Origin of the sequence: Streptomyces sp. CB02366 (assembly GCF_001905905.1) — a bacterium.
In the GTDB taxonomy this organism is placed as follows: Bacteria; Actinomycetota; Actinomycetes; order Streptomycetales; family Streptomycetaceae; genus Streptomyces.
On sequence record NZ_LIVT01000002.1, the window covers coordinates 458,845 to 572,367 of the forward strand.

General features: G+C 73.5%; 97 protein-coding genes, 4 tRNA genes and 1 riboswitch (1 of these 102 only partly in view). Of the genes, 44 read left to right on the plus strand and 57 right to left on the minus strand.

The window, feature by feature from the left end; all coding sequences use genetic code 11:
* From AMK24_RS07505 to AMK24_RS07515, 3 genes are all read right to left on the minus strand, one after another.
* Positions 1-6, minus strand: the beginning of a protein-coding gene (locus AMK24_RS07505) for a phosphatase (protein ID WP_073766312.1). Its footprint begins 831 nt before the window's first position; 6 of the gene's 837 nt are visible here — the first part of the coding sequence; the start codon lies at positions 4-6; the stop codon falls past the left edge of the window.
* Positions 7-281: 275 nt separating this feature from the next.
* The gene (locus AMK24_RS07510; protein WP_073766314.1) at positions 282-947 is read right to left on the minus strand and encodes a GOLPH3/VPS74 family protein; all 666 of its coding nucleotides are present in this window, start codon (positions 945-947) and stop codon (positions 282-284) included.
* 110 nt (positions 948-1,057) lie between these two features.
* Positions 1,058-1,672, minus strand: a complete 615-nt coding sequence (locus AMK24_RS07515) for an SACE_7040 family transcriptional regulator (RefSeq protein WP_073766316.1) — start codon at positions 1,670-1,672, stop codon at positions 1,058-1,060.
* A gap of 112 nt (positions 1,673-1,784) precedes the next feature.
* On the opposite strand from AMK24_RS07515, the gene AMK24_RS07520 reads away from it, so the two are divergent.
* The 4 genes from AMK24_RS07520 to AMK24_RS07535 are packed head-to-tail and all read left to right on the plus strand — an operon-like array spanning position 1,785 to position 7,512.
* Positions 1,785-3,407: a carboxyl transferase domain-containing protein gene (locus tag AMK24_RS07520; RefSeq protein ID WP_073766318.1), complete on the plus strand. Its 1,623-nt coding sequence runs from the start codon at positions 1,785-1,787 to the stop codon at positions 3,405-3,407.
* 7 nt (positions 3,408-3,414) lie between these two features.
* A complete protein-coding gene (locus AMK24_RS07525; protein ID WP_073766320.1) occupies positions 3,415-5,373 on the plus strand; it encodes an acetyl/propionyl/methylcrotonyl-CoA carboxylase subunit alpha in 1,959 nt (652 codons plus the stop codon).
* Positions 5,374-5,390: 17 nt separating this feature from the next.
* Complete coding sequence (locus tag AMK24_RS07530; protein ID WP_073766322.1) at positions 5,391-6,338, plus strand: hydroxymethylglutaryl-CoA lyase; 948 nt, start codon at positions 5,391-5,393, stop codon at positions 6,336-6,338.
* A 7-nt stretch (positions 6,339-6,345) separates the two neighbouring features.
* On the plus strand, positions 6,346-7,512 hold the full coding sequence (locus tag AMK24_RS07535) for an acyl-CoA dehydrogenase family protein (protein WP_073766324.1): 1,167 nt from the start codon (positions 6,346-6,348) through the stop codon (positions 7,510-7,512).
* Between the two features lie 147 nt (positions 7,513-7,659).
* Here the strand turns inward: AMK24_RS07535 and AMK24_RS07540 are convergent, their stop codons facing one another.
* Positions 7,660-8,040, minus strand: coding sequence for an ArsR/SmtB family transcription factor (locus AMK24_RS07540; protein WP_073766326.1), 381 nt, complete (start codon positions 8,038-8,040; stop codon positions 7,660-7,662).
* 94 nt (positions 8,041-8,134) lie between these two features.
* Here AMK24_RS07540 and AMK24_RS07545 point away from each other — a divergent pair, with 94 nt between their 5' ends.
* The 5 genes from AMK24_RS07545 (at position 8,135) to glmS (ending at position 14,742) form a co-directional block, all read left to right on the plus strand.
* Entirely contained in the window at positions 8,135-10,123 is a 1,989-nt protein-coding gene (locus AMK24_RS07545) for a heavy metal translocating P-type ATPase (protein WP_073766328.1), read from the plus strand.
* A 177-nt stretch (positions 10,124-10,300) separates the two neighbouring features.
* A complete protein-coding gene (locus AMK24_RS07550) occupies positions 10,301-10,942 on the plus strand; it encodes a GNAT family N-acetyltransferase (protein WP_073766330.1) in 642 nt (213 codons plus the stop codon).
* Positions 10,943-11,614: 672 nt separating this feature from the next.
* Positions 11,615-12,478: a DUF4429 domain-containing protein gene (locus AMK24_RS07555; protein ID WP_073766332.1), complete on the plus strand. Its 864-nt coding sequence runs from the start codon at positions 11,615-11,617 to the stop codon at positions 12,476-12,478.
* An 87-nt stretch (positions 12,479-12,565) separates the two neighbouring features.
* On the plus strand, positions 12,566-12,841 hold the full coding sequence (locus AMK24_RS07560) for a hypothetical protein (RefSeq protein ID WP_019765915.1): 276 nt from the start codon (positions 12,566-12,568) through the stop codon (positions 12,839-12,841).
* A gap of 71 nt (positions 12,842-12,912) precedes the next feature.
* Entirely contained in the window at positions 12,913-14,742 is a 1,830-nt protein-coding gene (gene glmS / locus AMK24_RS07565; RefSeq protein WP_073766334.1) for a glutamine--fructose-6-phosphate transaminase (isomerizing), read from the plus strand.
* Positions 14,743-14,883: 141 nt separating this feature from the next.
* On the opposite strand, the gene AMK24_RS07570 is transcribed toward glmS, so the two are convergent.
* Positions 14,884-15,405, minus strand: coding sequence for a universal stress protein (locus tag AMK24_RS07570; protein ID WP_073766336.1), 522 nt, complete (start codon positions 15,403-15,405; stop codon positions 14,884-14,886).
* A 1,044-nt stretch (positions 15,406-16,449) separates the two neighbouring features.
* Here AMK24_RS07570 and AMK24_RS07575 point away from each other — a divergent pair.
* From AMK24_RS07575 to AMK24_RS07585, 3 genes are all read left to right on the plus strand, one after another.
* The gene (locus AMK24_RS07575) at positions 16,450-17,664 is read left to right on the plus strand and encodes a helix-turn-helix domain-containing protein (protein ID WP_073766338.1); all 1,215 of its coding nucleotides are present in this window, start codon (positions 16,450-16,452) and stop codon (positions 17,662-17,664) included.
* Between the two features lie 10 nt (positions 17,665-17,674).
* Positions 17,675-18,280 (plus strand): oligoribonuclease, encoded by a 606-nt coding sequence (gene orn / locus AMK24_RS07580; protein WP_073766721.1) that lies wholly within the window; start codon positions 17,675-17,677, stop codon positions 18,278-18,280.
* Between the two features lie 121 nt (positions 18,281-18,401).
* Positions 18,402-18,474: transfer RNA gene (locus AMK24_RS07585), tRNA-His, on the plus strand.
* Positions 18,475-18,544: 70 nt separating this feature from the next.
* Here the strand turns inward: AMK24_RS07585 and AMK24_RS07590 are convergent.
* The 7 genes from AMK24_RS07590 to AMK24_RS07620 form a co-directional block, all read right to left on the minus strand.
* The gene (locus AMK24_RS07590) at positions 18,545-19,135 is read right to left on the minus strand and encodes a lytic polysaccharide monooxygenase auxiliary activity family 9 protein (RefSeq protein ID WP_073766340.1); all 591 of its coding nucleotides are present in this window, start codon (positions 19,133-19,135) and stop codon (positions 18,545-18,547) included.
* Between the two features lie 203 nt (positions 19,136-19,338).
* A complete protein-coding gene (locus AMK24_RS07595; protein ID WP_073766723.1) occupies positions 19,339-21,429 on the minus strand; it encodes a TerD family protein in 2,091 nt (696 codons plus the stop codon).
* 200 nt (positions 21,430-21,629) lie between these two features.
* Positions 21,630-22,667, minus strand: a complete 1,038-nt coding sequence (locus tag AMK24_RS07600) for a LacI family DNA-binding transcriptional regulator (RefSeq protein ID WP_073766341.1) — start codon at positions 22,665-22,667, stop codon at positions 21,630-21,632.
* Positions 22,668-22,836: 169 nt separating this feature from the next.
* The gene (locus AMK24_RS07605; protein ID WP_073766342.1) at positions 22,837-24,303 is read right to left on the minus strand and encodes a GH1 family beta-glucosidase; all 1,467 of its coding nucleotides are present in this window, start codon (positions 24,301-24,303) and stop codon (positions 22,837-22,839) included.
* A gap of 80 nt (positions 24,304-24,383) precedes the next feature.
* Positions 24,384-25,304, minus strand: a complete 921-nt coding sequence (locus AMK24_RS07610) for a carbohydrate ABC transporter permease (protein ID WP_073766343.1) — start codon at positions 25,302-25,304, stop codon at positions 24,384-24,386.
* Positions 25,305-25,317: 13 nt separating this feature from the next.
* Entirely contained in the window at positions 25,318-26,316 is a 999-nt protein-coding gene (locus AMK24_RS07615) for a carbohydrate ABC transporter permease (protein WP_073766344.1), read from the minus strand.
* 177 nt (positions 26,317-26,493) lie between these two features.
* A complete protein-coding gene (locus AMK24_RS07620) occupies positions 26,494-27,816 on the minus strand; it encodes an ABC transporter substrate-binding protein (protein ID WP_073766345.1) in 1,323 nt (440 codons plus the stop codon).
* 469 nt (positions 27,817-28,285) lie between these two features.
* Here AMK24_RS07620 and aspT (AMK24_RS07625) point away from each other — a divergent pair, with 469 nt between their 5' ends.
* The 3 genes from aspT (AMK24_RS07625) to AMK24_RS07635 are packed head-to-tail and all read left to right on the plus strand — an operon-like array spanning position 28,286 to position 33,344.
* Positions 28,286-29,962 (plus strand): aspartate-alanine antiporter, encoded by a 1,677-nt coding sequence (gene aspT / locus AMK24_RS07625; protein WP_073766346.1) that lies wholly within the window; start codon positions 28,286-28,288, stop codon positions 29,960-29,962.
* Position 29,963: 1 nt separating this feature from the next.
* Positions 29,964-31,667 (plus strand): aspartate-alanine antiporter, encoded by a 1,704-nt coding sequence (aspT, locus tag AMK24_RS07630; RefSeq protein ID WP_073766347.1) that lies wholly within the window; start codon positions 29,964-29,966, stop codon positions 31,665-31,667.
* A gap of 24 nt (positions 31,668-31,691) precedes the next feature.
* Positions 31,692-33,344, plus strand: a complete 1,653-nt coding sequence (locus AMK24_RS07635; protein WP_073766348.1) for a bifunctional aspartate transaminase/aspartate 4-decarboxylase — start codon at positions 31,692-31,694, stop codon at positions 33,342-33,344.
* A 526-nt stretch (positions 33,345-33,870) separates the two neighbouring features.
* Here the strand turns inward: AMK24_RS07635 and AMK24_RS07640 are convergent.
* Complete coding sequence (locus AMK24_RS07640; protein ID WP_073766349.1) at positions 33,871-35,310, minus strand: sensor histidine kinase; 1,440 nt, start codon at positions 35,308-35,310, stop codon at positions 33,871-33,873.
* Complete coding sequence (locus AMK24_RS07645; RefSeq protein ID WP_073766350.1) at positions 35,307-36,023, minus strand: response regulator transcription factor; 717 nt, start codon at positions 36,021-36,023, stop codon at positions 35,307-35,309. Before AMK24_RS07645 ends, AMK24_RS07640 begins: the two co-directional genes overlap by 4 nt.
* A 153-nt stretch (positions 36,024-36,176) precedes the next feature.
* Here AMK24_RS07645 and AMK24_RS07650 point away from each other — a divergent pair, with 153 nt between their 5' ends.
* Positions 36,177-36,785: a hypothetical protein gene (locus tag AMK24_RS07650; protein WP_073766351.1), complete on the plus strand. Its 609-nt coding sequence runs from the start codon at positions 36,177-36,179 to the stop codon at positions 36,783-36,785.
* Between the two features lie 33 nt (positions 36,786-36,818).
* Here the strand turns inward: AMK24_RS07650 and AMK24_RS07655 are convergent, their stop codons facing one another.
* Positions 36,819-37,766 carry a spermidine synthase gene (locus AMK24_RS07655; RefSeq protein ID WP_073766352.1) on the minus strand — a complete coding sequence of 316 codons (948 nt, stop codon included), beginning with the start codon at positions 37,764-37,766 and terminating at the stop codon, positions 36,819-36,821.
* A gap of 76 nt (positions 37,767-37,842) precedes the next feature.
* The gene (locus tag AMK24_RS07660; protein WP_073766725.1) at positions 37,843-38,178 is read right to left on the minus strand and encodes a hypothetical protein; all 336 of its coding nucleotides are present in this window, start codon (positions 38,176-38,178) and stop codon (positions 37,843-37,845) included.
* Positions 38,179-38,707: 529 nt separating this feature from the next.
* Here AMK24_RS07660 and AMK24_RS07665 point away from each other — a divergent pair.
* Positions 38,708-40,159: a transcriptional regulator gene (locus AMK24_RS07665; RefSeq protein ID WP_073766353.1), complete on the plus strand. Its 1,452-nt coding sequence runs from the start codon at positions 38,708-38,710 to the stop codon at positions 40,157-40,159.
* Positions 40,160-40,165: 6 nt separating this feature from the next.
* Here the strand turns inward: AMK24_RS07665 and AMK24_RS07670 are convergent, their stop codons facing one another.
* Positions 40,166-40,762, minus strand: a complete 597-nt coding sequence (locus AMK24_RS07670) for a histidine phosphatase family protein (RefSeq protein WP_073766727.1) — start codon at positions 40,760-40,762, stop codon at positions 40,166-40,168.
* On the opposite strand from AMK24_RS07670, the gene AMK24_RS33650 reads away from it, so the two are divergent.
* The 8 genes from AMK24_RS33650 (at position 40,761) to AMK24_RS07705 (ending at position 48,121) form a co-directional block, all read left to right on the plus strand.
* Positions 40,761-41,072: a hypothetical protein gene (locus AMK24_RS33650; RefSeq protein WP_143203695.1), complete on the plus strand. Its 312-nt coding sequence runs from the start codon at positions 40,761-40,763 to the stop codon at positions 41,070-41,072. The two genes, AMK24_RS07670 and AMK24_RS33650, sit on opposite strands and share 2 nt — an antisense overlap.
* 19 nt (positions 41,073-41,091) lie before the next feature.
* Complete coding sequence (locus AMK24_RS07675) at positions 41,092-42,204, plus strand: phosphatase PAP2 family protein (RefSeq protein WP_073766354.1); 1,113 nt, start codon at positions 41,092-41,094, stop codon at positions 42,202-42,204.
* 106 nt (positions 42,205-42,310) lie between these two features.
* Positions 42,311-43,402: a hypothetical protein gene (locus AMK24_RS07680; protein ID WP_338012687.1), complete on the plus strand. Its 1,092-nt coding sequence runs from the start codon at positions 42,311-42,313 to the stop codon at positions 43,400-43,402.
* Positions 43,393-45,051, plus strand: a complete 1,659-nt coding sequence (locus AMK24_RS07685; RefSeq protein ID WP_073766729.1) for a hypothetical protein — start codon at positions 43,393-43,395, stop codon at positions 45,049-45,051. The genes AMK24_RS07680 and AMK24_RS07685 overlap by 10 nt, the downstream gene beginning before the upstream one ends.
* A gap of 31 nt (positions 45,052-45,082) precedes the next feature.
* Positions 45,083-46,417: an AAA domain-containing protein gene (locus AMK24_RS07690; protein WP_073766355.1), complete on the plus strand. Its 1,335-nt coding sequence runs from the start codon at positions 45,083-45,085 to the stop codon at positions 46,415-46,417.
* A gap of 258 nt (positions 46,418-46,675) precedes the next feature.
* On the plus strand, positions 46,676-47,017 hold the full coding sequence (locus AMK24_RS07695; RefSeq protein ID WP_073766356.1) for a hypothetical protein: 342 nt from the start codon (positions 46,676-46,678) through the stop codon (positions 47,015-47,017).
* A gap of 344 nt (positions 47,018-47,361) precedes the next feature.
* Entirely contained in the window at positions 47,362-48,057 is a 696-nt protein-coding gene (locus AMK24_RS07700; RefSeq protein ID WP_073766357.1) for a bifunctional DNA primase/polymerase, read from the plus strand.
* Positions 48,048-48,121 (plus strand) — tRNA-Lys (locus AMK24_RS07705). The genes AMK24_RS07700 and AMK24_RS07705 overlap by 10 nt, the downstream gene beginning before the upstream one ends.
* Before the next feature lie 89 nt (positions 48,122-48,210).
* Here AMK24_RS07705 and AMK24_RS07710 read toward each other — a convergent pair.
* Complete coding sequence (locus AMK24_RS07710; protein WP_107427358.1) at positions 48,211-49,482, minus strand: M6 family metalloprotease domain-containing protein; 1,272 nt, start codon at positions 49,480-49,482, stop codon at positions 48,211-48,213.
* 354 nt (positions 49,483-49,836) lie between these two features.
* On the opposite strand from AMK24_RS07710, the gene AMK24_RS07715 reads away from it, so the two are divergent.
* Positions 49,837-51,795, plus strand: coding sequence for a putative bifunctional diguanylate cyclase/phosphodiesterase (locus tag AMK24_RS07715; protein WP_073766358.1), 1,959 nt, complete (start codon positions 49,837-49,839; stop codon positions 51,793-51,795).
* A 64-nt stretch (positions 51,796-51,859) separates the two neighbouring features.
* On the opposite strand, the gene AMK24_RS07720 is transcribed toward AMK24_RS07715, so the two are convergent.
* Positions 51,860-53,002, minus strand: a complete 1,143-nt coding sequence (locus tag AMK24_RS07720; protein ID WP_073766359.1) for an LLM class flavin-dependent oxidoreductase — start codon at positions 53,000-53,002, stop codon at positions 51,860-51,862.
* Positions 53,003-53,165: 163 nt separating this feature from the next.
* Positions 53,166-53,930: a maleate cis-trans isomerase family protein gene (locus tag AMK24_RS07725; RefSeq protein WP_073766360.1), complete on the minus strand. Its 765-nt coding sequence runs from the start codon at positions 53,928-53,930 to the stop codon at positions 53,166-53,168.
* A 351-nt stretch (positions 53,931-54,281) separates the two neighbouring features.
* On the opposite strand from AMK24_RS07725, the gene AMK24_RS07730 reads away from it, so the two are divergent.
* Entirely contained in the window at positions 54,282-55,331 is a 1,050-nt protein-coding gene (locus AMK24_RS07730) for a D-2-hydroxyacid dehydrogenase (RefSeq protein ID WP_073766361.1), read from the plus strand.
* Here the strand turns inward: AMK24_RS07730 and AMK24_RS07735 are convergent.
* Positions 55,321-55,785, minus strand: a complete 465-nt coding sequence (locus AMK24_RS07735; protein WP_338012684.1) for a hypothetical protein — start codon at positions 55,783-55,785, stop codon at positions 55,321-55,323. The two genes, AMK24_RS07730 and AMK24_RS07735, sit on opposite strands and share 11 nt — an antisense overlap.
* Before the next feature lie 226 nt (positions 55,786-56,011).
* On the opposite strand from AMK24_RS07735, the gene ehuB reads away from it, so the two are divergent.
* The 7 genes from ehuB to AMK24_RS07770 all read left to right on the plus strand — a co-directional run bounded on the left by ehuB (position 56,012) and on the right by AMK24_RS07770 (position 60,850).
* A complete protein-coding gene (gene ehuB / locus AMK24_RS07740) occupies positions 56,012-56,914 on the plus strand; it encodes an ectoine/hydroxyectoine ABC transporter substrate-binding protein EhuB (RefSeq protein WP_073766362.1) in 903 nt (300 codons plus the stop codon).
* 16 nt (positions 56,915-56,930) lie between these two features.
* Positions 56,931-57,662: an ectoine/hydroxyectoine ABC transporter permease subunit EhuC gene (gene ehuC / locus AMK24_RS07745; protein WP_073766363.1), complete on the plus strand. Its 732-nt coding sequence runs from the start codon at positions 56,931-56,933 to the stop codon at positions 57,660-57,662.
* Positions 57,659-58,300, plus strand: coding sequence for an ectoine/hydroxyectoine ABC transporter permease subunit EhuD (gene ehuD / locus AMK24_RS07750; RefSeq protein ID WP_073766364.1), 642 nt, complete (start codon positions 57,659-57,661; stop codon positions 58,298-58,300). Before ehuC ends, ehuD begins: the two co-directional genes overlap by 4 nt.
* Positions 58,290-59,147, plus strand: a complete 858-nt coding sequence (ehuA, locus tag AMK24_RS07755; protein WP_073766365.1) for an ectoine/hydroxyectoine ABC transporter ATP-binding protein EhuA — start codon at positions 58,290-58,292, stop codon at positions 59,145-59,147. The genes ehuD and ehuA overlap by 11 nt, the downstream gene beginning before the upstream one ends.
* 167 nt (positions 59,148-59,314) lie before the next feature.
* Positions 59,315-60,073: an IclR family transcriptional regulator gene (locus tag AMK24_RS07760; RefSeq protein ID WP_073766366.1), complete on the plus strand. Its 759-nt coding sequence runs from the start codon at positions 59,315-59,317 to the stop codon at positions 60,071-60,073.
* A 40-nt stretch (positions 60,074-60,113) separates the two neighbouring features.
* Positions 60,114-60,677, plus strand: a complete 564-nt coding sequence (locus AMK24_RS07765) for a hypothetical protein (RefSeq protein ID WP_073766367.1) — start codon at positions 60,114-60,116, stop codon at positions 60,675-60,677.
* 99 nt (positions 60,678-60,776) lie between these two features.
* Positions 60,777-60,850, plus strand: a tRNA-Lys gene (locus AMK24_RS07770).
* Positions 60,851-61,008: 158 nt separating this feature from the next.
* Here AMK24_RS07770 and AMK24_RS07775 read toward each other — a convergent pair.
* From AMK24_RS07775 to AMK24_RS07785, 3 genes are all read right to left on the minus strand, one after another.
* Positions 61,009-61,599: a lytic polysaccharide monooxygenase auxiliary activity family 9 protein gene (locus AMK24_RS07775; protein ID WP_073766369.1), complete on the minus strand. Its 591-nt coding sequence runs from the start codon at positions 61,597-61,599 to the stop codon at positions 61,009-61,011.
* Between the two features lie 236 nt (positions 61,600-61,835).
* Positions 61,836-64,025 (minus strand): SPFH domain-containing protein, encoded by a 2,190-nt coding sequence (locus tag AMK24_RS07780; protein ID WP_242435029.1) that lies wholly within the window; start codon positions 64,023-64,025, stop codon positions 61,836-61,838.
* A 29-nt stretch (positions 64,026-64,054) separates the two neighbouring features.
* A complete protein-coding gene (locus tag AMK24_RS07785; protein ID WP_073766373.1) occupies positions 64,055-65,344 on the minus strand; it encodes a peptidoglycan-binding protein in 1,290 nt (429 codons plus the stop codon).
* Between the two features lie 200 nt (positions 65,345-65,544).
* On the opposite strand from AMK24_RS07785, the gene AMK24_RS07790 reads away from it, so the two are divergent.
* From AMK24_RS07790 to AMK24_RS07800, 3 genes are all read left to right on the plus strand, one after another.
* Positions 65,545-65,618: transfer RNA gene (locus tag AMK24_RS07790), tRNA-Lys, on the plus strand.
* Between the two features lie 518 nt (positions 65,619-66,136).
* Positions 66,137-68,056: a glycosyltransferase family 2 protein gene (locus tag AMK24_RS07795; RefSeq protein WP_073766375.1), complete on the plus strand. Its 1,920-nt coding sequence runs from the start codon at positions 66,137-66,139 to the stop codon at positions 68,054-68,056.
* Positions 68,053-69,990, plus strand: a complete 1,938-nt coding sequence (locus tag AMK24_RS07800; protein WP_073766377.1) for a kelch motif-containing protein — start codon at positions 68,053-68,055, stop codon at positions 69,988-69,990. Before AMK24_RS07795 ends, AMK24_RS07800 begins: the two co-directional genes overlap by 4 nt.
* Positions 69,991-70,096: 106 nt before the next feature.
* On the opposite strand, the gene AMK24_RS07805 is transcribed toward AMK24_RS07800, so the two are convergent.
* The 14 genes from AMK24_RS07805 to AMK24_RS07870 all read right to left on the minus strand — a co-directional run bounded on the left by AMK24_RS07805 (position 70,097) and on the right by AMK24_RS07870 (position 85,082).
* Entirely contained in the window at positions 70,097-71,143 is a 1,047-nt protein-coding gene (locus AMK24_RS07805) for a glycoside hydrolase family 6 protein (RefSeq protein ID WP_073766379.1), read from the minus strand.
* 189 nt (positions 71,144-71,332) lie between these two features.
* Entirely contained in the window at positions 71,333-72,070 is a 738-nt protein-coding gene (locus tag AMK24_RS07810; protein WP_073766381.1) for a class F sortase, read from the minus strand.
* Between the two features lies 1 nt (position 72,071).
* Entirely contained in the window at positions 72,072-72,638 is a 567-nt protein-coding gene (locus AMK24_RS07815; RefSeq protein ID WP_073766383.1) for a hypothetical protein, read from the minus strand.
* 144 nt (positions 72,639-72,782) lie between these two features.
* Positions 72,783-73,634 carry an HAD-IIA family hydrolase gene (locus tag AMK24_RS07820; protein ID WP_073766385.1) on the minus strand — a complete coding sequence of 284 codons (852 nt, stop codon included), beginning with the start codon at positions 73,632-73,634 and terminating at the stop codon, positions 72,783-72,785.
* Between the two features lie 75 nt (positions 73,635-73,709).
* Entirely contained in the window at positions 73,710-75,251 is a 1,542-nt protein-coding gene (locus tag AMK24_RS07825; protein ID WP_073766387.1) for an alkaline phosphatase family protein, read from the minus strand.
* Positions 75,252-75,386: 135 nt separating this feature from the next.
* The gene (locus AMK24_RS07830) at positions 75,387-76,442 is read right to left on the minus strand and encodes a 2-aminoethylphosphonate ABC transporter substrate-binding protein (protein WP_073766389.1); all 1,056 of its coding nucleotides are present in this window, start codon (positions 76,440-76,442) and stop codon (positions 75,387-75,389) included.
* A gap of 33 nt (positions 76,443-76,475) precedes the next feature.
* Positions 76,476-77,273, minus strand: coding sequence for an ABC transporter permease (locus AMK24_RS07835; RefSeq protein ID WP_073766391.1), 798 nt, complete (start codon positions 77,271-77,273; stop codon positions 76,476-76,478).
* Positions 77,260-78,141, minus strand: coding sequence for a 2-aminoethylphosphonate ABC transporter permease subunit (locus AMK24_RS07840; protein ID WP_073766393.1), 882 nt, complete (start codon positions 78,139-78,141; stop codon positions 77,260-77,262). Before AMK24_RS07840 ends, AMK24_RS07835 begins: the two co-directional genes overlap by 14 nt.
* Positions 78,138-79,349 carry an ABC transporter ATP-binding protein gene (locus AMK24_RS07845; RefSeq protein ID WP_242435030.1) on the minus strand — a complete coding sequence of 404 codons (1,212 nt, stop codon included), beginning with the start codon at positions 79,347-79,349 and terminating at the stop codon, positions 78,138-78,140. The genes AMK24_RS07840 and AMK24_RS07845 overlap by 4 nt, the downstream gene beginning before the upstream one ends.
* Positions 79,346-80,059 (minus strand): phosphonatase-like hydrolase, encoded by a 714-nt coding sequence (locus AMK24_RS07850; RefSeq protein ID WP_073766395.1) that lies wholly within the window; start codon positions 80,057-80,059, stop codon positions 79,346-79,348. Before AMK24_RS07850 ends, AMK24_RS07845 begins: the two co-directional genes overlap by 4 nt.
* A 5-nt stretch (positions 80,060-80,064) precedes the next feature.
* The gene (locus AMK24_RS07855) at positions 80,065-81,189 is read right to left on the minus strand and encodes a TIGR03364 family FAD-dependent oxidoreductase (protein ID WP_073766735.1); all 1,125 of its coding nucleotides are present in this window, start codon (positions 81,187-81,189) and stop codon (positions 80,065-80,067) included.
* A gap of 143 nt (positions 81,190-81,332) precedes the next feature.
* Positions 81,333-82,103, minus strand: coding sequence for a GntR family transcriptional regulator (locus AMK24_RS07860; RefSeq protein ID WP_073766397.1), 771 nt, complete (start codon positions 82,101-82,103; stop codon positions 81,333-81,335).
* Positions 82,104-82,183: 80 nt separating this feature from the next.
* Positions 82,184-83,554: a peptidase gene (locus tag AMK24_RS07865; protein WP_073766399.1), complete on the minus strand. Its 1,371-nt coding sequence runs from the start codon at positions 83,552-83,554 to the stop codon at positions 82,184-82,186.
* Between the two features lie 385 nt (positions 83,555-83,939).
* Entirely contained in the window at positions 83,940-85,082 is a 1,143-nt protein-coding gene (locus tag AMK24_RS07870) for an ROK family protein (RefSeq protein ID WP_242435063.1), read from the minus strand.
* A gap of 158 nt (positions 85,083-85,240) precedes the next feature.
* On the opposite strand from AMK24_RS07870, the gene AMK24_RS07875 reads away from it, so the two are divergent.
* Together AMK24_RS07875 and AMK24_RS07880 are read left to right on the plus strand one after the other, a co-directional pair.
* A complete protein-coding gene (locus tag AMK24_RS07875) occupies positions 85,241-86,389 on the plus strand; it encodes a Gfo/Idh/MocA family oxidoreductase (protein ID WP_073766426.1) in 1,149 nt (382 codons plus the stop codon).
* Positions 86,386-86,871: a heme-degrading domain-containing protein gene (locus AMK24_RS07880; RefSeq protein WP_073766428.1), complete on the plus strand. Its 486-nt coding sequence runs from the start codon at positions 86,386-86,388 to the stop codon at positions 86,869-86,871. The genes AMK24_RS07875 and AMK24_RS07880 overlap by 4 nt, the downstream gene beginning before the upstream one ends.
* Before the next feature lie 67 nt (positions 86,872-86,938).
* Here the strand turns inward: AMK24_RS07880 and AMK24_RS07885 are convergent, their stop codons facing one another.
* The 5 genes from AMK24_RS07885 to AMK24_RS07905 all read right to left on the minus strand — a co-directional run bounded on the left by AMK24_RS07885 (position 86,939) and on the right by AMK24_RS07905 (position 91,288).
* Positions 86,939-87,799: a fumarylacetoacetate hydrolase family protein gene (locus AMK24_RS07885; protein WP_073766430.1), complete on the minus strand. Its 861-nt coding sequence runs from the start codon at positions 87,797-87,799 to the stop codon at positions 86,939-86,941.
* A 218-nt stretch (positions 87,800-88,017) separates the two neighbouring features.
* Entirely contained in the window at positions 88,018-88,785 is a 768-nt protein-coding gene (locus AMK24_RS07890; RefSeq protein WP_073766432.1) for a YidC/Oxa1 family membrane protein insertase, read from the minus strand.
* 212 nt (positions 88,786-88,997) lie between these two features.
* Positions 88,998-89,330 (minus strand): DUF6412 domain-containing protein, encoded by a 333-nt coding sequence (locus AMK24_RS07895; RefSeq protein WP_073766739.1) that lies wholly within the window; start codon positions 89,328-89,330, stop codon positions 88,998-89,000.
* A 147-nt stretch (positions 89,331-89,477) separates the two neighbouring features.
* Positions 89,478-91,025, minus strand: a complete 1,548-nt coding sequence (locus tag AMK24_RS07900; protein ID WP_073766434.1) for a sodium:solute symporter family protein — start codon at positions 91,023-91,025, stop codon at positions 89,478-89,480.
* Positions 91,022-91,288, minus strand: a complete 267-nt coding sequence (locus AMK24_RS07905) for a DUF3311 domain-containing protein (protein WP_199876388.1) — start codon at positions 91,286-91,288, stop codon at positions 91,022-91,024. The genes AMK24_RS07900 and AMK24_RS07905 overlap by 4 nt, the downstream gene beginning before the upstream one ends.
* A gap of 278 nt (positions 91,289-91,566) precedes the next feature.
* On the opposite strand from AMK24_RS07905, the gene AMK24_RS07910 reads away from it, so the two are divergent.
* Entirely contained in the window at positions 91,567-92,574 is a 1,008-nt protein-coding gene (locus tag AMK24_RS07910) for an SEC-C domain-containing protein (protein WP_073766436.1), read from the plus strand.
* Positions 92,575-92,705: 131 nt separating this feature from the next.
* On the opposite strand, the gene AMK24_RS07915 is transcribed toward AMK24_RS07910, so the two are convergent.
* Both AMK24_RS07915 and AMK24_RS07920 read right to left on the minus strand, forming a co-directional pair.
* Complete coding sequence (locus AMK24_RS07915) at positions 92,706-93,482, minus strand: alpha-ketoglutarate-dependent dioxygenase AlkB (RefSeq protein ID WP_073766438.1); 777 nt, start codon at positions 93,480-93,482, stop codon at positions 92,706-92,708.
* The gene (locus AMK24_RS07920; protein WP_073766440.1) at positions 93,466-94,707 is read right to left on the minus strand and encodes a hypothetical protein; all 1,242 of its coding nucleotides are present in this window, start codon (positions 94,705-94,707) and stop codon (positions 93,466-93,468) included. Before AMK24_RS07920 ends, AMK24_RS07915 begins: the two co-directional genes overlap by 17 nt.
* Before the next feature lie 311 nt (positions 94,708-95,018).
* On the opposite strand from AMK24_RS07920, the gene AMK24_RS07925 reads away from it, so the two are divergent.
* On the plus strand, positions 95,019-95,999 hold the full coding sequence (locus AMK24_RS07925) for an endonuclease/exonuclease/phosphatase family protein (protein ID WP_073766442.1): 981 nt from the start codon (positions 95,019-95,021) through the stop codon (positions 95,997-95,999).
* A gap of 199 nt (positions 96,000-96,198) precedes the next feature.
* On the opposite strand, the gene AMK24_RS07930 is transcribed toward AMK24_RS07925, so the two are convergent.
* From AMK24_RS07930 to AMK24_RS07950, 5 genes are all read right to left on the minus strand, one after another.
* Entirely contained in the window at positions 96,199-97,404 is a 1,206-nt protein-coding gene (locus AMK24_RS07930) for a benzoate/H(+) symporter BenE family transporter (protein WP_073766741.1), read from the minus strand.
* Positions 97,405-97,725: 321 nt separating this feature from the next.
* Positions 97,726-98,868, minus strand: coding sequence for an aminotransferase-like domain-containing protein (locus AMK24_RS07935; protein WP_079190454.1), 1,143 nt, complete (start codon positions 98,866-98,868; stop codon positions 97,726-97,728).
* Positions 98,869-99,025: 157 nt separating this feature from the next.
* Positions 99,026-100,123, minus strand: a complete 1,098-nt coding sequence (locus AMK24_RS07940) for an alpha-hydroxy acid oxidase (protein ID WP_073766446.1) — start codon at positions 100,121-100,123, stop codon at positions 99,026-99,028.
* 46 nt (positions 100,124-100,169) lie between these two features.
* Positions 100,170-100,937, minus strand: a complete 768-nt coding sequence (locus AMK24_RS07945; protein ID WP_073766448.1) for a sulfite exporter TauE/SafE family protein — start codon at positions 100,935-100,937, stop codon at positions 100,170-100,172.
* A 60-nt stretch (positions 100,938-100,997) separates the two neighbouring features.
* Positions 100,998-101,981 (minus strand): TauD/TfdA family dioxygenase, encoded by a 984-nt coding sequence (locus AMK24_RS07950; RefSeq protein ID WP_242435039.1) that lies wholly within the window; start codon positions 101,979-101,981, stop codon positions 100,998-101,000.
* A gap of 858 nt (positions 101,982-102,839) precedes the next feature.
* Here AMK24_RS07950 and AMK24_RS07955 point away from each other — a divergent pair.
* Positions 102,840-103,142: a hypothetical protein gene (locus AMK24_RS07955; protein ID WP_073766743.1), complete on the plus strand. Its 303-nt coding sequence runs from the start codon at positions 102,840-102,842 to the stop codon at positions 103,140-103,142.
* Between the two features lie 286 nt (positions 103,143-103,428).
* Here AMK24_RS07955 and AMK24_RS07960 read toward each other — a convergent pair whose 3' ends face one another.
* Complete coding sequence (locus tag AMK24_RS07960; RefSeq protein WP_073766452.1) at positions 103,429-104,940, minus strand: DUF445 domain-containing protein; 1,512 nt, start codon at positions 104,938-104,940, stop codon at positions 103,429-103,431.
* Positions 104,941-105,082: 142 nt separating this feature from the next.
* Here AMK24_RS07960 and AMK24_RS07965 point away from each other — a divergent pair, with 142 nt between their 5' ends.
* The gene (locus AMK24_RS07965; RefSeq protein ID WP_073766454.1) at positions 105,083-106,330 is read left to right on the plus strand and encodes an SGNH/GDSL hydrolase family protein; all 1,248 of its coding nucleotides are present in this window, start codon (positions 105,083-105,085) and stop codon (positions 106,328-106,330) included.
* Positions 106,331-106,445: 115 nt separating this feature from the next.
* On the opposite strand, the gene AMK24_RS07970 is transcribed toward AMK24_RS07965, so the two are convergent.
* The 4 genes from AMK24_RS07970 to AMK24_RS07985 all read right to left on the minus strand — a co-directional run bounded on the left by AMK24_RS07970 (position 106,446) and on the right by AMK24_RS07985 (position 110,072).
* The gene (locus tag AMK24_RS07970; RefSeq protein ID WP_073766456.1) at positions 106,446-107,135 is read right to left on the minus strand and encodes a DUF1707 SHOCT-like domain-containing protein; all 690 of its coding nucleotides are present in this window, start codon (positions 107,133-107,135) and stop codon (positions 106,446-106,448) included.
* Positions 107,136-107,252: 117 nt separating this feature from the next.
* Positions 107,253-108,221, minus strand: a complete 969-nt coding sequence (locus AMK24_RS07975; RefSeq protein WP_073766745.1) for an ABC transporter ATP-binding protein — start codon at positions 108,219-108,221, stop codon at positions 107,253-107,255.
* A gap of 131 nt (positions 108,222-108,352) precedes the next feature.
* Positions 108,353-109,195 (minus strand): ABC transporter permease, encoded by an 843-nt coding sequence (locus AMK24_RS07980; RefSeq protein ID WP_073766747.1) that lies wholly within the window; start codon positions 109,193-109,195, stop codon positions 108,353-108,355.
* A 76-nt stretch (positions 109,196-109,271) separates the two neighbouring features.
* On the minus strand, positions 109,272-110,072 hold the full coding sequence (locus tag AMK24_RS07985; RefSeq protein ID WP_073766458.1) for an ABC transporter permease: 801 nt from the start codon (positions 110,070-110,072) through the stop codon (positions 109,272-109,274).
* Between the two features lie 209 nt (positions 110,073-110,281).
* Here AMK24_RS07985 and AMK24_RS07990 point away from each other — a divergent pair, with 209 nt between their 5' ends.
* The gene (locus AMK24_RS07990) at positions 110,282-112,612 is read left to right on the plus strand and encodes a transglycosylase domain-containing protein (RefSeq protein WP_073766460.1); all 2,331 of its coding nucleotides are present in this window, start codon (positions 110,282-110,284) and stop codon (positions 112,610-112,612) included.
* 39 nt (positions 112,613-112,651) lie between these two features.
* Here the strand turns inward: AMK24_RS07990 and AMK24_RS07995 are convergent, their stop codons facing one another.
* Complete coding sequence (locus AMK24_RS07995; protein WP_073766462.1) at positions 112,652-112,972, minus strand: DMT family transporter; 321 nt, start codon at positions 112,970-112,972, stop codon at positions 112,652-112,654.
* Between the two features lie 37 nt (positions 112,973-113,009).
* A riboswitch (guanidine-III (ykkC-III) riboswitch) is annotated at positions 113,010-113,072 on the minus strand.
* 110 nt (positions 113,073-113,182) lie between these two features.
* Positions 113,183-113,485 (minus strand): GroES family chaperonin, encoded by a 303-nt coding sequence (locus AMK24_RS08000; RefSeq protein ID WP_043974418.1) that lies wholly within the window; start codon positions 113,483-113,485, stop codon positions 113,183-113,185.
* Positions 113,486-113,523 lie beyond the last annotated feature (38 nt).

Consider the following 113,523-nt stretch of genomic DNA (forward strand, 5'->3'; position numbering starts at 1 on the left):
CGGCATGGACCCATTGTGCCGTCCCGTGTGCGCGGTGTGCCCGGTGTCCGGGCCGGCGGGCGGGACCCGCCCCTGCGGGAGGCGCGGCGGGCGGCCCGGCCCCTGGTCCGGCGACCGGGCCGCCTCCGGGCCGCCGCAGGGCCGGGCAAGTCTTCCGGAACTGTTCACCCCCGCGCGACCTGCCTCTTCCTCCGCCGGCCGGGGGCCGGGGCCGGTACCGGAGAGGACGGCCACGAGGTCTCCACCACCCGGACCGCCCCGCGGGGGCCGCGGCGGGGCGGCTACGACACCACGGAGAGCACCGTCACCAGGGTCACCGCGGAGATCGCGGCCTGGAGGGTGCGGATCGCCTCGCGCACGCTGACGCCCGCCCAGTGGCCTTCCGCGATCTCGGCCATGCGCGGGGCCACCCGCTTCTTCGGCGTCCCGGGGAACGCCTGGGGGTGCATGCCCGTGGCGTGCAGCAGTGCGACGAGGGAGCTGGTGCGGGCGTCCGGCTCGGCCCCTTCCAGGACCACGGCGTCCAGCCGGGCGCGCAGTTCGCGCTCGACGGTTCCGTCCGCCTCCGGGTAGCGGCGGACCGGGAAGACGCCGAGCGCCCGGTGCTTCTCCTCGGTCACCAGGCCGCGCGCGACGAGGCTCGCCACGACGTCCTGCGACCCCTTGGAGTGCTCCCGGGTCAGCCAGTCCGCCACCTTGCGGCTGCTGGACGCACCGTGGACCCATCGGGTGAGCCGGTCGAGCCGGCCGTCCAGGAGCGGGTCGCCCGTGGGGGTCGGGTCGAAGACCTCGACACGGCCGGCCTTCACCGTGGCGCGGCCCGCCATGACCAGCTCCAGGAGCATGCCCGCCGCCACGCCCCAGCGGGCCGCGGTCTCCCCCTGCGCGGCGCCGGTCGCGTCGTCCAGCGACAGCAGCATGATCTCTTCACCCAGTGAGACGGCCATGGTTGCGGCTCCCCGATTCCTCGCGTAGTGACCGGAGAGACGTACGTACCCGGTCCGGGGTTGCCCGGAACCCTCGGGCGGCCGTACGGCGGGAGCCGCGGGTCGGGCGGTCAGGACGGTTCCGCGGCGGCGAAGGCGCCCCGGGCCAGCCGGTGCAGCAGGGCGGCGGTGGCCGCGCGGCCGGGCAGGGCGTCGGGGCGGGCCAGGTGCGGGGTGGAGTTCAGCAGGCCGAAGACGGCGTGCACGGTGACGCGGGCCCGGTTCTCGGCCAGCGACGGGTAGAGGGCGCGGACGACGCCGACCCAGACCTCGACGTACTCCCGCTGGAGCCGTCGCACCCGCTTGCGGTCCGTGTCGCGCAGCCGGTCCAGCTCCCGGTCGTGGAGGGTGATCAGGGGGCGGTCGTCGAGGGCGAAGTCGATGTGGCCCTCGATGAGCGCGTCCAGGAGGGCCTCCGGGGAGCCGCCGCCCCGGGCCTCGTCCTCCGCCACCCGCCGCCGCCCGCCCTCCAGGAGGCGTTCGCTGATCCCCACCAGCAGTTCGGCGAGCATCGCGTCCTTGCCGGGGAAGTGCCGGTAGAGGCCGGGGCCGCTGATCCCGACGGCGGCGCCTATCTCGTCGACGCCGACCCCGTGGAAGCCGCGCTCGGCGAAGAGGCGGGCGGCCTCCCGGAGGATCTGCTCGCGGCGGGTGGGGGCCGCGACGCGGGCGGCATGGGTGCTCATGGGGATTCATTCTAGACAGGGCCGTTAGCGCTCGTTAACCTGAGGCGGACGCGTTAACGCTCATTAACAGCAGCGGTCGACTATCGCGGTACGGGCAAGGGGGCTCGACACGATGCAGCAGGCACCGGTCCTGACGAGTGCGGCCGATCCCGCCTCGGAGGCCTGGCAGGCCAACGAGGCGGCGCATCGCGCGCTCTCCGACGAGTTGGCGGGCCGCCTCGCCAGGGCGCGGCTGGGCGGGGGTGAGAAGGCGCGCGCCCGCCACGAGGCGCGCGGCAAGCTGCTCCCCCGGGACCGGGTGGACACCCTCCTCGACCCTGGCTCGCCGTTCCTGGAGCTGGCCCCGCTGGCGGCGAACGGGATGTACGGCGACCAGGCCCCCGCGGCCGGTGTCATCGCGGGCATCGGGCGGGTCTCCGGCCGGGAGTGCGTGATCGTCGCCAACGACGCGACCGTCAAGGGCGGCACGTACTACCCGATGACCGTGAAGAAGCACCTGCGCGCCCAGGAGGTGGCGCTGGAGAATCGTCTCCCCTGCCTGTACCTGGTGGACTCGGGCGGCGCGTTCCTGCCGATGCAGGACGAGGTCTTCCCCGACCGGGACCACTTCGGGCGGATCTTCTACAACCAGGCCCGGATGTCGGGGGCGGGGATTCCGCAGATCGCGGCGGTCATGGGCTCCTGCACGGCGGGCGGGGCGTATGTCCCGGCGATGAGCGACGAAGCCGTCATCGTCCGGAACCAGGGCACGATCTTCCTCGGCGGCCCGCCGCTGGTGAAGGCCGCGACCGGCGAGGTCGTCACGGCGGAGGAGCTGGGTGGCGGCGAGGTCCACTCCCGTACGTCGGGGGTCACCGACCACCTCGCGGAGGACGACGCGCACGCCCTGCGGATCGTCCGGACCATCGTCGCGACCCTCCCGGACCGCGCCCCGCTGCCCTGGTCGGTCGAGCCGGCCGAGGAGCCGAAGGCGGACCCGGCCGGGCTGTACGGGGCGGTCCCGGTGGACTCCCGCACCCCGTACGACGTACGCGAGGTGATCGCCCGGGTGGTGGACGGCTCGCGGTTCCAGGAGTTCAAGGCGGAGTACGGGCAGACGCTGGTCACCGGCTTCGCCCGCATCCACGGCCATCCGGTCGGGATCGTCGCGAACAACGGCATCCTGTTCTCCGAGTCGGCCCAGAAGGGCGCGCACTTCATCGAGCTGTGCGACCAGCGCGGCATCCCGCTCGTCTTCCTCCAGAACATCTCCGGCTTCATGGTCGGACGCGACTACGAGGCGGGCGGCATCGCCAAGCACGGCGCGAAGATGGTCACCGCGGTGGCCTGCACCCGGGTCCCGAAGCTGACGGTCGTCGTCGGCGGTTCGTACGGGGCGGGCAACTACTCGATGTGCGGGCGGGCCTACAGCCCCCGCTTCCTGTGGATGTGGCCGAACGCCAAGATCTCGGTGATGGGCGGCGAGCAGGCCGCCTCCGTGCTGGCCACCGTCAAGCGCGACCAGCTCGGCGACGACTGGAGCGCCGAGGACGAGGAGGAGTTCAAGGCTCCGATCCGCGCCCAGTACGAGACCCAGGGCAACGCGTACTACGCCAGCGCCCGCCTCTGGGACGACGGAGTGATCGACCCCGTGGACACCCGGCAGGTGCTGGGCCTCGCCCTGACCGCCTGCGCCAACGCCCCGCTGCCCCAGAAGGACCCGGCCGGTCCGGGCTTCGGCGTCTTCCGGATGTGAGGAACAGATGACGACGATGTTCGACACCGTGCTGGTCGCCAACCGCGGCGAGATCGCGGTCCGGGTGATCCGCACCCTGCGCGAGCAGGGCGTGCGCTCGGTCGCGGTCTTCAGCGACGCGGACGCGGACGCCCGGCACGTACGGGAGGCGGACACGGCGGTCCGCATCGGCCCGCCGCCCGCGGCCGAGAGCTATCTGAACGTGGCGGCGCTCCTGGAGGCGGCCCGGCGCACGGGCGCGCAGGCCGTCCACCCGGGGTACGGGTTCCTCGCGGAGAACGCCGGGTTCGCGCAGGCGTGCACGGACGCGGGGCTGGTCTTCATCGGACCGCCCGCCGCCGCGATCGCGCTGATGGGCGACAAGATCCGGGCGAAGGAGACGGTGGCGGCGGCCGGGGTGCCGGTCGTGCCCGGCTCCTCCGGCAGCGGCCTGACCGACGCCCGGCTGGAGGAGGCGGCGCGGGAGATCGGCATGCCGGTCCTCCTCAAGCCCTCGGCGGGCGGCGGCGGCAAGGGCATGCGCCTGGTCCGGGACGCGGAGGCGCTGGCGGACGAGATCGCGGCGGCCCGCCGCGAGGCGCGGGCCTCCTTCGGCGACGACACGCTGCTCGTGGAGCGGTGGATCGACCGCCCCCGCCACATCGAGATCCAGGTGCTGGCCGACGCCCACGGCAACGTGATCCACCTGGGCGAGCGCGAGTGCTCCCTCCAGCGCCGCCACCAGAAGATCATCGAGGAGGCGCCCAGCGTCCTGCTGGACGAGGGGACCCGGGCCGCGATGGGCGAGGCGGCCGTGCAGGCGGCCCGCTCCTGCGGGTACACGGGCGCGGGCACGGTGGAGTTCATCGTGCCGGGCGACGACCCGTCCTCGTACTACTTCATGGAGATGAACACCCGCCTCCAGGTCGAGCACCCGGTGACCGAGCTGGTCACCGGCCTGGACCTGGTGGAGTGGCAGCTGCGGGTCGCGGCGGGCGAACGGCTCCCGTACGCCCAGGAGGACATCCGGCTCGACGGCTGGGCGATCGAGGCCCGCGTCTGCGCCGAGGACCCCTCCCGGGGCTTCCTGCCCTCGGGCGGCACGGTGCTGGCGCTGCGCGAGCCGCAGGGCGGCGGGGTGCGGACGGACTCGGGGCTCAGCGAGGGCGTGCCGGTGGGCAGCCTGTACGACCCGATGCTGTCGAAGGTCATCGCCTACGGTCCCGACCGCCCGACCGCCCTGCGCAAGCTGCGGGCGGCCCTGGCGGACACGGTGATCCTGGGCGTCCCGACCAACGCGGGCTTCCTGCGCCGCCTGCTGGCCCACCCGGACGTCGTCGCGGGAGACCTGGACACGGGGCTGGTCGAGCGCGAGGCGGAGGGCCTGGTGCCGGACGGCGTTCCGGACGAGGTCTACGCGGCGGCCGCCGCGGTCCGCCGGGAGGCGTTGGAGCCCCGGCCGGACGCGGGCGGCTGGACGGACCCGTTCTCGGTGCCGAACGGATGGCGGACGGGGGGCGTACGGGTGCCGCCGGCGTTCCCGCTGCGGGTGCCGGGCACGGACCCGGTGACGTACGGGGCTCCGGGCGGCGCGAGGGTGACGGCGGCCCGGGTCACGGTCGAACAGGACGGCGCGCTCGTCCACTTCCACCGCTCCGGCGACTGGCTCGGCCGGGACGGGGACACCTGGCACGTCCAGGACCACGACCCGGTGGAGGCGTCCCTGAGCGGGGCGGGCCGCGGCGGGGCGGACACCCTGGCGGCCCCGATGCCGGGCACGGTCACGGTGGTGAAGGTGGCCGTGGGCGACGAGGTCGAGGCGGGTCAGAGCCTGCTCGTGGTGGAGGCGATGAAGATGGAGCACGTGATCTCGGCCCCGCACTCGGGGACCGTGGCCGAGCTGAACGTCACGGCGGGCGCGACGGTGGCGATGGACCAGGTCCTGGCGGTCGTGGTCCCGGCCGCCGCCGGCGGGGAGGACGCGTGAGCGCCCGGTCGCTGCCCATGACGGTCCCGGCCGCCGGGCTGCCGGCCCGGGTGCGCATCCACGAGGTGGGCGCCCGGGACGGGTTGCAGAACGAGAAGGAGACGGTCCCGACGCCGGTGAAGGCGGAGTTCATCCGCCGCCTGGCAAAGGCCGGCCTCACCACCATCGAGGCGACCAGCTTCGTCCACCCGAAGTGGGTTCCCCAACTCGCGGACGCGGAGCAGCTGTTCCCGCTGCTCGGTGACGTCGCGGACGTGGGTGACGTCTCTCTCCCCGTCCTCGTCCCGAACGAACGCGGACTGGACCGGGCGCTGGCGCTCGGCGCCCGGTCGATCGCGGTGTTCGGCTCGGCGACGGAGACGTTCGCCGCCCGCAACCTGAACCGGACCGTGGCCGAGTCGCTGGCCATGTTCGAGCCGGTGGTGGCCCGCGCGAAGGCGGACGGGGTCCGGGTGCGCGGGTATCTGTCGATGTGCTTCGGCGACCCCTGGGAAGGCGCGGTGCCGGTGGCGCAGGTGGTCGGGGTCGCGAAGGCCCTGATGGACCTGGGCTGCGACGAACTGTCGCTGGGCGACACCATCGGGGTGGCGACGCCGGGCCACGTGACGGCCCTGCTGACCGCGCTGAACGAGGCGGGCGTGGCGACGCCCGCGGTCGGCGTCCACTTCCACGACACGTACGGCCAGGCGCTGTCGAACACCCTGGCGGCGCTCCAGCACGGGGTGACGACGGTGGACGCGTCGGCGGGCGGGCTGGGCGGCTGCCCGTACGCGAAGAGCGCGACGGGCAACCTGGCCACCGAGGACCTCGTGTGGATGCTCGACGGCCTGGGCGTCGAGACGGGCGTCGATCTCCCCGCGCTCGCCGCCACCAGCGCCTGGCTGGCCGAACACCTGGGCCGACCGAGCCCGTCCCGCACGGTCCGCGCCCTGTCCCCCTCTTCCTCCGCCTCCCACAAGGAGTGAGCAATCCATGTCCCTGGACCACCGGCTGACCGCCGAGCACGAGGAACTGCGCCGCACGGTCGAGGAGTTCGCGCACGACGTGGTCGCGCCGAAGATCGGCGACCTCTACGAGCGCCACGAGTTCCCCTACGAGATCGTGCGCGAGATGGGGCGGATGGGCCTGTTCGGGCTGCCGTTCCCGGAGGAGTACGGCGGCATGGGCGGCGACTACCTCGCGCTCGGCATCGCCCTGGAGGAGCTGGCCCGGGTCGACTCGTCGGTGGCGATCACCCTGGAGGCGGGGGTGTCGCTGGGCGCGATGCCCCTGCACCTGTTCGGCACGGAGGAGCAGAAGCGGCGGTGGCTGCCGAAGCTGTGCGCGGGTGAGGCGCTGGGCGCGTTCGGCCTGACCGAGCCGGACGGCGGTTCGGACGCGGGCGGCACGCGGACGACGGCGGTGCTGGACGAGGCGACGGATGAGTGGGTGATCAACGGTTCGAAGTGCTTCATCACCAACTCCGGTACGGACATCACGGAGTTGGTGACGGTCACCGCCGTGACGGGCCGCAAGGAGGACGGCCGCCCCCTGATCTCCGCGATCATCGTCCCCTCGGGCACCCCCGGCTTCACGGTGGCCGCCCCGTACTCCAAGGTCGGCTGGAACTCCTCGGACACCCGCGAGCTGTCCTTCACGGACGTGCGCGTCCCGGCGGCGAACCTCCTGGGTGAACAGGGCCGGGGCTACGCCCAGTTCCTGCGCATCCTGGACGAGGGCCGGATCGCGATCTCCGCCCTGGCGACCGGCCTGGCCCAGGGCTGTGTGGACGAGTCGGTGAAGTACGCGCACGAGCGGCACGCCTTCGGCAGGCCGATCGGCGCGAACCAGGCGATCCAGTTCAAGATCGCCGACATGGAGACGCGCGCCCACATGGCCCGCATCGGCTGGCGGGACGCGGCGTCCCGCCTGGTGGCGGGCGAGCCGTTCAAGAAGCAGGCGGCGATCGCGAAGCTGTACTCCTCGACGGTGGCGGTGGACAACGCCCGCGACGCCACGCAGATCCACGGCGGTTACGGCTTCATGAACGAGTACCCGGTGGCGCGGATGTGGCGCGACTCGAAGATCCTGGAGATCGGCGAGGGCACGAGCGAGGTCCAGCGGATGCTGATCGCCCGGGAGCTGGGTCTGCCGGGCTGAGCCCCGCCCCTCCCCGCACCGGCCCCCGTGGACACTCCGCGGGGGCCGGCCCTGTGAGCCGTGGTGGAACCTCACCGGACAGCGTTCGCCGCGGACGGAACGCCTGACGCATGCGCCGTCGGCGTGCACGCGCGTGCGGGACCTGGTTCAGCGGTCGGCGGAGGCGGGTTCGCGGGCGGGCGCGTCGTGCAGCCCGAGGCGCAGGTGCTCCACGTGGTAGAGGGCCTGGTCGAGGAGTTGGGCGACGTGGTCGTCGTAGAGGGAGTAGACGATGCTGCGGCCCCGGCGTTCGCCGGTGACCAGGCCGAGGTTGCGCAGCAGGCGCAGTTGGTGGGAGCAGGCCGAGCTCTCCATGCCGACCGCTTCGGCGAGGTCGCCGACGGAGCAGGGGCCCTCCTGGAGGCGGGCGAGGATGTAGAGCCGGGAGGGCGTGGCCAGGGCCTGGAGGGTGGCGGCGACGTCGGCGGTGCCGACCGCGTCGAGGCGCTCGCGGGTACCGGCGCTGGTGGTGGTGCGTCCATGGCCCATGCCCTCATCATACCGGCGACACCTGAAAACCTGTTCATGTATTCCTGTACGGTGGGGTTGTCGCCCCGTCCCGCCCGTGAAGGGTTGTTCCGCCATGCCTTCTGTCCTGGACCAGCGGTCCGCGCCGCCCGCCGGAGGCCCGCGCCCGGCTCCGCCCCGGCGCCGCACCCGGGTGCTCGCACTGCCGGAGGCCCGCTGGGCGCTCGCCTCCCTGGTGCTGTTCCTGCTCGCCCTGCCCGTCCACCTGCTCCACGGGCCCGGATGGCTGTGGGGGGCGCTGTTCGCCGCCACGTACGTCACCGGCGGGTGGGAGCCCGGCTGGGAAGGGCTGAAGGCCCTGAAGGACAGGACGCTGGACGTGGACCTGCTGATGGTGGTGGCCGCGCTCGGGGCCGCCGCGATCGGCCAGGTCCTCGACGGCGCGCTGCTGATCGTCATCTTCGCCACCTCAGGCGCCCTGGAGGCCGTCGCCACCGCGCGGACGGCGGACTCCGTGCGCGGCCTGCTCGACCTCGCCCCGACCACCGCCGTCCGGCTCCTGCCCGACGGCGCCGAGGAGACGGTGGACACCGGGGAGCTGGCGGTCGGCGACACGGTGCTGGTCCGCCCCGGCGAGCGCGTCGGCGCGGACGGGCGGGTGGTGGACGGCGCCGGCGAGGTGGACCAGGCCACCATCACCGGCGAGCCGCTGCCGGTGGCCAAGCAGACGGGCGACGAGGTGTTCGCCGGCACCGTCAACGGCACCGGCGCGCTGCGGGTGCGGGTGGAGCGGGATCCGGCGGACTCGGTGATCGCCCGGATCGTGAAGATGGTCGAGGAGGCATCCGAGACCAAGGCCCCCACCCAGCTCTTCATCGAGAAGATCGAGCAGCGCTACTCGATCGGCATGGTCATCGCGACCCTCGCCGTCTTCGGCGTTCCGCTCGCCTTCGGCGACACGCTCGACGCGGCGCTGTTGCGGGCGATGACGTTCATGATCGTGGCCTCGCCGTGCGCGGTGGTGCTGTCCACCATGCCGCCGCTGCTGTCCGCCATCGCCAACGCCGGACGCCGGGGCGTGCTGGCGAAGTCCGCCGTCGTGATGGAACGTCTCGGCCAGATCGACACCGTCGCCCTGGACAAGACCGGCACCCTGACCGAAGGCGCCCCCTACGTCACGGACATCCGGCCGCTGCCCGGCGGCGGGCTCGACGAGCCCGCGCTCCTGGCCCTGGCCGCCTCCGCCGAGCACCCCAGCGAACACCCGCTCGCCCGCGCGATCGTCGCCGCAGCCCGCGACCGCGGCCTGCCCCTCGCCGGCGCCGACGACTTCGCCTCCACGCCGGGCCGGGGCGTCACCGCCACCGTCGACGGCCGCACCGTCACCGTCGGCGCCCCCGGCCGCCTCCTCGCCGACGCCCCCCGCACCCCGCACCGCACGGCCGTGGCCGAACTGGAGGAGGGCGGACGCACCGCCGTGACCGTCCTGTCCGACGGCGTCCCGGTCGGGGTGCTCGGCATCGCCGACCGGTTGCGGCCCGACGCGGCGGCCACCGTCGCCGCCCTCACCCGTCTGACCGGCCGCGCCCCCGTCCTGCTCACCGGCGACAACGAGCGCGCCGCGGCCCGTCTCGCCGCGGAGGTCGGCATCACCGACGTGCGGGCCGGACTGCTGCCCCAGGACAAGGTCGCCGCCGTCAAGGAGTGGGAGGCCGAGGGCCGCAAGGTGCTGGTCGTCGGCGACGGGGTCAACGACGCCCCCGCCCTGGCCGCCGCGCACGCCGGTATCGCCATGGGCCGCGTCGGCTCCGACCTCGCCCTGGAGACCGCCGACGCCGTCGTGGTCCGGGACGAACTGGCCGCCATCCCCTCCGTCGTCCAGCTCTCGCGCACCGCGCGCCGGCTGGTCGTCCAGAACCTGGCCATCGCCGGGACGTTCATCGCCGCCCTCGTCGCCTGGGACCTGATCGGCGCCCTCCCCCTGCCGCTCGGGGTCGCCGGCCACGAAGGCTCCACCGTCATCGTCGGGCTCAACGGCCTGCGCCTGCTACGCGAGGCCGCCTGGCCCCGCCCCGCCCAGGACGCCGCCGTCTCGCCCCCCTGAGACCGTCGCAGGCGGAGCGCGTCCACGCGGGCCCGCCCCTCCGGGGGCTCCCGGCCGGTCGGCCGGGAGCCGGCCCTGGTGCGGGCGCCGTGTCGGCTCCCGCGGTGGCCCGCCCCGCCGGTGGGCCGCCCCCGAATTCGATCGACACCCCTTCATTCCGTCCGGCAGAGTCCCTTCATGAACCTCCACCCCTGGCCCCTCTACGGGCTGCGCCTTCGTACGCCGCGCCTCGAACTGCGCCTGCCGGACCTCGAACTCCTCGGCGAGCTGTCCGCGGTGGCGGCCGGCGGGGTGCACGACCCGGACCGCATGCCGTTCTCCGTGGCATGGACCGACGGGAAGCCCGAGGAGGTGGCGCGGTCCGTGTTCCAGCACGTGCTGGGGACCATCGCCTCGTGGTCGCCCCAGAACTGGACCCTCAGCCTGGCCGTCCTCCACGAGGGCGAGGTCGTCGGGCGGCAGGACCTGATCGGTCAGAACTTCGGGGCGCTGCGGGAGGTGGAGACCGGATCGTGGCTCGGGCTCCCGCACCAGGGGCGCGGCCTGGGTACGGAGATGCGCGCCGCCGTCCTGCACCTCGCGTTCGCCGGGCTCGGCGCACGGTACGCCGTGTCCGCGGCCATGCTCGACAACCCCCGTTCGCTCGGGGTCTCGCGGCGGCTCGGGTACACGGACGACGGCCTGCGGGCGGAGGTCGTACGCGAAGCTCCCGTGACCCTCCAGCGGCTGCGCCTGGACCGGGAGCGGTGGGAGGCGCACCGGAGGGTCGAGGTGACGGTGGAGGGGCTCGACGCCTGCCGGACGGAGTTCGGTGCCTGACGGCCCGACAGACACACTCTCATGTAAGGCAGTTGGCCCCGGCTTCGGGTCCTCGCGGTGTCGTCGGCCGTGCGGACCGGGCCGGGGGCGGATGCGCGGGCCCCGGGGCGGGCCGCGCGGGCGGGGGCCGGGGCGGGTCCCGGCCGGTTCCGGCGCCGCCGCGCAGGGGCGGTTCGAATCAGCAACCGGAGGGGGCCGCCCCGAGGACCGCCCGCACCGGCAGGGCCGTCCTCCTCCGCCGGGAGCGCCGGGCCACCGCAAACCGACCGCCGGTACGGAAAAAGCCGGTGGAATTCGGCCAGGCACGATGGCCGGCCATCACGCCGCTCGGCGACGGCCGTCGCACCGTCCGTAGCGACGACGCCTCCATCGGGCGCCGCCCCGCCGCGCCCCTCTTCGCCCGGGGGTGCCGGCGGATCGGGGACGAAACCATCGCCCGGCCCCGGCACAACAATGAACTCCCGCCTTGCATCAAGGAGTTCGCGATCGAGCCGCGTCGTATCCCGCGGCCTGGGGGGAGGCCCGGCCGGCCCCCCGGGAGGAGTTCTCCTCCCCTGCGGCCGGAACCGCTCGCGCGCCCGCCGAGAACCGGCCGCAACCGCCCGGGCGGCCGTCCCCGGCCGCCCGCCTCCTCCCCCGTCACGCTCCGGGCGGGCTGGCAGAATCGGGGCCATGGCAGAAATCACCCAGCGGGACGGAACGTGGACGTTCGACGGCGACACCGTGCGCATCGTGCCGGGAGGGAAGGCACACCCGGTCCGGCTGGCGCTGGGGGAGATCGCCGTACCCGTGCGGGCGGTGGCGGGCGTCTCGTTCGAACCGGACCGCAAGGGCGGGCGGCTGCGGCTGCGGCTGCGCGGCGGCGCCTGCCCGGTGCTGCGGGCCGCCGACGGCCGACTGAACGACGCCGCCGACCCCTACGCGCTGTCCGTGGAGAAGGACCGCACGGGGGTCGCGGAGTACTTCGTCGACGAGGTCCGCAACGCCCTGCTGATCGAGCAGGTGCCGGACGGCCCGGTGGACCGCTTCCTGCTGCCCGGCCCCGCCCTGCCGGTCTCCGGCGGGGGCGGCGACGGCACGGCCTCCTTCGACGGCGAGAGCGTCCGGCTGGTCTGGAACTGGAAGGCCGAGGAGTCCAAGACCGCCGGGGGCCCGACCACCTTCCCGCTGTCGCGGATCGCGGCCGTGCGGTGGATGCCCTCGATCGGGCTGGAGAACGGCTACCTGCGCTTCGAGCCGGTCGAGGGGCCCCTCTCCGCGCCGCCGAAGTACGACCCGTACGCCCTGGACCTGTGGGGGGTCTCCAAGAAGGAGCACACCGCGGTCCTGGTGGCGGCGGCGGTGCTGATGCGGCTGCCCGGAGCCAGGGCGGCGCTCGACGCCCCGGCGCCCGCCCCCGCCGTCCCCGCCCCGGCGGCGGGCGACCACGACGCGCTGCGGCGGCGGCTGCGGGAACTGGGCGAGCTGCACCGGTCCGGGGTCCTCACCGACGACGAGTTCAGCACCGCGAAGCAGGCCGTCCTGCGGAGCATGTGAGGCGATCGGCGAGGCTTTCCCGGCCCCTGCTGCCCGATATCGGGCAGATTTCTTGCGTAAGCGCGCTCCGGCACGCAATATCAACGGGTGCTGGAACGCCGCTCGTCGCATGACGACCTCATCGACCACCTCGTACGCTCCACCGCGCTCCAGCGCGGCGAAGCGGCCCGGGTGGTCCTCGACGTGCTGGCGTACTTCGACGAGAGCACCGACGACTTCGTCCGGCGCCGCCACCGCGAGCTCCAGGCGGGCGGGCTGGTCAACACGGAGATCTTCGAGCGGATCGCGGCCGAGCTGCCGCACCGCGCCGTGGCGCCGCCGGAGCTCTCGCTCCGCCAGCTGCGCCGCATCGTCTACGGCTGAGCGAGCCGGGCGCCCGTGCGGGGCGCCCACCACGCGTGTGTACGTGTACGTCGAGGAGGGGCAGAGAATCCATGTGCGGAATCGTCGGATACATCGGGAAGCGTGACGTCGCTCCGCTGCTGCTGGAAGGGCTGCAGCGGCTGGAGTACCGGGGGTACGACTCCGCCGGCATCGTCGTCACCGGCAAGGCCGCCGCGGGCAAACCGGGCGCGCTGAAGATGGTCAAGGCCAAGGGCCGCGTCCGCGAGCTGGAGGCCAAGGTCCCCAAGCGGTTCGCCGGCACCACCGGCATCGCCCACACCCGCTGGGCCACGCACGGCGCCCCCAGCGACGAGAACGCCCACCCCCACATGGACGCGGAGAACAAGGTCGCCGTCGTCCACAACGGGATCATCGACAACGCCTCCGAGCTGCGCGTCCGGCTCACCGCCGACGGCGTCGTCTTCCTCTCCGAGACCGACACCGAGGTGCTCACCCACCTGATCGCCCGCGCCCGGGCCGACACCCTGGAGGAGAAGGTCCGCGAGGCGCTGCGGCACGTCGAGGGCACCTACGGCATCGCCGTGCTGCACGCCGACTTCAACGACCGCATCGTGGTCGCCCGCAACGGCTCCCCGGTCGTCCTCGGCATCGGCGAGAAGGAGATGTTCGTCGCCTCCGACGTCGCCGCCCTGGTCGCCCACACCCGCCAGGTCGTCACCCTGGACGACGGCGAGATGGCCACGCTGAAGGCCGACGACTTCCGTACGTACACCACGGAGGGCTCGACCACGACGGCCACGCCGACCACCGTGGAGTGGGAGGCCGAGTCGTACGACATGGGCGGCCACGACACGTACATGCACAAGGAGATCTCCGAGCAGGCCGAGGCCGTGGACCGGGTCCTGCGCGGCCGGATCGACGACCGGTTCTCCACCGTGCACCTGGGCGGTCTCAATCTGGACGCCCGCGAGGCGCGCGGGGTGCGCCGGATCAAGATCCTCGGCTGCGGCACCTCGTACCACGCGGGCCAGATCGGCGCCCAGCTCATCGAGGAGCTGGCCCGCATCCCCGCCGACGCCGAACCGGCCTCCGAGTTCCGCTACCGCAACCCGGTCGTGGACCCCGACACCCTGTACGTCGCGGTCTCCCAGTCGGGCGAGACGTACGACGTCCTGGCCGCCGTCCAGGAGCTGAAGCGCAAGGGCGCGCGGGTCCTCGGCGTGGTCAACGTGGTCGGCTCCGCGATCGCCCGCGAGGCCGACGGCGGCACGTACGTCCACGCGGGCCCGGAGGTCTGCGTGGTCTCCACCAAGTGCTTCACCAACACGGTGGTCGCCTTCGCCCTGCTCGCCCTGCACCTGGGCCGCATCCGCGACCTGTCGGTCGCGGACGGCAAGCGGATCATCGACGGACTGCGCCGGCTGCCGGAGCAGATCAGCGAGATCCTGGCGAACGAGGACGAGATCAAGCGGCTGGCGGCGGAGTACGCGGACGCCAAGTCGATGATGTTCATCGGCCGGGTGCGCGGCTATCCGGTGGCCCGCGAGGCGTCGCTGAAGCTCAAGGAGGTCTCGTACATCCACGCCGAGGCCTACCCGGCCTCCGAGCTGAAGCACGGCCCGCTCGCGCTGATCGAACCGGCGATGCCGACCGTGGCGATCGTGCCGGACGACGACCTGCTGGAGAAGAACCGCGCCGCGATGGAGGAGATCAAGGCCCGCAGCGGCCGTATCCTCGCCGTCGCCCACCAGGTGCAGGAGAAGGCCGACCACACCATCGTCGTGCCGAAGAACGAGAACGAGCTGGACCCGATCCTCATGGGCATCCCGCTCCAGCTGTTCGCGTACCACACGGCCCTGGCGATGGGCCGCGACATCGACAAGCCGCGCAACCTGGCGAAGTCCGTGACCGTCGAGTAGACGGCCGCGCACAGGCGTTGGGCCCCGCACCGTCACGAAGACGGTACGGGGCCCAACGCGTGGTGCGGGCAAGGCTTCTGGCGGTCTCCCGGCTTCCGGAGGCCGCCCGCCGGACCCCGGGGGCTCTCCGGTCGGGCCCGCTCAGGGGATGACGATGACGGGGCGCTGCGCGCGGCGGGCGAGGCGGCCCGCCACGGAGCCGAAGATCCGGCCGACGATGCCGTGCGTGGAGCCCACGACGATGGCGTCGGCGGCGTACTCCCGGCCGACCTCCTCCAGTTCGTGGCAGATGTCGCCGCCGCGCTCGACCAGCACCCAGGGCACGTCGGAGAGGTAGTCCGCGCAGGCCAGCTCCAGGCCGAGGACCTCGGTGCGGTGGTCGGGGACGTCCACGAAGACGGGGGGTTCGCAGCCCGCCCAGACCGTGGTCGGCAGCCGGTTGGCGACATGCACGATGATCAGACCGGAGCCCGACCGGCCCGCCACGCCGATGGCGTACGCCAGGGCCCGCTCGCTGGACGTGGAGCCGTCGAAACCGACCACCACTCCGTGCCGGAAGGCGGGATCGCACGCATGGCGTGCTTCTTCGACCGTCCGCGGCTCCGACTCGGGGTCGGCTACCGGCTTGCGGTCCTTGGGTTCAGGGATTTCGTGACCGGCCATCGGTGTCTCGGCGAAGAGAATCCTCGTGAGGAGGGAACGGTTTCGACGTGCTTCGGGTACGCCAACTGAGGGTGAAGCTGTGTCCGGGAATCATCTTCCCAACCCCATACCCCCAAGGGTACGGCGTCACTCCTCCATCGCCCAGACCCCCGCAAAAGCGTGCGCGATGCTGGAGGGAGCATGCACGAGGCCGCCCGGGATGGCAATGCCGGTTGTGTCGTACACGCGCCTTGGAGCGGCCGAACACGGGTGACCGTCCTGTTTTCCGGGGCGACCGGAGACCGCCCGTCGCGCCCGGCGGCGAGGTGCGCACCGGTCTCTGTTGGCCACGCCGCGGCGGGTCCGCCGCCGGGGCCGGCGACCGCCCGGCGGACCCGCCGCGGCGCCCCTCCGGTCCGGACTCGGCGACGGCTTCCCCGAGGGTCGGCCGCAGGGGCGCCCGGGCCGCCGCCGGCAGGCCGCCCGCCCCAGGGCGGGCACGGCGGATCTCGTGTCCCACGGCGCATCGGGCGGCGAGTACGGCCCCGCGCCGCCCCGGTGCGTCACACCCCGCGAGGGGCCGCCGCGCCGGTGCGGGACGCTTCTGACGCACCGGGCGCCCGGTGCCGAGGGAGCGCACCGGCGCAGTGTTCTCCCAGCGGTTGTGCGCCCGGCGTGACCGGATTCAGCACACACAACCGATTGTTTCAAGCCAACTTCACCTGGCCCCCGCGCCCTTCGCCGGATGGCCGGACACCCCGCCGCCCACCAGGCAGGAACGGACCGCGCGGTACGCTTTCACCCGACGCGGACGGGCCACCTTCGCGAAGGGCACTTCCCTGTGCGCTTCGCGAGTGGAACGCTTCGTGATCGAACGCTTCACGCCACGTTTCCTTATCGACATTGAGCTGGTGGGGGAAGGTGTCACGGCGGAACCACGCGACGCAGTAGATTTTGATCTTGAAATCGGGGACTGGGGACACGTGCGACACCGAGGGGAAACGTGCAGGAGCGACAGGCCCGTAAGGACCAGGGAGACGCGAACACCGAGGGGGGCTTAGCGTCATGAGCCAGGACTCCGCCACCGCGACGGAGGCCGCACGCAAGCTGACCGGGCGGCGACGCCGGGAAGTCGTTGCCGTGCTGCTGTTCAGCGGTGGCCCTATCTTCGAGAGCTCCATCCCGCTCTCCGTTTTCGGAATCGACCGGCAGGACGCGGGAGTTCCCCGCTACCGCCTGCTGGTCTGCGGGGGCGAGGAAGGACCGCTGCGCACCACCGGCGGCCTCGAACTCACCGCGCCGTACGGGCTGGAGGCGATCAGCAGGGCCGGCACCGTGGTGGTGCCCGCCTGGCGGTCGATCACCTCGCCGCCGCCCGCCGAGGCCCTGGACGCGCTGCGGCGCGCCCACGAGGAGGGCGCCCGCATCGTCGGTCTGTGCACGGGGGCCTTCGTGCTCGCGGCCGCCGGCCTGCTGGACGGCCGCCCGGCCACCACGCACTGGATGTACGCGCCGACGCTGGCCAAGCGCTATCCGTCGGTGCACGTCGATCCGCGCGAGCTGTTCGTGGACGACGGCGATGTGCTCACCTCCGCCGGCACGGCCGCCGGGATCGACCTCTGCCTCCATATAGTCCGCACCGACCACGGCACGGAGGCCGCCGGGGCGCTCGCCCGCCGTCTCGTCGTGCCGCCGCGGCGCAGCGGGGGGCAGGAGCGCTACCTGGACAGGTCTTTACCGGAGGAGATCGGCTCCGACCCGCTCGCCGAGGTCGTGGCCTGGGCTCTGGAGCACCTGCACGAGCAGTTCGACGTGGAGACGCTCGCCGCGCGCGCCTACATGAGCAGGCGGACCTTCGACCGCAGGTTCCGCTCGCTCACCGGCAGCGCACCGTTGCAGTGGCTGATCACCCAGCGGGTGCTGCAGGCGCAGCGGCTGCTGGAGACCTCCGACTACTCGGTCGACGAGGTCGCCGGCCGCTGCGGCTTCCGCTCCCCGGTCGCGCTGCGCGGGCACTTCCGCCGCCAGCTCGGCTCCTCCCCCGCCGCGTACCGGGCCGCCTACCGGGCCCGTCGTCCGCAGGGGGCGGCGGAGAGCGCCGCGGCGGTCGAGGCGGTGGTGCCCAGCCAGGGGCCGCCGTCCGGACGGCGGGGTTCCCCGGCGTCTTCCGCACCGGTCGCCCTGGCGGCCTCGATGGGGTCCGGGGAGCACTCCCTGCCCGGTCCTGACGCGTTCGTTCCCGGTCGCCCGGCCCTGCCGGGACAGCGGAGCGCCCCGTAGGGTGGGGGCCATGAACGACCGCATGGTGTGGATCGACTGCGAGATGACCGGGCTCTCGTTGACGGACGACGCACTCATCGAGGTGGCCGCGCTGGTCACCGACTCGGAGTTGAACGTGCTCGGCGAAGGGGTGGACATCGTGATCCGCCCGCCGGACGCGGCCCTGGAGACGATGCCCGAGGTGGTGCGGCAGATGCACACCGCCTCGGGCCTCCTCGACGAGCTGGCCGGGGGCACCACCCTGGCGGACGCCGAGGAGCAGGTCCTGGCCTACGTCCGCGAGCACGTGAAGGAGCCCGGCAAGGCTCCGCTCTGCGGAAACTCGGTCGGTACCGACCGCGGATTCCTGGCGCGGGACATGCGGGAGCTGGAGGGCTACCTCCACTACCGGATCGTGGACGTGTCCTCGGTCAAGGAGCTGGCCCGGCGCTGGTTCCCCCGGGCGTACTTCAACAGTCCGGAGAAGAACGGCAACCACCGGGCGCTGGCCGACATCCGTGACTCCATCACGGAGCTCCGCTACTACCGGGAGGCGGTCTTCGTGCCGCAGCCCGGCCCGGACTCCGAGCGCGCCAAGGAGATCGCGGCGCGGCTGGCGGCCCCGGCCGCACCGTAGGAACCCGCTGGTCACGGGCGCGATGAGCGCCCGTGGACCGGCCCGGGAAAACGGTGGCGCGAGCACCCTCCCGGACCCTGTACACTTTTTCTCGGCCGGTCGGAAACGACCGGACGACATGGTGGGTATAGCTCAGATGGTAGAGCACCTGGTTGTGGTCCAGGATGTCGCGGGTTCAAGTCCCGTTACTCACCCTGAGAGAAAGGCCCCGGTCCGCGGACCGGGGCCTTTCCGCTTTTCCTGGTTCTCCTGGCGCGCGTCCGATCAGAACGTGACGTCGGAGCAGGCGTAGAACGCGTTGCCGGTGTCCGCGATGGTCCAGACGCCGAGGATCAGGTGCTTGCCCGACTTCTGGGGCAGGACGCCCGCGTGCGTGACCGTGGTCCCCGGCTGCCGGCCGCCGAAGGGCACCGTCAGGAAGGGCTGCGGCTCCAGGTCGGCCCGGGTGAGGGGCTTCGAGGGGTCGTAGCCGTCCTTGGTGACGTAGTACCGGAAGTCGGTGGTGGCGTGCCGGGCGGTGATCCGCCAGCGGAAGGTGTGGCTCGCGCCGGCGCTCACGGAGGTGGCCGGCCAGGCGCCGCCGCGCGGGTCGTCCAGCTCGGCGAACCGCTGGTTGCCCCCGGCGCAGATCAGGCCGTCACGGGGGCCGCGCGCCGGGAAGCCCTTGGGGCCCTCCACGCTCGGCGGCTCCCACTGGATCTGGCCGCAGTTGCGGACCGTTCCGTTGCCGCAGAGCTGCTGCCTGCTGATCGGCGAGTCGGTGTACCCGTGGCTCTGCGCGCTGCCCGAGGTGGCCAGCAGGGATGCCCCGGCGATGCCGAGGCCGAGGAGTAAGGACGTGATCTTTCTGCGCATGTGGTGCTCCTGAGGTGAGGGGTGGAGCTTGCGGACAGACGGACCGGAGCGCGACGGCTCGCCGCGCTTGGTCTAGACCAAGACGGAGAGTAGTCCTGTCCTTTGGTCATGTCCACACCACTGAAAGACGCCCGGGTGGGCACGCGCGCCGGGCCGGTCCCGGAGGAAACCCGGGGCCGGCCCGGCGCGTGCGGAGGCCGCCGTCAGAGCGCCGGGGCCTCCACATGGGTGAGGACCTGGGCGTGGAAGCGGTCCACCGCGTCGTCGACGCTGCGGATGAAACCGGTCTCGGCGCTGCCCCGCCCGTTGCCCATGCCCTTGAACAGGGAGAGCCGGAAGCCGGTGATCTGCGCCCCGTCCTTCGGAAGGAGATCGGCGGGCTCCGGGCGCAGCCTCTCCAAGGTGCCGCGCGGCCCTGCCCCGCAGCCGTCCACCAGCGTCTCGATGTGCAGGTCGGCCGGGGCGTCGGAGAGCCGCCGCACCAGCCGCTTGGCCCGGGCGAGCGGGTAGCCCGTCCCCTCGGCGGGAATCTCGATCGACGTACGGAGTTTGCCTGTGCGCAGATCGGCGGTGATGCCGAGGACGCCCGGGGTGCCCTCGATGCGGATCTCCGCGTTCAGCCTCCCCTGCTCGCAGAGGCGGTCGGCCAGTTCGGTGCGGCGCGCGCCCGGATCGGAGCCGCGCCGGGCGCGCTGGACCGGCAGGACCTTCTGCCCCAGCTCACCGCCGAGCCGCAGGCAGACCTGCCGGACCAGCCGCTCCCAGTTCTCGATGACCTCCAGCGCGCGGGCGTCCCCCTGGCACAGGGTCTCCTCGTCGATCCCCCGGCGTACGGGAACCCAGGCCGCGCCCATGTTCTGGAAGCCGTGGCAGCCGGAGTTCTCGTGCTGGAGGTACTGGAGGAGTTCCTGGAGCAGCCAGGCGTGCGCGGCGTTGCCGACCCCCTCGTGGCGGATCAGCATCTGCGCCTGGTGCACGACCTCGGCCCAGGACAGGTGCCAGAGCGCCACCTTGTGCTTGCGCCGCCGGTCGATCCGCACGTCGACGAGCGGGCTGCCCTCCAGCGCGACGTCGTTGGACAGGGTGATCACCGCCTCGTACCCGCGCCGGGCGGCGATGTCCATGTACGCCTGGACCTGGTCGGCCCTGAGCCCGTTCCCGTTGGTCTTGGTCTCCACCAGCGCGGTCCACAGCTTGCCCGCCCGCTCGACCCGGATCACCCCGTCCGGGCGGCGCGGCGTCTCCCCGTGGGCGAGGGCGACCTCGGTGAACGTCTCCATGCGGCCGGCCGGCGCGCCGAACCCCGCGGTGAGGCGGCGGCCGAACTCCGGCACCTGGGCCATGACGGACAGCACGACGGAGGTGGCGCGCGTCTCGCGCTCCCGGTCGCTCTTGAGCGCGGAGACGGGGAACAGCCGGGCGGTGCGCCAGGTGTCGTTGTCGGCGAGGGACTTCCTGGCCGTGCGGGGCAGCGTGACCTTCTTCTTCGCCGTACGGGGGCGACGCGCGGGCTTCGGTACGGGGGCGGAAGCGGCGGGGGCCGGCACGGCGGGGGCGGGCGGAGCGCCGGCCCCCGCCGGCCCGGCCGCCGGTTTCGCCGCCGCCCGGTCCGCCGCGCCCCCGTCCCGGCTCTGGGCGGGAACCCGCGCGGGCCGCTCCTCCCCGTCCGGCCCGGTGGCGGGCCGCTCCCCCGCGTCCGGCCCGGAGTCCACCGCGTCCGGGCCGGGGCCCTCCGCCTCCGCGCCGCTCTGCTCCGCGTCGTCGTCGATGTCGACGCCGTAGTCGGTCGCCAGTCCCGCGAGCCCGGAAGCGTACCCCTGGCCGACCGCGCGGAACTTCCACTCCCCCGCCCGCCGGTACAGCTCGCCGAAGATCAGGGCGCTGACCTCGTCGACGTCCTGCACGGCGAACCGGACGAGCCCGTCGCCCGCGCTGTCGGCGAGGGTGAGCCGGAGGCCGTCCAGCTCGCCGAAGCGGGAGCCCCCGTAGCGGCTGGCGGCGACGACCACCTTGTCGACCTCCGCCGGGACGGCGTCCAGGTCGAAGGAGATCCGGTCCTCGTCGCCGTCGGCCGTCGGGGTCTTGCCGAGCAGCTGCACGCTGCCCTCGCCCGCGACGGGGTTGTTGTAGAAGCAGAAGTCGACGTCGCTGCGGACCTTGCCGTCGGCGTCGAGCAGCAGGACGGATACGTCGGCGTCGCCCTCGCCCGTGGGGCTGCTCCAGCCCAGGCTGACCACCACGGACCCGATGTTCTCGCTCAGCGCCGCCAGGCCGATGTTGGCGCCCTTGACCATCTCGTGCACGAGGCCCCCCAGATGCACAGCCGCCCGGAACGCACTCCGGCAGCCCACCGTGTGACGTGTGTGGTGCGTCACACAATCGCCGTACGCAGCGAACATTAGCCGCAGGAACCGGAGGGGGTGAAGAACTTGTGAAATCCGGAAGATCGGCCACCGCCGCGCCGCCGGGCCCCCGTCCGGCCACCGGCGCGCCGTCACGAAGAGTCGCGGACCACCAGCTCCGTGGGGAGGACCACCGAAGGGCGCTCGCCGCCCGGCGTCCGGCCGGCGATCTCGTCGAGGAGGAGCCGGGCCATGCGGCGGCCCATCTCCTCTATGGGCTGGCGGACGCTGGTGAGCGCCGGATGCATGTGGCGGGCGACCACCGAGTCGTCGAAGCCGACCAGGGCCACGTCCTCGGGGATGCGGCGGTCCGCCGCGCGCAGGACCTGGCGGGCTCCGGCGGCCATCACGTCGGAGGCGACGAAGACCGCGTCGAGGCCGGGGCGGCGGGCCAGGAGGTCGCGCATGGCCCGCGCGCCGCCCTCCTCGGTGAAGTCGGCGGGGGCGATCAGGCGCTCGTCGGGGGCCAGACCGGCGGCGGAGACGGCCGCGCGATAGCCGTCGAGGCGGCGCTGGGCGCCGTACACCTCCAGGCGGCCGGTGATCGTGGCGATCTGGCGGCGGCCCCGGGAGACCAGGTGCTCGACGGCCGCCCGCGCGCCCTCGTAGTTGTCGGAGTCCACCGAGGGCAGCGTCTCGCCCGCGTGGCGCGCACCGCTGATCACGCAGGGCATGCCCAACTGCTCCAGCAGCTCGGGCAGCGGGTCGTCGGCGTGCACGGCGACCAGGAGGACGCCGTCGACGCGGTGGGCGGTGAGGTACTGGGCGAGGCGGCGGCGCTCGCGGTCGCTGCCGACGAGGGTGAGGAGGAGCTGCATCTCGGTGTCGGCCAGGGCCGCGCCGACGCCGCGCACGATCGCGGAGAAGTACGGCTCGGCGAAGAACCGGGTCTCCGGCTCGGGCACCACCAGCGCGATGGCATCGGTACGGTTGCCCGCCAGGGCACGGGCGGCGCGGTTGGGCACGTATCCCAGCTCGACCACGGCCGCCTCGACCGCCTGCCGGGTCGCTTCACTGACCCGGGGCGAGCCGTTGATGACCCGCGAGGCGGTGCCGCGGCCGACGCCTGCCCGTGCCGCCACTTCTTCGAGCGTGGGCCGTCCGCCGCTCCGTACTCGCGCTGCCGCCATGGCCGCCTCCCCGTTCCCGGTCAATTTCTCACAGCCGTACAGTCAATCCAAGTCCTGGACCGATCACCCCGACGAGCGTACGGACAGCCTAATGGGAGCGCTCCCAAAGGCGGCCGGAAAACAACGGCGGGCCCGGCCGAGGACGGCCGGGCCCGCCGTTCCCACGAGGTCAGACGTTCGGATCGGCGGCCGGGGGCAGGGCGTGGCGGGTAATCACATCGGCATACCAGTGGGCGCTGGACTTGGGCGTGCGGCGCTGCGTGGCGTAGTCGACGTACACCGCGCCGAAGCGCTTCGCGTAGCCGTAGCCCCACTCGAAGTTGTCCATCAGCGACCAGAGGAAATAGCCCCGTACGTCCGCCCCGTCCTCGACCGCCCGGCGCACCGCCGCCAGGTGGCCGTGGAGGTAGGCGACGCGTTCGGGGTCGTGGACCCGGCCGTCGGCGTCGGGGGCGTCGTCGAAGGCGGCGCCGTTCTCGGTGACCATCAGCGGCAGGTCCGGGTGCTCGCGGGCGACGTCCGTGAGGAGGTCGTACAGGCCCTCCGGCTTGACCGACCAGTTCATCGCGGTGACCGGCCGGCCCTCGGCGAGATGGAAGGCGACGTGTTCCGAGCCGGGCCAGGGGGAGTGCTCGCTGCTGCCGTGGCCGTCGTTGCGGGTGTCGCCCCCGCCGTCGGCGGGGGCCGAGACGATGGTGGGCGTGTAGTAGTTGACGCCGAGCACGTCGATCGGGGCGGCGATGGCGGCGAGGTCGCCCTCGTGGATCAGCTCCCGCCAGTTCACCAGGTGTTCGGTGTCCGCCAGCAGGTCCTGCGGGTACGCGCCCGTCAGCATCGGGCCGGTGAAGATCCGGTTGCCGACCGCGTCGATCCGGCGGGCGGCGTCCGCGTCCTCCGTGCTCGCGGTGAGCGGGCGCACCTGGTGGAGGTTGAGGGTGACCGAGGTCTGCGCGGCGGCGGGGAGGTTGGCGCGCAGCGCCTCGGTCGCCCGGCCGTGGGCGAGGTTGAGGTGGTGGGCGGCCCGCAGGGCGGCGGCCGGTTCGGTGCGGCCGGGGGCGTGGACCCCGGAGCCGTAACCGAGGAAGGCCGAGCACCAGGGCTCGTTGAGCGTGGTCCACAGCGAGACCCGGTCGCCGAGCGCGCGGGCCACGATGGCGGCGTAGTCCGCGAACCGTTCGGCCGTGGCGCGCTCCGGCCAGCCGCCCGCGTCCTCCAGCTCCTGCGGCAGGTCCCAGTGGTAGAGGGTGGCGACGGGCTTGATGCCGGCCGCCAGCAGTTCGTCGACGAGCGAGCGGTAGAAGTCGAGGCCGCGCTCGACGGCGGGCCCCCGGCCGGTGGGCTGGACACGGGACCAGGAGACGGAGAAGCGGTACGCCTGGAGTCCGAGGCGCTTCATCAGCGCGACGTCGTCGCGGTAGCGGTGGAAGTGGTCGGCGGCCACGTCCCCGGTGTCCCCGCCGAGGACCCGGCCGGGCGTGTGGCTGAAGGTGTCCCAGATGGAGGGGGTGCGGCCCCCCTCGGCGGCGGCCCCCTCCACCTGGTACGCGGCGGTGGCCGCGCCCCAGAGGAAGCCGGTCGGGAAGGGGGCGGCGGCGGGGGCCTGCCGGGAGAGGGTGTCGGGTCGGACGGCTGTCATGCGGGAGCGCTCCCTGAGGAAGTGAGGGGTGGGGAAGGAGGGGGAGGAAGGTGAGGGGGGGCCGCCCGGGGCGGGGCGGGTCAGCCCTTGACCGCGCCGGACATGATCCCGCCGACGATCTTCTTGCCGAAGACCACGAAGACCACCAGCAGCGGCAGCGTGCTGATCAGCGCGCCCGCCATCACGATGGACTGGTCGGGGGTATAGGAGGCGCTGAGCTGGCCGAGAGCCACCTGGAGGGTCGGGTTCTGCTGGTTGAGGGCCAGGTAGGGCCAGAAGAAGTCGTTCCACGCCTGGACGAAGGTGAGCATCCCGAGCACCATCATCGCCGGGCGGGCGACCGGCAGGACCACGCTCCGCACGATGCGGAAATTGTTCGCGCCGTCGATCCTGGCCGCCTCGATCAGCTCGTACGGCAGCGCCTCGATGAGGTACTGGCGCATGAAGAACACGCCGAACGCGCTGACCAGCGTCGGGAAGATCACCGATTCGAGCTGTCCGCCCCAGCCGAGGCCGGACATCATCATGAACAGCGGGACGACGCTGAGCTGCGGCGGGATGGTGAGGGTGGCGATGACCGCGGTCATCAGCCAACCGCGGCCCCGGAAGCGCATCTTGGCGAACGCGTAGCCGGCGAGCGTGCAGAAGAAGAGCGTGGCCGCCGTGATGGAGGCGGAGACGATGACGCTGTTGACGATCGCCGTGCCGAGGTTGGCCTGCTCCCAGGCCGTTCGGACGTTCTCGACCAGCTTGCCGCCGGGGAGGAACGGCGGTGTGGAGGCGAGGACCTCGTCCTGGGTGCGGGAGGCCGCGACCAGGGTCCAGTACAGCGGCAGCAGCGATCCGAAGCCGACGACGGCGAGCGCGGCGTAGGCGAAGGGGCCGCCCTTCATCTGCTGTCCCGCGCCCATCCGGAAGCGGCGCGGGCGGGAGGGTCCACCGGACTTCGGGCCCGGGGCGGGCTTCACCGGGGCGGTGGGGGTGGGGCTGGTCATGGTCATGGGGCGCTCCCGGTCAGACCGCGGACGTGCGGACGAATCGGCCGATGAGCCAGTTGGCCGCGGCGATGATCAGCAGCAGGGCGAGCATCGCCCAGGCGACGGCGGCGGCCGGGCCGAGGTGCCCGAGGTTCCAGCCGTAGTTGTAGAGGTAGATGGCGAGCGTCTCGTACTGGTTCTCGTTGCCGCCGGTCGCGCCCAGCGCACCGCCCTCCAGCAGCAGCGGTTCGCCGAAGAGCTGCATGGAGCCGATGGTGGAGATGACGATGGTGAACAGGATCGTCGGCCGCAGCGAGGGGATGGTGACCTTGCGGAACTGCTGCCAGCGTGACGCGCCGTCCAACGAGGCCGCTTCGTAGAGGTCGTCGGGGACGGCCTGCATCGCGGCGAGGTAGATCAGCGCGTTGTAGCCGGTCCACCGCCAGATCACGATGACGGCGATGGCGATCTTCGAGGTCCAGTGCCCGTTGGCCCAGTTGGTCTCGTCGAAGCCGACGAGGCCGAGCGCCCAGTTGAGCAGTCCGCCGTCGGCCCGGAAGACCAGCGCGAAGACGAGGGCCGCGGAGGCGACGGAGGTGGCGTAGGGGGTGAGGATGATCGTGCGCCAGAACGTGCTGGCCCGCAGGCGGTAGTTGAGCAGGTGGGCCAGGCCCAGCGCCATCAGGAGCTGCGGGACGGTCGAGATGACGCCGATCAGGAAGGTGTTGGAGAGCGAGGTCCAGAACTCCGGGTCGTGCAGGATCTTGTCGAAGTTCTCCCATCCCACCCACTCCATCGAGTCCAGGCCGGTCATCTCCACCCGGTGCAGGGCGATCCAGCCGGTGTAGAGCAGCGGGTAGAGCCCGAAGGCCCCGAAGACGAGGAAGAACGGGGCGATGTAGGCGTACGGGGACGCCTTGTCGTCGAACCGCCACAGTCGGCTGCGCCACAACTGCCGCCGTGAGCCGGGCGGTTCCTTCTGGGGTGCGCGGGACGTCGTCGCGCGCGCGTCCCGGGCGGGGGTCGAGGTTGCCACGGGCGGGGGTCCTTCCCTGGGGGCGCCGACTGACGGCCGGGCGGTGGAGGGGCGATGGGGAACGGGGCGGGCGGCGCGGGCCGGGCGCCGGGGCGGGCGGGTGGCGCCGGCCCCGGCGCCGCTACCGGCCGGGCCTGTCGGGCGCCGGGGCGCTCGGGCGCCCCCGGCGGCCCCGGGTCAGCCGATGGCCTTGTCGATCGTGCGCACGGCCGCGTCCCAGGCGTCGTCCGGGCTGGTGCCGCGCTGCTCCATGTTGTTGATCTGGGTGGAGATGGAGTCCTTGATCACGCCGTCCTTCGGGCCGAGGACCGCCTCGGGGATGGACTTCGCGCCGTCGGCGTAGATCTGGCCGATCGGGGCGTCGTTGAAGTACGGCAGGGTCGCGTTCTTCACGTCGGGCAGCTCGTACGCGCCCTTGTTGGACGGGAAGACGCCGATCGCCTTGAAGACGGCGGCCTGCTGCTCGGGGGCGGTCAGCCACTTGACGAGCTTGGCGGCCTCGTCGACGTTCTTCCCGGACTTGGGGACGGCGAGGAAGGAACCGCCCCAGTTGGCGGAGGTCTCGCCGGGAGCGCGGGTGATGTCCCACTTGCCCTTGTTGGCGTCACCGGCGTACGTGGAGATCTGGCCGGCCATCCAGGCGGGGCAGACGACGGTGGCGACGGTGCTCTTGCGCAGGGCCGCCTGCCACTGGTCCTCGAACTGGGCCAGGCCCTGCGTCAGCTTCCTGGACGCGGCCTGGGCGGCGAGCTTCCAGCCCTTCTCGACGCTCGCGCTCTCCTGGTAGACCGGCTTGCCGCTCGCGTCGTAGTACTGCTCGGGGCTGGAGCTGACCACGGCGTTGAACATGGCGCTCGCGGAGTCCATGAAGTACGTGCCGGAGGGGGCCTTCTTCTTGTACCGCTCCCCCAGGGCGAGGTAGTCCTCCCAGCCGCCCGCGGTCAGCTTCGCGACCTCGGTGCGGTCGGTGGGCAGACCGGCCTTCTCGAACAACTCGCGGTTGTAGCAGAGGGACATGGGGCCGATGTCGGTGCCCGCGCCGACGACCGCACCGTTGGGGGCGGTGGCCTGCTTCGCCTTCCACGACACCCACTCGTCCACACCGATGACCTTGGAGAGGTCGGCGAAGGAGTCCGCCTTGGTGTCGACGATCTCCTTGATCCGGCCGACCTCGATGCCCTGGACGTCCGCGAGCCCGCTGCCGGAGTTCAGCTGCTGGAGGAGCTTGGGGTAGTAGTTCTTCTCCTCGGCGGTGGTGTCCTCCTTGACCGTGATCTTCGGGTTCAACTCGTGGTACTTCTCGAAGAGTCCGGCCTCCTTGTACCCGAACTGCCCGAAGTCCGCGACGGTCAGGGTGATGTTCCCGTCCGCGTCGGCTCCCTTGCCGGAGTCGGACGAGCCGCCGCATCCGGTGAGGAGGAGGGCGGTGACCGTGAGGCCCGTGGTGGCCACGAGGGCGGTTCTCCGGCGTCGACCGGCAACACTGCGGGTGATGCGCATTCCACTGCTCCTTGTTCCGGGGGCTCGGTTCCGGCCTGGGCCGGGGTGGTTCCGAAATGGTTCGGGGGTGGTTCAGGGGTGTCCGGGGGGCGCCGGACGGTTCTTCCGGGGGCGCCGGGGTGGGTCGCGGGAGGGGCGGCGCTGTTCCGCGGGGCAGAGCTGGAGGGTGTCGGGGCTGGTGCGGCAGGAAGAGGCGAACGGCATCGCCCCTACGAGTGGGAGCGCTCCCACTCGCCGTGTCGGAAGATTGCTGCCTCAAGGCGGTGGGTGTCAAGAGTTGAAGACGATTCCGTTGCCGAGGGATGTCCGGTGCGTCACAGACGGGGTCCGGCGCCGCCCACCCGTCGGAAGGTGAACGGAGGCGGCGGAGAGGGGCGGAATGCCGGAGTGCCCCACCCCTGTTAATTTCCCCTTTATGTACCTTTTGGTCATCATGGCCGCCGCCCCCGGCACCGGCGAGTGAGCCGGAATGGGCGTGTTGCGCGACCATCCCGAACTGGCGCTCTTCCTCTGCCTCGCGGCCGGCTACCTCGTCGGCAAGCTCCGCGTCGGCCCGATCACGCTCGGCGGCATCTGCGGCACCCTGATCGTGTCGCTGCTGCTCGGCACCCGGCACATCAGCGTCGACGACGACGTGAAGACGGTCTTTTTCGCGCTGTTCATCTTCTCGCTCGGCTACATGGCGGGCCCGCAGTTCTTCGCCAACCTCAACCGCAGGAGCCTGCGTTTCTTCGCGCTCTGCCTGATCGAGCTGGTCTGCGTCCTCGGCATCGCCTTCGGGCTCGCCAAGGTGTTCGACCTGGACGTGGGCACCGCCTCCGGCATCCTGGCGGGGGCGGCCACCGAGTCCGCCGTCGTGGGAACGGCCACCGAGGCGATCGGGAAGCTCGGCGACCTGACCCCCGAGCAGATCACCCGGTACCAGGGGCACGTGGCCACCGCCTACACCGTCTGCTACCTGTTCGGGCTGATCACCATCGTGCTGTTCACCAGCCAGATCATGCCGATGCTCCTGCGGATCAACCTGGCGGACGCCTCGCGCGAGCTGTGGGAGAAGATGCGCGGCGGGCAGGCCGGGCTGGAGTCCGACGAGCGCGAGGCGCTGCCCGGCACGGTCGGCCGCACCTACCTGGTCACACTGGCGGACGGTCGGACGGTCGGCGACCTCCAGAGCGCGACGGGCGGCCGGATCACCGTCGAGGGGGTCAAGCGCGGCAGCAGGCTGCTGACGCCCTCCCCCGGCTTGGAGCTGACGCTCAGCGACCTGGTCCAGGTGGTCGGGGAGCGGGCGGCGGTCATCGAGGCGGGCCGGGAGATCGGCCCGGAGACCCCCGCCGTGCCGGGGCTCGACACCCCTCTCGCCACCAGCCAGGTCGCCGTCACCGAGAAGGAGACGATCGGCGCGAGCATCGACCGGCTGCAGCGGCGGCACCCGGAGTTCCGCCGGGACGGCGTGTACGTCACCGACGTGCTGCGCAACGACCAGCACCTGCCGGCCAGCGGGGAGACGGTCCTCGCCCGCGGCGACGTGCTCACCCTGGTCGGCGCGCGGGGCGGGCTGAACCGGCTCGTCGCGAAGCTCGGCGCGGTGGTGAGGAACGACGCCACCGACTTCGTCTACCTCGGCTTCGGCATCGTGGCGGGGTCGCTGCTCGGACAGGTCGTCGTGAGGCTGGGGGACGTCCCGATGTCGCTCGGCACCGGGGGCGGCTGCCTGATCTCGGGGCTCGTCTTCGGCTGGTTCCGCTCCCGCAGCCAGACCTTCGGGGCATTCCCGCCGCAGGCCGCGACCACGCTCAAGGACATGGGCCTGGCGGTCTTCATCGCCTGCACCGGCCTCGCCGCCGGGCCGCAGGCGTGGCCGCTGCTCAAGGAGTACGGGGCGCTGCTGCCGTTCGCGGGCATCGCCATGGTGCTGGTCCCGGCGACGGTCTCGCTGGTCGTCGGGCGCAGGCTGCTGAAGATCGAGAAGCCACTGCTGATCGGCGCGATCGCCGGACAGCAGTGCTCGACCCCCGCGATCACCTCCATCACCCAGGTGGCCCAGAGCTCCGTACCGCTGCTCGGCTACACGATCACGTACACGCTCTCCAACTTCCTGCTACCGCTGACCGGGCCCATCCTGGTCGGCGTCCTGGGGGCCTGAGATGATCGATTTCCTCGACCGGAACGTCTTCCGGCCCCATCCGGAACTGCTCGTCTTCCTCGTCGTCGCGCTCGGTTTCCTGCTGGGCAAGGTCCGCTACCGGACGATCGCGCTGGGCGCGGTGACGGGGTGCCTGGTGGCGGGGCTGGTGCTGGGCGCGCAGTTCGAGGTCGAGATCGACGACACGGTGAAGAACCTGTTCTTCATCATGTTCCTGTTCGCCCTCGGCTACCGCGTCGGCCCCCAGTTCTTCCGGGGGCTCAGGAAGGACGGCCTGCCGCAGGTGGTCAACGCGGTCGTGGTCTGTGTGACCGGGCTGCTGGTCTCCTGGCTCTTCGCGAGCCTGCTCGGTTACGGTCCCGGGCTCGGCGCCGGCCTGATGAGCGGGGCCCTCACCCAGTCGGCCGCGATCGGCGTCGCGCAGGACGCCATCGGTACGCTGCCGGGCCTCTCGCCCGGTGAGGCGAAGAACCAGGCGAACCTGGTGGCCGTCGGCTACGCGGTGACGTACCCCCTCGGCACCATCCTCTGCGCGATGCTCCTGGCCGACGTCCTGCCCAAGCTCTACCGCAGGGACCTGGCGAGGGAGAGCGCCGAACTCGCCGCCGAGCTGGACGCGCCGGACGAGAACCCGGACGAGGGCGCCGGCTACTACGAGGTGGTGCTGCGCGCGTACCGCGTGGACCGCCCGGACCTGGTGGGGCGGTCGGTGGCCGACTTCGAGGAGCAGCAGAAGGGGCTGGGCCGTCGCATCTACCTCACCGGCGTCCGCCGCGACGGCACGGTCCTGGAGCACGACCAGTCCCGTACGCTCCGGCTCGGCGACACCGTCGCGGTCAGCGCCATCCGGGGCGACCTGGTGGAGTTCGACCCCCGCACGCACATCGGCGCCGAGGCCGACGACGTCGAACTGCTCGGCTACCGCACCGAGACGCTGCACGTCGTCGCCTCGGAGAAGGACCAGCTGGGGCGGACGGTCGCGGCGGTGCGCCGGGAGCCGTTCATGGTCGGCGTCTACATCGACAAGCTGTACCGGGGAGGCGCCGCGTTCCCCTACCGGCTCTCCACCCCCCTGGAGCGGGGTGACACCCTGGTCCTCACCGGACCGGAACGCCTGGTCGGCCCGGCGGCGAGGGCGCTCGGGAAGCCGGTGCCGACGAGCTTCGCCACCGACATGGTCTGGGTGGGGCTCGGCATCTTCCTGGGCGGCTGCATCGGCATTCCGGCGCTGACGGCGGGCGGGGTGCCGATCTCGCTCTCCACCTCGGGCGGCGGGCTGATCATGGGCCTGGTCTTCGGCTGGATCCGCGGGAAGTACCCGACGTACGGGAACGTGCCGCCGGGCGCCCAGTGGTTCATGGACACCCTCGGCCTCTGCCTCTTCGTCGCCGTCGTCGGCATCAACGCGGGCCCGAGCTTCACCAGCGGCCTCTCCACGGCCGGCTGGGGCCTGCTGGTCCTCGGCGCGGTCGCCACCGTGGTGCCGCTGATCATCGGGTTCCTGGTCGGGCACCACGTCCAGAAGATCCGGTTCCCGGTCCTGATGGGCGTCCTGGCGGGCGGCCAGACCACCACGGCGGCGATCGGCGCCGTCAACGAGACCTCGAAGTCGCAGATCCCCACCCTCGGTTACACGATCCCGTACGCCGTCGGCAACGTCCTGCTGACGGTGTGGGGCGCCGTGATCGTCATCCTCAACCACTGACCCTGCACGGGAGCGGACACCACCATGCCCAAGACCAAGCTCAGCCGGGAAGAGATCCGGTCCTTCGCCCAGCTCTCCCCCTTCGAGCTGAAGGACAGGTTCATCGAGATCGCGACGGCCGCGCAGCGCGACCGGCCGGGCCAGAAGGGGAAGGCGGCGCGGGCCATGCTCAACGCGGGCCGGGGCAACCCGAACTGGGTGGCCACCGGGCCCCGTGAGGCGTACCACGCGCTCGGCTACTTCGCGATCGAGGAGTCCCGCCGGGTGTGGACCGCCGACGACCTGGGCGGGATGCCGCAGGAGCCGGGGTGCGCGGAGCGCTTCGACCGGTTCGTCCGTACGCATCCGGAACTGCCGGGCGTCGAGATGCTGAAGGCGAGCGTGGACCTGGCGGTGAAGCGGTTCGGCTTCGACCGGGACGCGTTCGTGCACGAGCTGGCGGACGCCTCGATCGGCGACAACTACCCGGTGCCGGACCGGATCCTGCCCCACACCGAGCAGATCGTGCGCGGCTATCTCACGGACGAGATGTTCGACCACCGGCCGCCGGAGGGGCAGACGTTGAGCCTGTTCGCGACCGAGGGCGGCACGGCGGCGATGTGCTACGTCTTCGACTCGCTGCTGAAGAACGGCATCCTGGAAAAGGGCGACCGGATCGCCCTGATGGTGCCGGTGTTCACCCCGTACGTGGAGATCCCCGAGCTGGACACGTACGACTTCGACGTGGTGCGGGTGGAGGCGAGCCTGTTCACCGAGACCGGGGTGCGGCAGTGGCGCTACCCGGAGGAGGAGATCGCCAAGCTCGTGGACCCGTCGGTGAAGATGGTCTGCTGTGTGAACCCGAGCAACCCGCCCTCGCTGGCGCTCTCCACCCGTGTCACCGAGCAGCTCGTCTCCATCGTCGGCGAGCGGAACCCGAACCTGATCGTCGTGACGGACGACGTGTACGGGACCTTCGTGGAGGGCTTCCGCTCGCTCGCCGCCGACCTGCCGCGCAACACGCTCCTCGTCTACTCCTACTCCAAGCACTACGGGGCGACGGGCTGGCGGCTCGGGGTGATCGCGCTGCACGACGACAACGTGATCGACGCGATGCTGTCGGCACAGAACCGGGAGCAGAAGGAGCGGCTCGCCCGGCGTTACGGGACGCTGACGCTGGAGCCGGGGAAGATGCGGTTCATCGACCGGATGGTGGCGGACTCCCGGCAGGTGGCGCTGAACCACACGGCCGGCCTGTCGCTGCCGCAGCAGGTGATGATGGTGCTGTTCTCGCTCTTCGACATGCTCGACGAGGGGCAGGCGTACAAGCGCCGGATCCGGGCGATCGTCCACCAGCGGCTCGAACTCCTGCTGGAGGGCGCGCACATGAAGATCTCGGAGGACCCGAAGCGGGCCGCTTACTACATCGAGCTGGACCTGTTGGCCGAGGCGGAACGCACCCGGGGAAAGGCGTTCGCCGACTTCCTGGAGCAGCACTACGAACCGATCGACCCGCTGTTGCGGCTGGCCGAACAGACCTCGGTGGTACTGCTCAACGGCGGCGGCTTCGACGGGCCGGAGTGGTCGGTGCGGGTGTCGCTGGCCAACCTGGACGACCTGGACTACCTGAAGATCGGACACCACCTGCGGGCGATCTTCGAGGAGTACGCGGAGGAGTGGGCGGCTCAGGGAGGGTGACGCGGGCGGTCCGGACGACGGGCGTGTCCGGTGGCGGGGGCCGGGCGCCGTGGGCTCGGACGGAGGAACGCGTCCCGGCCGGAGGTGGGTGGGGGCCGGCCGGGACGCGCGGTGGGGGGTGGGAGTGGTCGGGGCGGCCGTCCCGAAACGTACGGGGCGACTGGGGGGTGTGCGGGGCGGGCGGCTGTGGGCTCGGGGGCTGTGGGCGCCGGTTTCCCCGCCGCCACCGGGGCGAACGGTGGCGGCGGGGGCCGACGTGGGGGTTCCCCGGGGGAGGTGGGGTTCGACGACTTCCCGGGGTTGCTACGAGGAGCACGCTAGCGGTTGCGCAACGGGCGAAGCGGGCGATACGGACAGCGGGTGCTGTTCTTAGGGTGCGCTTAAGGGACGCATCGGAGCGGGTTAATGAAGCGGTCGGCGGGGTGAGTGGGAGCAGGGCCGGGAAGGCCGCTGGAGCAGGTCGAGGGGCGGGGCCCGGGGGCGGGAGTTCTGGGGCGAGGCCCTCCGGGCAGGGCCCTCGGACGGGTCAGGGCAGGGGGCGGGGGGCTGGACCGGTGGCGGCCCGGGACTCCCGGCGCCGCCGCCAGCCGATGCGGCGGCCGACCCGGCGGCCGTGGCCACGCCGGTCGCGTTCGGGGACGCCGCCGTGCAGACCGATCCAGATCCGGATCTCCGTGCCGCCGAGGACGGACCGGCCGATGCGCAGGTCGCCGCCGGTGGACTCGGCGACCCGGCGCACGATGTCCAGGCCGAGGCCGGTGGAGCCGACGGCCCCGCCCGCCCCGGCGCGCCCGCTGCCGCCCCGCGCGAGGGCGGCCTTGGGGTCGGCGATGCCCGGACCGGCGTCGGAGACCAGGACGATGACCGCGTCGCCGCTGTGGTGGACGTCGACGGCGAAGGCGGTGCCCGCGGGGGTGTGGCGGAAGACGTTCCCGAGCAACGCGTCGAGCGCGGCGGCCAGTTCGGCCCGGGCTACGGGGATGCGGGCCGTACGGCCGATCCCCGCCACCCGCGTCTCGCGGCCCTCGTCCTCCGCGAGCGCCGACCAGAAGCCCATGCGTTCGCGGATCACCTCGGAGGCGTCGCACCCCGCCTCCACCGGCGGCCCCTGGTTCTGCGGGCGCTGTTCGCGGGCCGTGCGGATGATCGTGTCGACCTCGTGCTCCAACTGCCGGACCGCCGCCCGGGTCTGCTCGGCCGCCGGGCCCTCCCCGAGGGAGGCGGCGTTCAGCCGGAGCACGGTGAGCGGGGTGCGCAGACGGTGCGAGAGGTCGGCGGCCAACTCCCGCTCGTTGGCGAGCAACTGAACGACCTGGTCGGCCATGGAGTTGAACGCGACCGCCGCGGAACGCAGTTCGGCGGGCCCTTCCTCGGGAACCCGGGCGGCGAGCTTCCCCTCCCCCAGCTCCTGGGCGGCGCCCGCGAGGCGTTGGGCGGGCCGCACCATCCGCACGCCGAGCCGGTCCGCGACCGCGACGGAGCCGACGATCAGCGCGACGCCGACGCCCGCCAGCATCAGCCAGGCGGTGGTGACCCCCTTGGCGACCTCTCCGTCGGGGACGTGGACCTCGACGACGGCGATCTCCCCGGTGCCGAGCGCGGTCGGCTGCAGAAGCGCGAACCCGCCGTCGACCTCGGCGACGGAGGCCCGCCCGGCCTTGCGCACGGCCTCCACGGCCTCAGGTGCGGCACGTCCGGTTCCGATGTCCAACGGGCCCGTCGCGGTGGGGACGTGGACGGCGAGGCGCCCCCGGTCGCCCGGTTCGGTGGACAGGACGGCCCGGGTCAGTTCCGCGCGGTCGGTGGTGATGGAAAGGGTCGGGCCGATCGTCGCGGCCTGGCGTTCGGCGTCCGAGAACGCCCGGTCGCCGGCCATCTCCCGGATGACGACGCCGAGCGGTACGGCGAAGGCGATGACGACCATGGCCGTGACCGCCAGGCAGACCTTGACCAGGGCCCATCTCATGCGGGCGGCTCCGCGGCCGGGGCGTCGGCGGGCGGCTGGAGCTTCACGCCGACGCCGCGCAGGGTGTGCAGATAGCGCGGCCGGGCGGCCGTCTCGCCGAGTTTGCGGCGCAGCCAGGAGAGATGGACGTCGATGGTCTGGTCGTCGCCGTAGGACTGCTGCCAGACCTCGGCCAGCAGTTCCTTGCGGGCGACGACCACGCCGGGCCGCCCGGCGAGGAAGGCGAGCAGGTCGAACTCCCTGCGGGTCAGGTCGAGTCCGGCGCCGTCCAGTTCGGCGATGCGGCGCAGCGGATCGATGGAGAGGCCGCCGACGCGGAGCACACCGGGCGGCGGGGCCTCGGCCCCGGCGGCGCGGGAGCGGCGCAGGACTGCGGCGATCCGTGCGGAGAGGTGATCCACGGAGAACGGTTTCGTCAGGTAGTCGTCGGCCCCGTCGTTGAGCAGCCGGACGATCTCGCTCTCGTCGTCCCGCGCGGTCGCGATGATCACGGGCACATCGGTGATGGAGCGCAGCATCTTCAGCGCCTCGCCGCCGTCCAGGTCGGGCAGCCCGAGATCGAGGATGACCACGTCGAAGCGGAAGTGCGCGACCTCGCGCAGCGCTTCCAGCGCGGTGCCCACGCTGCGTACCGTGTGGGATGCCTCGCTGAGGTGCCGGATCAGAGCGGAACGCACGAACTGGTCGTCCTCGACCACGAGCACACTTGCCATGGGCGGCACCGTACGCCATGGCGGCGGGCCCGGTCCCGGCCCCGCCGCAATCCTCCGCAAAGGCCGGAGAAGGGCGTGTACGGGGGGACGTTGCCCCCGTCGAGTGCCGTACGGGGAGGGCGGCGGCGGTCCGGGTGGTGCAGGATGTGCCCGATGCGACGAGGACTCGTACACGTGCTGGCGTGGACGCTCGCCACCGGGGCGGCGGTCACGCTCTCGTGGTGGGGCGTGCACACGGTCATGTCGGGGACGCTCTACGACCGGCCCCGGACCGTGCCGGTCTCGGTGGGCCCGGGGGCTCCCCCGCGCCTCGGGCAGGGAGGCGGCCTACCGCTCGCCTCCTCGACGCACCGGCCGTCGCCCTCTCCCACCGGATCACCGCGCTCCGGCGGCGTGCGGCCCTCGGCGTCCGCCCCGCGCCCCGCCCGTACGCCGCCGGCCGCCCCGACGGCGCCGTCCGCGCGGACCGGGGCGACCGGAACCGCCGGGGCGTCCGGGTCGGCCGGGTCGGCCGGGTCCTCGGCCTCGGGCGAGGTGAAGGGCTACCGGACGGACGGCGGCCGGGTGGTGTTCGAGCTGGGCAGGAGGTCGGCGAAACTCGTCTCCGCGACCCCGGAGCCGGGCTGGTCGATGCAGGTGTGGACCAACGACGCCTGGATCCGGGTGGACTTCAGCGACGGGGGCGGCGAGGACGGGACGACGTACTCGGTGTTCTGCACCTGGAACGGGACGCCGCCGACGGTGCAGGTCGTCGAACCGTGAGGCCCGGCGGGCCGGCCGGGGGCCCGCACGGGGTCAGGGGTTCTCGAAGACGGACGGCGGGGGCGCGGGCGAGGGCTTGGCCGCCGCGTCGGCGACGACGGCCGCGCCGCCGGTGAAGTCGGTGAGCGCGCGGCCGTGTTCGACGCGGCCGGGGTGCGGGTCGGTCGCCACCCGCCGGGTGAACTCCGCGACCGGGAGCGGCAGGGCGGAGGCGAGCAGCACCGCGTTGCCGAAGCGGCGGCCCCGCCACACCACCGGGTCGGCGGCGAGCGCCAGTTCGGGGAAGACGGCGGCGGCGGTGGCCACCTGGCCGCGCAGGTGGGCGAGCGGGGGACCGTCCGCGAGGTTGGCCGCGTACCGGCCGGAGGGCTTGAGCACCCGGCGCACCTCGGCGAGGAACTCGGCGGAGGTGAGGTGGGCGGGGGTGCGGGCTCCGTCGAACACGTCCGCGACGATCAGGTCCGCCCAGTCGTCCGGGAACTTGCCGAGCCCTTCGCGGGCGTCCGCCGCCCGGACCCGGACGCGGGCCTGGGGGTCCAGCGGGAGGTGGTCGCGGACGAGCTGGACGAGGGGCGCGTCGAGTTCGACGATCTGCTGGGTGGAGCGGGGGCGGGTGGCGGCGGTGTAGCGGGCGAGGGTGAACGCGCCGCCGCCCAGGTGCAGGACGTGCAGGGGCTGCGAGGGGGGCGCGGCGAGGTCGATGACGTGGCCGATGCGGCGCTGGTAGGCGAACGAGAGGTGCGCGGGGTCGTCGAGGTCCACGTGGGACTGCGGGGCCCCGTCGATCAGGAGCGTCCAGCCGCGGGGGCGCTCCCGGTCGGGTATGAGCTCGGCGACCCCTCCGCCGACCGGCCGGGAAACCGGCTCGCGCTCGGCCCGGCCGCCGCTCCGGCGCCCCTGCGCCTTCGCGCCCGCACCCTTGGCCGCGGTCCTGTCCTTGGCCGCGGCCTTGCCCCCGCCCTGTCCTCCTCGACGTGCCACGTTCGCTGGTCCTTGCTGGTGGGGGCCCGGTTCGCCGGCCTCGCGGAGGTGTCCGGCCGGTGTGCCCATTATGGGCTCAGCAGCAGTTGTCGGCCGCCTCGATGATCCGGGCGGCCTGGTGGAGGGCGGCGCGCAGCACGGCCGGATCGGTGACCGGGGCGTCCTGGGCGGGCGGCAGCAGCCAGCCGGAGCCGGAGACGGGCGGCACGAGGGGGAGGCGCAGCCCGCGCCCGTCGGTCCGCGTACAGGCGCTGCCGGGTACGTCCCAGCCCTCGGCGGTCCCCGGCGGGACGAGGAAACCGAGGGTGTCGCAGGCCCCGTCGTGCAGGACCGGTCCGACCGCCTCCTGGTCCCGTCCGCGCCGCAGGATGTCGACGGCTTCCAGGCCCTGCCGGGCCGGGACCGTGACCAGGTCGCAGGAGGGGCCGCCCTGGGCCGGGGCCTCGGGGGCCGCCGGGGCCCGGGGCCGTTCCGGGGCCGGCGGGAGGTACCGGGGCGCCGGACGGTCCGGGGCCGCAGCGGAGGGGTTCAGGGGCGCCGGGGGCCGGTGATGCGCCAGGGGTTCCGGAGGCCCGGGAGCCGCCGGGGGCTGGGAGGCCACTGGGGGCTTGGGGGTCACCGGGGGCTCGGGGGTCACCGGTTGCGTCGCGGTCGTCCGTGAGCTGGTCTCCCCGCCGAGGTGCAACAAGGGAACCCCTCCTCTCATCGCCGAACGGAGCCACACTCCGTCTCCACGGAGACCAACGCCCGGGAAGCGTCAAGGGCTACGGTCCGACACCGCCGCAAAGGGTGGCAGTTCATGGCGGTTCAGGGTCGGTATGCCCCTTTTCGCAACGAAACGCTGTGTGTGCGTCTCGTCACAGCAGGTACGTTCATGCTCCGCCGGGGCACCGGGGACACCGGGTAGCACGCTCCCCGGCCGCACCAGAGAGGGACCGGTCATGGCGTCGACAGCGGCAGTTCCCAACCTCGCCTTCCGTCAGCTGCGCGGACCGCGCTCCGCCGGGGAGTTCGCGGCGGCGGTCCGCAGAGCGGCGCGGGAGATCGGGGAGCAGGTCGCGTGCGACGCCCGGTACATCGGACGGGTGGAGTCCGGGGAGATCCGCTGCCCCAACTACGCCTACGAACGCGTCTTCCTGCACATGTTCCCCGGTCTGTCCCTGACCGACCTGGGGTTCTCGGCACGCGAGACCGTACGGGGGCGGGGCGCCCGGATCGCGTCCGACCCCCAGCCCCCGGCCGGCCACGCGGCGCACTCCCCGCCCGCACGCCCCGGCCGCGCCCCCGGCCCCGATGACGTCCCCGGCGTCCCCGACATCCACGACATCCCCGAGGAGAGCGACGTGCTGCGTCGCGTGTTCATGACGAGCGGCACCGCCACGGTGGCCGCCGCTTCCCTGGGCTTCGGCCAGGCGCACGCCTCCGCCGCCCGGGTCTCCGTGCCCGCGCAGCGCCGGGTCGGCGAGGCGGAGGTGAGCGCCGTCGAGGAAGCCGTACGGCAGATCCGGCTGCTGGACGACCGGCGCGGCGCGGACGGGCTCTACCGGCGGGCCGCCCGCCCGCTGCGCGCGGCCTACGAACTGCTGGACGCCGGGACCACCGCACGACAGGCCACTTCGGACCGGCTGCACGCGGGCGCGGGCGAGCTGGCCATCTCGGTGGGGTGGCTGGCCCACGACTCGGGGCGGCTCGACGACGCCCGCTCGCACTACGCGGAGGCGTTGGCCACGGCGCGGCTGGCGGGGGACGCGGGGCTGGAGGCGCACGCGTTCTGCAACACCTCGTTCCTGGCCCGGGACGCGGGCCGGCCGAGGGAGGCGGTCCGGGCGGCGGAGGCCGGGCTGCGGGCGGCCCGCACCCTGGGGTCGCCCCGGCTGGTGGCGCTGCTGGCACTGCGGGAGGCGGGGGGCAGGGCGGGGCTCGGGGACCGCGCGGGGTGCGACCGGGCGATCGGGCGGGCCCGGTCGGCGTTCGAGCAGGGCCCGGCGGCGGGCGATCCGGAGTGGATGAGCTTCTTCCGGGAGGCGGAGCTGGAGCTGCTGGAGGCGCAGTGCTGGTCGGCGCTGGGCGACTGGTCCCGGGCGGCACGGCACGGGCGGCGGGCGACGGTGCTCCAGGACGCCCACTTCACCCGGAACCTCGCGCTGTACCGGGCGCAGCTCACGGCGGACCTGGCGCGGGCGGGCCGGGTGGACGAGGCGGCGGCGACGGGCCACCAGGTGCTGGACCTGCTGGACCGGGTGCGGTCGTCGCGGATCCGGAGGATGCTGGCGGGGGCGGCGCGGGTGCTGGAGCCCCGGGCCGGAGCGGCGGAGGTGGCGGCCTTCCTGACCCGCCACGCGACGCTCCCCGGCGAGTCGGACGGGCCGGGCCGGGCCGGCGCGGAGGGCTGACCCCCGCTACCGGTCCAGGTGGCCCGTGTCGTTCCAGCGTTCCAGCGCCGGCATCCCGTAGGCCCACCCCAGCACCGACAGCGATGTCGGCTCCAGCCGCACCCGCGCGCCGAAGGACAGGTCCTCGCCCAGCCATCGCGCCCCCAGCGCCCGCAGGATGTGGCCGTGGGCGAAGACCAGGACGTCCCGGTCCGCCGACCGCGCCCAGGCGACGATCTCGTCCGCGCGGGCCGTGACGTCGGCGACGGACTCGCCGCCGGGAACCCCGTCGCGCCAGATCAGCCAGTCGGGCCGGTCCGCCTTGATCTGGGCGGGGGTCAGCCCCTCGTACGCCCCGTAGTCCCACTCCATCAGCGCGTCCCACGGCTCGGCCCGCTCCCCGAACCCGGCGAGTCGGCAGGTCTCGGCGGCCCGGACCAGGGGGCTGGTGCGGACCTCGACCCCGGGCAGCCCGCCCCACGGCGCCCGGTGCAGCCGCTCGCCGAGCAGCACGGCGCCCTCGCGCCCCGTGTCCAGGAGCGGAATGTCCGTCCTGCCGGTGTGGTTGCCCTGGACCGACCACTGGGTCTGGCCGTGCCGGGCGAGCAGGATGCGCGGTGCCATGAAGGCTCTCCCTGGAACGCTGGTGCTGGTGCTGGTGCTGGTGCTGGTGCTGGTGCTGGTGCTGGTGCTGGTGCTGGTGCTGGTGCTGGTGCTGGTGCTGGTGCTGGTGCTGGTGGGACCTTCCATCATCCCGTACCGGATCGGGGGGCAACCTGCCGGGCCCGGCCGGCGTCCCTCCCTGCGCGGCGCCCGGGCAGGGAGGGACCGGTCCCGGTGGGACCGCCGCTTCCGGGGTATCCGCAAGGGGCCCCCGGTGGAGACGGGGGCACGGCGCCACCGTACGGTTGAACGTTCGCCGTCGGCCGCATGACCATGGGGAGAGCTATCGGATGCCGCACGCCCTCGCGCAGCCCGCGACCGGTCATCGGCCCCGCTGGTGGACCGAGCTGCCACTGATCGCGGTGGTCTACGCGCTGTACTCGGCGGGGCGGCTCCTGGTCCGCGGCGACGTGACGACGGCGGTCGACCACGGCCTGGCGATCCTCCGCCTCGAACAGGCGCTGCACCTCAACGCCGAACATCCGCTGAACCGTCTCTTCACCACCACCCCCGCCCTCGGGATACCCGCCGACTTCGCGTACGCCTCCCTGCATTACGCGGTCACCCCGGCCGTCCTCATATGGATGTTCCGGCGGCGGTCGGCCCTGTACCGGTCGGCCCGGATCTGGCTGATGAACTCCACGCTCCTGGGGCTGGTCGGCTTCTCGCTGATGCCGACCTGCCCGCCCCGGCTGCTGGACGCGAGCCACGGCTTCGTCGACACGATGGCGCAGTACAGCGCGTACGGCTGGTGGGGCGCGGGGGCGAGCGCCCCGCGCGGGCTGAGCGGGATGACCAACCAGTACGCGGCGATGCCCAGCCTGCACGTCGGCTGGTCGCTCTGGTGCGGAATCCTGCTGTGGCGCCACGGCCGCCACCCCCTCGTACGGGTGGCGGGCATCGCCTATCCGCTGCTCACCACGCTCATCGTGATGGGCACCGCCAACCACTACTTCCTGGACGCCGTCGCGGGCGCGGCGGTGATGGGGGCCGGGGCCCTGCTGGTCAAACCCGTGACGCGGTGGGCCGATGGGGCCAAGGCCTGGGGCGCGGCCCGGGCCACCGGACCGGCCGCCGTCCTGTTCACCGGCGGGACCGGGAGCGGGTCCGCGGACGGGCCCGGGAGCGGGACCGGGAGCGGGACCGGGAGCGGGTCCGCAGACGGGGCGGGAGACAGAGCGGCGGAGGGATCCGAGGGCGGCCGCCAACGGCCCGCCCCCGGTGCCGTATCCGCGGCCGCGCCCCCGAATGTCAGTACAGGATGCGAGACTTCCCCGGGTGAGCGCATCCCCGGCCAGCGGACCACCTCCGCAGATCCCCCCGGCACGGCACTCGACGGCGCGTCAGCCGGCGACGCCGGCCCCGCGGCCACCAGCGACGACGCTCCGGCAGCGGCTCGCTGAGCTGCGCGGCCCGTCCGTCGCACCGCATCCGCTCGACGCGAGAGCCCTCGCCGCCCTCGCCGCCAACCCCGGCTGCAAGCGGCGGGCCCTGCTCGACGGCGCGGGGGTGGACAAGGGCGTGCTGGCCACCGCGCTCGGCTCCCCCGCCCCCTTCGGGCAGTCCCAGTTCGCCTTCATGCGGGGCAACGCGTTCGAGGCGAAGGTCAAGGCGGACGGCGGCGCCGAGCTGCTGCGGCTGCTGTACGAGCGGCTCGGCGGCGGCGCGCCCCCTCCGGCCGGGGACGCCGCCACGCCGGATCTGAGCGCCGCCGGACCCGAGGGCCGCGCCGCGCGCACCGCCCTCGCCCTGCGGGAGGCGACCGCGGCGGGCGGCTGGGCCCTGCTGGACCACCCGATGCTGGCCCTGGAGGTGGCGGGCTCCCCCGCCTATCTGGAGCCCGACGCGGTCGTGGTGCACCCGGACGGGCGGTGGACGGTGGTCGAGATCAAGTCGTTCCCCATGATCGACGCGTCGGCCGACGCGTCGAAGGTCGGCGCCGCCGCCCGGCAGGCCGCCGTCTACGTGCTGGCGCTGGAGCGGGTCGCCGCGGTGACCGAGGGCGCGGAGGTCGGGCACCGGGTGCTGCTGGTCTGCCCCAAGGACTTCTCCAACCTGCCGACCGCCTCCGTCGTGGACGTACGCAAGCAGCGCGCGGTGACCCGTCGCCAGCTGACCCGGCTGACCCGGATCGAGGACATCGCGGCGGAGCTGCCGCAGGGGACGACCTTCGATCCGGCGTGCGCTCCCGAGGAGTTGGACGCCGCCGTGGCCGCGGTGCCGCCGGCGTACGCCCCGGAGTGCCTGTCCGCCTGCGAGCTGGCCTTCCACTGCCGGGCGAAGTCCCGCGCCGAGGGCGGGGTGGAGGCGCTGGGCCGCGGTGTCCGGGGGGAGTTGGGCGGGCTGACCACGGTGGCCGAGGTGCTGGCCGCCGCCGCGGGCAAGGAGGGTGATCCCGCCGACCCCACGGTCGCCGCGCTCCGCCGGGCCGCCGCCCTGCGCGCCGAGGCCCTGGAGAGCGCCGCCGCCCTGTGCGCCGGGGCCGGGGCGTGGGAAGCGGCTCCCCTCTCGGGGGACGGCGCGGACCGCGGAGCGTCGAAGGCCGGGGGCGCGGCCGGCCCGGTCCCCGGGGCGTCCGAGGAGGCGGGACCGTGTCGCTGATCACCACCCTGGCCCGGCTGGAGGCCGTCGACTCGGGTCGCGCCCAGCCGTTGGCGACCGTGCGCCACCGCCACCTCGCCGACCGGCCGCTCGTGCTGGTGCCGCTGACCACCGCCGGCGAGGCCGGGGCCCCGCTCGGGGCGCTGGTCGGCACGGACCGCGAGGCGCCCCGGCTGCTGGCCGTGGCCCAGCCGCGCGACCGGGACCTGCGGTTCGCGTTCCTGGCCGAGTTGGCGGAGGCGGTCCTGCCGCACATCGAGGCGTACACGGACGTCGTCGAGCCCGCCGAGCGCAGCGAGACGGACCCGGCGACCGGCAAGAGGACCAAGGTCGAGGTCGAACTGTGCACGGACGCCGCCCAGCTGATCGTGCCGAGCAGGGCGGGCGTCGAGTTCGTCCGGCTGCTGGGCCGGTCGATGCGGTTCCGCCGCACCGCCGAGGAGGACCCGGACGCCCCGTATCCGGCCCCGGCGCGGGTGCCGCTGCTCGGCCGCTGGCTGACGCACTACGGGGAGCGGGCCCGGGTGCCCGGCTCCTCCCTGCTGCTGGCCGCGACGGATCTGCTGAACCGGCACTGGGCGACCGGGCAGAGCAGCCTGGAGGACCAGCACCTGGGCGCGCTGCTGTCCTGGATCGACCCGCCGGCCGGCTCCTCGGGGGCGGAGGCCGCGCTGCGGGCGGAGCTGGCCCGGGACGGGGAGGGCCAGTTGCTGTGCCCGCCGGCCGGTCCGGCGACCGACCCGGACTTCGACAACCGCCTGCTCGCCCCGGCGATCGAGCGGTACGACCGGGCCCGGACGGCGTTCGCCTCCGCTGAGGACGGGCTGGCCGCCGATGCCCGTCTGGCCGAACTGAGCGGCGCCGAGCGGCAGATCCGTTCGCTGCTGGCACGGGTGATGCTGCCGACCTGGGACGCGGTGTGGCGGGGTCTCGACCTGCTGCGGGAGCTGCCCGAGGGGGACCGGGCCGAGGACCGCTGGTCCCGGGACCGGTGGTCGTTCACCGGCCACCGCGACCGGGTGCGCTCGGGCGAGCCGCCGCAGCCGCGCCGCGACGACGCGGTGACGGCGGCCCAGAAGCTGGCGTCCCGGGAGACCGCCCAGGCGCAGTTGGAGGCGCAGGAGGCCCTGGACGATCCGCTGGTGCTGGCGGGGCGGCGGCTGGCGGGCGAGGCGTTCCTCGCCACGGTGACCGGGGTGGAGATGGCGTACACCGAGTCCAAGCGGCCCTCCCCGCGCCCGCTGGTCACGGTCCGCACGGACGAGCGCCCGCACCTGGCGGAGCGGACGAAGGTCTACCGCTCCCTGGACGGGAAGCCGCAGACGGCGGAGTTCGTACGGTACGCGGAGGGCGGCACGGCCGGTGCGGACGGACCCCGGGGCTCCGGGGCCGAGGGCGGCGAGGGCGGCGAGGTCCTGCTGGTGCTGCGGGTCCTGGACCGGATGGGCCGGGGCAGGGAGCCCGCGCCCGGTTCGGTGCCGGAGCCCGGGGACCGGATCGCCTGGACCCTGTTCGAGCACGACCAGCGCGGCGGGCCGAAGCTGCCGGACCCGGAGGAGACGCCGTGGACCCACGGCGGCCCGCCGGGCGCGGACGCCGCCGCGCGTGCGGAGCACCCCGACCCCGTGACCCCGGAGGACCTGCTGTGATCCCGATGTCCACCGCCCCGGAGGGACCGCTGTGACCGTCGTCTTCGATCCGGGCGCCGCGGCGGCCCGTGCGACCGGCGCGATCCTCGACGACACCCTGCACGGCGGCAGCCGGGGCGTCGTCGTGGACTCGCCCCCCGGCGCGGGCAAGTCGACGCTGGTGGTGCGGGCGGCCCTGGAACTGGCCGCCGCCGGACGTCCGCTGATGGTGATCGCGCAGACCAACGCCCAGGTCGACGACCTGGTGGTGCGGCTCGCGGAGAAGGATCCGGAGCTGCCGGTGGGTCGGCTGCACAGCAGCGACTCCGACCCGTACGACAAGGTCCTGGACGGCCTCGCCAACGTCACGAAGTCGGCGAAGGCGGCGGATCTGGCCGGGCTCGACGTGGTGATCTCGACGGCCGCCAAGTGGGCGCACGTGAAGAACGTGGAACCGTGGGGGCACGCGATCGTCGACGAGGCGTACCAGATGCGCTCGGACGCGCTGCTGGCGGTGGCCGGGCTGTTCGAGCGGGCGCTGTTCGTCGGGGATCCGGGCCAGCTGGACCCGTTCTCGATCGTGGGCGCGGACCAGTGGGCGGGGCTGAGCTACGACCCGTCCGCGAGCGCGGTCTCCACGCTGCTCGCGCACAATCCGGAGCTGCCGCAGCACCGGCTGCCGGTCTCCTGGCGGCTCCCGGCGTCGGCGGCTCCGCTGGTGTCGGACGCGTTCTACCCGTACACGCCGTTCCGCAGCGGTACGGACCACGGGGACCGGAAGCTCTCGTTCGGGGTGGCGTCGGACGGGTCGGGGCCCGACCGGGTGCTGGACGAGGCGGCGGAGTCCGGGTGGGGGCTGCTGGAGCTGCCGGCCCGCCACACCCCGCGTACCGATCCCGAGGCCGTACGGGCGGTGGCGCTGGTGGTCCGGCGGCTGCTGGACCGGGGCGGCGTCGCGACGAGCGAGCGGGCGGACGAGCCCGTTCCGGTGACGGCGGACCGGGTCGCGGTCGGTACGGCCCACCGCGACCAGGCGGCGGCGGTGCGGGCGGCCCTCGCGGAGCTGGGCGTCACGGGGGTCGCGGTGGACACGGCGAACCGGCTCCAGGGCCGCGAGTTCGACGTCACGGTGGTGCTGCACCCGCTGTCGGGGCGGCCCGACGCGACCGCGTTCCACCTGGAGACGGGCCGGCTGTGCGTGCTGGCGTCCCGGCACCGGCACGCCTGCGTCGTGGTGTGCCGGGAGGGGGTGGCGGAGCTGCTGGACGAGCACCCGTCCACCGAGCCGGTCCAGCTGGGCGTCACGGTGAAGTTCCCGGACGGCTGGGAGGCCAACCACGCGGTACTGGCCCACCTCGCCGAGCACCGGGTCCGGTGGCGGCCCTAGGGCGTGTTTCGAGAGGAGCGTCGTCCGCCCGGAGGGCGGGCTCGGCGGCGTCCGGTGCGTGCGATCGCAAGGCGGAGGGCCGCCCCGATACCGGATGTATCGGGGCGGTCCCGACAACGCCGCGAGCGTGCGTGCCGGGCGTCGCCGAGCAGGCGGGACTTTCGAAACCCGCCCTAGCGGGGCTGTCGGGCGGGGCCTCTTGCGCGGGGCCGGACAATGGAAGGTGGCCGTCCCGGCCGCGCGAGGAAGGAACAGCACATGACAGAGTCCGAGCGGAACGAACGGCAGCGGCTGCGTCCCGCGCCGCTGCTCTTCGAGCCGTCTCAGGCCGTGGCGGATCCGGAGCACTTCTTCGACCTGGAGTCGATGGAGGACCCCGGGGAGCTGCTGGCCCGGGCGACCGAGCTGACCCAGGCGTTCCGGGTGGCGACGGACCGGTCGGTGGAGTTCCAGGCGATCGCGGCGGCGCAGCTCGCCGATCCGCGCCGGTTCGACCGGCTGACGGCCGCGGACGTCGCGCAGCGCGCGGAGTGGACCGAGGACTACGCGAAGAAGATGATCGAGTTCGGCCGCTCCCTGCTGGACTCGCCGAGGGCCTGAGCCGGGCCGCGCAAGCCCGGCCCGCCGCGCGTCCACGCCCGGACGGGAGCCGCGAGCCGGTACGGGGACGGAAGCTGCGGGCCCGCACCCGGACGGAAGCTGCGAGCCCGCGCCCGGGCAAGCCCGGTGGGCGCGTCCGCCCACGGGCCGGGGCGCGCCCCTCCTACGCGGTCCGCGGTGCCGAGGAGGCCGGTGGGGCGTGAGGGACGGGTGGGGCGGCAGCAGGCCGGAGGTCAGGGCCGGTGGCATATTCCGGCGGGCAAGATACCCCTCCCCCCGCCGCCCTGTCCCGTTTTCCGGCAACTCTCGGAATCCGGCCCGTCACTCTTGGTAGACCTTGCTCCATGAGCGCATGGCTGAAAGACGAAACGACCCTGCACACCGGTGCCGCCCCGCACCACGGCGTCGGCCTCTTCGCCCTGCTGCGGGACCAGTCCGGTTCCCAGGCCGCGCAGGTCACGGCGGCCGGCGCCGCCTGGCTGGCCGGGGCCACCCCCTACCCGCGCAGCACGCTCGCCCAGTGGGAGGAGCGGCCGACCGCGCCCGGGGTGCTCCCCTGCGGTTCCGCCTTCGACGTCGTGAACGTGCCGGCCCTGTTCGGACGGCGGATGCTGGAACGGCTCTGGGCCGAGGGGCCCGGCTCCGGACCGGTCGCCACGCACCGGGGCCGCATGCTGCTGTTCGCCGCCCCCGGGACGGCCCAGCGGCTGCCCTCGCTGCTCTCCTGGGAGGAGTGGGGGCCCGGCGGCCCCGAGGGCGCGGACGAGGCCGGGGAGCGGTGCGGCGCGATGCCGCCCCTGCTCTGCCACGGCACCGGTGACGCCGTGACCGTACCGCCGCTGACCTGCGCGTCCTCGGACGGCGGGCCGCGCTGGCTGGTCGCCCCCGACACCCGCGCCCCGTGGTTGCCGGGCCCCGACGTGCTGCTCTGGGCGTGCGTACGGGTGAGCAGGTCCCCGCTCCCCCGGGCCGGAGCCGAGACGATTTTTCCTCGGGCGGATCAGGGTGCTAATGTCTACGACGTCAGCAGGCGCCGTTAGCTCAGTTGGTTAGAGCAGCTGACTCTTAATCAGCGGGTCCGGGGTTCGAGTCCCTGACGGCGCACCGACGGAAGAAGCCCCTCGCGGAAGCGGGGGGCTTCTTCGTGTCCTGCGGGAACGTCCTGCGGGGCGTGCGCGGCAGGCGGCGCGTGCTCAGACGCCGGTGGTGATCCGGACGGTCCAGGATCCGGACGGCGTACGGTCCGCGACTTCGATACGGGTGTCCTCGCCCGGGACGGTGAAGGTCTCCCCCACCCCGAGCGGCGCGTCGGCCAGCGGCGGGTAGACCGAGCGGCCCCAGCAGGCCCCGGTCCGCGGGTGGGCGTCGATCACCTCGACGGGCCCGCCGCCGGAAGCCGTCTCGCTGCGGACGCGGTAGATTAGGATGCCCTCGGCGCAGGTGGTCCGGTCGTTCCCGGTGGCGCTGCGGGCCTCGACGGCCAGTGCGCTGCCCGAGCCGGTGCGGACGACGGCGAGCCGGGTTCCGAGCGAGCCGCCGGGCGGCGGGGCCGCCGCGACCGGTTCCAGGGTGAGGTCGGCCGTTCCCCGGACGCAGACGACCTGGCGCCCGCCGAGCCAGCCGAGCTTCCACTTGTGCCAGCCGAACAGGTCGGGGGCGAGCCCGAACTGGCTGCCCATGACGTCCCAATCGCCGACGTGGGTGTCCCAGTCGCCCTTGCCGTCGGCGGGCCGGTGGTAGAGGTCCGCCAGGTCGAAGACGTGCCCGGTCTCGTGGGCGAGGACGTTGCGGTCGGGCGGGTGCTGTTCGAAGACCGTGACGACCCGCCGGATGTCGCTGCCGTCGGCGCGCAGGGGCCGGTCGAAGTTGACGACCTTGGTGGCGTCGGAGTCGACGCCGGGGGCGTCCGGGTCGGCCACCAGGTAGACGACGTCGTACCGGGAGAAGTCCACGTCCTCGTCGGCGGCGGCGATGGCGTCGCGGAGGTAGGCGGAGCGCCGCTCGGCGTTCCAGTCGCGCTCTATGCCGTACCAGGTGGAGTCGCGCGGCATCGGCGTCCAGGTCCGCCGCAGATGCGGGCGCAGGGTGAACCGGCCGTAGCTGGCGCGTTCGAAGAAGCGGGTGGTGGCCGGGAAGTGGTCGGCGGCGAGCACCTCGGGGTCGACCCCGGGCGCGGAGTCCGGGAAGGACAGGAAGACCATCACCGCGTCGAGGCCCTCGGCGGGTTGCGGGTAGGCCGTGTTCCAGGTGTCCAGGCCGAGCGAGTGGTGCGCCGCCGTCCGGGGCAGGGCGCAGGACGCGGCGCCCCCCGCGGCGGCCACGGCGGGGCCCGCGACCAGGGACATGGCGGCGAGCGCCAGGAGGGAGACGGCGGCGGCGGCCAGACTGCGCAGGGGCGGCCGTTCCGCCCACTCGGGTCCGCGACGGGACGGCACATCGACCTCCGGGTGGGGAACACGGTCCATCCCGTCCACCCTGCGCCGCTTCGCCACGCCACGCCTTGTTGTGCTGCCCCACACGGGTCAGCGAACGAAAGCACCCCCCACGCCTTCACGGAACGTCACCAATGATCGACCCAGGTCGCTCATACAACAGATCCGCACAGAAATGACCAGGCTCGGGCAAACCGGAAGGCTGGATTACGCCCCTCGGGGGGTCTTCGCGGTGGCCCGGACCGGACGGTGAGCTGGAACGGCCGACGCGCCACCCTCTATGCTTCACCACGCTTTCCCGCGTGGAACGGGCCCTTCACGGGACCGCCACACGGTGGCCTGTCCGACCCCACCAGTTCACGACGATCTTGACAGCGGGAGCGAGCGGTGAGCGGAACCTCCGAAGGGCCGAGCGCCCCGGCAGGCACGGCCTCCGGCGTGCCCCCCGCACCGGTCACGGAGCGTCATGCGGCGACGGCGGGCCCTCCGCCCCCCGCCGCACCGCACCCGGACGCCGGACCCCCCGGCCCCGCCGCCGCGAGCGGACCGGACCCGGCCGGGGCGCCCGGCTCCGGGGAATGCTCCGCCGCGTCCGAGCTGCGCGACCATCGGGCCGCGTTCAACGCCGCCGCGCTCCCCATGGGCGTCATCGACGGCCGGGGCCACGTCGTCCGGGCCAACGACGCCCTGGGCGGGCTGCTGGGCGCGCCCGCGGCGGTCCTGACCGGACGGCAGGCGAGCGAACTGCTCGACCTCGCCTCCGACGAGCGCACCTGGCACGCCTACCGCGAGGTCCTGCTGGGCCGCCGTTCCCGGTTCCGCTGCGCCCGCCGCCTCAAACACCCGGACGGCCGGTTCCTGTGGGCCGAGATCACCGTCGTGCCGATGACCGGGGCCTCGGCCACCGAGCCCGCCCGGGTCCTGCTGACGGTCGCCGACGTCAGCGACCGGCGCGAGCTCCAGGAACGGCTGCGCCACCTCCAGATGCACGACCCGGTGACCCGGCTGCCCAACCGGACGTTGTTCTTCGAGCGCCTCGCCACGGTGCTGGAGACCCCGCCGTACCAGGACGACTCGATGCCGGCCCGCCGGCAGGCCCGGATCGGGCTCTGCTATCTGGACCTGGACGGTTTCAAGGCGATCAACGACACCCTGGGCCACCGGACCGGGGACCGGCTGCTGGCCGCCGTCGCCGCGCGGCTCACCGACTGCGCGGAGAACGACGCCTCCCGCAACGCCGGGGGCAACCGGCTGGTGGCCCGCCTGGGCGGCGACGAGTTCGCGGTCCTGGTCGAGGACTCCGCCGGCACCGAGGAGCTGACCGACCTGGCCCGGTCCGTCCTCGCCGCGCTCCAACAGCCGTTCGACCTGGCCGGGCAGCGGCTCTCGGTCTCCGCGTCGATCGGGGTGGTCGAACGGGTCGCGGCGGGCACCTCGCCCACCGGTCTGATGCAGGCCGCCGACACCACGCTGTACTGGGCGAAGGCGGACGGAAGGGCCCGCTGGACCCTGTTCGACCCCGAGCGCAACGCCCACCGCATGACCCGGCAGTCCCTCTCCTCGACGCTCCGGCCCGCCGTGGAGCGGGGCGAGTTCACGCTGGAGTACCAGCCGCTGGTCGGGATGGCGGACGGGGTGCTGCGCGGGGTCGAGGCCCTGGTGCGCTGGAACCACCCGCAGTTCGGCGTGCTGCCGCCGAATCGGTTCGTCCAGATCGCCGAGGAGGACGGGTCGATCGTGCAGCTCGGCCGGTGGATCCTGCGCACGGCGTGCCGCCAGGCGCGGCGCTGGCAACTCGACCACCCGGACGAGCCGCCCCTGTTCATCAGCGTCAACGTCGCCGTACGCCAGGTCTGGGACTCCGACCTGGTGGCGGACGTGGCGGAGATCCTGACCGAGACGGGGCTCTCCCCCGGGCTGCTCCAGCTGGAGCTGACGGAGTCGGCGGTGATGGGGTCGGGCGGCCGTCCGCTGCGGGCGCTCCAGGCGCTGAGCGACATGGGCGTGCGGATCGCCATCGACGACTTCGGGACGGGGTACTCCAACCTCGCCTACCTCAGCCGCCTGCCCGTCTCCGTACTGAAGCTGGACGGGGCGTTCGTGAAGGGCTTCCGGTACGAGGACGGCGCGCATCCCAGCCCGGCCGACGAAACGATCGTGGAGGCCATGGTGCAGCTCGCCCACCGCCTGGGCCTGACCGTCACCGCGGAGTGCGTGGAGACGGCCGGGCAGGCGGAGCGGCTGCGGCGGATCGGCTGCGACACCGGGCAGGGCTGGCTGTACTCGCGGGCCGTGGCGCCGGAGCAGATCGCCGGCCTGATCGGATCCCGGCCGCTGGAGGGCTGACCGGTCCGCCGGAGGACTGCCGGTCGGCCGGGGGACCGCCCGGCGCCGTGCCCCGCGAGAGCGCCTACGAGGCGGCCGGCAGGCCGTACGCGTCCGCGATCAGCTCGTAGCTGCGCAGCCGCGCGTCCCCGCCGTGCGCGTTGGCGGTGATCATCAGTTCGTCCGCACCGGTGCGCTTGACCAGGTCGTCCAGGCCACCCCGGACCGCTTCGGCGGTGCCGTGGACGACGTTGGCGAGCCAGCCGTCGACGAACTCCCGCTCCATCGGGGAGAAGTCGTACGCCGCCGCCTCCTCGGGGCTCGGGATCAGCCCCGGGCGGCCGGTGCGCAGCCGGACCATGGACAGCGCCCCGGTCAGCACCTGCCGGCGGGCCTCGCGTTCGTCGTCGGCGGCCAGCGCCGAGACGCCGATGAGGGCGTAGGGGGCGTCCAGCACGGCGGAGGGCCGGAAGGACTCGCGGTACAGGTCGAGCGCGGGGACGGTGTTCTGTGCCGAGAAGTGGTGCGCGAAGGCGAACGGCAGCCCGAGCGTTCCGGCCAGCCGGGCGCTGAAGCCGGAGGAGCCCAGCAGCCAGACCGGCGGCCGGTGCGCGGACTGCACACCGCCGGGGGAGGTCGCCTGGACCGGGCCCGGCACGGCGTGGATGCGGCTGTACGGGTGCCCGTCGGGGAAATCGTCGTCCAGGAAGCGGATCAGCTCCATGAGCTGCTGCGGGAAGTCGTCCGCCCCCTCGTTGAGCCGGTCGCTGCGCCGCAGGGCCGCCGCCGTCGCCCCGTCCGTCCCGGGGGCGCGGCCGAGGCCGAGGTCGATCCGGCCCGGGGCCATCGCCTCCAGGGTGCCGAACTGCTCGGCGATCACGAGGGGCGCGTGGTTGGGCAGCATCACCCCGCCGGAGCCGAGCCGGATGCGCTCGGTGCGGGCGGCGATGTGCGCCAGGATCACGGCCGGGGAGGACGAGGCGACCCCGGGCATGGAGTGGTGCTCGGCCACCCAGAAGCGGTGGTAGCCGCGGCTCTCGGTGAGCTCGGCGAGGTCCACGCTGGTGCGCAGGGCCTGGGTCGCGGTGCGGCCCTGCCCCACGGTGACCAGGTCGAGGACGGACAGCGGGACGGCGGCCGTGCCGGCCGCGGCGCCCCGGATGCCGTCGAGGCCGGCCGCGCCTCCGTTCGCCTCGCCGCTGGTCTGGTCGCCTCGGATGTCGTCCACGTGTCGGCTCTCCCGGTGCTGCTGTCGTACGTCTGCGTATCGGAGCGATACAACAGGAGGGCGGCTCCGTTTTATTCCCGCGGCCGGGCGGGAGGCGGGCCGGGGCAGGCGGGAGGCGCCCGGGCGGCTGCTGCGCGCCCGCCCCGGGGCCCTGGCCCTGCGGCTACTCGCGTACCTCGATGCCCTTCGGCTCCAGCTGCCGCAGCACCGGCTCGCGGGTGGCGAACAGGGTGCCGAGCACGGGAGCCCAGGTCCGGCGGTCGGTGAGGCGCAGCCCCTCCCAGACCGTGACCTGGTTGGCCGTGAGGACGGGCTTGCCGATCAGCTCTTCCAGCTCGGGGACGTACGCGGCGGTGTGCAGGGCGGTGTCGGGCACCAGCACCACCTCCGCGTCCGGGTGGTCCGCCTCCCGCACCAGCCGCTTCACCGCGTCCGGGCCCCAGGAACCGGCCTCGGCGGCCGAACCGGCCCCGCCGGACGCGGTCGCCACCACCTCGACGCCCGCCGACGCCAGGAACGCGGCGAAGAGGCCGGTGACGTCCTGCGGGTAGGGCGCGGCGACGGCGACCCGGGAGGCCCCCACCTCCCGCACCGCGTGGACGAAGCCGACGGAGGTGCTGGAGGCGGGCAGGCCGGCCGTCCGGGCGAGCGTGGCGATCTGCTCGTGGGCACCCTCCCAGCCCTGCCCGAAGCTGCCGCCGCTGGAGGCCCACACCAGCGCCTCGGCCCCGGCGAGCCGCAGTTCCTCGACGCCTTCGGCGAGCCGGGCGGCCTCGCCCTGCGCGCGTAGGGCGTCGGGGCGGTAGGCGTCCTCGCCGGCCCCGGTGGAGAAGAGGGGCAGCCGGATGTCGGTGTCGAGCAGGATCTCGGTCCGCGGGAAGTCGTCCTCGGCTGCGTGGCCCGGGTAGAGAAGTCCTACGGTCGTCATGTCCACCCTTCCTGTGCGTCGGCGGCTCGCCGCGCGGCGGGCGGCCCCTCGCGGGCTCGCGGCGCGGCCCTCCGGTCGGTCCGGCGGCCATGACCGCGCGACCGGTCACGCGTGCCCCGACCTGTTCCCAGTATTCCCCCGCGAGCCCGCCGGGGCGCGCGGCCGGCCCCGGTGTGCGCGGCCGTTCCCCGCGCCCCCGGGGCTCGCGGCCGGTGCTCGCGGCCGGGCCTCGTTGACGCCGGGGCGGGCTGCTGGAAGCGTGGGCGGTCGTCACGCCGGTGCGTCCGCCACGCCCGTACGCGCCTCCCGCCCGTCCACCACGTCCGTTCCGCCGCGGAGGGCCGCCCGCCGATGCCGCAACCCGTGCTGCTCGTCCTCGACGCCGACCCGTCCCCGCGGCTCGGCCGGCTGACCGGCCGGGCAGAGGTGCGGTACGCGGACGCCCGCACGCTCGCCGGGCTGCTCCCGGACGCCGACGCGCTGCTGGTGTGGGACGCCGGGTCGGACGCGGTACGGGCGGCCTGGCCGGGGCCGGGGCACCGGCCGCGCTGGGTGCACACGGCCGGTGTGGACGTGGAGCGGGTGCTCTGCCCGGAGCTGGTCGCCTCCGACACCGTGCTGACCAACGCGCGGGGCGTCTTCGAGCGCGCGGTCGCGGAGCAGGTGGCGGGGCTGGTGCTCGCCTTCGCCCAGGACCTCCCCGGCGCTCTGGAGCTCCAGCGGCAGCGCAACAGCCGCCCCCGCAGGGGCCGTCAGGTCGCCGGGACGCGAGCGGTGGTGGTCGGCGCCGGTCCCGTCGGCCGGGAGATCACCCGCCTGCTCCACGGGCTGGGGGTGACCGTCGCCCTGGTGGGGCGGACCGCCCGGCGCACCGTCCACGGGGTGGCGGACCTGGACCCGCTGGCGGCGCGGGCGGACTGGGTGGTCGGGGCCGTCCCGCTGACCGGGGGGACACGCGGGATGTTCGACCGCCGTTTCTTCGGTCTGCTCCAGCCCTCGGCGCACTTCGTCCACGTGGGGCGCGCGGCGTGCGTGGTGCGGGCCGATCTGGCGGACGCGCTGGAGCGCCGCTGGTTCGCGGGCGCGGCGCTCGACGTGTCCGAGGACGAACCGCCGGGCGGCGAGGACCCGTGGTGGGACGTGCCGGGGCTGCTGGTCGCGCCGCGCCCGAGCGGGGACGCGGCGGGGTGGCGCGACCGGCTGAGCGAGCGGTTCGTCGCCCTGTACGAACGGTGGGAGCGGGGCGAGCCGTTGCCGGACGCGGTCGACAAGGAACGCGGCTACGTCCCCTCCCCCGACCTCTCCGGGGGCTCCGGCAGCCCCCTGGCCCTCCCCCCTCCCCCGCCGGGCGGCCCGATCGCCCCGCCGGACGGTCCGGGCGCCCCGCCGGTCAGCGGGTGAGCGGCGCGGCGCGGGTGATGAACGCCTCGATCGCCTCCCCCGCCCCGACGTGCAGCGCGTCGTGCCCCTCCTGGTCCCGGGCGGTCGAGATGTCCCGGACGCGCTCGTACGCCAGCTCGGCGGCGCGGACCGCCTCCGGGTCGTCGGTGAGGAGTTTGACCCGGTAGAGCGTCTGCCGGGCGGCGGTCCGCAGCCGGTGGGCCTCGTCGCGCGCCTCGACGAACGCCTCCGCTCCGCCCCCCCTGCCCCCTGCGGTACCAGCGGCCCGCCTGCCCGTGCCGGTACTCCTCCGCCGCCGCGGCGAACGCGCTGTAGGCGGCGGTGCGTTCCTGCCGCAGCGCCTCCGAGCGCGCGAACCGTTCGGTGCGCGCGGCGGCCAGCCGCTGGAAGAGATGCGTGACCACGGCCCCCAGGAGCGTGCCCCCGACCGCCACGACGCTTGCCCATATCGCAACCATGGCGCCAGCTGATCACAGAAGTGGCTGATGCGGAGTCATGAACGGGCGTGCCGGGGGAACACGGACCGCGCATCCCCGGTCGCCCGCCCCGCGCTCCGGGCACGGGAAGGTCACCTTCCGGCCACTGTTGGGTTACATGCCCCCGGGTTCCTGCTGAGACGTACGGGATCGGGCAGGCGCTCACCCTGTCCGGACTGTTCGACCTCCAGGAGACTGCGAACCATGGCTGAATTCCCGAACCTGTCCCGCCGGGGCTTCCTCAACGGAACGGCGGCCGTGGGCGGCCTCCTCGTCGTTCCCGGCCTGCTCACCGCGTGCAGCAAGACCGATTCCGGCTCCGCGACGGGCGAGGGCGCCCTGGACAAGCTCCGCAAGCAGGGCTTCGTCCGGGTGGCGTACGCCAACGAGGCCCCGTACGGGTACCTGGAGGGCGAGGAGTTGAAGGGCGAGGCCCCGACGCTGCACCGGGAGATCTTCAAGGCCCTGGGGGTGGACGAGCTGAAGCCCACGCTCTCCGAGTGGGACGGGCTGATCCCCGGACTCCAGGCCGGGAAGTACGACGTGGTGAGCGCGGGCATGGCGATCACCCCGGAGCGCTGCGGCAACGCGATCTTCTCCGAACCGGAGTTCATCTCGCCGACCGCCCTGATGGTGAGGAAGGGCAACCCGAAGAAGGTCACCGACCTGGCTTCCGCGAAGGAGGCGGGGATCACCGTGGGCGTCATGTCCGGTGCGGTCGAGGGGAGTTACGCCAAGGGCGCGGGCATACCCGAGGAGAGGATCAAGACGCTGCAGAAGCCGCAGGACGGGGCCGACGCCGTCAAGGGCGGCCGGATCGACGCCTTCCTCCTCACCGGCATCTCGCTGCGCTGGCTGGCGAAGACCAATCCGGACACCGAGGTCACCGAGGCGTTCGTGCCGAAGCTGGACGGCAAGGAGCAGTTCTCTCCCGGCGGCGCGGTGTTCCGCAAGGGCAACGAGGACCTGCGGGACTCCTTCAACCGCGAGTTGAAGAAGATCGTCTCCGACCGTTCGCGCTATGTGCAGCTGCTGGAGCCGTACGGGTTCGGGGAGACGGAGATCCCGCCCGCCGACCTGAAGACGGCTGATCTGTGCAAGGGCTGACGGGGCGGGCGCGCGCATGAGTGATTTCCTCTCCCTCCTCGTCGAGGAGTTCCCCCGCGTCCGCTCCGGCCTGTGGGTGACCCTCCAGGCCACGGTCCTGGGCGCGCTGCTGGCCGGGGCGCTGGCCTTCGCGCTCGGGCTGGCGGCGGGCAGCGGGCTGCTGCTGGTCCGGGGGGCCTCCCGGGTGGTCGTGGAGTTCTTCCGGGGCACCTCCCTCTACATCCAGCTGTTCTGGCTCTACTACGCGATGCCGTTGCTGACCGGCTACGAACTGACCCCCGTCGTCTGCGGGGTGGTGGCGTTCGGCCTCAACTTCGGCGCGTACGGGGCCGAAGTGGTGCGGGGCGCGGTCAACTCGGTACCGCGCGGGCAGTACGAGGCCGCCGTCGCGCTCAACCTCAGTCCGGCCAGGCGGTTGTGGAAGGTGATCCTGCCGCAGGCCTGGGTGCAGATGATCCCGAGCTTCACCAACCTGCTGATCCAGCTGCTGAAGGCGACCCCGCTGCTGTGGCTGATCTCGGCCGCCGATCTGATGACGGTGGTCCAGCAGCTGCGCGACCGCACCGGTGAGACCCTGACCGCCTATCTGACCCTGCTGGCCGCCTACTTCGTGCTGGCGTACGCCCTGACGATGCTGATGAATCTGCTGGAGCGGAGCGCCAAGCGGCGGCTCGGCCTGGACACCGGCGCGAAGAGCCTGTTCAAGAGCCGCAGCGCGTCCACGACCGCCGTGGGAGGTACCCGGTGAACGGCTTCGACTGGAACGCCGTCGGGGAGTCGCTGCCCCTCCTCCTGGAGGGGTTCGAGGTCACCCTGCTCGCCACGGTGCTCGGCACCCTGGTGGCCGCCGTGCTGGGGCTGGTCGTCGCGATGGCCGGCCGCGCGCCCAGCAGGTTCGTCACGGTCCCGGTGCGCGTCGTCACGGAGTTCGTCCGCTCCACCCCGCTGCTGGTGCAACTGGTGGGAGCGGCGGCCCTGTTCAACACGGTGGAGCCGCTGTACACCGGCATCGCCGTGCTGGGGGTCCACTACGCCGCGTACACCTCCGAGGTCTACCGGGCGGGGATCGACGGCGTGCCGAAGGGCCAGTGGGAGGCGTGCCGCGCGCTGTCGCTGTCGCCCCGGCGGACCTGGCAGGCCGTGATCCTGCCGCAGGCGGTGCGCAACGTGCTGCCCGCGCTCGGGAACTACGCGATCTCGATGTTCAAGGAGACCCCGTTCCTCGCCGTGATCACGGTGCAGGAGATGGTCTTCGAAGCCCGGAAGTACGGGGCCGACCACTTCGCGTACACCGAGGTGTTCACCCTCGCGGGCCTGGTCTTCCTGGTCGCGAGCTACCCCACGTCGCTGCTGATGAGAAAGCTGGAGAAGCGCCTTGGCCACTGAACCCCTCCCCCTGAAGAAGACGGAGTCGCCGGGGCCGGCCGCCGCTCCCGTGGACGCCCCCCCGGTCGCGGCGCGCACGGGTGAGCCGCTGGTGCGGTTCGACAAGGTGGTCAAGCGCTACGGCGACCATGTGGTCCTGGACGAGCTGGACTTCACCGTGGGCCGGGGCGAGCACGTCACCCTGATCGGGCCCAGCGGCTCGGGCAAGACCACGATCCTGCGGCTGCTGATGACGCTGGAGAAGGTCAGCGGCGGCGTGATCTGGGTCGACGGCTCCCCGCTGTCCCACGTCCGCGCCCCGGACGGTTCGCTCAAGCCGGCGGGCGAGAAGCAGCTGCGCGCGTCCCGGAAGAAGATCGGGATGGTCTTCCAGCAGTTCAACCTCTTCCCGAACATGACGGTGGTCCAGAACATCACCGAGGCGCCGGTCAGCGTGCTCGGCAGGAGCCGGGAGGAGGCCGAGGTCCGGGCGCGGGAGCTGCTGGAGCTGGTGGGGCTCTCCGCCAAGGTCGACGCCCACCCCTCGCAGCTCTCCGGCGGGCAGCAGCAGCGGGTCGCCATCGCCCGCGCGCTCGCCATGGAACCGGAGATCCTGCTGCTGGACGAGGTGACGTCGGCGCTCGACCCGGAGCTGGTGGCGGGCGTGCTGGAGCTGCTGGGGGACATCGTCCGCACCACCGACATCACCATGCTCTGCGTGACCCACGAGATGAACTTCGCCCGGGACGTCTCGGAGAAGGTCCTGATGTTCGACGCGGGGCGGGTCGTGGAGTCCGGGCCGCCGGAGAAAATCTTCTCCGATCCGTCCCACGAACGTACGCGCGCCTTCCTCAACGCGGTGCTGTGACCTCGCCGTTGACCCCGCACCCATGACAGTGGCATATGCCGGACGGGCGCGCCCCAGCTGGTGAGTCCGGGGCGCGCCCGTCCCCTCGCCGACGGGCGCCCCGCCGACGGGTTCCGGGGACTATCGTGGGCCGGAAGCTTGCGGTCACAACCTGGTAGGGGGACACCGTGGCGTTGAAGCCCGAGCCGACCGCGCCGTTCCACTCGGTGCAGTACGCCCTGCGCGTGCTGGAGGCGGTCTCCCGGCACGGCGAGGGCGTGACCGGCGCCCAGATCTCCCGCGAGACCGGGCTGCCGACCGGCCGGCTCGCCCCGCTGCTCCTCACCCTGCGCCGTGAGGGCTACGTGGAGCAGGTCGGGGACGGCGCGTACGTCGTCGGCGCCTCGCTGCTGCTGCTCGGTTCCGGGGCCGCCCGCCGCCAGGCCCTGGAGGGCCGCCTCCAGAACGCCCTGGCCGAGCTGCGCGACTCCATCGGCGCGGCGGTCTACCTCAGCCGCTACGTCGACGGCGAGGTCAGCGTGGTCCAGGTGGCGGACGGGCCGCTCACCCCGGCGGTCAACGAATGGGTGGACTTCCGCTCCTCCGCGCACGCCAGCGCCGCCGGGAAGTGCCTGCTGGCCCAGCTCGACCACGACGGGCGGCGGGACCACGTCTCCCGGCACCGGACGGTCCGGCTCACCTCCCGGACGATCACCGACGAGAAGGTCCTCTTCGCCCAGCTCGACGCCCAGGCGGCCACGGTCCCGGTGCTGGACCTCCAGGAGTACGCGGTGGGCACGGTCTGCGCGGCCGTGCCGCTGACGGCCGGCTCCTCGGCGGGGTGCCTCGCCCTGTCGCTGCCGGTCGCGGACGTGCACCGGCTGCGGGCGGCGGCCGAGACGCTGAGCCGGCGGGCGGCGCCGGTGCTGCTGTCGCTCGCGCTGTAGCGGCCGGGCCCGGTGGAGCACCGGCGGTAACCTCGCCGCCATGTACGCACCGATCGCCGCGCTGAACCTCCTCAAGGAGTTCGAGGACGGTGCCCACGAATACTTCGCACCCGAGTTCGAGCTGATCCCCTTCGGCGAGGACGACGGCGGCTATCCGCAGCTCTCCGACCGCATCCGGCCCTTCGCGCAGGCCACCGGCTCCGGCTCGACGTACGCGGTCTGGCTGCGGGACGGACGGGAGGACCTCGCCACGCTGCCGGTGCTCTTCCTCGCCTCCGAGGGCGGCGTCCACGTCGTCGCCCGCGACCTGCCCGAGCTGCTGCGCGTCCTCGCCTCGGGCTGGACGCCGATGGGCGGCTGGGGCGGTGTGCACTACGCCGACGAGCGCGAGGAGGCGGACGGGGACGGGGACGCGTACGACCCGTGTCCGGCGAACCCGGCGTTCCGGGCATGGCTGCGCGACCGCTTCGGCCTGGAGGCCGCGGAGGACCCCAACGTGATCGTCCGGTCGGCCGCCGACGAGCTGTGGGAGCCGTTCGCCGCCTGGATCGGGCCGTTGATCCCGGACGCGGTGAGCGGGCGGGGGCCCGCAGGAGAGAGGTAGGCCCTTTCGTCCGAAGGGCGGGGAGGCGTGCCGGAGGGGCCCTCGGAGGCGGGTGTCATCAGCACCCCCGGGGACCAGGTATTATTTTCGAGTCAGCAGGCGCCGTTAGCTCAGTTGGTTAGAGCAGCTGACTCTTAATCAGCGGGTCCGGGGTTCGAGTCCCTGACGGCGCACGACACCCAGTGGGCGGTCTCCTTCACGGAGACCGCCCACTGTGCTTTCCCCCTCGACCGTCCGGCGATGAAGGAGCACGGTGGGGCCGTGCTTCAGGGCGGGCCGGTGGTCACCCGTGGTCGTCGCGCGACGACCGGAGGAGCGCCTGGCTCCGGAATCAGAACTTGACGTCGGAGCAGGCGTAGAACGCGTTGGTGGTGTCCGCGACGTTCCAGACGGCGAGAATGACGTGCTTGCCGCTCTTCTGGGTGGGGATCGTGCCCTGGTGGGTCAGGGTGGACGGCGGCTGCCGGTTGCCGTAGGGCACCGTCATGAACGGCTGCGATTCGAGCGCGGCCCGGGTGAGCGGCTTGGTGGAGTCCCAGCCGTCCTTGGTGATGTAGTAGCGGAAGTCGCTGGTGGCGTGGCGGGCGGTGAACTGCCAGCGGAAGCTGTAGCCCTGCCCGCCGGTGACCTGGGTGGCGGGCCAGTTGCCGCCACGCGGGTCGTCGAGCTGGGCGAACTGCCCGTTGCCACCGGAACAGATCTTGCCGTCCGCCGGTCCTGCCGCCGGGAAGCCCTTGGGCCCCTCGACGCTCTGCGGCTCCCACTGGATGTTGCCGCAGCCGGTCACCGTGCCGTTGGCACAGAGCTTCTGGCGGCTGATCGGGGAGTCCGTGTAACCGTGGCTGCTGGCGCTGGTGGTCGCGAGCACCGAGACGCCCGCTATCGCGAGGCCGATCACGGCCGCGCTTGCCTTTTTCCGCATGGGCTGTCGCTCCTCTAGAACGTGGGGGAGGTTCCATGAGCATTGCTCGACTGCTGCGCGCTTGGTACGGGGTGCTGTGCATGCGGGGTACTGCGGTCTAGACCAAGTCCTAGATTATTGACGGCACATGAACATGTCCAGACCAATGAGCGTCGTATTCCGCAGAGAGCCCCCGAGGCGGTCGTCGGACCGGCCCCGGGGGCTCCGGAGCACCTCTCGAACCTCCCCGGGGCCGTTCAGGCCCCGTCGCCCCCTCCGCTGCGCCCGGTGTAGAAGGCGACCGTCAGGTCCTTCACGAGCGCCTTGCGCTCGTAGTCGTCCAGCTCGACGATGCCGCGCGTGGTCAGCCGGTTGACCGTGTCGTCCACCGCGTCCACCACCGAGGTCAGCACGCTGTCCCGGTGCTTGGAGTCGATGGCGGCGATCCGCCGCCGCTGCATCGCGGCGGCCACCTCGGGGGCGTACTCGATGCCGGTCGGCTGCGCCGAGTACACCTCCACCCCCACGGGTTCGCAGTCCGCCTTCAGCAGCCGGGTCAGCGCGTCGCCGACCGCCTCCGCGTCGCGCAGGCTGGGGGCGTCCTCGTGGAACGCGTCGGCGGGCAGCTGCGAGAGGACCCGCGCCAGCGCGGCCTCGACCTGGGCGCTCAGGTACGCCTCGTGGTCCTCGATGCCGAGGGCGGCCCGGACCGTGTCCTTGATCCGCCACACCACCAGGACGACGACGCGCAGCGCGGTGCCGGTCGCGTCGACGGCGGGCAGCGGTTCGCTCCGCCAGTGCCGCAGCCGTACGTCGACGCGGCGGCGCAGCAGCAGGGGGGAGACCCAGACGAGACCGGTGCGCCGCACGCTGCCCCGGTAGTCGCCGAACAGCGTCAGCACCCACGCGTACCCGACCCGACCCCGGCCGAGGCCGCCCAGCGCGAGGAGGGCCACGGCGGCGAGGAGGGCGAGCAGGGCCCCCTCGCCCGCCCCGACGCCGAGGTCGGGGCGGGGGGTGAGCCCGACCGCCGTCTGCCAGGCGGCGGGCAGCACGCCCCGCCACCCCAGGACGGCCAGCCCGCCGGCGATCGCGGCGGCGCCGGCGAGGAGGGCGGCGGAGCCGGAGAGCGCGGGGCCGGGCCGTTCGACGAGGCGGGGGTCGGCTTCCGGGGCCGGGCGGGTCGACGGCCGCACCCGGGTCCGCGGCGAGCGCGGCAGGGGCGGTCGCCGGGCGGCGGGCGCACGGTCCTCGACGGGCCGGCGGAGGACCCCCGCGGGCAGCGCCGCCGCCTGGACGGGCTCCCGGTCGTCGCGGAAGAGGAGGTGGACGGGGATGGAGGCGGTGGTCTCGTTGGCGATGAGGGAGTGGCGGCGAACGGGAGGGGCGGCGTTCGCCGTCGTGGCAGCCCCGGTGGTGACCGTCGTGGTGGCGGTCCCGGCGCCGGTCGCCGTGGTGGCGGTCCCGGCGCCGGTCGCCGTGGTGGCGGCCCCGGCGCCGGTCGCCGTGGTGGCGGCCCCGGTGGCCGCCGTGGTGGCAGCCCCGGTGGTCGCCGTGGGGGCGGCCCCGGTGGCCGCCGTCGTGGTGGCGGCGGGGGCGGGCCCGGGGACGGGTACGGAGAACGTGGCGGAGGCGGCCCGGTCGCCGGGGGCCAGGTCCAGGACGAGGTCCAGCTCGGTGTCGGGCCCGGGGTCGTCGACGGGCCCCCGCCCCGGCGCGTGCCGGGGGGCACGATCCGCGCTCCTGGACGTCGCGGCCTCCGGGGTCCGGCCCCCCGCCTTTCCTCCGTCCGGCTCCGCGCCGCCGGGCCCGGCCCCGTACGACGGGAGCGGCGTCCACTCCGCCGACGGCTCCGTCCGCGCCCGCCGGACGGGCTTGAGGTGCAGGTTCCCGTCCAGCGGCACGGCACGCGAGGGGGCGGGGCGGCCAGGGGCGGCACGCTCGGCGGGGGGCCGCCCGGGGCCGGAGCCGTCCGGGGCGGGAGCGGCGGCGGGGGGCGTGGCGGGGACGGGCGGCGGCCGGTCCGCGCTCCGGTCCGGGGGCGGCCCGAGGTACGGACCGGGCGCCGAGGGGGCAGGGGCGGCGGCCCGGGGCGGCGCGGGCGCGGCCGTGCCGTCGCCCGGCGGGGCGCCCGGGCCCTCGGGGCGGAGCGAGGGGGCCGGACGCCCCCCGACCGGCGCAGGCGCGGGGTCGGCGACCGGCCGGAACAGCGGAGGGGGGACGCCCTTGCCCTTGTCCGCGCCGCCGCCCACCGGTGGCGGCGCCTCCGGCCTCGCGCCGCCGCTGGTGGGCGGCGCGGGCTCCGGGGCCGCCCCGCCGAACAGCGGCGGCGGGCTCCCCTCGCCCGGCGGGGCGAAGAGCGACGGCGGAAGCCGGTCGTCCAGGGAGTGGGGGGCGGGGTTGGGGGTGGGGCTGGTCCGGGGGGACTGGTCGTCGTTGGAGGTCACCGGTACCCGATTCCTTTCCGTCGCATCCGTCACGCGAAGAGCCGGCGCCAGGTCTCCGGCCCCGGGTATCCGTCGGCCGCACCGCCGCGCCAGCCCTGGGCCCGCTGGAACGCCTCGACGTTGCGGCGGTCCGCCTCGGTCCAGCGCGGGTCGGGGCCCGACACGTAGTGCTTGCCGTATCCCTTCTTCACCAACTGTTCGCCGAGCCGGTCGACATGGCTGTTGGACTGACCCGGCTTGAAATAGCCGCGTCCGGGGAACGCCACGGCCGTATTCGGGCTGCCGTCGGCCCCGGTGGCCGGAATGTCCCGGCCACCGCCGGCGGTCAGCAGACGCCAGGTGTGCGGGCCCGGAAGGCCGTCCGCCTCCTCGCCCCGCCAGCCCTGCGCCCGCTGGAACGCCTGGGTCGCCCGCCGGTCGGCCTCGCTCCACACCGGCCCGGGGCCGACCGCGTAGAACCGCTTGCCGCCCCGCTCGACCAGCATCCGCCCGAGCCGGGTGACGTCCTCGTTGGCGGCGCCGGGGCCGAACCGTCCGGCCCCGGGGAAGCCGGTGGAGGACCCGGAGCCGGGCGAACCCCCCGTGACGCCCTTGTAGCGGTAGGCCACGTAGCGGTCGGAGTTGTTCCAGTACGCCATGGGCGTGGACTGCTTCCGCGTCCGCGGGCGCGCCTGCTCGTAGGCGATGTAGTGCGTGCGCGCGGAGCCGGTCCAGCCGCCGAAGATCGTGACGTGCGAGCCCTGGGAGGGGTCGGCGGGGTTGTGGAAGAGGAGGATGTCCCCGGGCTCCAGATCGGCGCGGGCGATCCGGGTGCCGTAGGCGGCGAGGCTGCCGGTCCACTCGTTGGCGCCGAGGTTCCAGGCCATCGACACATAGCCCGAGCAGTCCTGGCGGTACCCGTCCGACCAGTACTTCTCCATGCTGTACGGGACCTTCGCGGCCACCCATCGCTGGGCCCGGTCGATGATCTCGGCCCGGGTCGTCGTGCGTACCGCCGCGTCGGCGGAGGGCGGGCCCGAGGCGCCGGAGCCCCGCAGCGGCCCCTTCTCCCCCTGCGGAGTGGCCGGCTCGGGATCGGCTCCCCCGTCGGCGTGCGGCGCGTGGCCGGGGCGGCCGGCGGCGGCCGCCCCCGCGGCCCCGCAGGAGAGCACCACCCCCGCGGCCGTGGCCAGCACGAGGGCCCGCCGCGCGCCGTGCGCGGCGGGGTGGCCGCCGCGCCGCGGCGGCAGGGCCCGCGCGGCGGAGCGCCGCCGTACGGCACACCCCGCACACGCGCAGTCGATGGCGGGTTCGTATTCCTCGAACACCGGCACAGTCATGCGATTCCCCTCCGCACTCGTCATTCGTCATTCGTCAAGATTTTTCGGGCGCAGCCGCAACGGGCGTCAGCATCTCAACTCGTCCGACATATCGCATTTTGACGGAACAAAGGGAAAAAACGACTATCTGACGGGGCGTGGCGAGCGGTAAATGGTTCGGAGCACTCCTGGGCGTCCGGTAGAGTTCTCCAGGTCAGCAGGCGCCGTTAGCTCAGTTGGTTAGAGCAGCTGACTCTTAATCAGCGGGTCCGGGGTTCGAGTCCCTGACGGCGCACGCACAGTCGAAGCCCCCTCACTTTCAGTGAGGGGGCTTCGGCCATTTCCCGCGCACGTTCCGCCGACATCCCGCGGTCGCGCACACAGAGCCACCCACCCGACTCCGTTCCGCCACGCCTCGATGACGGACCGTGCGGGGAACGGAGGTCTCCACTTCGTCACATCCTCTCCACGGGTCGGGGGCAAAACGCATCCAGAGCCCTCGTATCACCCATTTCACCCTTGCGATCGCGTGCGGTGTCGGACAATCTGTCTGAGGATCGACACCCTCAAGGGGTCTGCCGATCCGTACAGTTGACGCAGCAGAGCGTGACGTTCCGGTTGTTCGCACCGTGCGGCGGGGGCCCCGCCCGGGAGCGGACGTCGAAAGGGCGTCCCGCAACCGGAAAGCCGCCGATCCCCGTCTGTGGGGACGGTGGCTCGCCACCGTGTGCGTGCCCGGTGAAGAACGGGGATCCACCGCGCACGACGAGACCGATCCAGTCACGCACCAGCATGCGTGCGGGGGGATGACCCATGACGTCGACGCCGCCAGGCGACCGGCAGGAGAACGACGCTTCCCGGACGACGCAGCTCCGGATACCGGCGCAGCTGCGGGCCGGCGCGGCGCGGAGGCGGGCCGGGAAGGAGCTGCCGCGCTACGACTACGAGCACTACAGCCGGCTCGCCGGACCGCTGACGCAGCCCCCCGCGGGCAAGCCGTACAAGGTCCAGTACCGCTCGCTCATATCCCAGGAGCCGCACCGGGTGCGCGCGGCACTCCTGCTCGGCGCGGCTCCTCTCGTCTCGCTCGGCCTCTTCGTCTGGCTGATGCAGCCCGGCCACTGGACGGACCGCGATCCCAACCTGGACAACGACCTCCTGCTGGCCCTCGACATCGTCATGCTGGTCTCGATCGGTCTGATCGAGCTGTTCCGCACGATGAACGTCCTCTCCAACGCCCACGCCACCCTGGTCGCCCGCGACCCGGTCCCGGTGGTGCCGGAATCCGGCACCAAGGTCGCCTTCCTCACCTCCTTCGTCCCCGGCAAGGAGCCGCTGGAGATGGTGACGAAGACCCTGGAGGCGGCCGTGCGCATCCGCCACCGCGGTCTGATGCACGTCTGGCTGCTCGACGAGGGCGACGACCCGGCGGTCAAGGAGGTCTGCGCCCGGCTCGGCGTGCACCACTTCTCCCGCAAGGGCGTGGCCCACTGGAACCAGGCCAAGGGCCCCCACCGCGCCAAGACCAAGCACGGCAACTACAACGCCTGGCTGGACGCGCACGGCGGCGACTACGACTTCTTCGCCTCGGTCGACACCGACCACGTCCCGATGGCGAACTACCTGGAGCGAATGCTCGGCTACTTCCGCGACCCGGACGTCGGCTTCGTCATCGGCCCGCAGGTCTACGGCAACTACGACACCTTCGTCACCAAGGCCGCCGAGTCGCAGCAGTTCCTCTTCCACGCCCTGATCCAGCGCGCGGGCAACCGCTACGGCGCGCCCATGTTCGTCGGCACCAGCAACGCGGTCCGCATCTCGGCGCTCAAGCAGATCGGCGGCCTCTACGACTCGATCACCGAGGACATGGCCACCGGTTTCGAGATCCACCGCCACCGCAACCCCGCCACCGGCAGGAAATGGCGCTCGGTCTACACCCCGGACGTGCTGGCCGTCGGCGAGGGCCCGACCGCGTGGACGGACTTCTTCACCCAGCAGCTGCGGTGGTCGAGGGGGACGTACGAGACGATCATCGGGCAGTTCTGGAAGGGCTTCGGGACCATGCCCGCCGGGAAGCTCTTCAACTACACGATGATGATCATCTTCTACCCGATGTCGGCGCTGAACTGGATCCTCGCGGCCCTCAGTTGCGCGCTCTTCCTCGGCATGGGCGCCTCCGGCGTCCAGATCGACCCGACGATCTGGATGATGCTCTACGGCAACGCCTCCGCGCTCCAGATCGGCCTGTACATCTGGAACCGCCGCCACAACGTCTCGCCGCACGAGCCCGAGGGCTCCGGCGGCCTGGCCGGCATGGTGATGTCCGCGCTCTCCGCGCCGATCTACGCCCGCTCGCTGATGGACGCGGTGCTGCGCCGCAAGAGCTCGTTCGTGGTGACCCCCAAGGGCGACTCCTCCAGCCCGGACACCCTCTTCGGCACCTTCCGCATCCACCTGTTCTTCATCGTCGTCTTCGGCGCCTCGATGATCGCCTCGTTCTTCCTGGGCCACAGCCACCCCGCGATGGTCACCTGGGCCACGCTGGCGCTGCTGATCACCGCCGCGCCGATCATCGGCTGGCGGTACACGATCCGCGCCGAGAAGAAGAAGCGGCGCTCCGGTGGATCCCACCGCAGCGGCGGACCGGCTCCGCGGCCGCGTCCCGCTCCCCTGCCCGGCGCGCCCGGCAACGACCAGACCATGCAGATCGCCCTTGGGGGACGTAAGAAATGAAGTACCGTCCGAGCCGCCGTACCCGCCGCCTGGCGATCAGTACGGCGGTGGTTCTCGCGCTCGCGGGGGCGAACGGGCCGTGGCTGTACCGTTTCAGCACCGAGCGCTACCACGAGTACACGATCAACAAGCCGGAGTACAAGGCGGCCAACGGCCACTGGGACTTCCTGGACATCCCCTCCGAGCACCGGATCAACACGATCCACGCGGCGCTGCTGCACACCGGCAAGGTGCTGCTCGTCGCGGGCTCCGGGAACAACCAGAAGAACTTCGACGCGAAGAGCTTCCGCTCGGTGCTGTGGGATCCGAAGACCGACGTCTTCAAGGACATCCCCACCCCCGAGGACATGTTCTGCGCCGGCCACACCCAGCTGCCCGACGGCAAGCTCCTCATCGCCGGCGGCACCAAGCGGTACGAGAAACTCCAGGGCGACGTCACCAAGGCCGGCGGCCTGATGATCGTCCACAACGAGGACCCGGACAAGCCGATCACCCTGCCCGCGGGCACCCGGTTCACCGGCAAGGAGAACGGGAAGACGTTCGTCTCCAAGGACCCGGTCCTGGTCGAGAAGGCCAAGAAGGTCTTCGACGAGGAGACCGGCGCGTTCCTGCGCAACGACCCCGGGCTCGGCCGGATCTACGTCGAGGCGCAGAAGACCGGCAAGGAGTACGAGACCGGCACCGAGGACAACTACCGGGTGGCGGGCCTGTCCGGCTCGGACACCCGCAACGTCTACGGCATCGCGCAGAAGCTGGCACTGGACAAGAAGGACTTCCAGGGGATCCGGGAGGCCTTCGAGTTCGACCCGGTCGCGGAGAAGTACATACCCGTCGATCCGATGAAGGAAGCCCGCTGGTACCCGACGCTGACGACGCTGGAGGACGGCAAGGTCCTCGCGCTGTCGGGTCTGGACGAGATCGGGCAGATCGTCCCCGGCAAGGACGAGATCTACGACCCGAAGACCAAGAAGTGGGAGTACACCGGCATCGAGCGGCGCTTCCCCACCTACCCGGCGGTCTTCCTGCTCGACGACGGTAAGCTGTTCTACTCCGGCTCCAACGCCGGATACGGTCCGGCGGACGTGGGCCGCGACCCGGGCGTCTGGGACCTCGCGACCAACAAGTTCAAGAAGATCCCCGGGCTCAGCGACCCGGACCGGATGGAGACCTCGGCCACCGTGCGGCTGCCCCCGGCCCAGGACCAGAAGTTCATGGTGATCGGCGGCGGCGGGGTCGGCGAGTCGGAGAAGTCCAGCGAGAAGTCCCGGCTGGTCGACCTCACGGAGAAGAACCCGCGGTTCACCGACGGCGCGTCCCTCTCCGAGGGCACCCGCTACCCCAGCGCCTCCCTGCTGCCCGACGACTCCCTGCTGGTCACCGGCGGCTCCAGCGACTACCGGGGCCGCAGCGGCTCGGACGTCCTCCAGGCCCGGCTGTACGACGCGAGGACGGACACCTACAAGCGGGTCGCGGACCCGGCGGTCGGGCGGAACTACCACTCGGGATCGGTGCTGCTGCCGGACGGCCGGGTCATGATCTTCGGATCGGACTCGCTCTTCTCGGACAAGGCCAACACCCGTCCCGGCGTCTTCGAGCAGCGGATCGAGATCTACACCCCGCCCTACCTCTACCGGGACTCCCGGCCGGAGCTGACGGCCGGGCCCGAGAAGATCGAGCGCGGCTCCACCGGCCTGTTCACCACGCAGCACGCCTCCAGGATCACCTCGGCGAAGCTGATGCGGCCCTCCGCGGTCACCCATGTCACCGACACCGACCAGCGCACGATCGCGCTGGAGATGGAGAAGTCGAAGGACGGGATCACCGTCACCGTGCCGGACAACCCGGCGCTGGTGCCGTCCGGCTGGTACATGCTGTTCGTCACCGACGACCGGGGCACCCCGTCCGAGGGCATGTGGGTGGAGGTGCCCGAGTAGGGCCCTGCCTCCGCACGGCGTGCCCGCGGGGAGCACGTGCGTACACGGCGAAGGCCGCGTCCCGCGGCACGTGCTCCTGCGGGACGCGGCCTTCGCCGTGCGCGGGCTACTTCGTGGCGCGGGCCAGCCCCAGCGCGTACTCCGGCCACCACTCGCCGGCCTTCGGGCCGCCCTTGCAGTCGCCGTCCGACTCGCCGGGGCGCTTGATCCACAGGTAGGCGTCGACCAGCTCGTCGCCCGTCCGCGTGGTCGGGGGCTCGCCCAGCGCGCGGCCGGGCGGGTTGCACCAGCTCTCGGCGGGATCGCCGCCCGTGTAGGGGCCGTTGCCGTTGCGGCTGGTGTCGATGACGAACGGCTTGTTGCCGATCTTCTCCGACAGCTTCCTGCCGAACTCCGTGGTGACGGCCGTGGTCTGGAAGTTGGAGACGTTGAGCGAGAAGCCGTCCGCCTCGGCGATCCCGGCGCGCTGGAGCGGCTGGTAGAGCGCGTCGGGCGACTGCCAGCCGGCGTTGCCCGCGTCCAGGTAGACCTTGGTGGCGGGCTGCCGCTTCAGCCGCTGGATCGCGCCCTTGAGGAGGTCGTAGCGCTCCTCGTGGAACTCCTGGGGCGTGCAGCCGTCCACCAGGTGGAGCAGGGCGTCCGGCTCCAGGATCACGGTGGCGGCGCGGTCCCCGATGCCCCGGGCGACGCGGTCCAGCCAGGCGCGGTAGGCGTCGCCGTCGGAGGCGCCGCCCTTGGAGAACTGGCCGCAGTCGCGGTGCGGGACGTTGTAGAGGACCAGCAGAGCCTCACGGTCGGCGGCGGCGGCCGCCTCGGTGACGCCCCTGACCTCGTTCTCGGGGTTGTCCGGGCCGATCCACTCGCCGACCGGCTGCCGGGCGATCTTCCGGATCAGCTCGGCGTTCTTCTCGTCGCCGTCCTTGGTGTACGCCTCGACCTGGCGGGCCGCGTTGCCGTCGGGGTTGACCCAGTACGGGTCCTGGTCCTTGGGCTGCTGGCCGATGGCCGACGCGCTCTTCCTGTCGCCGCCGTCCCCGTCGCCGGAGCATCCCGCCAGCAGCAGGGCCGCTCCGAGCGCCGCCGCCGTACCGGCCGCCCGCAGGGCCGTCGCACGCCCGCGCGTCCGGGACCGGCCGGTGTCACCGCTGTACATCCACTCCCCCTCGGGCGTGCTGCCTGCACTGTTCCTCATCGGTCGCACCGATGTGCTGCCGGTCCGTTCCATCCTGGCACAGCGGCCGGGCGCACGCGGTCGAGGACCGGCCCGGCGGGCGCGCCCCCTGGGAGGCGGCCGGCCGGGCCGGGTGGGACGTGCCGACGGCTACGAGGACGGCGGGGGGGCTCAGGTGCGGCCGGTGACGGCCGCGGCCTGGGCGTGCTCGCCGCCGCCCCGGTCGCCGTCCCCGCCGCCCCGCGCGTCCTGCGCGCCGGTGAGGTAGGCCGAGACGACCACGTTCGCCGTGTACGAGCGGGTCGCCGGGTCGTACTTCCCGCCGCAGGTGATCAGCCGCAGCTCGGCCCGGCCCTCCTGGCGGGGCCCGTACACCTTCTGCGCGTCGAAGCGTTCGCGGGTGACGAGTCGGACGTCGTCCACGGTGAACTCGGCGACGCTTCCGTCCGCCCGGGCGACCTCGATCCGGGCGCCCGGCTTCACCGCGCTGAGCCCGTAGAAGACCGCCGGTTCGGTGTCGGTGTCGACGTGGCCGACGAACAGGGCCGTCCCCTCCGCGCCGGGCCGGGTGCCGTCGCCGTACCAGCCGGCGGTCTTCGGCATGCCGTACGGGGGCGGGTCGACGGCCCCGTCCCCGTCGAGGCCGCGTGCGACGACGGGGGCCGCGATCCCCACGGAGGGGACCTCCACGCGTTCGGGGGCCGACCCGTCGAGCGGGTCGTGGGCCGGGGGCAGCGAGGCGCCGAAGGGGCGGCCGACCGCGGCCACGTCCCCCGTGGTGGGGCCGGACAGTCCGCCGAACCCGCCGCCGGCCTCCTTGCCCCAGAGCCACAGGCCGAGCAGGAGCACGGCCCAGGTCACTCCGGTGAGCAGTCGCCCGTTGCCTGCCGGGCGGTCCGGGGCGCTCATCTCAGCTGCCGGCCGGGCCGCGGCGCCGGCGCGAGGTGCGCAGGGCGACGGCGACGGCCGCGACGGCGGCGAGCACCAGTCCGGTCACCGCGTGCCGGATGCCGGGCCCCTGCGCTTCGGCGGACCGTTCGGCGAGGGTGGCGGCGCCTCCGCCGCCCGCCTTGACGGGTGCGGCGGGCGAGGGCCGGGTGTGGTGGACGACGGTGAGGGCGCCGGTGGCCCGGCCGCCGCTGTCCTCGCACGTCACCCAGACGTCGTAGGAGCGGGGTTCGGCGTCGGACCGGATGCGGGCCCGGGCGAAGAGGCCCTTGTCGTCGGCGGGCCGGAAGTGGGCGACCGAGGCGAAGGCGTCGGAGTTGCCCTTGGCGTGGCGGCCTCTGCCGCAGGCGTCGGTCCAGAGTTCCACCTCCGCGCCCGGGGCGGTCGTGGACGGGGTGATCGAGACGGTGCCGGTGCGCCGGTCGTCGTCACCGGCCGGGGCGGCCGGTGACGCCAGGGCGACGGGGGCGGGGACGGCTATGAGCGCGGACGCCGCCACCGCACAGAACGTGATGGGCATGGAACGCATCGTGAACCTCCTACGGGAAGGTTCGGCTCTGCGGCGGCGGCCCGCATCCGCAGTCCTCCGTCCGGGTGACGCCGGACGCGTTCCCCGGTCGGCTGCGGATGCGATCCCCGCAGGTCAGGGCGGGGCCGACCGGGTCAGGCGGGGTCAGGCGGGGTCCGCCGCCCCCGGCTGGTTCCCCTGGTCCACCTGGTCCCCCTGGTCCACCTGGTCCGGAAGGTCGATCAGGTCGACCAGGTCCGCGATCGACTCGACGACGTGGGACGGGCCGAAGGGGTAGCGGTCGATGTCCGCGACGGTGGTGAGCCCGGTGAGGACCAGGAAGGTCTGCATTCCCGCTTCCAGCCCCGCCAGCACGTCGGTGTCCATCCGGTCGCCGATCATCGCGCTGGTCTCGGAGTGCGCGCCGATGGCGTTGAGCCCGGTCCGCATCATCAGCGGGTTGGGCTTGCCCGCGAAGTACGGGTCCTTGCCGGTGGCCTTGGTGATGAGGGCGGCGACCGAGCCGGTCGCGGGCAGCGGGCCCTCGGCGGAGGGACCGGTCTCGTCGGGGTTGGTGCAGATGAAGCGGGCGCCGGCGTTGATCAGCCGGATCGCCTTGGTCAGCGCCTCGAAGCTGTACGTCCGGGTCTCGCCGAGCACCACGTAGTCCGGGTCGTGGTCGGTGAGGACGTACCCGATGTCGTGCAGGGCGGTGGTGAGGCCGGCCTCCCCGATGACGTACGCGGTGCCGCCGGGGCGCTGGTCGTCCAGGAACTGGGCGGTGGCGAGGGCGGAGGTCCAGATGTTCTCCACGGGCACGTCCAGGCCCATGCGCTTGAGCCGGGCGTGCAGGTCGCGCGCGGTGTAGATGGAGTTGTTGGTGAGGACGAGAAAGGGCAGCCCGGAATCCCGCAGCCGCTTGATGAAGGCGTCGGCGCCGGGGATGGGGGTGCCCTCGTGGATGAGGACGCCGTCCATGTCGGTCAGCCAGGAAGTGATGGGCTTGCGCTCTGCCATGTGTCGGGACTCCTGCCGTACGCACTGCGTGCTTGGGGGTGCCCGGACCACGCCGTCCCGGCACCCCCAGCATAATTAGGCCGTGGTGATCCCGACCCCGTCGATCACCCAGTACCAGTTGTTGCTGCCGGTGTAGTGGAAGCGGAAGCTCACGTTGGCCGCCCCGGGCGGCACGTCCAGGGTCAGCGCCTGGGGCTGCGCGATCACGTCGGAGGCGTACCGCTTCACCTCGACGGGCGTCCCGCCGTTCCAGGAGGCGAGGACGCGGGCGCTCTGGCCGCCCTCCTGCCGGTAGTGGGTGGTGAAGCCGAGGGTCACGGCGGACTTGCCGGAGACGGCGTACGCCGGGGTGACGAGGGTGGAGTCGTACGGTCCGGAGGACGCCTTGTCGGCCCACTCGTCGGAGTCCGCCACCGCGAAGATGCCGCGTGAGCGGACGTTCAGCTCGCGGGACTGGTCGCGCTGGCTGCGGCTCCAGAACTCGTCGGTGGCGAAGGACCAGCCGCGCCACTCGGCCACGCCCCCGGTGCCCATCGCGGAGTTGACGACGGACCAGCCGCTGGGCGCGGTGCGGGTCCAGCCGAGGACCCCGGCCGGGATGCCGGTCTCGTCGGCGCGGCCGGTGAGCGCCGGGTACAGCGTCTCGAACGGGTCGGCGGAGCGTTCCTGGATCGGTCTGCCGTCCAGCCCCCAGGCGGGGTCGGGGACGATGCCGAGCTGGTGGAAGACGGTGGCGGCGACGTCCACGAGCCGGGTGTCGGCGGGGCGGGCGCCGGCCGCGATGCCGGGGCCCTGGGCGAGGACGAAGGTGCGGCGCTCCTCGACGGCGCTGCCGCCGTGGCCGCCCGCGTCGGTGTGGCCGTGGTCGGTGGTGACGATGACGGTCCACCGTTCGGCGGCGTAGGAGGGGCGGGCCTCGATGGCGGCGAGGAGGCGGCCGAGGTGTCCGTCCTGGACCGCGATCGCCTGTCGGTAGGCGGCGCTGGCCGCCCCGGAGTTGTGCCCGGCGATGTCGGTCTGGCCGAAGTAGACGAAGAGCACGTCCGGGTTCTGGTTCCGGAGGATGGACTCCGTCTCGGCGGCGATGGTGGCGTCGTGGCCGGTGTAGCCGTCGCGGTCGCCGTCGAGGACGAGTGTGGCGTCGGCGCCCGGGGTGACGGTCCCCTGGGCGTCCAGCGGCTTCCAGTCGACGGCGGCGTAGGTGGAGAACTGGGGGCGGACCTGGGCGAGGCGGGCGAGGAAGCCGGGGTACCTCGCGTAGTTCTTCCCCGCGAAGGAGTTGTCCTTGACGCCGTGCTTGTCGGGCCAGACGCCGGTGGAGACGGTCGACCAGCCGGGGCCGGAGGAGGTGGCGGCCATCGGGTTGGCGTACAGCAGCGAGGTGCCGTACGTCCCGGCGGCCATCATCGCCTTGAGGTGCGGGGCGTCGGCGGCGGCGATGACGTCGTGGCGCAGCCCGTCCATCCCGACGACGAGCACCTTGTCCTTGCTGGTGCCCTCCGGGAGGGCGGGGGCGGCGGCGCGGGCCGGGGCGGCGGTGGCGAGCGGGGCGACGGCGGCGGCCGTGGCGGCGGCGGTGGCGGCGAGGACGGAGCGTCGGGACGGGGACCGGGACACGTGTTCCTCCAGGGAGAGGGGGCGGGTCGATCGGGGCCGGACGTGAACGTGGTGCTGGACCGGACCCGTTACCTTCGCGAGATGTCCGGGCCGGGTCCAGACCTTGGCAGGGATCCGTGGCGGAGAGGTGGCCGGTCAGCTTCCGGTGGCCGACTTCCAGGCGTCGATGTACGTGTCGAGGTTGGCGCCGATGTCCGACCAGTCGGGCTCGAAGATCTCCACGCCCTCCATCAGCGCGGCCAGTTCGACGGCGTTGGCGTCGGTGGCCTCGATGTCCTTGCGGGCGGCGAACCCGCCGCCGACCGCGCTGACGTCGCGCTGGGCCTGCTCGGAGAGCATGAAGTCGAGCAGCTTCTTGCCGTTCTCGCCGTGCGGGGCGTTCGCGACGAGCCCCGCCGCGTACGGGAGGGCGAAGCTGGTGGGCTTGCCGCCGCCCTTGGCGGGGAACCAGATGCCGAGGTTGGGCATGTCCTTGGACTGGGCGAAGTTCATCTGGACGTCCCCGTTGGCGACGAGGAGTTCGCCTTTGTCGACCTTGGGGGCGAGCTTCCCGGTGGAGGCGGAGGGGCCGACGTTGTTGGCCTGGAGCTTCTTCAGGTACTCCATGGCCGGCTCCTGCCCGCCGAAGTCGTGCATGGCCTTGATGAGGACGGCGGTCCCGTCGCCCGCGACGCCGGGCGTGGAGTACTGGATCTTCTCCTTGTAGGCGGGGGCGAGCAGCTCCTCCCAGGTACGGGGCGGGGTCTTCAGCTCCTCGGTGTTGTGGACGAAGCCGAAGTAGTTGTTGACGACGGAGGTCCACTTGCCGTCGGCCGCGCGGTCGGCGCCGTCGACCCGGTCGGCGCCCTTCGGCTCGTACGCGGTCAACAGCCCCTTGGCGTCGGCCTGCTGGATGAAGGGCGGCAGGGTGACGAGGACGTCGGCCTGGGTGTTGGACTTCTCCCGGGCGGCGCGCTGGACCATCTCGCCGGAACCGCCCTCGACGTACTTCACCGTGATGCCGGTCTTCTTCTCGAAGTCCTTGAAGACCTTGTCGTACCAGCCGTCGCCGTTCTCGCCCTTGAGGCCGTCGGCGCTGTAGACGGTGACGGACTTCTCGTCGGAGGCGGCGGAGGAGCCGCCGCAGGCGGTGAGGGCGAGGGCCGCGCAGGCGGCCAGGGGCAGGGCGAGGGTGCGGGCGGGGATGCGCATGGGGTTCTCCTGAGAACGGAAGTGCGGGGGGGGTCAGCGGTAGGAGGCGCGGGTCCGGATGCGGGAGACGGCGGCGAGGACGAGGAGCGTCGTCGTCATCAGGACCACGGCGAGGGCGGCGCCGGTGAAGAGGGAACCCCGGTCGGTGGCGGCGAAGATGTGCACCGGCAGCGGGGTCCAGTCCGGCGGGTAGAGCATCATCGTGGCGCTCAACTCCCCCATGGACAGGGCGAAGCAGAGTCCGGCGGCGGAGGTGAGCGAGGGCAGCAGCAGCGGCAGCCTCACCCGCCACAGGACGCGGGCCGGGCTCGCGCCGAGGCCGGCGGCGGCCTGTTCGTAGACCGGGTCGAGGCGGCGCACGGCGGCGGCGACCGACTGGTAGGCGAAGGCGGTGACCAGGATGGTGTGGGCGAGGATCACGATCCACCGCGTCCCGTTGAGCAGGACGGGCGGCCGGCTGTAGGCGACCAGCACCGCGAGGCCGACGACCACCGAGGGCACGGCGACCGGCAGGATGAACAGGGCGTCCAGGAGCCGCTTTCCGCGCGTGCGGAGGGAGGCGGCGGCGAGGGCCGCCCAGCCGCCCAGGGCGAGGGCCAGCACGCTCGCGGCGACGGCCGTGACCAGGCTGGTGGTCAGGGCCTGGAGCGAGTCGCCGCTCGTCGCGGCGGCGTAGCGCTCGGCGGTGGGGCCGGAGGGGAAGGCCCCGGACCAGTGGGTGGCGAAGGACGCGGCGAGGATGACGAGCAGGGGCACCGCGAACAGGGGGACGAAGAGGAGCAGGAAGACGGCCCAGGTGGCCCACTTCCCGGCCCGGCTATGCACCAGCACGACGGCTCACCACCCGGTAGAGGCTGTAGAGGCCCACGGAGATCGCGATGTTGACGACGGCGACGACGCAGGCGGCGGCGTAGTCCGACTCCAGGATCGCCTTGCTGTAGACGAGCATCGGCAGCGTGGTGACGCCCTTCGCCCCGGTGAACAGGACGATCCCGAACTCGTTGAGGCACATCACCAGGACGAGGCTGCCGCCCGCCGCGAGGGCCGGGAGCGCCTCGGGCAGGATCACCTGCCGGATGATCCGGGCGGGGCCGGCGCCGAGCGAGGAGGCCACTTCCAGCTGCCCGGTCTCGATTTGGGAGAACGCGGCGAGCAGCGGGCGCATCACGAACGGGGTGAAGTAGGTGATCTCGGCGAGCAGGACGCCCCAGGGGGTGGTCAGGAAGTGGAACGGCCCCTCGGCCGCCCCGGTGGCGCCGGTCCAGAGCCCGTTGGCCATCCCGACCGTGCCGTAGACGAACAGCAGGGCGAGCGTGATGAGGAAGGACGGGAAGGAGAGGAAGACGTCGACGAACCGGGCGACCGCCTTCCCGCCGGGGAACGGTACGAACGCGATGACCAGCGCGAGGACGAATCCGAGGACCAGGCAGCCCGCGGTCGAGCCGAGGGCCAGCCATACGGTGGTGGTGAGCGCGGAGCGGAAGGCGGCGGAGGCGAAGACCTCGGCGTACGGGTCGAGGGAGGCGCCGCCCTCGTCGGGGGTGAAGGACTGCTGGACGACGAGGGCCAACGGGTAGAGGAAGCCGAGCGCGAGCACGGCGACGGGCGGCAGCGCCCAGACCCAGGCGGGGACGGAGCGGGACCGGGCGGGGGCCGGTGCGGCGGAGACCCGGGGGGCGGCGGTCGGGGCGGCGGTCACGGTCCCACCCCCGCGGTTCCGCGGGCTCCCGCCGCTTCGCCCGCCCCGGCGGGGAGCAGCACCGCGTCCTCGGCCGCGAAGTGCAGGGTGACCGGCTCGCCGAGGGCGGGGGGCTCGCGCAGTTCGCGGAGGTCGGCCATGACGGGGTGCCCCTCGACGTCGGCGTGGACGCGGTGGGTGGAGCCGCGCCACTGGACCTCGGTGACGGTGCCGGTGAGCGCGTTGGGCCCGGCGCCGAGGCCGACCAGGTGCGGTCGGACGCAGAGCGTGGCGGTGGCCCCCGGGGCGGCGGCGCCGGTGGGCACGGCGAGGGAGCGGCGGCCGAGTTCGACCGCTCCTTCGCCGGTCACGGTGACCGGGAGCAGGTTGGCGTTGCCGACGAACGAGGCGGTGAACTCCGTACGCGGCCGGCGGTACAGCTCCTGGGGGGTGCCGCAGTCCTGGAGCCGGGCCCGGTCCATGACCGCGATCCGGTCGGCCAGGGTCAGCGCCTCCACCTGGTCGTGGGTGACGTACAGGATCGAGACGTCGGGCAACTCGCGGTGCAGCCGCGCCAGTTCGGTGAGCATTCCGGAGCGGAGCCGGGCGTCGAGCGCGGAGAGCGGTTCGTCCAGGAGCAGCACGCCGGGGCGGATGGCGAGCGCCCGGGCGATGGCGACGCGCTGCTGCTGGCCGCCGGAGAGTTCGCGCGGGTGGCGGTCGGCGTACGCGGCCATGCCGACGAGTTCCAGGGCCTCGGTGACCCGGCCGGGGATCTCGGCCTTCGGGGTGCGGTGGGCCTTGAGGCCGAAGGCCACGTTGTCCTTGACCTTGAGGTGCGGGAAGAGGGCGTAGCTCTGGACGACCATGCCGATGCCGCGCCGGTGCGGGGGCAGGGCGGTGACGTCCCGGCCGCCGAGGAAGACCCGTCCGGAGGCGGGCCGGACGAAACCGGCGACGGCGCGCAGGGCGGTGGTCTTGCCCGAACCGGAGGGCCCGAGGAGGGCCATCACCTCGCCGGGTTCGACGGTGAGGTCGAGCCGGTCGAGGACGGTGTTCCCGCCGTAGGCGACGGTGACGCCGTCGAAGCGGATGCCGCTGCGGACGGCGGTTTCGCGGCCGGTCCGGCCGGGCGCGGGAGCGGCGGTGGCGGGCTCGGCCCCCCGGGCGGGGGCGGCGGTGGTCCTGGCCGTGCCGGCGGGAGCGGCGGCCCCGGTCGCGCCGCTCATGCCTCGGCCCGTGCGATGAGGTCGGGCAGTTCGGCGACGGAGCCGAGGACGTGGGTCGCGCCGTGCCGGGTCAGCCGCTCCCGGTCGTGGGCCCCGGTGAGGACTCCGGCGACGATCCCGGCGCCGGAGCGCACGCCGCTGAGCATGTCGTACGAGGTGTCACCGGCCACCGCGATCCGCCGGACGTCGTCCACGGCGGCGGTCCGCAGGAAGGCCGCCAGCACCATGTCCGGGTGGGGGCGCCCCCGGCCGCCCGCGTCGGCGGGGCAGAGGGTGAGGGGGACGAGGTCCTGCCAGCCGAGGGCGGCGAGGATGGCGTCCTGGGTGACGCGGGCGAAGCCGGTGGTCAGGACGACGGTGCGGCCTTCGGCGGTGAGCCGTTCGACGGCCTCGCGGGCGCCGGGGAGCGGGGCGACGCTGCCGCCGTCGACGAGTTCGCCGTACGCCTCCTCGAAAGCGGTGTTGGCGTACCGGGCCTGGTCCTCGGTGGCGAACAGGTGCCGGAACACGGAGATCTTGGACTCGCCCATGGTGGCCCGCACATAGGCGAGTTGGCGTGCGTGCTCCTCCGATCCGGGCTGCACGCCGAGGCGTCGGGCGGCGGCCGAGAACGCCTGCTCGACGAGGCCGCCGTCGGCGACGGTGGTCCCCGCCATGTCGAGGACGACGAGGCCGAAGGGGCGGTCGGTGGTCGGTGTCGCTGAAGTCATGATGGTTACCAGCCCACGTGGTCGGCGGTCGTTTCGGCGATGGCGGGCGAGCAGGTCATACCGCGCCCGCCGGGCCCGGTGACGAGCCAGACGCCTTCGCGCACCTGCTGCCGGTGGACGACGCGCGAGGTGTCGGTGCACTGGGCGTAGACGCCCGCCCAGCGGTGGCGGATGCGCGGCAGCGGCCGGCCGAGGAAGGCTTCGACGACCCGCGTGAGGTGCTCGTAGGGCTCCTCGACGGTGTCGAAGGCGAAGGGGTGCTCGTACTCGTGGGTGTCCCCGATAGTCAGTCCGCCGTCCCGCCGCTGCACCATGAGGAGTTGCATGCGGTGTTCGGCGGCCACGGGGTCCTGCGGCTGGCCGGCGTCAAGGGCGTCGAGCGCCTCGCTCCGGTAGGCGGGGTAGTAGCGGAAGCTGTCGGCGTCGGCCACCGAGGTGGTGAGGGGCTCGCCGAGCGGGTCGGTCTGCATCATCTGGAGGCGGACGCGGCGGACGGGCAGGTCGGGCCCGGCGAGTTCGCGCACCAGACCGCCGAGCCAGGCGCCGGTCGCGAGGATCACGGCGTCGCCGGTGTGGACGTCGCCGTGGTCGTCGCGCACCGAGGCGGTCCCGACGACCTCGCGCACCTCACGGCCGCCGAGGAAGGTGTACTTCCCCGAGGCCAGCAGGTGTTCCTTGAGGGCGAGTTGAGCGGTGCGCGGCTCGACCGCCGCGTCCCGCTCGCACCACAGGGCGGCGGTGAACGCGCCGCGCAGGGCCGGGTTGACCGCCCGCGCCTCCTCGGCGGTCAGCAGCTCGTAGCCGCGCGCCGCCGCGTCGGGCCGGGCGACGGCCGCCTCGGCGACGGCGACCTCGTACGGGGTGCGCAGCGGGGTCAGCGAGCCGCACGGCCGGAAGCCGAGGCCGGGCACCCGCTCCCCGATGCCCTCCCACAGCTCGCGGGCGCGCAGGGCGGTCTCCAGCTCCTCGCCTCCGGCCCGGCCGCTGACCCATATCTGTCCGAAATTGCGGAGCGACGCCCCGCGCGCCTCGCTCTCGCGCTCGATCTGTACGACCTCGTGGCCGCGGCTGACTGCGTGCCAGGCGTGCATGGTTCCCACCACGCCGGCTCCTACGACGATGACTCTCACGACGGCCACGCTCCTCGGGACGGATGGCCCGCATACGTCCGGCCGTCGACGCGACGGTGAACGACCCCGCAAGTTTGGACCAGACCCGTTACCCGTCCGTGATCTGCGCGGGGTCGGAGGGCAGGAGAGGGGACGCGGTCCGCTCAGTCCCGCCCGTCGCCCCGCAGATGGGCGGAGAAGGAGAAGCGGTCGCCCCGGAACAGGGTCCGCACGCGCTCCAGCGGCCGGCCGTCGGCATCCCGCGAGAGCCGGTGGATCAGGAGCATCGGCAGGGCGGGCGGGGTGCCGATGAGAAGGGCCTCGCGGGGGGTCGCGAGCACGGTCTCGATCCGCTCGTCGGCGTCGCCGAAGACGATCTGGAGGCGGTCGCGGAGGTAGGCGTAGAAGGAGGAGTCCGGGTCGAACCCCGTGTCCAGGTCCGGGACGCGCGCGACGCCGACGTACGTGCTCTCCAGGCCGACGCGCTCGTCGTCCGCGAGCAGCACCCGCTCCAGGTGCCAGACCGGCTCGCCCCGCTCCACCGCTATCTCGGCGGCCAGGGCCTCGGGGCAGGGGAAGCGGTCGAGGCCGATGAGGTGGCGGCCGGGCCGCCTGCCCTGGCGGCGGACGCCCTCGGTGTAGCTGGCGAGCGAGAGCGGCTGCTCCAGCTTGGGCCCGGCGACGACGGTGCCGCGCCCCTGCCGGCGCAGCCGCCCTTCGAGGAGGAGTTCGCGCAGGGCCTGGCGGACGGTCTCGCGGGAGACCTCGTGCCGGAGGGCCAGCTCCCGCTCGGTGGGCAGGAGCCCGCCCTCCCCCAGCTCGTCCAGCAGCACCGCGATGCGGGCCTTGACCGCGTAGTACTTCGGGATGCGGCCGTGTTCGGGGATGCCGGAGCGGATCGGTGCGCCAGGTGCCTGGCCGTTCGGGTAGTCCACCACCCGATCGTGGCAGACGCGGGTGAACGGACCGGTACGGGACGGCGGTCCCGGCCTCGCGGACAGGTCGGCGCTTTGGGTCAGCCGGTGGTGCGGCGGGCCCGGCGGGCGTACAGCAGCAGACCGGTCCCGCCGAGCAGGAGCGCCCCGGCGGCGGCCCCGGTCCAGGCCGCCGACGCCGGTCCGGTCCGGGCGAGTTCGGGCAGCGGGCGGCCGAACCCGTCCCGGGGCGGGTGGCCGGGGCGCTCCTCCCGGCCCTCGGCCCGGAGGTCGGCGGGCGGGCGGGCGCCGGGGTCGGCGGGCGGGCGGGCGCCGGGGTCGGCGGGCGGGCGGGCGCCGGGGTCGGCGGGCGGGCGGGCGCCGGGGTCGGCGGACGGGGCCGCGTCCCGGCCGGCCCCCGGGCCGGTCCGGGTACCGGTACCCGGACCGCTGTGGTCCGGGTCGGGGCTGCCGGGGCGATCGGGGCGCTCCGGCAAGGAACTCTCCGGCCGCCCGCTCCGCTGCGGCGAAGGGCTCTCCGGCCGCTCGCTGCGCTGCGGCGAAGGGCTCTCCGGCTGCCCGCTCCGCTGCGGCGAGGTATCGGACGGGGACGGACGCTCCGTGCGGAGGGGCTCCGGTTCCCTGGTGCCGCCGGTGGCGCCGTCCGCGATGACGAAGGGGTACTCCCCCGAATCCCCCACCCACTCGCCGTCCTCCCGCGCACCGCCCTTGGCCTTGTCCTGGTGGCGGCGCTGGACGACCACGGCGTGGGCGGTGACCGGGCCGGGGGCGGCGTCCGGGGTGAAGGCCATGCGGACGCGTACGGAGACGGTCTCCCCGGCGGGAACGGTGAACCCGAGGAACGGCTCGCCGGAGCGGTCGCCGTCCTCCCCGCCGTCCTTCCCCTCGGGCGCCCCGTCGCCGCCGAAGACGCCGATCTGCTCGTCGCGGTCGGTGGTCTCCCAGGTGACGTGGTGCGTGGCCCCGGTCCGGCCGGGCCCGGAGAACTCCGCCCGGATCTGTTCCGCCGTCAGCCGCCGGTCGCGGTCGGTGAGGACGAGGACCGGGTGCAGGGCCCGGCAGGTCGCGTCGGTGGTGTTGGTGAGGTCCAGGACCCAGGTCCCGTGGTCTCCTCCGGCCTCGTACCGGCCCGGAGCGTCCTGGATCCGGGCCGCGATCGGGAACTCCTTCGCGTCCGGGCGCCCGCAGCCGGGCTGCTCGTCGGCGGCCCCGGCGGCCAGGGGGGACGGGGAGGCCCCCGCGACACCGAGGCGTTCCGGGGCGCCGACGGCTTCGACGGCTTCCCCGACTCCGGCGGCTTCCACGGCCAAGGGGACCGGCGGGGGCGTGCCCGGCAGGGCGGCGGCCTGCGGGCCGCCCAGGAGGGCGGCGGGCACCGTGATCCCGGCGGCCAACCCGAGGGCGGCGACCGCGCGGGCGTCGCGCAGCCGTGCGGAGGGGGGAGGGGGCATCGGGGGTCACCCTTCACTGCTCTCGCGGACGGCCGGGGCGGGGGCTCCGGCGGTGACCTCCGAGATCATCACGCGCGCGCGTGGTCAAAGAGTCGACATGCCGACTCGATTCATAGGATCACCCGACTGCATCTCGACGTTGCCCGCCAAGGCCGGGGGCAGCCGGCCCGGCAGGGGCAGCACGGGCGGGGCAAGTCCAGCGGGCCCGGTACCGGCACGGCAGGCCCGGCAGACCCGGCACGGCGGGCCCGGCACGGGGCAACGCGGGCGGGGCAGGTCCAGCGGGTCCGGCCGGGGCCGTGGGCGGCCCGACGCTCCCCCGCCGCCAGGCGCTCCCCCGCGGCCGGGCAGCGGTCGGCGCGTCCCGCCCCACCACCGGCCCGCCCTACTCCCCCGCCCCCACCCGCCCGAACACCGGCGCCAGCACCAGTTGGGCCGCGCCCTCCGCGACCGGGCGGTCGCCGCCCCGGGCCACCGTGACCGTGACCCCCGCCCCGGCCCCGCCCCGGGCGGCCCGCTCCTCGATCACGGCCCGGACGCCCCGTACGTACGCGTCCTCGTCGGCGGCCACCGTCCGGCCGCCCAGGACCACGCGGTCGATGTCGAGCAGGCCGACCAGGTTCGCCGCGCCCGCGCCCAGGATCCGGGCGGCCTCGGCCCGGTCGCCGCGCGCCTCGGCCGCCAGGCACAGCGCCTCGACGCAGCCGCGTCCGCCGCAGCCGCAGAGCGGGCCGTCGAGCTGGAGGGTCTGGTGGCCGAACTCGCCCGCCCCCGTCCGCGCCCCCCGGTGCACCCGGCCGCCGAGGACGAGGCCGGCGCCCAGCCCCGTACCGAGGTGGAGGTAGGCGAAATCACCGCCGCCCGCGCTCTCCGGGGCCAGGGCCAGCGCGAGGGCGGCCGCGTTGGTGTCCTTGTCCAGGGCGACCGGGAGGCCGGTGCGCTCGGCGAGGGCGGCGCGCAGCGGGTAGCCGTCCCACTGCGGGAACCCGGTGATCCGGCGCAGGACGCCGCCCCGGTGGTCGAGCGGGCCGGGTGCGGCGACGCCCAAGCCCAGCACCGGTCTGTGCGGTTCGGCCGCGCACAGGTCCCGTACCGCCTCGGCCGCGTCCGCGAGGACCCGGTCCGCCGGAGCGCCGAGATCCAGGGGCGCGCGAGTGACCGCGACCGGCCGGCCCGCGAGGTCGGCCAGGACGGCGGTGAGCCCGTCGCGGTCCAGGTGCAGGCCGACGGCGAACCGCGCGTCGGGGACCAGCCGCAGCACGGTGCGCGGCTTGCCGCCGGTGGACGGGCGCCGGCCCGCCCCCACGGCCAGCCCGTCCTCCCGCAGCCGGGCGGTGATCTTGCTGACGGCCTGCGGGGTGAGGCCGGTGCCCTCGGCCAGCTCCAGCCGGCTGATGCCCTCCGCTCCGGCCGCCCGCAGCAGGTCCAGGACCAGCGTGGCGTTGTGGTGCCGCAGGGCCGGCAGGTTCACCCCGGCCCGGGGCCCCTCCCCCGCCCGGCCCCCGCCCACGCCCCGCTCACGTCCCACGACCACGACCCGCTCCCCTCCACGCCCCGCTCCAGCACACGACCACGAACCCGCCCCGCTCACGCCCCGCCCCGCTCACCCCCACGGCCCGCGCCTGCTCACGGGCCCATTGTGCCGGTCGCTTGCACTTCGGCAACAGCGTTGCTTAAGTGGAACGCATGACCCCCAACGCCTCCGGCGCCCCCGGCACGCCCGACGCCCCGGGCGCCCCGCTCCGCGTCGCCCTCGTCGGCTACGGCCTGGCCGGCTCCGTCTTCCACGCCCCGTTGATCTCCGCGACCGGGGGGCTGGCCCTCGACACCGTCGTGACGTCGAACGAGGAGCGCCGGGCGGAGGCCCGCGCCGCGTACCCGGGCGTCCGGTTCGCCGCCGCGGCGGACGAGCTGTGGGAGCGCGCCGACGAGCTGGACCTCGTCGTCGTCGCCACGCCGAACAAGACGCACGTCCCGCTGGCGACGGCCGCGCTGAAGGCCGGGCTGCCGGTGGTCGTGGACAAGCCGGTCGCCGGGACGGCGGCCGAGGCGCGCGGGCTGGCGGCCCTCGCCCAGGAGCGCGGGCTGCTGCTCTCGGTCTTCCAGAACCGCCGCTGGGACAACGACTTCCGCACCCTGGCCGGCCTGATCGACGACGGGGAGCTGGGCGAGGTGCAGCGCTTCGAGTCCCGCTTCGAGCGCTGGCGTCCGCGGCCGAAGGGCGGCTGGCGCGAGTCGGGCGACCCCGAGGAGATCGGCGGTCTGCTGTACGACCTGGGCAGCCATGTGGTGGACCAGGCGCTGGTGCTGTTCGGCCCGGCGGTGCGGGTGTACGCGGAGTCCGACGTACGGCGCCCCGGCGCGGCGGCGGACGACGACACGTTCATCGCGATCACCCACGCGAACGGGGTCCGCTCGCACCTGTACGTCAGCGCCACCACGGCCCAGCTCGGCCCGCGCTTCCGGGTGCTGGGCTCGAAGGCGGGCTATGTGAAGTACGGCCTGGACCCGCAGGAGGCGGCCCTGCGCGAGGGGCTGCGCCCGGTGGCCGGCGAACCGTGGGGCGAGGAGGCGCAGGAGTCGTGGGGCCGCCTCGGCTCCGGCGAGTCCCCGCTGTCCGGGGGCGGCGCCCCGGTCCGTACGCTGCCCGGCGACTACCCGGCGTACTACGCCGCCGTCGCCGCCGCCGTACGGGGCGCCGGCGACAACCCGGTCACCGCGCTCCAGGCCGCCGCCGCGCTGGACGTCCTGGAGGCCGCACGCCGCTCGGCCCGCGAGGGCGTGACCGTCACCCTGCCCGGCACCCCGGCCGACGAGGAGCACACCGTCCGATGACCAGCGCCTCCCCCGCCATCGCCGAGCTGGTCGCCCAGGAGCGCCGGCTCGTCCTTCCCCGCTTCTCGTACGACGACGCGTTCGCGCTCGGCAGTCTGCTGGTCCGGCTGGCGCGCGAGCGGCACGCGCCGGTCGCCGTCGACATCCGGCGCGGCGCGCAGCAGCTGTTCCACGCGGCGCTGCCCGGCTCCAGCGCGGACAACGACGCGTGGATCGACCGCAAGCGCAGGGTCGTCGAGCGGTACGGCGAGAGTTCGTACCTGGTGGGCACCCGGTTCCGGGCGAAGGGCACGACGTTCGAGGAGTCCTCGCGGCTGGACCCGGACGTCTACGCCGCGCACGGCGGTTCATTCCCGCTCGCCGTCGCGGGGGCGGGCGTGATCGGCGCGGTCACGGTCTCCGGGCTGCCGCAGGCCGAGGACCACGCCCTGGTGGTCGAGGCGCTGGAGCAGTTCGCGGCGGGGACGGGCACGGGGGCCTGAGACGGACGCGGAGGGGCGGGGCTGCGCGTGCCCGCCCCGCCCCCCGCCGCCCGCCGCCGTCCCGGGGCTACGCCGCCTTCAGCTCCTGCCGCTGCCGGCCGAGCCCTTCCACCTCCAGCTCCACCACGTCGCCCGCCCTCAGGTAGGGCTTCGGCTCGGGCTGCCCCATCGCGACCCCGGCGGGCGTACCGGTGTTGATCACATCGCCCGGGTAGAGGGTCATGAAGTGGCTGAGGTAGCGGACGACCTCGCCGACCGGGAAGATCTGCTCGGCCGTGGTGCCGTCCTGTCTCAGCTCGCCGTTGACCCACAGGCGCAGCGGCAGGGCCTGCGGGTCGGGCACCTCGTCGGCGGTGACCAGCCAGGGGCCCAGCGGGTTGAACGTCTCGCAGTTCTTGCCCTTGTCCCAGGTGCCGCCGCGCTCGATCTGGTACTCGCGCTCGGAGACGTCGTGCGCCGTCGCGTACCCGGCGATGTGCGCGAGTCCCTGCTCGGCCGTCTCCAGGTAGCGGGCGGTGCGCCCGATGACGACGGCCAGCTCGACCTCCCAGTCCGTCTTGCGGCTGCCGCGCGGCACGAGCACCGTGTCGTCGGGCCCGACGACGGTGTCGGGGGCCTTGAAGAACAGGATCGGCTCGGCGGGGATCTGCGCACCGGCCTCGGCGGCGTGGTCGTGGTAGTTCAGCCCGATGCACACGATCTTGCCGATGCGGCCGAGGGGCGGGCCGACCCTCAGCCCCGTGGCGTCCAGGGCGGGGAGGACGCCGGGCGCGTCGGCGGCGGCCCGTACCCGGTCGAGAGCGGAGGCGTCGGCGAGCAGGTCGCCGTCGATGTCGGGGACGATCCCCGACAGGTCGCGCAGTGTCCCGTCGCGGTCGAGAAGTGCGGGGCGCTCGGCGCCCGCCGTACCGACTCGAAGCAGCTTCAACGGTCCAACTCCTCTTGGTCGAGGTGTGGCGTCCCGCGGCGGAGTGCGGCCGACGCGGGACGTGGCCGATCGTCCAAGAGACGCGATGGGTCCGCAAGACCTCGTTCACCCAGTGGACCGGCGCGCGGCCGGGCCGCGGGGCCGCGCGGTGAACGCGGCGGGCGCACCGGGGCCCGCCCGGCGGGCGCTCGGCGGGCCGGGCGGGCTCGGCGTACGGATCACGCGGCGGTGGCCACGGAGCCGCCGACCGGCGCGTCCCGGTACAGCCAGGCCCGCTCGACCGCGGTCCACGTCGTGGTGGTGACGACGTACAGGGCGGCGGCCAGCGGGACGACCGCCACCGTGATCAGGGTGAAGAACGACAGCAGCGGCATGAGCGTCGTCATCGCGCCCATGCCGGGCACGGGCTGCCCGTCCGGGCTGGTGGGGGGCGTCGCCGGGTGGGCGGTCATCTGCCGCTTGGTACGTCCGTAGGTGAACGTGGCGACGGCGGCGACGATCGCGAAGATCCCGAGGTAGACCAGCCCCTGACCGCCGAACATCCCGCCGTGCGCGAGGGCGTCGTGCCAGCGTCCGCCGAGCGGTGCGCCGAGCAGGTCGTGGGCGAGCAGCGCGTTGGGCTCGCCGCCGATCGAGCCGCTGGAGAACAGGTGGTACAGGAGGAAGAAGGCGGGCATCTGAAGGAGGCTCGGCAGACAGCCGGAGAGCGGCGACACCTTCTCGGCGGCGTGCAGCTCCATGATCGCCTTCTGCATCCGCTCGGGGTTCTTGCCGTGCTTCTCGCGGAGTTCGGCGATCTGCGGCTGGAGCCGGCCGCGGGCCTTCTGCCCCCGCGCGGCGGCCCGCGACAGGGGGTGGACGGCGAGCCGGACGAGGGCGGTGAACAGGACGATCGCGGCGGCGGCGGAGGCGGTGTGGAAGAGCGGCTGGAGCAGATCGGCGAGGGAGCCGACCAGGCTCGCGAAAGCGGACAGGAACGCGGACATGGGTGAGCCCTCCGGGGGTCTCGTCGTGCCGGGGGTAGCTGCGGAAGGGCAGGTACCGGGTGATCACTCGGCAGGACGACCGCGCGGAGCCGCGCACTCTTCACCTACGGAACCGCGCCCCGCTCGCGTACGGGAGCGGCGCTCGCGCACGCGCGGAAGCGGTACGGGATTCCTCGCGAAGGGTGCAAAGGCCCGGAGGGGTTCGGGATCCCCTACGCGGCGGCCGTCAGGAGGACGCGCCCGGGTGCGCGGGGCCTGGTGCGGCCCCGGGCGTCGGGGTCGCTCTGCGGGAGGAACGCGGTGCGCCGCTCCCGGTCCCTGATGGCCGTACGGACCCGGGTGCGGGGCACGGGGGGCGCGCAGCGGGCGCTGATGACGGCGCAGGCGAGAAGCGCCGTGCCGGCGGCGGCGGTGGCGGCGAGCGCGACGGCGGCGGAGAGGCTGCCGCCCTCGGCGAGGAGGATCTCGGTGAGGAGGAGGACGAGGAGCCCGGCGGGCCGGAGCAGCCGGGCGAAGGCGTCGCGCAGAGGGGTGGCGTCGCGCATGGTGTGCGGCACCTCCCTCTCTCCTCGGGGGACTTCCCTCGGGGGACTTCCCTCGGGGGACTTCCCCGTACGGCTTCTCGTGCGGCCCCGGGGCTTCCTCGTACGGCTGGTGCGTGCCGGACGTCGGTGCGCGGGGCACTCACTTCGTTATACACGATGCCCGGACGGCCCCGGGTCAGACCGCAGGAGGACCTCGCTCTCCTCCTTCTCCTCCTTCTCCTCCGGCGGATCGTCGGCCAGCACCTCGGCGTCGGGGCGCGGGTCCGTGTCCGGGCCCCCGGCGAAGGTGACGGCGAGCGCGACGGCCAGGTTGGCGGCGAGGGCGACGAGCCCGGCGTTCACCCCGCCCACCGGGTCGTTCCCGCTGAAGACGAGGGCGCAGACCGCGGCGACGCCGACGACCAGCCCGCTGAACGCGCCCCGGAACGTGAGCCGCCGCCAGACGAGGGCGAGCAGCACCATCGGCAGGAGTTGGGCCATCCCCTCGTACGAGATGAGGGAGAGGCGTACGAGGGTGTTGGGCGCGGTGTACGTGAGCAGCAGCGCCAGCGAACCGGCCACGACCACGACGATCTGGGCGGCGGACTTCTGCCGCTCGGCGAAGCGCGGCAGGAGGGAGAGCACGCTGCGGCCCCACATCGTGCCGATGACCAGCATGAAGACGGCCATGGGCACGATGGAGGAGAGCGCGGCGGCGACCCCGATGACGCCGACGGCCCAGGCGGGCAGCGAGTCGACGACCAGCTTGAACAGGGCGAGGTTCGACTCCGCGCCGGTCAGCCCCGGGACCACGAACAGGGCGGCGAGCCCGAGCAGCATCGGCACGAAGAGCAGGACGTTGTAGGCGGGCAGGTACACGGCGTTGCGGCGCAGCGCGTCGGCGTTGCGGGCCCCGAGGTAGCCGGCGACGGTGGTGGGGAAGATGACGACGGTCAGCGAGTTCAGGAACGTGGTGCTGATGAACCACAGCTCGCCGAGCCCGCTGTCGCCGCCCCCGTGCCCCGGGAACGTCAGCCACTCGCTCTTCTCGGCGACGAGCCGGTCGAGGAAGGCCCCGTACCCGTCGAAGTAGTGCAGCGGGACGTACAGCGCGAGGAAACCGAGCGTGGCGATGACCAGGACGTCCTTCAGCACGGACACCCAGGCGCTGCCGCGCAGCCCGCTGACCACGACGAAGCCGGTGGTGACGGCGAAGGCGGCGAAGTAGGCCCAGTTCAGGCCGACGGTCCCGTAGGAGACGGTGGAGAGCACCACGCCCATGCCGGTGATCTGGAGCTGGATGTACGGCAGGAGGAAGACGGTGGCCAGCACGGCGACGACGGCGCCGAGCCAGGGCCGGCCGAAGCGGTGGGCGACCATGTCGGTGATCCCGACGAGGCCGTGGCGGCGGGCGTAGCTCCAGAGCATGGGCCCGACGACGTACCCGAGCGCGTAACCGCAGGACATGTACGCGACGACGTACAGGACGGGGGCCCCGTAGTTGTAGCCCCAGCCCGCGGCTCCGAGGTAGCTGAAGCTGGTGTAGCCCTCGCCGGCCATCAGCACCCAGATGAAGACGGGCCCCAGGCTGCGCCCGCCCACGGACCACTCGGCGAGCCCGCCGCCTCCGCCGCGCCCGCGCAGGGCGAGGAGGCCGAGGGCGACGGTGGCCACCATGAAGGCGGCGAAGACGGAGGTGGCGACGACGGCGTTCACGCGTCCCCGCCCCTCGGGCGGCCGGCCCGGTCCCGGGGGCCCCGGTCCGGCGGGCAGGGGCGCCGCTTCCGGCGGTCCGCCCGCCTGGTGAGCCCTACGGCGACCGGGGTGAGGAGGGTCGCCCCCAGGAGCCACACGAAGAGGAAGGGCACACCCCCCACCAGCGGCGTCACGCGGTTCACCAGGGGCAGCGCCGCGAGGTACAGGACATAGGGGACGAGCAGCCCCAGCAGCCAGGGGCGTCGTCTGATCACTCCGAACACCCGGGGACCTTACGCCCCCGGCCCCGGCACACCGCTCACCGCGGCCGCATCGCGGTGGGCTTCCCCCCGGACGGCGAGGCGGCGGGGGTCCGGCCCCCGGGGTACACCCGGCCCCAGCGGGGCCGCGCGGGAGAGAGGAGAAGGGAAGCGGGGCCGCGGGGATCTTTCGGTGCGCCGGGCGCGACAGGGGCGGGCCCCGCCACCCTCCCGACCCCTCCCGCTTCCCCCGCCCCGACCTCTCCTCCCCGCCGCCGCCGTCCGGCAGTACCGTGTGATTCATGCGCCCCGACACGCCTGCCGACCACATCACCGAAGCCGAGCGCCTGCTCCGCACCGCGGCGCAGTACCCCGAGGACCGTGAACCGCTGGTCCTCCGAGCCGCGGCCCACCTGGAACTCGCCGGGGACCGCGCCCGCGCGAGCACGCTCTACGACGACCTGCTCGGGGCCCCCGGGTCCGGCGTCGAGAACCCGCACCTGATCAAGGCCCTGAAGGCGGCCAACCTCTGGGAATACGGCCACGAGGCCGAGGCCCGGGCGATCATCGACGGAATCCGCGCGGCGGCCCCGCCGGACGCCGGGCCCTGGCAGATCGCCGCGGAGACCCTGGAGGCGCACGACGAGTTGGAGTCGGCGCACGACTTCTTCTCGACGGCGCTGACCCTGCTGCTGGCGCCCGGCGAGGAGGTCCCGTACGCCACGCAGTCCCTGCTGACCGGCCGTCACCGGGTGCGCCGACTGCTGGGGTTGGACCACGACGCGTGGGACGAGCTGGCCGGCGTGCTGCACACGGCCCCGGTACCCCTGGACGAGCTGCACGATCCGAAGCGCCTGTGGTCCCTGGGCTCCTCGGACCCGGTCGAACTGCGAGCCGAGATCGCCCGTCTCCGCGCGGAGTTGGGCAGCTACCGCACGGCGCTGTCCCGCCCGTTCCCGGTGGCCGTCCTGCACTGGCCGGAGAACGAACTGCGCGAACTGCTCGCCTCGTACCCGGAGTTGACCGAGGAGTACGTGGACCACGCCACCCACCTGAACCGCCTGGAGGCCGCACTCCGGGACCTCCACGCGGCGGGCGCCCCGAATCTGGGCATCGTGACGGGCACGGTCCCCTCGTACGAGGCGTTCGCCGCCTCGGAAGCCGCGCCCCCGGCGACCCCGGCCCTCCTCCCCCAGTACGCCACCACCCTCGCCGCCCGAGGCCGCGCCACCCCGTGGCCCCCGCCCCGCACGGCCGCCTGCTGGTGCGGCTCGGGGGAGGCTTACGGGGGGTGCCACGGGGGCGGGTGAACCACGCCTCCACCCGGCCCGGCCACCGGCCGCCGCCCGCGCGTCCGCGGGCGGCGGCTTTGCCCGTCCTGCCGGACGGGGCGGCGGGCACGCCAGACGACGGCTCGGATGACGCCCTCTTCGCCCCCCGCTCAGACCGGCGGCAGCAGGTCGCTCCCGCTGATCGTGTACGTCAGGGGGGTGGGGTAGGCGAAGTCAGGTTCCTTGTTCTCGCGGCGGCGCAGGCGGTAGAACTCCCGCGCCTGTTCGTCGGTCGCCGGGAGCAGGCGCTCGCCGCCGGGGAGGTGGGCACGGCCCGCGCCGGTGTAGCGCACCGGGGTCCTGGAGGTGCGGAACGTGATGCCCAGCCAGGTGTCGTCCGGTGCTCCGGTGGAGGTGTCCAGGATGATTCTGTGCCTGAGCCGGCGGTTCGCGGCGACGGAGAACACGACGGCACTGCGGTGCGCGAGAGGCAGTTCGAACCTCTCGTCGTCCGGTTCCTTGGCCTCGAAGACCAGTTTCCTCGGGGGGCCGGCCCCGGGGTTCCGGTAGCAGGAGAAGACCGCGATGAAGGAGCCGTCCGCCAGGTCGAGGGCCTGGTCGGAGTGGGCGCCCATGGTGGTGTACGCGTTCGTGTAGTTCTCGACCAGGGCGTTGTCGAAGGCCGTCGGAAGCGCCGCGCGTTCCTGGATACGGCGCGCCAGGCGGTCGTGCACCGGGCGGAAGCGCTGTGCCGGGGCGCTGTACCGGGTGGTCGTACGGACCAGGGGCGCGCGGCCCTCGGCGTCGATCCTGGTCAGCACCGCGCCCTGCCGGCCCTTTCCCACGTCCTCCCACCGGACTGACGCCAGCAGTTCCGCGAAGGGGTTCTCCTCGGCGGGCAGGTCGTAGGAGCGGACGGCCTCCGTGAGTTCAGAGAGCGGGGGCAACGTAGTCTCCCGTGTTCATGCTGAAGAGGAACGCGTCGCCGTAGTCGATGAACGAGGTCGTCCTGTTCTCCTCGGCGTACAGGCGGCGCAGTTCGTCCATGCCGTCCTGGGTGGGCGGGCCCAACTCCACCAGGTCTCCGCTCTTCTTGAGGTACGTCCGGCCGTCCTTGTGCACCGCTTCGGCGGACGAGCAGCGCACCACGTATCCCAGGCGGGTCGGTAGTTGTTCGGCGTTCAGTGCGGAGGGCCGGACCTCGTGCGTGTACAGGCGGTTGGTGGACAGGGGCATGAAGAAGACCGAGCCCGGGTGGAGCGTGATGCCGAACTGCGGGGGGAGAGGGGCTCCGGCGCGTTCCGCGGCCGGGTCCTTGAGGCGGAAGCGGAGCCGGGTCAGCGCGCTGACGCCCTTCACCCCGCGGTCGAAGGGGTCGGTGGAGGACGGGTGCAGTGCGTCCAGGCCGTCGTAGAAGGTGCAGAAGGCCATGACGCCGTTGGCGGGCATGTCCTTCGTCTTGTCGGCGTGGGAGGAGATCTTCGCCTTGGACTGCTTGCGCTCGGGTGTGGCGGAGGCGTTGTGGTAGATCTGCGCGAGCACGTGGTTGAGCGGTGCGTGGTTCCGGAAGACGGTGGCGGCTTCGCGGTTCAGCTCCTCGACGATGTGCGTGTCGGTGGGGCGGAAGTTCTCGGTCGGTCCCGAGAGGTTGGTGGAGCACCGGAGCAGGCGAAAGTGCCGTTCTTCGCCGTCCCGGGTCACGGGCGTCAGGTAGATGCCGCTGCGACGGGCCGTAACGGGCTTGGTGGACTCCGTCAGGGACTGGAAGACGTGCTCTCCGCTGATACGTCCGAAGTAGTCGGCGTCGGGGTCGAAATAGCGGCGGTAGTACACGCCGAGGCCGTGCACGCGCAACGGGAGCCGGCCGAGGCCGACGACCGGCCACGGTTCGCGGGCGCCCCCGTCGGCGCTCCCGTCGTAGCCGTACGAGAGTTCCCGGACGACGAGGACCCGGTCCGCCGCATCGAGGCGGCTCCTCCGGACGGCGGAGATGTCGCCGCACAGGTACACGGTCTTCCCGGCGAGGGCGGCTGTCCCGGAGCCGATCTCCTCCGGTGTGGTGACCGTTCCGAAGAAGCCCTCGACCGAGGCGTCGTCGCGCAGCGCCGGGGGCGCGACCAGGAGGTGGTTCGCCTCCTCGATACGGGCCTCGTCCAGCTCCGTCGCGTGCATCCGGCGGCACCTGCCCTTCGCGGGATTCGGCGGGTCCATCGGAACCGTCGGGGGTACGGCGATGGCCCGCGCCCCTTCCTTGACGTGCGCGGCTTCTCCGGCAAGGGGGCGGGCCGGCGGAGCCCGATGCTCTCATGGGGCCCGAGGACGGGCAAAGGCGTTCTGCACCAGGGGTGTTGTGGGCGTGACGGCCGGTGCGGATTCGGCAGCGGTACCGCTTACGGCCCCTCTTCCTCCCGTATCACCGTGCCGCCCGGAACCTGATCGCCGTTCCCGTTCGTCCTGTGGGGGGACCGAGCGGATGGGACGGCATGGCGGAGTGGGCGGAACCTGGCGCGGCGGCAAGGCCCTCGCCCCCTGGTGCGCGGGGCGGTCGGCACGGGTGGGCGGTCGCCGGGACCGCCGTGGTGGTGGCCGGGATCCTGGCGTTCCATCGGGCGGTGCCGAACACGCCGGGGCGGGTCGGGAGCCTGCTGGAGTCCTTCCTGCCCTGGCTCGGGGTGGTCGTCGCTCTGCTGTCGGCGGTCGCCCTGGTGCGGCGGTCCGCCGTCGCCCTGGTGGCGGTGCTGCTGCCCGTGGCGGCCTGGGTGCACCTCTTCGGCGGGCTGCTTCTGCCCGGGCCGGGCGGCGGAGGGCGGGAGTTGGTGGTCGTCCAGCACAACGTCGGCGACGAGAACCGCGATCCGGCCGGAACCGCCCGGACGTTGATCGGGGCCGGGGCCGACCTGGTCGCGTTGGAGGAGCTGGTCGATCCACAGCTGGCGGTGTACGAGAAGGCCCTCGCCTCCGGCTATCCGCATCACGCCGTCCGGGGAACCGTGGGCCTCTGGTCCAAGTACCCCCTCAGCGGTGAGCGGTTGGTGGACGTCAAGCCCGCGGGCATTCCCGAAGGGTGGAGCCGCGGCGTACGTGCCGTGGTGCACTCGCCGTACGGGAACGTCGCCGCGTACGTCGCCCACCTGCCCTCCGTGCGGATCGGGGCGGGCGGGCTCGCGTCCGAGCGGCGGGACGAGAGCGCCCGGCTCCTGGGGCACGCCATCGCCGCCGAGCGGACCGGGGCGGTGATCCTCCTCGGCGATCTCAACGGGACGGTGGAGGACCGGGGGCTGGCCCCGCTCACTTCGCGGTTGAACACCGCGGAGCGCGGTTTCGCCTTCAGCTTCCCGGCCGCCTTCCCGGTGGCCCGGATCGACCAGGTCATGGCCCGTTCCGCCGCCGTCACCCGCGTCCGGACGCTGCCCGCCACCGGCAGCGACCATCTTCCCGTCGTCGCCCGCGTCGCCCTGGAGTGAGGGGCGGGCACGGCTCAGGGGCGCGCTCGCCCTCCTACCGGACTGCCGGGCTGCCGGATTGCCGGGCTGCCGCCGGACTGCCGAGCTGCCGGGGCTGCGGTACGCCGGCCGACGAGGGCTGCTGCCGCGGCATCCGGAGCCGGCTCCCGGTCGGGCGCGATCGGCGGGCGCCCTCAACAGCCGTCTGTTTTGCTGGCGTTCACGCCTTCCCGCGTCGGCGTCCGCAACCTCGCCGGGCGTTCAGCGCCAGGTGCGTCACCAGGCCCAGCACCAGGCCCCAGCACGCGGAGCCGATGCCGCCGAGGGTGACGCCGGAGGCCGTGGTGAGGAAGGTGACCACCGCCGCGTCCCGGCCCGGCTCGTCCGCCACCGCCTGCGCGAGGCTGCTGGAGAACGTGGCGAGCAGGGCCACACCGGCGATGACGGCGATCAGATGGGGCGGCAGGGCCGCGAACAGGCCGACCAGGGCCGCCCCGCCCACACCCGCCAGCAGGTAGAAGACGCCGCACGCCAGTCCGGCCACATAGCGGCGGTCCGGGTCGCGATGGGCCTCTTCCCCGGTGCTGATCGCGGCCGTGATGGCCGCCAGGTTCACGGCGTGGCCGCCCAGGGGGGCGAGGGCGGTGGAGGCGAGTCCGGTGGCGGTGATCAGCAGCCGGTCGTTCGGGCGGTAGCCGCAGGCCGCCAGGACTCCGAGGCCGGGCGCGTTCTGCGAGGCCATCGTCACCACGGCCAGCGGCACGGCCAGCCCCACCACCGCCGAAAGCGTGAACTCCGGCGCCGTGAAGACGGGGAGGGTCAGCCCGACGGCGACGGACGGCGTGTGCAGGCCCGGGGCTACGGCGGTCGCGACCACCGCCGCGATCAGGGCCCAGGCGACCGCGTAGCGCGGCGACCGCTGTTTGACCGCCAGGTAGGTGGCGAGGGCGGCCAGGACCGGGAGGGGCGCCCCGTCCAGGGCGGTGAACAGGTCCACGCCGAAGGAGAACAGCACGCCCGCCAGCATGGCCGCGACGATTCCGGGCGGGACGCGGCGCATGAGCTGCCCGAAGACGCCGGTCAGGCCGACCAGCGCCATCAGGAGGCCGCTGACCAGGAAGGCGCCGACAGCCTCGGGGTAGGTGTAGTCCCCGAGGCTGCCGACGAGGACGGCGGCCCCCGGCGTCGAGAAGGCGGTGATCACCGGCATCCGGGTCCACCAGCTGAGCGCGGCGCTCGTCACACCGCTGCCCACACAGGCCGCCCACACCCACGACGCGGTCTGCGCGTCGGTCAGCCGGCCGGCCGTCGCGGCGGCCAGGACCACGAGGAGGGGGCCGGAGCAGGAGACCACGACGGTGATCAGGCCCGCGAGGACGGCGGAGAGCGAGGCGTCCGCCGACAGCCCGCGCCGGGGGGCCGGCACGTCCTCGGCCTTCCCGGGTCCCGCCCCGGCGCCCTCGCCGGGACGCGCGTCGGACGGCTGCCCGACCGGGGCCCCGGTCGGGCGCGGTCCCGCCGGGGCGCCCTCGCGCGAGCTTCGCCCGGCGACGGCCTCCCCGCCAGGGAGCCCGCCTGCGGGCTCCCTGGCCGAGCGGACCCCTGGCGCAGGCCCCCCGGCCGCTTCGGGCGCCTCGTCCGCCGTGTCGCTCCCGGCGCCCTGTTCGGCCGTGGCCATGCGTGCCGCCCCTCTCCCCGCTCCGTAACTCCCGCGCAGGCTATCGCCGTTCGCGGGGCCGTTCCGTTCCTACTCCGCCCGCTGCGCGACCTCCGCGAGCCGGGTCACGCCCTCGGTGAACTCCTCGGCGCTCAGGGCCTGGAAGGGCAGCCGCAGGAACACCGTCCCGGCCGGCGGCGCCGAGTCCGCCGGGTAGAACGCCGAGCCGCGGGTGAGCGCGATGTTCGCCGCCCCCGCCGCCGCGAGGAACTTCTCCTCCGTGGTCCGCACCGGCAGGTGCACGCTGATGTAGTAGCCGCCCTCGGGTACGCACAGCGCGGCGTCGCCGAGCGCCTTCCGTACCGCCTCGACCGCCGTGTCGTGGCGCGGTCGCAGCAGGGCGCGGACCTCGTCGATGTTCCGCCGGACCAGGCCGCTCGCGAAGGCCCGCGCGGCGACCGCCTGGAGCAGCGGGGCCGGCGAGAGGTAGGTGCTCTCCGCGAGCGCCGCGAGGTCCTTGGGCGTACCGGGCGGGGCGATGACGTAACCCACGCGCAGCCCGGGGCTGACGACCTTGCTCAGCGAGCCGATGGTCAGCACCCGGGCGCCGTCCACCGCGTCCGCCAGTTCCCCGATGAGCGTCGGGGCCGTACCGGCGAAGCGGAGTTCCCGGTACGGGATGTCCTCCAGGATGGTGAAGCCGAACTCGGCGGACAGGGCTACGAGTTCACGCCGCTTCTCCTCGCTCGTGGTGACCCCGGCCGGGTTCTGGAAGTCCGGGATCACATAGACGAAGGCGGGCGTCTCCGTCCGCAGCCGCTCCCGCAGGACGTCCAGGTCGAGGCCGTCGTGGCGCAGCGGTATCCCGGACACCTGCGCCCCGTGCCGCTCGAAGATCTGGACGGCGCGGTCGTACGTCGGCGCCTCGGCGAGGACCTTCTTGCGGGGCGCGTCCCGGAGCAGGTGGCCGGCGATCAGGTCGAGTGCCTGGAGCGAACCGTTGGTGACGAAGATCCGCTCGGGATCGACGGAGTGGAACGCCCCGAGCTGCTCGCGGAGTTCGCGGTCGCCGGCGTGGAGGCCGATCGGCGCGTACTGGAAGAGGCGGTCCGCTTCGGCGGCGAGGAGCGACCCGGTCAGCTCGGCGATCTCGGCGGACGGGATCGCTTCGAGAGGCGGGATGCCCCGCGAGAAGTGGACTTTCGCAGAGGTCACATCGGACACAGCAGTCACAGAGGCTCCTTGCTGAGACGTACGGGAGGAGGAAGAGGGCGCGGCTTGCCGGGAGATGGGGTGAGGCCGCGCGAAGATCCGGGAGAAGGGTGGGGCGCACGGGCGGCCGACGGCCCACGCGCGGGCGGCCGGCGGTCAGTGCGCGGCGGTAGGGCGGTCAGCGCACGGCGGGGCTCGTGGTCTGGCGGGCGTCGAGGACGAAGTCGGGCCCGATGTCGGCGACGGAGTCCGCGCCGAGCTGGAGGAGCGTGTCCTCGATCTCGCTCCGGAGGAGGTCGAGGACCGCCTCCACGCCCTGCCGGCCGGCCAGGCCGAGGCCCCAGAGGTAGGGGCGGCCGATGCACACCGCGTCCGCGCCGTAGGCGAGGGCCTTGACGACGTGGACGCCGCTGCGGATGCCGCCGTCCATGAGGACCAGCCCGCGGCCGGCGACCGCGGCGGCCACCTGCTCCAGGGCGACCAGGCTGGGGACCGCGCCGTCGAGTTGGCGGCCGCCGTGGTTGGAGACGATGACGCCGTCCGCGCCGAGGGCGATGCAGCGTTCGGCGTCCTCGGCCCTCAGGATGCCCTTGACCACGATCGGCAGCCGTGTCAGGGACCGGATCCATTCCAGGTCGTCCCAGGTCAGCGGGAGGCGTTCGATGCGCGCGCCGTCCGGGATCGGGCCGGTCAGCACGCCCAGGGCGCGCAGGTTGCCGAAGTCGACGTGCGCGGGGGTACGGAACCCCGCCCGGCGGGTGGTGATGCGGCGGGCCGCGTAGCTGGCGTCGACCGTGACCACGAGCGCGGTCGCACCGGCGTCCTCCGCGAGGGAGACCGTGGCGGCGACGTCCTCGCGGGAGCGGTAGGCGTAGAGCTGGAACCAGCTGTCGCTGCCCACCGCTCCGGTCACGTCGGAGAGGGCGTAGTGGCTGTCGGTGCTGACGATCGACACGGTGCCCGTCGCCTCGGCCGCGCGGGCGGTCGCGATCTCGGCGTCCTCGTGGAGGAGGCGCTGCGGGCTGGTCGGGGCGAGCAGGACGGGCAGGGCGAGCCGCTGCCCGAGCACGGTCACCGAGGTGTCGGGCTTGGCGCCGGTGCCGCCGAGGGCGCGGGGACGGAGCCAGACCCGGTCGAAGGCTTCGGTGTTGGCGCGGACGGTGAGCTGGGTGTCGGCGCCGCCCGCCACGTACGCCCAGGAGGCGGCGTCGAGAACGGACGCGGCGGCCTGCTCGTAATCGGTCAGCGTCAGCAGCCCGGATAATTCCCTTGCCATGGATCCTCTTCCTCGTCGGATGAATTTCCGCAGGCCCGTCGGCCTGTCAGGCAAACTGGTCGAACGCCATCTTGGTCACCATTCCGGTGACCACGAGGACCAGGACGATCCGAACGAATCCGGATCCCCTTTTCATTGCGGTGCGCGACCCGATCATGGCGCCGGCTATGTTTCCCACGGCCATGCCGAGGCCGAGGGCCCACAGGACGTTTCCCTGCCAGGCGAAGACGGCCAGGGCCCCCAGGTTGGAGGAGGCGTTGATGACTTTCGCCATGGCCGCGCTTTCCAGGAACTGGGTCGCGAGGAGCGTGGTGAAGGAAATGATGAGGAAGGTGCCGACGCCGGGTCCGAACACGCCGTCGTAGAAGCCGATGCCGACCCCCGCGAGGAGGATCGCCGCAGTGCGGCGGCGCGGGGTGACGACGGTGTTGCGCTGCTGGACGCCGAAGCTGGGCCTGAAGGCCACGAAGAGCGCCACCGAGATGAGCAGGCCCATGATGACGGGCCGGAAGTAGCTCGTGGGGACGCTCGACGCGGACAGCGCGCCGAGCGCGCCGAAGGGAACCGCGAGGCAGGCGGCCGGAAGCAGGACCGAGCGGTCCAGCACGGTGCGCCGCTGGTACATGTACGCGGCGGTCGCGGTGCCCATGACCGCCGCGATCTTGTTCGTGCCCAGGGCCACCGCGGGCGAATACTGGGGGAAGGACAGCAGGAGCACCGGGATGAGCAGGACCCCGCCGCCGCCGACTACAGCATCCACCCAGCCCGCCGCCGTCGCGGCGGCGAGCAGGCCGAGCACCTCGTACAGTTCCACTCTTCCTCATTCACATGACGTGGCCCCGGCTCCCGGGGCCGGGTTCTCGCCGCCGCCGGGTCAGACGACCCCGCGGATCTCCGTCATCGCGGGCAGCACGCGCGGGTGCCGCATCATGCGCTGCGCCCACAGAGGGACGCTGCGCAGCGAGTAGAAGCGGCGCAGCCAGCGGTCCTGGCCGTCGTAGCGGGGGGTGAACGCGGTGCGGCCGTGCACCACGACGTGGTTGTCGAGGACGACGAGGTCGCCCGGCGCGAGCACCAGGTCGCGGCAGACCCGCTCCAGAGCCGAGGACAGGGCCCGCAGCGCGGCCCGCGCCCGCGGATCGTCGGTCTGCGTGTTGTGCGAGTTGAAGCGCATGAGCGGGCGGTCCGCCGGGCCGAAGACCACCGGGTGGGGGCCGGCCGAGGGGCGGGGCCCCGGGATGTTCCGGGCGAAGGAGGTCGGGTACAGGCTGTGGAACTGCGGCTTCCGCAGCTCCGCCACCTCGTCCTCGGTCAGCAGGGGCAGCGCGTCGCGCACGGAGGAGACGCGGGTCGCGGCGGTCTGCTCGTGGTCCTGGCGCAGGCAGAGCAGGCCGAGGTAGTCGGGGCGGAGCGGGTGGTGCACGTTCTCGGTGTGGAAGTCGAACGCGACCGACCCGCTGTTCTCGATCCGGGTCTCCTCGCCGTGCACGGGGTGCACGTCGTGGAAGAGCGCGCCGGCTTTCTCGTCCTGGTATCCGGTGAGCGAACCGAGGAGGTCCGCCACCAGCATCAGGGTGCCGTTGGTCGGGTGTCCGTCGAGAATATGGGCCTCGTGCGACCGGGGGGTCTTGGGCAGTTCGCCGACCGGGATCCCGCGCAGGAGGCAGAATCCTTGGGATTCCACGTCCGCGCCGAAGTCGAGGACTGTTTTGCGCATTCCCTCGGGAAGGTCCAGGAGGAGCCCCGAAAGAACGATGGGAATCGAGTCGGATAAATGCGCGGCAAGCGAGGACAACTCGCCCAGCTTCTCCGCCTCCGGCTCGCTTAATCGGTATGCGTTCAGAGCCTGGGCAGCCATTCTCATGATTCTCACCGATTTCCACGTGCAGGATTGGCTATTACGCCGGAAAACGTATCCCGGGCAGAATCTTTCCGTCAACAATCGATTTCGGACAGTGACCCCCCGCGTTAAGGGGTCGGGCATGCAGGACACACCTCACCTGTCAGACATCTCATGAGATGTGTCGCATATCATCCCAGCACGTAAGGGGTGCAGCCTCGCTCGCCCCTTCCCGTTTACCGGCGTGAGCTGCCCCTACGGCCCCAGATGTCGGGCAGATGAACAGCATGAACAGCCGTTCCGGGCCCTGGCGGAGCGGATATCCGGGCATCCGCGGGAACCCTTCGGTGCCGGTTTCCCGCCATCCGGACCGAAGAAGTGGCGCTGGTGAAACGTGTGAAGGCGGTCACACGTTTCACCGGACGGGTCCTGAACGCATACAACCGGCCGGGGCGGTGCGCCGGGGCCGGACGGCGCGCGCCTCGCACCCCACCTCACTCCGCCCTCACCCGAGGAACGCGGCCATCTCCCCGTACAGCGCTGCCGCGTCGTCCAGGTGGACGTCGTGGCCCGCTCCCGGGACCACGGCGATCCGCGTCGCGGGGCGGCGGGCACGCATCGGGTCCGCCCCGTCGCCCCGCACGCCGAGAGCTGTCCCCTGCCCCCGAGGGGTCGGCGCGTGACGTCGGATACGGTGCGCGGCGAGGCGGAGCACGTCTGCATACTGGAGGTGTTCAGGCGTTCCGACAACGCGGCGAGGCTCTGCGGCAGGCGTCGTGCGCCCGGCGGGGACACGGGGGCGGCCCTCGGTCCCGGGCGTCCCGCGGCCCCGACGGCCCGGGTCGCGTGAAGCGACGGAAGGCGATGGTGGCGGCGATGGCGAAGGTTCCGGCGGCGGCGGTGGCGGCGAGCGGGCTCATCGGGGGGTACGGCGTCGCCCGGTGGACGGGGAAGCGACCGCTCGGCGGTGTGGCGCTCGCAGCCGCCGGTTCCCTCGCCGCGTACGAGTGGAACCGCCAGGCCGGGCCCCGCGCGGCCGCCGGGCTGACCGCCGCCTACATCGCGGCCTTCGCCGGATCGCATCCGCTCGCGAAGAGGACCGGTGCCTGGCCCGCCGTGTTCGCCGTGGCGAGCGGCATGGCCGCCGCCTCCTGGGCCGTCACCCGCCGGACCGACTGACACCCCCGGGCCGCCCCGGCACCCGCCGGGACGGCCGAACCGCGTCCGCAAGGAGACGGGGCGGCCCCCGGACGGAACGGGCGGGGCGGCCGGGGCGGACGGGAAGCCCCGCCGGGCCGCAGGCCCCGGCCCCGGGAGAGCCCGGCGGCCGGGGCCGGGCCCTGGCGGCCGGGGGGCGGGGGTCCCACCGGCCCGGGGCGCCCGGAGGCCCCGGCGGCTCAAGGCGCCTGGATGGCCGGGGCATCGGGGCGGCCGGGAAGCCCCGGTCCGCCGCCCGGCTCCGCCCTCACCCGCCCAGGGCGTGGGACACCGTGTAGATCGCCAGGCCCGCCAGCGCGCCGACCACCGTGCCGTTGATCCGGATGAACTGGAGGTCGCGGCCGATGTGCGCCTCGATCTTCTTCGACGTCTGGTCCGCGTCCCAGCTCGCGACCGTGTCGCTGATCAGGGAGGTGATTTCCGCGCGGTACGTCGTCACCACGTACACCGCCGCGTCCTCCAGCCAGCCGTCCAGCTTGCCCTGGAGCCGCTCGTCGTCCGCCAGCCGCGCGCCCAGCGACATCAGCGACGCGCGGGCCCGCAGCCGCAGTTCGCTGCGCTCGTCCTCCGCCGCCGACAGGATCATCGTGCGGACGGACGACCAGGCCGAGGCGATGACGTCCTGGACCTCGCCCCGGCCCAGGATCTCCGACTTCAGGCGCTCCACCCGGGCCCGGGTGTCGGCGTCGTGCTGGAGGTCCGCCGCGAAATCGTTCAGGAAGGTGTCGATGGAGCCGCGCGCCGGGTGCTCCGGCATGTCCCGCATCTCCGTGACGAACCGCAGCAGTTCCTTGTAGACCCGCTCCCCCACCCGCTTGTCCACGAACCTCGGGGTCCAGCCGGGCGCCCCGCCCTGCACCGCGTTCATCACGGAGTCGCCGTGCTGCACCAGCCAGTCGTGCGCCCGTACGCAGACGAGGTCGACGACCTTGCGGTGGCCGCCGTCCGTCACGACCTTCTCCAGCATCGCGCCGAGCCCCGGCCCGACCTCGACCGCGTTCGCCCGCCGGGTGATGGCCTCGCCCACGACCGCCTGCACATCGGAGTCCCGAAGGACCGTCAGCGCGCCGCGCAGAGCCGTCGCCAGTTCAGCGGTGACCCGGTCGGCGTGCGCCGGCTCCGCGAGCCACACCCCCAGCCTCCGGCCGACCCCCAGCGCGTGAATTCGGTCACGAATGACGTCTCCGGAGAGAAAGTTCTCGCCAACGAAGGAACCGAGGGACTGTCCTAGTTGATCCTTCTTGGTGGGGATGATGGCTGTGTGCGGGATGGGCAGGCCGAGCGGGTGCCGGAAGAGCGCCGTCACGGCGAACCAGTCCGCGAGCGCGCCCACCATCCCCGCCTCGGCAGCCGCCGCGACGTAGCCCGGCCAGCCCCCCACGCCTGAGTTCTTCGCCCAGGTGGCCAGGACGTAGACGAGCGCGACGAGCAGAAGGAGGCCGGTGGCCGTGAGTTTCATGCGCCGTACGCCGCGCTGCTTCTCCTCGTCGGCGGAGGTGTACGCGAACGAGGCCAGCGGCCCCGCACCGCGCGGCGACGCCCCGCCCCCTCCGGGCCCCCGCCCGAACCCGCCGAGCCCCGGCACGGGCCCTTCACGCCCGGGCCCCGCCCCCGGCCCGGCGACCTCGCCCCCCGGCCCGTGCTCCGACGGCTCCTGCGACTGCTCCGCGTTCCGCACCGCGCCCTCGCCCTCGTTCCCGGCCTCGTTGTCGTGCCCGCCCTGCCCCTGTCCCTGCCCGCCGGAACCGGTCCGTTCCATCCGCTCCACCCGTCCGCGTACGCCTCGCCCCCGTGCCGTACGCATTGTCCCTACCTCCCCTACTCCCGGGCCGCACGTCGAGTTCCCGACGGCCTGTCGCATCATGGGTCCAGCACGACCATCACAAGGAGAACCACCGCACATGCCCAGGCGCCAGGGGTACGCCCTGCTCATCGCCCTCGTGGCGGGCACCGTCGCACTCGCCGCCGCCGTCGCCTTCGGCACGACGCTGCTCTCCGGCCCGCGCTCCACCCCGCGCCCGCCCGCCGAGACCCAGGCGGCGGCCCGCAACCCGGTCGCCCCCGCCACCTCGGGCGGCGCCTGGGTGGCGACCTGGACCTCCGCCCCGGTGCGCGCCGAACCGGGCACCGAGAACGGGTTCCCCGGACGCACCATCCGTAACGTCGTGCACACCAGCATCGGCGGGGACGTCGCCCGCATCACCCTGTCGAACCTCTTCGGAACCGCTCCCCTGGTGGTGGATCAGGCCACCGTCAACACACGGCCGGTGACCTTCAAGGGCGCCGCGACCGTCACCGTCGCCGCCGGCGGACGGGTCGTCAGCGACCCCGTCGTGGTCCCCGTCGCCCCCGACTCCGACCTCCAGGTCAGCTTCCGCACCCCGAAGGCGGGCGGGCCGGTCACCTACCACCCCAACACCCACCAGACCTCGTACCTGATCGACGAGCGCGGCACCTTCGCCACCACCCACTGGCGCTACCTCACCGCCGTGGACGTCCGCAGCGAGCGGACGCACGGCGCGATCGTCGCCCTCGGGGACTCGCTGACCGCCGGCAGCGGCTCCACCACCGACGCCGACGCCCGCTGGACCGACGTCCTCGCCGACCGGCTGGGCGGCCGGTACGGGGTCGCCAACGCGGGCATCGCGGGCAACCGGATCGTCGGCGTCGGCCGCGGCGCCGGGGGCCAGTCGGCCACCGACCGGCTCGACCGCGACGCCCTGTCGGTCGCCGGGGCCAGGACGGTCGTCATCGCCCTCGGCATCAACGACGTCCAGCAGTACCCCCAGGAAACCGACCCGCAGCGCATCGTGGACAGCCTGCGCGCCCTCACCGACCGGGCGCACGCCCGCGGGCTCACGGTGATCGGCGCGACGCTGACGCCGTTCGAGGGCTTCGCCACCTGGACCCCCCAGCGCAACGCCGTCCGCCTGGCGGTCAACGAGCAGATCCGGGCGGGGGCGGTGTTCGACGCGTACGTGGACTTCGACGCGGCCGTACGCGACCCCGCCGCGCCGAACCGCGTCCTCCCCGCGTACGACTCCGGCGACCACCTGCACTTCAACGACGACGGGTACCGGGCCCTGGGCGACCGGGTGGACCTGGAGGTGCTGGATCTGGCCCGGGCGCCGCGCACCGACGAGCTGTGAGGCGCCGAGCCGGGCGCCGGGGGGCGGTGCCCCGGGAGGCCCGGTGGGCCGGGAACCCGGCAGGGCCGGGGCGGGCGGTGCGGTCCCGCTCTCCCGGCCCCGCCCCGCGTCGTCCTCAGAGTTCCTTGCGGAGGCCGCCTTCCGGGCCCGCCGGCCCCTGGCGGCGGCGTGACTCCAGCTCCGCCTCCCGTCGGCGGCGCTCCGCCTTCGTCCGCTTGCGGTCCACCCCGACCCCGCCCATCAGCGCGAAGCCGGTGATCCGCACGTGCGGGGAGCCGGGGGCGATCTCGCCCTCCTCGCTGGAACCCTCGCCGAAGCCGCCCATGATGCCGATGCCCCGGACCTCGACGTTCAGCTCCGGCGGCACGGTCACGTGGATGCCGCCCATGACCGTGAAGCAGCGGATCACGATCTCGCGGTCCTCGAAGTGCGCCTCGCGCAGGTCGATCTCGCCGCCGCCCCACATCGCGAACGCGGTGAACAGCCGGCCCACCGTCCAGCGGTCCTTCCGGTGGAACCCGCCCCACAGGGCGAACGCCCCCTTCGAGGTGGCGTTCCCGCCGATCCGCGCGGGCCAGTCCGCCGCCGAGCCCCGCAGCGGGGCGGGGGCGGACGAGCCCCTCGGGGCGACGGCTGGCCCCGGTACCGGGAGGTCCTGGACCAGCGGCTCCAACTCCCCGTGCGTACGCGCCTTGTAGGCCGTTTCGAGGCGCTGGTCGAACTCGTCCATATCCAGTCGGCCCTCGGCCACGGCCTCGCGCAGCAGTTCCGCGATCCGCTCGCGCTCGGCATCGGAGGCGCGCATGTCCGGACGTTCACTTGTCATACCGCGCAGCCTAGGGAACACAACCGTTCCGAGCCCAGGCCTACCGGACCACGACCTGACCGCGCCGCCCCCGGAGGGGGCCCTGCCGGCCGCCCCTCACGGCGTCGACTCGTACATCCGCGCGATCACGGCCTCGATGTCCGGCTCCCGCACCGACAGGTCGACCAGCGGGTACTCCGCGGCGATCCGCGCCACCAGCGGGGCCGCCGACGCGGCGGCGGGGAACGCCAGCCACTGGCGCACGCCCTCCACCTTGACGGCGCGCACGGCCGGCCGGCCCCCAGCCCCCTCCGGCTCCAGCCGGATCGGCGGGAGTTCGCGCTCCAGGTCCACCACGAGCATGCGCTCGCTCTCCCCCACCTCGTGGAGGCCGGCCAGTGAACCGTCGTACATCAGGCGCCCGTGGTCGATCACCATGACCCGGCCGCACAACTGCTCGATGTCGGTGAGGTCGTGGGTCGTCAGCAGGACCGTCGTCCCCCGCTCGGCGTTCAGGTCCTTGAGGAACTGCCGCACCCGGGTCTTGGAGACCACGTCCAGGCCGATCGTCGGCTCGTCCAGGTACAGCACCTCGGGGTCGTGCAGCAGCGCCGCCGCGATGTCGCCGCGCATCCGCTGCCCCAGCGAGAGCTGCCGTACCGGAACCTCCAGCAGATCGCCCAGGTCCAGGAGTTCGACGCACCGGTCCAGGTTCTCCCGGTAACGGGCGTCGGGAATGCGGTACATGCGGTGCATGAGCCGGTACGAGTCGCGCAGCGGCAGGTCCCACCAGAGCGTCGTCCGCTGGCCGAACACCACCCCGATCCGGTGCGCCAGCCGGGTGCGCTCCCGGGAGGGGTCGACGCCCGCGACGCGCAACCGGCCGCCGCTCGGGGTGAGGATGCCCGTCAGCATCTTGATCGTGGTCGACTTCCCGGCGCCGTTCGGACCGATGTACCCGACCATCTCGCCCCGCGCGACCCGGAAGCTGATCCCGTCCACGGCCCGCACCTCGCGGCGCTCGGCGCGCAGCAGCCCCGTGCGGCGGCGGACCCAAAAGACCTTCTCGACGCCGTCGAGGGTGATGAACCCGTCGCCGCCCGCGCCCGTGCCCCTCCGCTCGTCCCTCTCGTCCCTCTCGTCCCGCTCCTCCCACGCCGCCCCGCCCGCCACGTCCGTCTCCCTCTCGCCCACGTCCCTCTCCCTCTCCGCTTCCCTCAACTGCCCGTGCTCCGGTAGGCCCGCAGCCCCGCCCGCCACGCGAGGCCCGCGAGCACCCAGCAGACGGCCGCCACCACCGGAGGCAGGAACGCCGCCCACCGCGGCAGATCGAGCGGGTACTCCCGGCCCAGCACGTACAGCGCGGGCAGCCAGCTGACGAAGGCCAGCGGCACCACGAACGTCACCCCGCGCACGAGGTCCTTCGCGAAGACCGTGGGCGGGTATTGGAGCAGCGTGGTCCCGCCGTACGTGAAGGAGTTCTGCACCTCCGAGGCGTCCTGCGCGACGAACTGGAACGCCGCGCCCGCCACGAAGACCGCCCCGAAGATCGCCGCCCCGCTCACCAGCGCCATCGGCAGCGTCAGCGCCTTCAGCGGCGTCCACGCGATGTCCAGCGTGACGAGCGCGTAGCCGAGCACCAGCAGCCCCTGGGTGATCCGCCCGAGCCGGCGCAGCGCGAACCGGTCCGCCGCGACCTGTGCCAGCACCGGGACCGGCCGCACCAGCAGGGTGTCCAGCGTCCCGTCGCGTACCCGGCGGCCCACCCGGTCCATCGACCCCAGCAGCAGGTCGCAGAGGCCGAACGCGGTGGCCGACAGCCCGTACAGCAGGGCGATCTCCGGCAGGCTGTAGCCGCCCAGCGCGTCGACGTGCGAGAACATCAGCAGGATCGTCACGAAGTCGAAGGCCGTCACCGCGAAGTCCCCGAACACCGTCATCGCGAACGAGGCCCGGTACGCCATCGTGGAGCGCACCCACATGGCCGTGATCAGCCCGTACGCCCGTACGCCCTCCAGCAGCCGGGACCGCGCCGGGAGCACGAACACCCCGGCCGCCACGGCCTCCCCGAGCTCCGGGCGTCCGGGCCCGCGCGTTCCCTCCGCCCGGTCCGCCCCGGCGGCCCGCGCCACGTCCTCAGCCACCCTGCACCACCACCCTCCTGGTCGCCGCGGTCTGCACCAGCCGGCCCGCCAGCAGCAGCACCAGCGCCCAGCCGCCCTGGAACGCGTACGCCCCCACCAGCCCCCACCCCGTGCGCTCGCCGAGGAACACATCGGCCGGGACCTGGAGCAGCGAGGACCACGGCAGCGCCCGCGCCACCTCGCCCAGCACCCCGGGGAAGAGGTTCAGCGGGAGCAGCATCCCGGAGAAGAACAGCCCGGCCAGCGACACGATCCGCATCGCGCCCGCCCCGTCCATCAGCCAGAACGCCGACAGCGCGACCAGGTAGCGCACCGCGAAACCGACCACCACGCCCAGGAACACCGACAGGAGGAAGGCGAGCCAGGTCCACGGCGAGGCGGGGAGCGCGAGATCGAAGGCGAGCGCCCCCAGGAGCATCGGCACGACGCCCCGGCCCAGCAGATGGAACGCCGCCCTCCCCAGGTCTCCCGCCAGCCACCACAGCTGGAGGTCGACGGGGCGGTAGAGATCGACGGCGATGTCCCCCGTACGGATGCGCTCGACCAGTTCGTCCTCGAAACCGCCGCCCATCATGGCGCAGGCCATCAGCAGGGCCTGTCCGAGCCAGACGTAGGTCAGCGCCTGGGAGGTGTCGTACCCGCCGAGCTGCGGGCGCGCGTCCCAGAGGGCGGTGTAGGTGTACGCCACGATGAAGCCGAAGACCGTGTTGGTGAACACCCCCGCGGCCGTGGCCGTCCGATAGGTGGCGTAGCGCCGGAATCCGCCCGCCGCCACCACCGCGTAGAGCCGCACTCCGTCCCCTCTCCCCACCGCCGCCGGCCCCCGCCGCCAAAGCGTCCGATCCTAGTGCGGGCGCGCCGACCGCCGCGACCGGATATCGGGCCGCCGTGCGGGCGACCATTCGGGGCGACGGACGAGGGAACGAAACGTTACTAACTGAAGATTTCATGTTGAAACGGGCAGTATGGGGGCACTGACCACGCCCGAGGAGCCCCACCGACATGAGCGACGAGTCACAGCACTGGGCCCCCCGCGACCCCTCGGGCGCCGCGGCCCCACCGGGAGACGAGTCCGCGGAACCGCCCGGCAGGAAGGGCGGAGCCGGGAAGAAGGCACGGCCCCGCCGCACCGGCTGGCGGCGCGCCGTTCCGACCTGGCGGACGGCCCTCGGCGCCCTCCTGGGCCTGGCCCTGCTCGTGGGCGCCGGGATCTTCGCCGCCTACCGCCTCGTCGACATCCCGGCCGCCAACGCCGCCGCCACCGCCCAGTCCAACGTCTACCTCTACAACGACGGCACCGTCATCGCCCGCGACGGCGACGTGAACCGGGAGAAGGTCAAGCTCTCCCAGGTCCCCGCCACCGTCCAGCACGCGGTGCTCGCCGCCGAGGACCGGGACTTCTACTCCGACCGCGCCGTGGACGTGAAGGCGATGGTCCGCGCCGGCTGGAACACCGTGACCGGCAAGGGCAAGCAGGGCGGCTCGACCATCACCCAGCAGTACGTGAAGAACTACTACCTCGGCCAGGAACGCACCCTCCTGCGCAAGGCCAAGGAGTTCATCATCGCGATCAAGCTCAACCGCGAGAAGACCAAGGACCAGATCTTCGAGGGCTACCTCAACACCAGCTACTTCGGGCGCAACGCGTACGGCATCCAGGCCGCCGCCCAGGCGTACTACGGCAAGAACGTCGAGGACCTCACCACCGCCGAAGGCGCGTACCTCGCCGCCCTCCTCAACGCCCCCAGCGCCTACGACGTCGTCGCCCACCCCGACAACGAGCCCGCCGCCCGGCACCGCTGGAACTACGTCCTGGACGGCATGGTCAAGGAGGACCGGCTCACCGCCGCCGAACGGGCGGACGCCCGCTTCCCCACCCCCGGGGAGGCCAAGCCCCCCACCGGGCTCTCCGGCCAGCGCGGCTACCTCGTGCAGGCCGTCGAGGACTACCTGGAGCAGCGCGGCATCCTCGACGGGAAGACCCTCGCCACCGGCGGCTACCGCATCACCACCACCATCGACAAGGCCAAGCAGGACTCCTTCGTCGAGGCCGTCGACACCCACGTGACGTCGAGGACCGGCGCCGACCGCGAGGCCGACCGCAACGTCCGCGTCGGCGGGGCCTCGATCGTCCCGGACACCGGCGAGGTCGTCGCCCTGTACGGCGGCATCGACTACACCAAGCAGTACGTCAGCAACGCCACCCGGCGCGACTACCAGGTCGGCTCCATCTTCAAGCCGTTCGTCCTCACCTCCGCCGTCGTCAACGGCTCCACCACCCAGGACGGCCGGCGCATCACCCCGAACACCGTCTACGACGGCACCAACAAGCGCCCGGTCGTCGGCCCCCGGGGCGCCACCGACTACGCCCCCGCCAACGAGGACGACACCGACTACGGCGACATCACCGTGCGCACCGCCACCGACAAGTCCGTCAACGCCGTCTACGCGCAGATGGCGCAGGACGTCGGCCCCGCGAAGGTCCGCGCCACCGCCGTCGCCCTCGGCGTCCCCGCGGACACCCCGGACCTCACCGCCTCCCCCTCCATCGCCCTCGGCACCGCCAACGCCAGCGTCCTCGACATGACCGAGGCGTACGCCACCCTCGCCGACCACGGGCGGCACGGCCGGTACGTCCTCGTCGACAAGGTCACCAAGGACGGCGCGGAGATCGACCTGCCCGCCCGGACGACCACCCAGGCCGTCCCCCGCGAAGCCGCCGACACCACCACCGCCGTCCTGCGCAGCGTCATCGAGGGGGGCACCGGCACGGCGGCCCGGGCGGCGGGGCGCCCGGCCGCCGGCAAGACCGGAACCGCCGAGGAGGACCGGGCCGCCTGGTTCGCCGGATACACCCCCGACCTCGCGACCGTCGTCGCCGTGATGGGCCAGAACCCGGACACCGGCGCCCAGACCCCGCTGTACGGAGCCCTCGGTCTGTCCCGTGTCAACGGCGGCGGCCCCCCGGCCGAGACCTGGGCCGCCTACACGCGGGCGGCGCTCCGCTCCGCCCCCGCCCAGGATTTCGACCTGCGGCCGGCCCCCGGCTCCGACGAGGACGAGGCCCCGCTCGACGAGGACTCCGACGGCTCCGCGGACCCGTCCTCCTCCTCGGAGCCCAGCTCCGACCCCTTCGACGCCGCCCCGGACGACCCCTCCGGCAGCACCCCGCCGCCACCCGGCACGGAGACCGGCGGCAACACCTCCGGCGCCCCCGACGGAACCGGCGACGACACAGACGAGGGCAGTACGGACGAGGGCGGCACGGAGGGAGACCGCGAGGAAGGGGGCGGGCGCGGCACGACGGGCCGGGGCGCCCCCGGCGCCCGCTGACGGCCTCCCCGCGGACCGGCCCTCACGGCGGACCGGACGTCAGTGCCCGGACGTCGCCTTCAGGCCGACCACGGCCACCAGCAGCAGACACACGAAGAAGATCCGGGCGGCGGTCACCGGCTCGTTCAGCACGACCATCCCCAGGATCGCCGCCCCGGCCGCCCCGATACCGACCCACACGCCGTACGCCGTACCGATCGGCAGCGACTTCGCCGCCTGGGACAGCAGCACCATGCTCGCCACGATCCCCAGACCGGTGAACACGCTCGGCCACAACCGGGTGAACCCCTCGGTGTACTTCATCCCGATCGACCAGCCCACTTCGAGCAGACCGGCGACGATCAACAGAACCCACGCCATGACAGGCACCTCCGACGAGAACCACGCGAACAGAACGGGTGCGTCGTCTTTGCCAACCCGGTACGGCGCGTCTCGTCGGGTGGCCCCACCGTAGCAAAAACAGGGGAAGGGCCTGGTGACGACGGTCACCAGGCCCTGTGGGCCGAGACGGAGGCACCGACCGGCGCCGTCCAGGGCGTGTTCCGAAAGCCCCGCCTGCTCGGCGACGCCCTACAGGTACAACCCGGTCGAATCCACCGAACCCTCGAACCGGTCGGCGGCCACCGCGTGCAGATCGCGCTCCCGCATCAGTACGTACGCCACGCCCCGCACCTCGACCTCGGCGCGGTCCTCCGGGTCGTACAGCACCCGGTCACCGGGCTCCACCGTCCGCACGTTCTGGCCGACCGCGACGACCACCGCCCAGGCGAGCCGCCGTCCCACCGCGGCCGTCGCCGGGATCAGGATGCCGCCGCCGGAGCGCCGCTCGCCCTCGGCCGTGTCGTTCCGCACCAGCACCCGGTCGTGCAGCATCCGGATGGGCAGCTTGTCGTCGTGCGGGGTTCCGCGGG

What these genes read in the sequence shown, in the direction of transcription:
- AMK24_RS07510 (WP_073766314.1), bottom strand. Translation starts at nt 947, where the DNA reads ATGGCCGTCTCACTGGGTGAAGAGATCATGCTGCTGTCGCTGGACGAC.
- AMK24_RS07515 (WP_073766316.1), bottom strand. Translation starts at nt 1,672, where the DNA reads ATGAGCACCCATGCCGCCCGCGTCGCGGCCCCCACCCGCCGCGAGCAG.
- AMK24_RS07520 (WP_073766318.1), top strand. Translation starts at nt 1,785, where the DNA reads ATGCAGCAGGCACCGGTCCTGACGAGTGCGGCCGATCCCGCCTCGGAG.
- AMK24_RS07525 (WP_073766320.1), top strand. Translation starts at nt 3,415, where the DNA reads ATGACGACGATGTTCGACACCGTGCTGGTCGCCAACCGCGGCGAGATC.
- AMK24_RS07530 (WP_073766322.1), top strand. Translation starts at nt 5,391, where the DNA reads ATGACGGTCCCGGCCGCCGGGCTGCCGGCCCGGGTGCGCATCCACGAG.
- AMK24_RS07535 (WP_073766324.1), top strand. Translation starts at nt 6,346, where the DNA reads ATGTCCCTGGACCACCGGCTGACCGCCGAGCACGAGGAACTGCGCCGC.
- AMK24_RS07540 (WP_073766326.1), bottom strand. Translation starts at nt 8,040, where the DNA reads ATGGGCCATGGACGCACCACCACCAGCGCCGGTACCCGCGAGCGCCTC.
- AMK24_RS07545 (WP_073766328.1), top strand. Translation starts at nt 8,135, where the DNA reads ATGCCTTCTGTCCTGGACCAGCGGTCCGCGCCGCCCGCCGGAGGCCCG.
- AMK24_RS07550 (WP_073766330.1), top strand. Translation starts at nt 10,301, where the DNA reads ATGAACCTCCACCCCTGGCCCCTCTACGGGCTGCGCCTTCGTACGCCG.
- AMK24_RS07555 (WP_073766332.1), top strand. Translation starts at nt 11,615, where the DNA reads ATGGCAGAAATCACCCAGCGGGACGGAACGTGGACGTTCGACGGCGAC.
- glmS (WP_073766334.1), top strand. Translation starts at nt 12,913, where the DNA reads ATGTGCGGAATCGTCGGATACATCGGGAAGCGTGACGTCGCTCCGCTG.
- AMK24_RS07570 (WP_073766336.1), bottom strand. Translation starts at nt 15,405, where the DNA reads ATGGCCGGTCACGAAATCCCTGAACCCAAGGACCGCAAGCCGGTAGCC.
- AMK24_RS07575 (WP_073766338.1), top strand. Translation starts at nt 16,450, where the DNA reads ATGAGCCAGGACTCCGCCACCGCGACGGAGGCCGCACGCAAGCTGACC.
- orn (WP_073766721.1), top strand. Translation starts at nt 17,675, where the DNA reads ATGAACGACCGCATGGTGTGGATCGACTGCGAGATGACCGGGCTCTCG.
- AMK24_RS07590 (WP_073766340.1), bottom strand. Translation starts at nt 19,135, where the DNA reads ATGCGCAGAAAGATCACGTCCTTACTCCTCGGCCTCGGCATCGCCGGG.
- AMK24_RS07595 (WP_073766723.1), bottom strand. Translation starts at nt 21,429, where the DNA reads ATGGTCAAGGGCGCCAACATCGGCCTGGCGGCGCTGAGCGAGAACATC.
- AMK24_RS07600 (WP_073766341.1), bottom strand. Translation starts at nt 22,667, where the DNA reads ATGGCGGCAGCGCGAGTACGGAGCGGCGGACGGCCCACGCTCGAAGAA.
- AMK24_RS07605 (WP_073766342.1), bottom strand. Translation starts at nt 24,303, where the DNA reads ATGACAGCCGTCCGACCCGACACCCTCTCCCGGCAGGCCCCCGCCGCC.
- AMK24_RS07610 (WP_073766343.1), bottom strand. Translation starts at nt 25,304, where the DNA reads ATGACCATGACCAGCCCCACCCCCACCGCCCCGGTGAAGCCCGCCCCG.
- AMK24_RS07620 (WP_073766345.1), bottom strand. Translation starts at nt 27,816, where the DNA reads ATGCGCATCACCCGCAGTGTTGCCGGTCGACGCCGGAGAACCGCCCTC.
- aspT (WP_073766346.1), top strand. Translation starts at nt 28,286, where the DNA reads ATGGGCGTGTTGCGCGACCATCCCGAACTGGCGCTCTTCCTCTGCCTC.
- aspT (WP_073766347.1), top strand. Translation starts at nt 29,964, where the DNA reads ATGATCGATTTCCTCGACCGGAACGTCTTCCGGCCCCATCCGGAACTG.
- AMK24_RS07635 (WP_073766348.1), top strand. Translation starts at nt 31,692, where the DNA reads ATGCCCAAGACCAAGCTCAGCCGGGAAGAGATCCGGTCCTTCGCCCAG.
- AMK24_RS07640 (WP_073766349.1), bottom strand. Translation starts at nt 35,310, where the DNA reads ATGAGATGGGCCCTGGTCAAGGTCTGCCTGGCGGTCACGGCCATGGTC.
- AMK24_RS07645 (WP_073766350.1), bottom strand. Translation starts at nt 36,023, where the DNA reads ATGGCAAGTGTGCTCGTGGTCGAGGACGACCAGTTCGTGCGTTCCGCT.
- AMK24_RS07650 (WP_073766351.1), top strand. Translation starts at nt 36,177, where the DNA reads ATGCGACGAGGACTCGTACACGTGCTGGCGTGGACGCTCGCCACCGGG.
- AMK24_RS07665 (WP_073766353.1), top strand. Translation starts at nt 38,708, where the DNA reads ATGGCGTCGACAGCGGCAGTTCCCAACCTCGCCTTCCGTCAGCTGCGC.
- AMK24_RS33650 (WP_143203695.1), top strand. Translation starts at nt 40,761, where the DNA reads ATGAAGGCTCTCCCTGGAACGCTGGTGCTGGTGCTGGTGCTGGTGCTG.
- AMK24_RS07670 (WP_073766727.1), bottom strand. Translation starts at nt 40,762, where the DNA reads ATGGCACCGCGCATCCTGCTCGCCCGGCACGGCCAGACCCAGTGGTCG.
- AMK24_RS07675 (WP_073766354.1), top strand. Translation starts at nt 41,092, where the DNA reads ATGCCGCACGCCCTCGCGCAGCCCGCGACCGGTCATCGGCCCCGCTGG.
- AMK24_RS07695 (WP_073766356.1), top strand. Translation starts at nt 46,676, where the DNA reads ATGACAGAGTCCGAGCGGAACGAACGGCAGCGGCTGCGTCCCGCGCCG.
- AMK24_RS07700 (WP_073766357.1), top strand. Translation starts at nt 47,362, where the DNA reads ATGAGCGCATGGCTGAAAGACGAAACGACCCTGCACACCGGTGCCGCC.
- AMK24_RS07710 (WP_107427358.1), bottom strand. Translation starts at nt 49,482, where the DNA reads ATGGACCGTGTTCCCCACCCGGAGGTCGATGTGCCGTCCCGTCGCGGA.
- AMK24_RS07725 (WP_073766360.1), bottom strand. Translation starts at nt 53,930, where the DNA reads ATGACGACCGTAGGACTTCTCTACCCGGGCCACGCAGCCGAGGACGAC.
- AMK24_RS07730 (WP_073766361.1), top strand. Translation starts at nt 54,282, where the DNA reads ATGCCGCAACCCGTGCTGCTCGTCCTCGACGCCGACCCGTCCCCGCGG.
- ehuB (WP_073766362.1), top strand. Translation starts at nt 56,012, where the DNA reads ATGGCTGAATTCCCGAACCTGTCCCGCCGGGGCTTCCTCAACGGAACG.
- ehuC (WP_073766363.1), top strand. Translation starts at nt 56,931, where the DNA reads ATGAGTGATTTCCTCTCCCTCCTCGTCGAGGAGTTCCCCCGCGTCCGC.
- AMK24_RS07765 (WP_073766367.1), top strand. Translation starts at nt 60,114, where the DNA reads ATGTACGCACCGATCGCCGCGCTGAACCTCCTCAAGGAGTTCGAGGAC.
- AMK24_RS07775 (WP_073766369.1), bottom strand. Translation starts at nt 61,599, where the DNA reads ATGCGGAAAAAGGCAAGCGCGGCCGTGATCGGCCTCGCGATAGCGGGC.
- AMK24_RS07785 (WP_073766373.1), bottom strand. Translation starts at nt 65,344, where the DNA reads ATGACTGTGCCGGTGTTCGAGGAATACGAACCCGCCATCGACTGCGCG.
- AMK24_RS07795 (WP_073766375.1), top strand. Translation starts at nt 66,137, where the DNA reads ATGACGTCGACGCCGCCAGGCGACCGGCAGGAGAACGACGCTTCCCGG.
- AMK24_RS07800 (WP_073766377.1), top strand. Translation starts at nt 68,053, where the DNA reads ATGAAGTACCGTCCGAGCCGCCGTACCCGCCGCCTGGCGATCAGTACG.
- AMK24_RS07805 (WP_073766379.1), bottom strand. Translation starts at nt 71,143, where the DNA reads ATGTACAGCGGTGACACCGGCCGGTCCCGGACGCGCGGGCGTGCGACG.
- AMK24_RS07810 (WP_073766381.1), bottom strand. Translation starts at nt 72,070, where the DNA reads ATGAGCGCCCCGGACCGCCCGGCAGGCAACGGGCGACTGCTCACCGGA.
- AMK24_RS07815 (WP_073766383.1), bottom strand. Translation starts at nt 72,638, where the DNA reads ATGCGTTCCATGCCCATCACGTTCTGTGCGGTGGCGGCGTCCGCGCTC.
- AMK24_RS07820 (WP_073766385.1), bottom strand. Translation starts at nt 73,634, where the DNA reads ATGGCAGAGCGCAAGCCCATCACTTCCTGGCTGACCGACATGGACGGC.
- AMK24_RS07830 (WP_073766389.1), bottom strand. Translation starts at nt 76,442, where the DNA reads ATGCGCATCCCCGCCCGCACCCTCGCCCTGCCCCTGGCCGCCTGCGCG.
- AMK24_RS07845 (WP_242435030.1), bottom strand. Translation starts at nt 79,349, where the DNA reads ATGAGCGGCGCGACCGGGGCCGCCGCTCCCGCCGGCACGGCCAGGACC.
- AMK24_RS07850 (WP_073766395.1), bottom strand. Translation starts at nt 80,059, where the DNA reads ATGACTTCAGCGACACCGACCACCGACCGCCCCTTCGGCCTCGTCGTC.
- AMK24_RS07865 (WP_073766399.1), bottom strand. Translation starts at nt 83,554, where the DNA reads ATGCCCCCTCCCCCCTCCGCACGGCTGCGCGACGCCCGCGCGGTCGCC.
- AMK24_RS07875 (WP_073766426.1), top strand. Translation starts at nt 85,241, where the DNA reads ATGACCCCCAACGCCTCCGGCGCCCCCGGCACGCCCGACGCCCCGGGC.
- AMK24_RS07880 (WP_073766428.1), top strand. Translation starts at nt 86,386, where the DNA reads ATGACCAGCGCCTCCCCCGCCATCGCCGAGCTGGTCGCCCAGGAGCGC.
- AMK24_RS07890 (WP_073766432.1), bottom strand. Translation starts at nt 88,785, where the DNA reads ATGTCCGCGTTCCTGTCCGCTTTCGCGAGCCTGGTCGGCTCCCTCGCC.
- AMK24_RS07895 (WP_073766739.1), bottom strand. Translation starts at nt 89,330, where the DNA reads ATGCGCGACGCCACCCCTCTGCGCGACGCCTTCGCCCGGCTGCTCCGG.
- AMK24_RS07910 (WP_073766436.1), top strand. Translation starts at nt 91,567, where the DNA reads ATGCGCCCCGACACGCCTGCCGACCACATCACCGAAGCCGAGCGCCTG.
- AMK24_RS07920 (WP_073766440.1), bottom strand. Translation starts at nt 94,707, where the DNA reads ATGCACGCGACGGAGCTGGACGAGGCCCGTATCGAGGAGGCGAACCAC.
- AMK24_RS07925 (WP_073766442.1), top strand. Translation starts at nt 95,019, where the DNA reads ATGGCGGAGTGGGCGGAACCTGGCGCGGCGGCAAGGCCCTCGCCCCCT.
- AMK24_RS07940 (WP_073766446.1), bottom strand. Translation starts at nt 100,123, where the DNA reads ATGGCAAGGGAATTATCCGGGCTGCTGACGCTGACCGATTACGAGCAG.
- AMK24_RS07950 (WP_242435039.1), bottom strand. Translation starts at nt 101,981, where the DNA reads ATGGCTGCCCAGGCTCTGAACGCATACCGATTAAGCGAGCCGGAGGCG.
- AMK24_RS07955 (WP_073766743.1), top strand. Translation starts at nt 102,840, where the DNA reads ATGGCGAAGGTTCCGGCGGCGGCGGTGGCGGCGAGCGGGCTCATCGGG.
- AMK24_RS07960 (WP_073766452.1), bottom strand. Translation starts at nt 104,940, where the DNA reads ATGGAACGGACCGGTTCCGGCGGGCAGGGACAGGGGCAGGGCGGGCAC.
- AMK24_RS07965 (WP_073766454.1), top strand. Translation starts at nt 105,083, where the DNA reads ATGCCCAGGCGCCAGGGGTACGCCCTGCTCATCGCCCTCGTGGCGGGC.
- AMK24_RS07970 (WP_073766456.1), bottom strand. Translation starts at nt 107,135, where the DNA reads ATGCGCGCCTCCGATGCCGAGCGCGAGCGGATCGCGGAACTGCTGCGC.
- AMK24_RS07990 (WP_073766460.1), top strand. Translation starts at nt 110,282, where the DNA reads ATGAGCGACGAGTCACAGCACTGGGCCCCCCGCGACCCCTCGGGCGCC.
- AMK24_RS07995 (WP_073766462.1), bottom strand. Translation starts at nt 112,972, where the DNA reads ATGGCGTGGGTTCTGTTGATCGTCGCCGGTCTGCTCGAAGTGGGCTGG.
- AMK24_RS08000 (WP_043974418.1), bottom strand. Translation starts at nt 113,485, where the DNA reads ATGCTGCACGACCGGGTGCTGGTGCGGAACGACACGGCCGAGGGCGAG.